Below are 115,343 nucleotides of genomic sequence, written 5' to 3'. Positions count from 1 at the left end.
TCTGGTACGAGGTCGAGGCCTACGCGCGGATCTCGGCCGGCGTGAAGATCAGCACCTTCTTCGGCACGGTCAGGATCAGCATCTCCACGAGCGGCCGGATCAAGGTCTGGGGGCCGGAGTTCTCCGGCCGGGCGAGATTCGAGGTCGGGCCGTGCGGCATCACCGTCCCCTTCGGCAGCGGACGCCGGGTCGAGCCTCGGACCCTCAGCTGGGCCGAGTTCGTCGCGAAGTACCTCGAGGACGCCGGCGGCGGGACCGCGCGGGTGCTCTCGGCGATCACGGGGCGGGGCACGCTCCCGGCGGCGACGGGCGGCGACCGTTCCGCGCCGACCTCCGACGGCACGCCCGCGCGGCCGTTCGAGGTGTACGCCGAGTTCGAGCTCACCCTCGTGACCACGGTGCCGACCTCCGGTGTCGACGTCGACCTGGCCGGCGGACCGGTGCCGGTTCCGGTGGTGCGCTCCGACGGCCTGCCGGCGACGCTCGGGCTGAAGCCGATGCGGGCCGGCGGTCTCACCTCGACCCTGCGCATCCGGCTCGCGCGACGGGACCCTGTTACCGGCGTCTGGACCGCGCTCCCCGACCAGCTCCGGGTGGTCGGCGGCAACCTCGCGGCCGCGCAGCCGCGGCCGGAGGGCAGCGCGGTCGGCCGGGAGTCGTTCCCGATCGGAGCCTGGGGCGCGCCCGACGCCCCCGGCCTGCCTGCCGCGCCACTACCTAAGGGGGACGTGGTCCGGGCCGGCAACCAGGTCCGGCTCGTCGCCGAGGCGACGACGATGGCCCGCGGCCCGGAGATCGACTACTACCGGGTGGAGGCGTCTCGGCGGCCGCTGCCGTTGCAGGCTGGTGGCCCGTCGCGCGGTGACCTGCTGGCGACGGCCGGGACCGTGGCGGTGCCGCAGCCGACGACCGTCGCGGCGGCACTGCAGGCAGCCGGCGAACGGCTCTTCGCGGTGGCGGCCGAGGCTCTGCCGGCGGGCGTGCTGCCGGCCGGCGCGCGCAGCGGCCTGGCACGGGCGTCGTACCGGGGGGAGGCCGCCGCGCCGCCGTTGTTCGGCACGCTCGCCGACGGGATGGTCGAGGAGAACGCCGACGACCCGACCGCCGCACGCACTCCACCCCCGCCCCCACCCGAGCCCCGGCCGCTCCGGCCGCCGGTGGTGGTCGGCTACCTGACGGCTGGAAGCGGAGTGGCCGTGCGGGCGTCCGGCACCTCCGTCTCCGACCGGCGGATCAAGCGACGTCCAGCGCCGACCCTCGACTCCGTGCAGGCCCGGCTCGGCACGCACCTCCCCGTACGCCTGCACACTGTCGTCGCACCAGCGACGGAACGGTCCGGCACGCTCGCCGCCGAACGGGTGCCACGGACCGAGGCGACCGGATCGACCCGGTCCTACCCGCTCGGGAGCAGCGGGGTGGGCGGGACGGTCGGCGGCCTCACCGGCGGTTTCGAGCCGGTCGCCGCCACCTCCGACGACCACTCCCCCACCGCCCGCGCGGAGGCGGAGAGGACCGGACGGCCACTCGACTCTGGCGAGTTGGTCGTGCTCGCGCTGCCGGACGCCTCCGTCGACGTTCCCCGCAGCGGCCCGGGGCCGCGTCCGATGCTGGTGGTCGACGGGCAGGCCAGGGTGACCATCCTGCGGGGTGACGGCTCAGTCGTCGTCGACATCACGACAACGGACCGGCTCCCGCTGCCGGCCGGAGCCGCGTTGGTCGCCGTGCAGGCCGACGGCCTGGTCGACGACGGTGACGGGGTGGCCGGCTGGCACATCCGGTCGCGCGTCTGCGCGCTCGGCTCGCACGCGGCACTGGCCGCCGGTTGCGTCCTCACCGCCGACGGCGGACCGACCACCCGCGGCGCCACCTGGCTGACCTCGGGCGAGCTGCTGGCAGCCGCCGCCGCCGTACGCACCCGGTTCGCCCGCCCGGTCCGAGCCGTCGCGATCGTGGTCGAGGAAGGCCACGCCGACCGGGTCGACGCGGTGTCGCTCGACCTCACCGGCGCGCGGCGCGCGAGGGATGCCAACGGCGACGAGCAACCGCCGACCGTCCTGCTCAGCGGTGATCAGGCGGTACTCGTCTATCCGGTGGAGCCGGAGGAGCCAGGCAAGCGGCCCGTCACGGTCAGGGTGCGGGCGGGCGGCGACTGGCGGGTGACCGGCGTACTCGGCGCCGAGCACGGCGTCGACGAACTGACCAGACAGGTCGTCCGCAACGGCGTCGTCGCGGCCGGAGGCCGGCTGCTCGCCGGCACCGGGAAGGGCTGCCGGATCAGCTGGGACGACCAGGGAACGGGTGAGGCGCATGGCCGTCGGTGAGGGAAAGTTCGCGCTGTACTCGCGGATCGAGCCGCCGTTGCAGGCCGGCGACTACCGCTTCACGACCAGCCAGGTGATGAGCGCCACCGGGCACGACCCGGGCCAGTTGCCGGTCGCCGAGCTGCCGACCCACGTCACCGTCCGCGCGCCGCGCTACACGCTGCCGCCCGACCAGGTGCTGTCGACGTTCCCACCGGCCGGCAGCGAAGGGGCGTACGGGACCCGGCTTCCGCAGATCGTGATCCGCCGCCGGACTCTGCCCTGGGAACGCCTGGTGCAGAACGGCGTCCCGCCCTCGACCCCATGGCTCGCGCTGGTGCTGGTCGCCGAGGGCGAAGCCGAACTCCAGCTCAACCAACCGGTGGCCGAGTGCGTGACGCCCGGCCGGACCCTGCCCGGCAAGGCGGACGTCGAGCTCGGCAACTACCTGCAGATCCGCAAGTCGATGGTCGACCGGATCTTCCCCACCCAGCTCGACGTACCACTGCTGGCGCACGCGCGCGAGGTGGACATCCACGACACCGAGCTGATGATGGGCGACGACGACGGCTTCCTGGCCGTGGTGATCAGCAACCGGCTCCCCCTGCAGGGCCACGACGCGGACGGCACCGAGGTCCCGGTGAAGTACCTCGCCTGCCTGGTCAACCTCGAAGGACAGTTCACCAGCCTGCTGCCCAGCGCGCCGCAGCCCGCGCCCTTCACCCCTCTGCCGGTCAAGGTCGCCACGACCTACGCCAACCAGGCGCAGTGGGACCACACCACGATGGGTCGGCAACCGTACGACGTGAACATCGGGCCCGCCGCCGGCTCTGTCGGCACTGTTGGCACCGTCACCGCCGTCCCCAACCCCGGAACAAGTGCCGTCCGCTCGACCCAGCAGGCAAGCTGGTCCACCCAGCCGACCGTGCGAGAGCACGCGGACGTCTACGCCGAGATGGCCCGGGACTTTCGCGAGGCGGTGATCTCGGGCTATGTCGCGGGCGAGTTCGTCGCCGTGGACCCGACGTTGCGGTTCCCCGTGCTGCTGCACTGGAGCTTCACGTCGTTCGGCACCATGACGTTCCGTTCGCTGGTCGAGGGGCTGGACTCGGGCCTGCTCGGTACGGTCGGGGACGCGGAGGCCCCCGAAGGGACCGGCGCTCCGGACGTGACGGGGCGGCCGCCGATCGAGGTCGTCGAGACCGGGCACACCGGGCTCGCGCACCGGACCCGACGCGGCGACCCGGTGCGGTCCTGGTATCGCGGCCCGTTCGTCGCGCATCCCACCACCGACTCACCAGCTGACCGGCTGCCGCTCGCGCACGCCGCCGACCAGCTTCGGATCGTCGTCCCCGACGGCCGGGAGGACATCTCGCTCGCGGCAGCGTTCGAGATCGGCCGGCTGCTGGCGCTCGCGCGGCCGTCGATGATCGCGGCGCTGATGCGGTGGCGGCAGAACGGCTACCAGACCGCCCGCCGGAAGGCGGTGTGGAGGGACCACGTGCGTTTCCTCGACGAGGTACTCGGCGGAGACCCGGTGCTCGCCGGAGAGATGGTGCTGGACGGACACCTCGGTGTGCGGCTGGGCAGGAGCCTGGGAAACGCCGTCGCTCTTAAGCCGGGAGACTTCTTCGGCGACCCCGCGCCGCTGGTGTCCCCCGGTCGACCGCTGCCGGTGGACGAAGGGCCGGAACGCCTGCTGGCCAAGGGATTCGGGCTTCCCGCCGACCTCTTCGACGGCGATGCCGTGACGGTGCTCGACCGGCTGCGCGACACTCCGGTGCTCCAACCGGACGGTCCCCGCGACGCGATGACCTCGCAGGTGCGGGACGCACTGGCCCGCACCCTCCACCGCGAGGTCGACCGCCTGGTCGCCGACACCCTCGCGGGCGACGCCCGCCGGCCGGACGCGTTGGAACGGCTGCTGGCCGGTCTCGAAGCCGGCGCCGCCGAGGCGGCAGAGACCAGCGTGACGCCGCGGTCCGGACGCGAGGAGGGGGATACCGGTGAAGGTTGATGCCCGAACGGTGCTGAGGGAGCTGCCGCTTGCGATCAGCGAGCTGCCGCCGGTGGCGATCGCCACCGAGGACGACGGCGACGGCGCGATCCCGGCCGAGCTGCGGGAGTGGCTGGTGCGGCTCCGCCTGCTCGACGGCGTGCCGTTCGCCTACCTGGTCGCGGACTCCGAACTGCTGCCACCGGAGTCGATCCGCTGGTTCTACGTCGACCGGCGCTGGACCGATGCGCTGGTGCAGGGCGCGCTCGCGGTCGGAACGGTCAACAGCGACGACCGGACCCAGCTCGCGAACCAGTACCCGCAGGTGCGCGCCGAACTCGACAACGAGGAACGCAACCTGCGCCGCCAGGCCGGCTCGAACCGGTACGCCGGAGAGGCCGGGCCGATCAGCGGCTTCCTGCTGCGTTCGCAGGCGGTGTCGGGGTGGCCGGCGATGCACGTGCGGGCGTTCAGCATCGATCCGGGCCCGGACGCCGACGAGGCGAGGGTGCCGGAGGACCAGCCGGGGCGGATGCGGCTGCTGCGGTTGGAGCGCCTCGCTCCGGCGGTGCTGCTGTGCCTGTTCGACGGCGTGCCGACGGTGGTCCATCTCGAAGAGCCCCGACAGGGTGTGCAGTTCGGCTTCGACGCCACGGGCGAGGACGAGCACGTGCGGGCCACGCTGCGCCCGCGCGACGCGACCACGTTCGACTACCTCCCGGGCGCACCGGTCGACGTGCCGTTCCGGACCGGCGCCACAGGTGTGGTGGACATCCAGCAGTTGGAGCGCCGGCTCAAGGACCGGGCGGGCAGTGGCGCGGCCGACGGCCTGGACAGTTCGGAGTACGCCCTGCAGCTGGTGCGGTTCCCGTTCCGGCAGGTGTTCGGCGATCCCGCGCCGACGCCGGTGCGGTTCGTGTTCCGACCTACCGTGTCGTACCAGGCGATGGTCGACCAGGTGTTCCGGACGGAGGGCCCCTGATGGTCGATCCGCAGCGGCGCCGCGACGCCCTCTTCGACCGCCGGTTCACCGCACTCGTGCAGGCCGGCGCCGCGCTGTCCACGATCGGCACCTGGGACGACGGGCTCTCCCGCCGCACCCGGATCCTCGTCCCCGTCGACGTCCAGGCGTTCGTCGTACCGGTCAACGGCGGCGAGGCGACCGTCGCGATGACCGGCGGGCCGGGTGATCCGCCGCCGTTCGAGCCCGGCAGCGTCCGGCCCGCCGGCGTCCACCTGCACTGGGCGATGCCCGACGCCCTGGTCGCGGGCGCGAGCGATCCGACCGGCGAGGCTCTCGACCTGCCCCGCCTGCCCGACCGTTGGGTGGTGGTCCGCACTCTCCAGCCCCTCGGGAGTCGCGAGGCACGCCCGCGGGGCTGGGTGATCGACGCCCGCACCGGATCGGTCACCCCACTCGCGACCTATGCCGGGACACCCGATCCCGCGCCACCCGACACCCCGGTCCTCGAGCCGTTGGACGCCGCGGCCGGTGGCTCGTTGATGTGGACCGCGTCGTACGAAGCGAGCGCGGGCCGGTTCGGCTTCCACGACCCGCTTGACGACCTGACCACCGGAGAGAAGTTCGCCGGCGACCAGGCGGCGTACACGGTGGCCGGCTGGTGGAGCGACCTCGGCGAGGACCCGCTGGCCGCCACGACCGGGCCGAGACGGCTCGACGCGCGCCTCGCCGATCTCGGCTGGTACGTCGTGCACGACGCCGACGACGAGGCGCTGGTCGAGGAGGACCCCCGCCTGACCCGGATCCGCGACGGGATGGGCATGCCTTCGCCGAAGGACGCTGCTCCGGCGAGGATCACCGGCGCCGACGGGAGGATCGTCTCCGGCGCGCTCGACGACATCGCGTTCACGGTCAGGTCCCCGGTGCGGGCCGCCGACCTTGTCGTCATGACTCCGGCGCTGCCGCGTTACGCGACGCTGGTGCACGGCAGCGTGCTCGGCGTTCCGGTCACGGGTGCCCTTCCGCCGGCCGACGACCGGCCCGATGCCGCTGACCTCGGACTCGCGCTCGGCCAGGACGTCGACGACGTTGTCTCGGCGTTCGGCGCCGAGGTGCTCGGCCTCGATGCGACCCTTCGGCGGTCGGCGGAGACCCTGGTGGCGGCCTTCACCAGTGGCCTGATCGAGCAGATCGGCAGCCCCGACGGCCTGGAGGACCTTGCCGAACGCGAGCACGGCGACGGGTTCTGGTCCCTGCCCGGCGCTCCACTGCCGGCGGCGAAACCGGACCGCCTGCGCACCGAGGACACCGCTCCGCTCGGTCCCACGCGCGTGGGCCGCAAGGGCCGGGCCGCCCAACCTCCGCACCGGCTGGGCACCAGGCTGGGATGGGCCGACGTCGAGCTCACGTTGACATCCGGCACCGGAGCGGGCGCCGCGGCCTCCCGGCGTACCGAGGAGACACTGCCCGCCCCGGGCGGCACGACGCCGTCGGAGTCCCGCGAGGTCATCCGGCCTGCACCGCGCTACTTCCGGCCGCAGCCGCCGATGCTCGCGATGCGCGGCGTACGACCGAACCACCGGCACCACGGCGACGGTCTCTACGACGAGCAGGGCCGGCTGCGCTGCCGCTACCCGCGCGAGTGCGTACCCGCGATCGACGGTGTCATCACAGGCACCGCCGTGCTCGGCTCGCTCGGCTCGGGCGCGGTACCCGACGAGGTACTCACCGTGGTCCGCGAGGCCGTTCTGCTCAACCTGTACGGCTTCCACTGGCTCGCCGAGGCGGGCGCACCGGACGCGTCGATGGTCGAGGTCTACCGGACCAGGCTCGCCGCCGAGATGGTCCGGCTGTACGGCGTCGACGGCCGCTACGACGGCACGAGCCACCTGGCGGCCGCGGCACCCGCGCCGGCCCTGGCGCCGGGCGATCCCTGGGAGGGAAGGTCGACGAGGGACGAGCTGCTCGACCGGCAGATCACCGCCGAACTGGCCGAGCACGCGCTGGTCAGGGGGACCCCGCCGAGCCCCGTGGCGATCACCACCTGGCGGCAGCCGTGGGTGCCACTGTGGCTGGAGTGGAAGGTCACCCTCGACGGGCACGGCTCCACGGCCGGCTGGCAACTCGCCGGGCTCGACCTGGAACCGACCACCGACCCGCCCACGGATCCGGGCGCCGAGGTGAGCCGGCCCCTCGTCGGTCGCAGCCCGCTGAGCCAGGGGGTGTCGCGGGCGCTGTACGAAGGAATCCGTCGCTGGCGGGAGGCCGAACTCCAGCGCGACGCGACCGGGAACTCCACCCTGCCGACGTCCGACCAGGACCTGCTGGGGCGCCTCGGAGATCTGCTCGCCCCGCTCGACCTGGTGTCCGCGTCGCTCGACGGCCTTCGCGAGCAGCTCCTCGGCATCCCGTACGTCGGCGTCCTCCACAGTGCCGAGGACAACGACAGTGCCAACGACAACGACGGCAGCGACGGGGCCGACAGTCTGCCGCGAGCGACCGGCGCACCCGTCCCGCTCTTCGGTGGGACGCTCCGGATCGACGCCCTCCGGTTGGTCGACGCGTTCGGCCGGGTGCTCGACATCCCGCCGGAGGCGGTCGCCGGCACCGCCACGACGCTCGACCTCGCGGTGGAAGGACTCGCGGGCGGCATCCGGATGCGCCCACGGATCCAGCACCTGGCCAGGGCGCTCTTCCGGCTCGTCGACCCGGGTCAGCCGGCCGGCACCGACCCCGCCGAACTGCGGGAGGCGTACGTCGACCAGCTCGACCCCGCCGCCGCGGTCAACCCGGTTGCAGGGTTCCTGCTGCCGGACCACATCGACGAGGCGTTGGAGGCGTTCACCGCCGCCGGCGAGCCGATCGGGCAGCTCGGCCACGACGCCGTGAACGGCGCGGTGACCTGGGAGACAGCACCGGGCCGGCCCCTGCCCCCCGACGCCGGCCCGCTGGCCGGCCTCGATGCCCAGACACGGATCACCGGCGAAATCGCCGCCGGCCTCGTGCACGCCGACGTCGCGGCGCGCGACCTCGACCCACCACCCGGCATCAGCGCGTTGTCGGCACTGCTGCGGGTCATCGACACCACGCTGTGGACGGTCGACACCTTCGCGGCGATCGGTTCGCCGACCGTCGCCGGTCTGGTGGGCAGGCCGGTGACCGTGGTCCGGGCGACGCTGCGGTTGGACGCGCCCGACGACCTCGACGAGGTGGACGTGGTCGCGCCAGGCGGGCCGGCGGCGCGTCGGGCGGCGTACGACGCGATGCGCGAGCAACGGTTCGCGTTCCGGCTCGGTGCGCTCAGCCGGACCGACGACGCGCTGCTCGGGTTCTACCTCGATGACGACTACGCCCACCTGCGCCTGGTGGACCGGACGGTCGCCGCCCAGGCCATCGACAGCGGCCGCCAGCGTGGGCACCTGGGCCTGCTCGGCCAGGTCGCGGTGCCGGACGTCGACCCGCTCGTCCATCCGTACGTCGTTCCCGACGGCACGATCTGGCTGCGTCCCGGCCAGACGGCGCGCCTCACCCTGTTGATGTTGCCGGTCGGCCGGGTGCACCTCACGTCCGGGGTCCTGCCACGCAAACAGCTCACACTCTCCGACGAGTGGACCTCGCCCGGGCTGCGACGGCTGGTCCCCTCCGTGCGGGTGGGACCGGTCCTCGTCGACCCGGCCGAGATCCGCCTGCCGCTCGTCACGCTGCTCGGCGACAAGCAGACCTTCACCCGGCGGACCGGGCCGCTCACCTGGCGGGACGACCCGATCGTCGCCGCCACCCAGACCGCCTACCTCCCCCGGCTGCCACACGAGGCGCAGGAAGGCTGGATCCGGGTCACGCCCACCGAACCAGGCAACGGGCCAGGCAACCCAGGCAACCCAGGCAACGGACCGGGCAACGGACCGGGAGAGACGCCATGACCGAGCCGACGCCTCCCTCCACAGGTACCTCACGACCGTCACGACCCAGGACCCGACGGTCGGGACGGGCGGCCGAACGGCATTCGTTCGTCGCCAGCCGGGTCGGTGAGTACGACGCCACCGCACTCGCGTCGGCGATGTCCGACCGGCTCGCGGCCGAGGCGTCGGCCGCCGGCGTCCCGATGGAGCTGTTCCCCTCTGGCGACGAACGCCGGTGGGTGCCGATCGGCCCGTCCGTGACCCGCGCGTTCTCGTGGTTCTTCGCGCCGTCGTTCCCTCGCGCCACCGGCCGGGTCCGCGACGTCGCGGTGAGCGGCGACGGCCGCCGGGCCTATGCCGCGACCGCGAAGGGTGGGGTCTGGTACACCGACGACGGTGGCGCCACCTGGTCGCCCGTCGGTGGCTGGGCCGCCAGGTCGGCGGTGGCCGGCGGTGTCCACAACGCGCAGTCCTGCGGCGCGCTGCTCGTCGCGTTCGCCGATCCACCGGGCCCTGACCCCAAGGCCGACGCCGCACGGGACTTCGTCCTGGTCGGCACCGGCGAGCTGCAGGGCTTCGGCCGGCCACCCGCCAGGCCCGCGCTCGCCGGGCGGGGCGTCCTCGCGGCGTTGGGGCCGGCGACCAAGCCCGGCAACGACCCCACCTGGGAGCCCGAGGCCGGCGGCGGAGTCTTCGAAGGCCTCGGCATCTTCGAATTGGCGCGGGACCCGGCGGCGACCGCCGGCAGGACGACGGGTCCTGGTCACGACCGCGTGGCGGCGGGCACCAGCGCGGGCCTGTTCCTCGGCACCCGGCGCCCCGCGGCGGCGCCGCACAACGGGGAGTTCACCTGGACGGCGAAACCCGCCCTCGGCACTTTCATGGGCCTTCCCGCCGGACGACAGCCGATCGTCACCGAGGTGCTCTGGATCGCCCGCGGCGGCGATCCGGACGGCCGGATCCTGGTGGCGGTCGCGCTCGGACTCGAGACTCCCGCGCGGGCCGGCGTCGCACCGCCCGGCAGCGGGGTGGCCTACACCGACGACCTGGGCACGACCTTCCACTGGGTGGCGGGTCTCGACCCCACCGCGTCCGGAGCGGTTCCCATCGTTGGGCGGATGAGCTTCGCGAACCCCGAGGCGGACCGGGTCTATGTGCTCGGCGACCGTCAGCCCGCCGCGCCGACGGCCACGGTCGCCACCGTCTGGCGGATCGAGACCGCGGCCGCCGCCACCCCGTCGGCCGACCTGATCGCCGGCGTGCCCGTCGTGTGGGTGGGCAACTCGCTCGGCAAGAACCAACGCGACTACGACCAGGCCATCGCGGTCGACGTGGTGGGCGGCGTGGACCGGGTCTATCTCGGCGGCAACACCGGTCCTGGCGGTGCGTCGCTGTGGTGTCTCGACGTCAGCGTCGGACCGGCGTTGGTGCCGACGGCTGGGGTGTCCCGCACGGGTTCGCCACCAGCCGGCGACGGTGCGGCCACGGGTGGACACGTCGGCGGCAGCATCCACCCCGACGTCCACATGATCCGGCTGGCCGGCACGCATCCGAACCGTCAGGTCTGGGTGGCGACCGACGGCGGCGTCTTCGTGTCGACCCAGGCCGGTCGCGCGCACACGTTCGCCCCCCGGGCGACGGGCATGGCCGCTTTGGAGGTCAACTTCATCGCCGCCCACCCGACGTCGAGCCATTTCGCCGCCATCGGTACGCAGGACAACGGTCGGCAGTCCCGGGTCGGCGACCAGGTGTGGCACGACACCATGGATGGCGACGGTGGCGGCATCGTGATCCACCCGAACGAGTCGCAGGTCATCGTCTCGCAGGCGTTCTTCGCGGCATGGGACTGCGATCCGTTCGCCGGTTTCGTGAACCCCCTCACCCAGGGGGCGTTCGTCGACCCCACCAGCGATCGGGAGAGCGAGGCGTCAGCCTTCTACTCCGGTGCCGCGGCGGTCCGGCACAGCCCCACGTCCGCCCGGATCGCGCTCGGAACCAACCGGGTCTGGCTCACCTCCGATCTCGGCGTCGCCGACCCGAGCACCTGGAACGTTCTGCCCTATCCCGGTGGACCGCTGACCAACCCACGCGCGGGCGGGAGCGACCCGCCGGCCAACCGCAACGTCGGCATCCCGGGAGGCACACCGCTGCCCGTGGTCAGCGGCGGCAAGGGACCGCTCGGCGAGGTGGTCACCATGAAGTGGGTCTCGTCGACCACGATCCTCGTCCTCTTCGCGAACGGGCTGGTGCGCTGGACCGAGGACCCGGTCACCCACCAGTGGACCTCGCGGCTCCTGGTCGCACCAAGCAACGTCACGTTGACACCGCCGGTCATCGACGCCCCGGACCCGGCCGTCAGCATGCTGAGCGACGTCGCGCCCGTGCCTGGGACGGACGACTTCTACCTCGCCACGACCGGCACCCTGGGGAACGCCGCCGACACCTGTCTGTACTTCCACGACGCGAGCAGCCGGTTCTTCGCCACGTCGCTACGTACCCAACTCTCCGCGCTCGATCCGGCGTACGCGGTGGTCGTCGATCCGGTGGAGGTCTCCGAGGTCTATGTCGGCACGGTGACCGGCGTGTGGAAGGGAGTGCGCGGCGCAGGTCCACCCGCGCCCGGCGCACACTGGCCGCACACCTGGGAGACCGACATCAACGGACTCCCCCAGGTGGCGGTGCAGGATCTCAACATCTGGGTCGACCCGGACGGCTCCGCCGACAGCCCACGACTGCTGCGAGCCGCTACACAGTCGCGAGGCGTCTGGGAGCGCGACCTGCGAGCCGCACCCGACCCGAAGCGTACGTACCTGCGGGTGCACGCCCGCGACGACCGGCGGCGGCTGCCGACGCCGATGAAGAATCCCCGGGTCAAGCCGGGCCGGCCGGACGTCGTGCCGTTCGCGAGCCGGGACATCATGATCCGGCCGCGAGCGAACCCCGCCACGGCGCCACGGTGGCCGCTCTCGCCAGGTGCGTCCATGAACTTCGGCAACGCACCCGCGTACCAGCTGTGGACGTTCCAGACCGCGTTCCGCTGGCTCTATCCCTCTGTGCACCCGGACGGCCAGTGGCCCGCGACCTTCGGTGCTCTCCTGGAGCTACACCGCAGCACCGCGTCCACCCTCGGCCCGGTCGAGCCGACGATCAACAAGGCCCTGTGGGACGCCGTGGTCGGCGGCACGCACCTCGACGCCGCCGGTGCCGTCACCAACAGCGCGTCCGACCGTTTGGCGGTGTACCGCCCGGCGTGGCAGACGCCGCTCGCGATGGACGCGGTCGCCACCGAGATCGACCTGCTGGAGAACGTCGTTCCGCCGAAGGTTGTGAACGACGTCTTCCACGTGTTCGCAGAGCCCAGCACGGTCGATGTCCTCATCCACCACCGCGACACCGAGGCGGTGCCCGCCGGGAACGCGTTCGCCATGCTGCTCTGGCGTTCCGGCCCATCTCAGTCGGCGCTGTTGGCGACCGACGTCTCACCGATCCCCGCCTATGTGAACGGGGTCCTGAGCGGCGGGCCCGTTCCGCCCGCTCCGACCGGGTGGAACCGCGCCGAGACTCCCGGGGGCTCACCGAAACTTCCGCTGCCGGTGCCGCTGGACGCCCGGCTGCCGCGCGCGGTGCCGATCGACGTGGACCTGTCCAGCCCCGGTATTCCGGCCAACCACTTCGTGTTGTTCCTCGCGGTGGCCGGATCCAGCATTGATCCTTGTGGCGAGGCGCCCGTCGGCCTGCCCGCGGTGCCCAAGCCCGCCGACCTGGTCAGGGGTTGGCCGTACGCCGCCCTGCGACTGGTCAAGGTCTCCGCTCGGCCCTGAGCCGCGGGCGAAGTTCGGCGAAACGCTGGGACTGCCGCCCGGCCCCCGCGTGGCGATCGAGGATGACTCTGAGGCGGGCGTGCGCGCCCCCGCCGGGGTGCGGCTCCTGGCGTACGCTCGTAGACAACGCAGCATGAATCAGCGTGGAATCAGCGGGGTCCGAATGCGGTGAGCGGATTGCGTAAACCGCATGGAATCGCCCTTCATCGTGGATTTGTACTTGGTGAAATAGGCGCATGCCGACATTGGCAACAGATTCGGCCGACAGCCTGACTCGGGAGCTGGGTGGCCTTCCGGTCGAGGTGACGAGTTTCGTTGGCCGCCGGGAGGCCGCAGCCGGGGTGAAGCACGCACTGGCGCGGTCGCGGCTGGTGACGCTCACCGGCGTCGGCGGTGTGGGCAAGTCACGGCTGGCGTTGCGGGTGGGGCGCACCCTGCGACGTGCGTTCACCGACGGGGTGTGCTGGGTGGACCTGGCGAAGTTGCAGAACCCGGGGATGGTCGATCGTGCGGTTGCGGCCGCCCTGGGCCTGCGGGACCAGTCGGCACGTACGTACGAGACCGTGCTCGCGCACTATCTGGCCGACAAGACCATCCTTGTGATCCTGGACAACTGCGAACACGTGCTCGGCCCCTCCGCCAACCTGTGCGCCACGTTGCTTTCCACCGCGCCGGGCCTGCGGGTGTTGGCGACAAGCCGGGAGCCGCTCGGAATCGAGGGCGAGCACATCTGGCCCGTTGCACCGCTGTCCCTGTCAGAGGTGGCCGAGTCGGCTCGGGTGTTCGACAAACCGACCCGATCGGAGCACGGCTCGTCGGCGCTGAGCGGAGCGGATCGAAGTGTGGTGTCCACCTACTCGGAGGCTGTGCAACTGTTCGAGGATCGAACCAGATCCGTCTTGCCTGGCTTCGTCGTGGACCGGACCAGCGAACGTGTGGTGAGTCGCCTGTGCCAACGGTTGGACGGTGTGCCGCTCGCCATCGAACTTGCCGCTGTGCGGATGCGCGTGTTGGCGCCGGAGCAGATCCTTGCTCGGCTGGAGGACCGATTCCGACTGTTGACCGGGGGGAGTCGTGCCGCCTTGCCGCGGCATCAGACGTTGCGGGCGACGGTGGACTGGAGCTTCGACCTGTGCTCGGAGTCCGCGCGGGAGCTGTGGGCTCGATGCTCGGTGTTTGTCGGCGGTTTCGACCTGGCGGCCGCGGAAGCTGTGTGTGCCGACGATCAGCGTTCCGCCGCCGAAGTGCTGGACGGGATCGCCGGCCTGGTCGACAAGTCCATCGTCATCCGGGACCAGCGCGGCACGTTGGCGAGATACCGGATGCTGGACACGATCCGGCACTATGGCCTCGAGCGACTGGCCGAACGTGGCGAGCGAGCTGCGCTTCTGCGGCGGCACCGGGACTACTTCCTACGGCTGGCCGAGGCCTCCGACGCGGAGTCGTGCGGCTCGGGCCAGCTGGAGTGGCTACAGCGCCTGCGGTGGGAACGTGCGAACTTCTGGCAAGCCTTGGACTACTGCTGCAGCACCCAAGGTGAAGGGCGAACAGGTCTACGCATGGGTGCAGCGCTCTGGTTCTACTGGGTCGGTTGTGGGTTCGTGCGCGACGGGGGTTACTGGCTCGACCGAATCCTGGCCCTCGACGCGAGCCCGACGAAAGAGCGCGCCAGGGCACTGTGGCGGGCCGGCTGGATCGGATACCTGCAAGGCGACAACGAGGCAAGTTTGGCCCATCTCGAGGAGAGTCTTTCCCTCTCGCGCGCGTTGGGCGACGAGACCGAGACGACCTACGCCATGCAGTTCCTCGGCGAGGCGGAAACGTTCGACAACAACGTGGTCCGCGGTGAGGTGTTGCTGGACGAGGCACTGGACCGCCAGCGCAGCTCCGACCGCTGGACCGCTCCTGGTCTCCTGGTCTTCGCACAACGAGCCTGGGTTGCCGCACACGTAGACATTGAGTACGCCGTGGCGCTTCTGTCCGAGGGTCGTGCCATCTGCGCCGCGTCGGACGAGCGCTGGACACGCTCGTGGATCGACTGGCACCTCGGCGCCATCCTGTGGATAGGCGGCAGGCATCAGGAATCGGGCGTCCACCTGCGAAAATCACTCCGCACCAAGCGGGAGTTCGAGGATCCACTGGGCTTCCCCTTCGTCATCGAGCTTCTGGCCCTCGTGTCCTCATCGGAGGGAGATGCCGAACGCGCCGGTGTGCTGTTCGGGGCGGCGGAGAAGATGTGGCAACTCATCGGCAGGCCGCTGGCAGGCATCAAGGTTCTGCTCGCGGGGAGCGAGACGTGCAGGACGCGTAGCCGGAATGCCCTCGGAGACCAGGCATTCGAGGCCGCGATCCAAAAAGGGCGGTCGATGTCACAGAAGGATGCGATTGCCTACGCCCTCGGCGAGAAGGCGACACCGACCGCCACCGAGCCAACAGGTGCGCCCCCACCCCAAGCCGGACTGACCAAGCGGGAGCAAGAGGTCGCCGACCTCATCGCACGAGGCCAGTCCAACAAGGAAATCGCCAACACCCTGGTGATCTCGCAGCGTACAGCCGAGACCCATGTCGAGAACATCCTCATGAAACTGGGACTCAGATCCCGCACGCAGGTCGTGACATGGCTGACCAGACGCCACCGATGACCGCGGGGACGCGCGCACTTCGGACGGCCCGGTTCAAACTGCGCGCGAGGTTCAGCGGTACGGAGGCTTCCCCAGGGTCGGCAGGCGGCGACAGTTTCGGCAGGATGGTGCGATGGCAGACGCGGATCGGCGTGATCTCGGTCGGGTGTTCAACGAGGTGCCGGAACTCTACGACCGTGTTCGACCGAGCTATCCCGATGAACTGTTCGCGGACCTCGTCACTGTCACCGGCATGGACAAACGGTCGTCGGTGCTCGAGGTGGGCTGCGGTACCGGCCAGGCGACGCGCTCGCTGGCGGCGCTCGGGTGCTCAGTGACCGCCGTCGAGCCGGGCGCGGGAATGGCCGCACTCGCTCGCCAACGGCTCGCTACGTTCGGCAATGTCGAAGTCGAGACGTCGACGTTTGAGACGTGGGACGACGACGGTCGACGCTTCGACGTCGTGGTGGCTGCGTCGGCGTGGCATTGGGTCGACCCGTCGATTGGCTGGCGCCGAGCGCACGACGTGCTCTACCCCGGTGGTTGGATGGCGCTGCTCGGCAACGTCGTTGTCCGCCGGCCGGGAGAGCCGGAGGTGTACGCCGAGACCGCCGATCTCCACGAGCGGTTCTCCCCCGGGAACCCCGGCTGGGGTCATCCGCCACTCGAGGGCGACGTGCGCACAGCCGACGAGGGTTGGGGACTCGTCGACGATCCCGGCGGCTTGTTCGGCCCCACGATCGTGCGCTGGTACCCGACCGTTCAGTGGTTCAACGGCGACGGCTTCGCCGATCTCCTTCGCTCGACGTCGCTGTACCGCAGGCTCGACCGCGACGTCCGTGAGCCCCTGCTCGACGCCATCGCCGAACGCATCCGCACGCGGATGGGCGACCGGGTATCACGCCGTTACCTGAGCGTCCTCCGGGTTGGACAGCGCGCCGAGTGACCAAGAGGTGAAGGCTACGTCGTAGAGGTTCTCTTCCGGCATCGGCGGCTGTCCGGTACTGGAGGAACCGGTGGCGTGTTGCGTGGACAGGCCGCCCGAGACCGATGAGTTTCCGTCTCGCCATCGGTCACCACACTGACACTGCACGCCCTGCGGAAGGAACGGAAAGAACGATGTCAAGCCTCACGGTGGACTTCATCATCTCCCTCGACGGTTACGCGTCCGCGGACGGTTGGCCCGGCTACTGGGGCATGGAGGGGCCTGAGTATCTGGCGTGGATCAGCGAAAGCGCCGAAAGCGAGCACACCACCCTCATGGGTGCGACGACGTACCGGCTGATGTCCGGGTTCGCCGCCGAGATGGCCGACGATCCCGGCTTTGCCGCATTGACCGCGCTGCCCAAGGTGGTGTTCTCCTCCACCTTGAAGGCACCACTGTCGTGGGCCAACACGGAGTTGGTCGACGGGGACCCCGTCGAGGCCGTGCAGGACATGAAGCGGCGCGACTCCCGACCGCTGCGCGCCTTGGGCAGCCTCACCTTGTGCCGGTCGCTGCTCGAAGCCGGCGTGGTGGACCGCTTCCGCGTGGTCGTCTTCCCGGTCATCACGGGCGCCACCGGGAAGGAGCGCATCTTCGACGGTTACCGCGACATCGCACTCGACTTGGTGGACAGCCGCACCTTTGACGGCCGGCTCCAGTTGCTCGAGTACGTTCCCACGGTGCTCGACGGGCCGCCTGGCGTCGGCGGCTGAACTGGCCTTCCGGCGGCGGTCAGAGGACGCGGTGGGAAAGTTGTTTGTCAGGGTTCGCCGGGCGTTGCTACGGTGCTGGCGTCAGGTGTGGAAGGGGGTGACGATCATGTCCGATCCAGTGACAGCGTCGCCCGAGAGCCGCCACCAGCCCTGACAGAGAGCCTTGGGCCTCGCTGCTGAAATCACAGTGGAGGCTCCTGATGCATCTTTCCCTTCTGCTTCGCCTGCGCCGTTTCCTGGCAGGACAGCGGTTGAGGCTTGCCCTGTTCGTCGCGTTGTTGCTGGCGTCGGCGCTCCTCGCCGTCGTGGTCCCGCTGGCGTTTCAGCGGGTCGTCGACGATGGACTGGCGGTGGGCGCCACAACGGTCGCGATGACGTGGACCGGCGTAGCGCTCGCACTCGGCATGATCGCCACCGGGGCGGGTGCCGTCGCGAACGCCTGGGGCGCCGAGGTCGGTACCAGGATGTCCGAGGCGCTGCGGTTGGCGCTGTTCGACCAGATCACCGCCCAGCCGTACGCGTTCCATGCCCAGTCCAAGGCGGGCGCCGTGGTTTCCCGGCTGACGCGCAGCCCCTCAGCGGCCAACAACCTGATCCAGTCGATCTTCGGCGCGTTGGTCGGTCAGGGAGTGCTGTTGGTCCTGGCTGTGGTCACGTTGGGCAGTATCAACGTGAGCGCGGTCGTGGTCGTGCTGGCGATGGTTCCACTGTTCATGATCCCGTTCCGGGTGTTCACCCATCGCCTGTTTGCGGCCGGGCGCGACCAGACCGCCGCCACCAGTGAGGTCGAGCACTTCCTCACCGAACGACTCAACGTGGAAGGTGCCGTGTCCAGGCACCTGCTCCATTCACACCCCGCCGAATCCGCGGAATTCGCCGCCCGGGCGGCCAAGATCACGGCGGCCGTGATTCGGCGTAACAACAACTTCTACGGATCCCAGTTCTTCACCTCCGCCCTTGCCGCTCTGGGCGTGGCCGGCGCCTACGCTGCCGGCGCGCTGCAGGGTACCTCGGTGGGACAGGTCGTCGCGATGGCCGGCCTGGTGAAGTTGATCTACGACCCGCTCGTGCAGATCAGCATCCAAGGGCTCAGCCTGAGTGGCGGCATCATCGAACTGGAGAAGATCTTCGCGGTGCTGGACATGCCGGTCCACCAGCCGGCAGGTCAGCAGAAGCTCGACACGTCGGCGCGACGGCTCGCGTTCGAGCACGTGTGGTTCCGGCATCCCGCGCCCGGAACAGCGACCCTGCCTGACCTCGCAGCGGAGACTCCCGCCGTCGGCGAACACGACTGGGCGGTCGCCGACCTCACGTTCTCTCTCGTGCCTGGTGGTACGACGGCTCTGGTCGGACCCAGCGGAGCCGGCAAAACCACCACGGCACTGCTCGCCGTCGGGGTGCACCAGCCGACCCGAGGTCGCATCATGATCAACGACCTCGACCTGGCCGAGCTGTCTCCGACCTCGCGGCACCGGGCCATCGGCATGGTGACCCAGGACGTCTTCGTGCTCCACGCCAGCCTCCGGGACAACCTCACGGTCGCCCGGCCCGGGGCGACCGACCGCCACCTCAAGGAGGCCCTGCGTCGCGCCCAGCTCGCCGCCCTCATCGACACCCTCCCGCAAGGACTCGACACCACGGTCGGTGATCGCGGATTCCGGCTGTCCGGCGGAGAACGTCAACGACTCAGCCTCGCCCGGCTCTTCCTCGCCGATCCGGCCATCGTGATCCTGGACGAAGCAACCGCTCACCTGGACACGCTGACCGAAGCCGCGCTCCACGACGCGATGACCGACCACCTGGCCGGGCGCACCATGTTGATCATCGCCCACCGGCAGAGCACGATCGAGAACGCCGACCAGACCATCCATCTCGACAAGGGCCGGGTCGTCACCCCATTCACCGTCTGACGGCTGGCGATCCTGGTCGACGGGGCGCGCGGGTGGCGAAGGCTGCCCTTGGTGCACAGGGAAAGCTAAGGGGTGTCGAGACAGACGAGAACGTCCACGGCGACCGGATCGGGGCCGTCGTTCTTCACCGTCAGACCACGCGGTCCGTCGGTGACGAGCGCCGCGAGCACATGGGGGTTGGCCACGAGGAGCGTTCCGTCGACGACGATCGGGTCGCCGCTCGTCGTCCCGTGGCTCGGAGTCACGGTGACGGTCGCGGCGGAGCCCTGCCCCGAACCACCGGTGGTTGTCGCCCTCAGCGCCAGCAACGCGACCGTGCCACCGTCGGGCAACAGCGGGACCTCCACCTCGTCGGCTCCCCCGGCAGCCTCGAGCGAGCTCGACGCGAAGGTGTACGAGTCCGGAGCCAGGCTCGCTCCGAGCGGCATCGTGGGCCCGCCCTGCACCTTGACCGACGCGGTCACGGAGACGTCGACCATGGGGACCTCCTCGGGACTGTCCTGCTTTCGTACGTCCACAATGCGCCGGCGCCGTCAAAGCGGTGTCACCGCCGCGTCACCGAGCCCGTGACGCGGGTGTGACGAGCAGGTGACGGCGCTCGGGCACCGTGAGGAGCCGAGGCGATCATCGTCGAAGGAGCCTGCGATGCCTGCAGCACTCACCTACCCGGGCGTGTACGTCCAGGAGATCCCCAGTGGTAGCCGCGCCATCACCGGCGTCGCGACGTCGATCGTCGCATTCGTCGGGCGGGCCGCGCGAGGGCCGGTGGACGAACCGGTGTCGATCGCTTCCTTCGCCGAGTTCGAGCGCGTCTTCGGAGGCCTCTGGCGCGAGAGTGGACTCGGCTACGCGGTCCGCGACTACTACCTGAACGGTGGTAGCAGTGCACTCGTGGTCCGGCTCGCCGGTGGCGCCACCAGCGCCGAGCTCGACGTCGACGGCCTGGCGCTCACGGCGTCCGGGCCGGGCTCCTGGGGCAACGTTCTCGAGGTGGACGTGACCCATCCGTCCGCCGGTGACGCGGCCGAGGTCGCGGCCGCACAGGGCGTGGACGCCAACGACCTGTTCCACCTGACCCTCCGTGAAGGGCCGGCAGAGTCCCCACGGCTGCGCGAGGACTTCCTCAACCTCACCGTGGTCGAAGGCCCGCGCCGGGTGGACCTGGTGCTGCGGGCCTCGCAGCTGGTCTCGACCGCGGGAGCGCTGCCCGCCGACCGGCCGGCCGCGGGCAGCTACGTGGTGGCGTCCACCGCTCAGGGCGACGACGGTGCCGCTCTCCAGGCCGACGACTACGACGACGGTACGACGTTCGCGAGCGGGAAGAAGGGCCTCTTCGCGTTGGCGAAGGCCGACCTGTTCACCCTGCTGTGCCTGCCCCCGTCGAGTCCGGCGGGAGACCTGCCGGACGCCCTGTGGGCCACGGCCCTGTCGTTCTGCCGGGACCGTCGCGCGTTCCTCCTTGTGGACCCACCCGGTACGGCGACACACACAACGGTGGAGGCCTGGCTCGCCGCCCGAGGCCTCTCGGGGGAGATGGCCCGCAACGGTGCTCTGTACTTCCCGCGCATCCGCCGCCCCGATCCCCTACGCGACGGCGCGGTCGGCGAGTTCGTGCCCTGTGGCGCGGTCGCCGGTGTGATGGCGCGGACGGATGCGTCCCGGGGCGTCTGGAAGGCGCCGGCGGGCATCGACGCCGGCCTCGCGGGGGCCAGTGGGCTGACGGTGAACCTGGCCGACTCCGAGAACGGCGCACTGAACCCGAAGGGCATCAACTGCCTGCGGACGTTCCGTGGCGTCGGCTCCGTGGTGTGGGGAGCGCGGACCCTACGCGGCGCGGACATCCTGTCCGACGAGTACAAGTACGTGCCCGTGCGACGGCTGGCGCTGTTCCTGGAGGAGAGTCTCTACCGCGGCTCGCAGTGGGTGGTGTTCGAACCGAACGACGAACCCCTGTGGTCGCAGGTCCGCACCACGCTCGGCGCGTTCATGCAGGACCTGTTCCGGCAGGGCGCGTTCCAGGGTCGCACGCCGCGCGAGGCGTACTTCGTCAGGTGCGACGGGGAAACCACCACGCAGTACGACATCGACCGCGGGATCGTCAACATCCTCGTCGGCTTCGCACCGCTCAAGCCGGCCGAGTTCGTGGTCATCGGCATCCAGCAGAAGACCACCAGCGCGTCGGCCTGAGCGGCACGCGGAAAGGAGGGGCGGCATGGCCGAGTTCACGGTGAACGCGACCCGCTTCGACCCGTACAAGAACTTCAAGTTCCGGGTGAAGTGGGACGGCCGGTACGTCGCCGGCATCAGCAAGGTGGGTGCCCTCAAGCGGACGACCGAGGTGGTGGCCCACCGGCACGGCGGCGACCCCAGCAGCAGTCGCAAGTCACCCGGTCGTTCGGAGTTCGAGGCGATCATGCTCGAACGCGGTGTGACCCACGACCAGGACTTCGAGCAGTGGTCGAACAAGGTGTGGAACTTCGGCTCCGGGCTCGGAGCCGAGACCTCGCTGAAGGACTTCCGCAAGGACATCATCATCGAGGTCTACAACGAGGCGGGCCAGCTGGCCCTTGCGTACAAGGTGTTCCGCTGCTGGGTCTCGGAGTTCCAGTCACTGCCGGAGCTGGACGCCAACGCCAACGCCGTCGCGATCCAGAGCCTCAAGCTGGAGAACGAGGGATGGGAACGCGACTACGCGGTCACCGAGCCGACGGAACCGTCGTTCGTCGAGCCCTGACCTCTCGGCACCTTGACCGGAAGGACGGCCAATGGGCGCTCTCCGCGATCCCGGGCGGTTGCTCGTCGCGTGGGAGGACGCTGCCGGTGTGCCGCCGGCTGCCCGCGGCACGGTCCTCCTCCACCGGGCAGGGCTGGTCGACGACCTCGACACCGCCCTCGACCTCCCGATCGGGGCGGTCGCGTCGCTGGCCGCCCGGCTCTACGCCGAGGAGTTCGGTGCTGTGGTTCCGGGGATCCTGACGTGTCACAGCTGTGGGCAGCTGCTCGACGTGGAGCTACCGATGGCCTCCGTCGTCGCCGCGTCCCAGGACGAGTCCGTGGGCGCGGAGTCCGCGGTCGCACTCGCCGGCGGCCGCAGGCTGCTGGTCCGCGCACCGACGACGAGGGACCTGGTCGCCGCCGGCGGTTCACACGACCCCGCGCGGGAGCTCCTGAACCGCTGTGTCCGCGCCGAGGACAACGCCCCGGTCGATGCCGACGGCCTCGACGAGGCCGCGCTGACGCTGGTGGACGCCGCGGCCGAGGAACTCGCCGGGTCCGCGGCGGTCGTCGTGCGTACGGCCTGCCCGTCCTGCGGCACCGAGGTGGTCGCGCCGTTGGACGTTGCCGCTCTCCTCTGGGACCGGGTGGCGTACGCCGCACCCGCCATCCTCGCCGAGGTCGCCGAGCTCGCCGCCGCGTTCGGATGGGCGGAGGCCGAGGTGCTCGCGCTCACACCGGTCCGACGTCGCACCTACCTCGAACTTGCCCGAGGAGGTGCCCGGTGAGCGGGTTCTTCGCGCGGATGGCAGCGCGAGCGTCCGGCCAGGAAGTGCCCGTCGCGGTGCGCCAGCCTCAGCCGTACGAGACAGCGACGGACCCAGGTACCGGCGGGCCGGCGCGAGGATGGCTCCCGAACGGCACCCAGCACGCAGACGTGACTGAGCTACCCGCTTTCGTGCTGCCCGAGGTGTCGAGTGAGACCCGTGACCGTGCCATCGACCCGCGGTTCCCGGACCGGCTGAGGTCTAGTCAGCCCGCGAACGGCGTACCTTCGCACCCGTCCGCCCCGATCGACGGTGGGCGGGCACGCCCCGGACCAGCCCACCCTCCGGCCGTCCTGCCCCTCCGGCGCACCACCCCACCCGACGTCGCACCGCGTCCCGGGCCAGATTCGCCGGGCGGCCCGCACCCGTCCACGCCACTGATCGCCGCGACCCGCCCGGACCGGGACCGACCCGGTGTCGATCCCTCCGGAGCGGCACCGGCCGGATCAGAACTGGACGGCCCACGGCAGCCGCTGGCTCAGGAGCGTTCGACACCCACCACGCCCCCTCCGCGTCCCGCCGGATCAACGCCCGCCGTCCAGCAGCAGCCCGGTTCGCGGCGTCGGCAGCAGCCTCGCGGAGCACCCGAGCCGTCCAGTCAGGCAGCTTCGGCGGCCACGACGGGCGAGCCACTGTCGCCCGCGCGACGCGCCACGGGAAACTCGCGTCCACCGGTACCCGATCTGGCGACCCTGCTGCGAACCCACGTCCTCCCGCACCTGGCTGACCGGGGTGCGGTGTCCCGCGACGAGATCGTGGTCGTCGACGACACCCCGAACGGCTCGCCGGCGAGACACCGCGACCCACCGGCGCCCGGGACCGTGAGCGTACGCACCGGACAGGTCCGCAGCCACGGCTCCGAGGCGTCCGGACCGCGAATCGATCGTGGCGCTCCGGCAGGAAGTGCAGCACCAGAGGTGAACGTCCACATCGACCGCGTCGTCGTGACCAGGGCACCGGCGCCCCCACCCACCCCCGCTCCGGTGCCGGCGCCCGCCCCACGGTCCGGCCGCACCCGTGTCGACCACGCCGGCTACCTCACCCGCCGCCGGGAGCGCGGATGAGCAACTCATTGGCGATCGCTGCGGTCACCTCGGCCATCAGGTACGTCCTCGACCGGGCCCTCGAACGTACGCACCCCGGGCAGGTCGGAGACGCGGCCGTGACGACGCTGCACCCATCCAAGCTGGTGACCACCGATCTCGCCGGCAGTGCGGGCATCAACGTGTACTGCTACCAGGGAACCCCCAACCACGCGTGGAACCTCACCGACCTGCCGACGCGACGCGGCGACGGCTCCACCGTCAAGCGCCCGATCGCCGCCCTCGACCTGCACTACCTCCTCACCTGCTACGGCGAGGAGACGCGGCTCGAACCGCAGCGGCTGCTCGGCCGGGTCGTCGGCGCCCTGGCCGCCACCTCCATGCTCACCCGGGGCGTCGTGACCGCCGCCCTGGATCTCTACAGCGGCGACGACACGGAGACGCCGTTCCTCGCAGCGTCCGACCTCGCCGACGAGGTGGAGCTGGTCAAGCTCTCCTCGGCGACGCTGTCGCTGGAGGAGATGTCCAACCTGTGGGGAATGCTGGACACGCCGTACCAGCTGTCGTTGACCTACCTCGCCACCGTGGTGCTGATCGCCGCGGACGTGACACCGAAGGTGGCGTTGCCGGTTCGTCGGCGGGCTCTGACGGTGAGCCCTTCGGGGCCACCCCGGCTTGCGAGCGTCACGACCGACCCCGCGGACCAGGCGGTGGGGACCGGATCGACGGTCGTCGTCCGCGGCAGCCGCCTCCTCGGGCCTGGCGCGGGGGTCAGGATCGGCTCGGTGGCCCTCGCGCCACAGCCCGGAGCCACCGCGGACGAGGTGCGGGTTGTGGTCGCCGACACGGTGCCTGCGGGCGTACACGCGGTACAGGTGACCCACCGGTCCCCGGCCGGCCCGGCCGGAGCACCGTCCCGAGTCGTCGCAACCTCCAACGCCGTCCCTCTCGTCGTCCGCCCCTCCGTGAACGTGACGGGCATCGACGCCGACGCCGTAACCCTCGCGGTCAGCCCGCCACTGCAGGCCGGACAGCGTGTCACCGTGGTCCTCGGCCGGCTGTCAGGCGGTTCTCCGGAGGATCCCACCGACGTGACCCTCGTCCTGCCGCCGCTACCCGACGATGAGGCACCGCAGCCGTCGCTCCTCGTCCCCTCCGACGACATCCCGGAGGGTCGGTGGCTCGTGCGTCTCCAGGTGGACGGTGTCGACAGCCTGCCCGGCCTCGTGGGTGAGACCTACGCCGCACCGTCCGTCACGCTTCCGGCGCCATGACCGAGACCACCAGCGCCACGTGGGAGCAGGCCAACCGGGATGCTCTCGTCGCCGAGCTCGGCGTCCTACGTGCGCTGCTCCGGCACCGCGCCGGGGAGGTCAACGGACCCGGACCTGACGAAGCGCGGGCGGCCGCAGCGTGCGCGCAGGAGCGGCTGCCGGGTCCGAGCGCCCTGGACCAGGTGGTGCAGGGTTTCGGCCTGACGACGTTCGAGCGGTCGGCTCTGCTGCTCGCGGCCGGGCCCGAACTCGTCGCGGCGGCCGCTGACGAGATCGCGGCTGTCGGTGGTGACCCGCGGCCCACGTTCGCACTCGCTCTGTCGACTCTTCCCGAGGCCTCCTGGGGCGCAATGACGCCGACCGCCCCGTTGCGGCGGTGGCAGTTGTTGCGGCTGCTCGACCCGACCTCGCTGACTCGTACGCCGCTGCTGGTGGCCGAACGGGTGCTCCACCACCTGGTCGGCGCGGGCTACCTCGATCCCGAGCTCGCCGCGGTCGCCCGGCCGGCAAGCACCGCGGTCGAGCTCGCCGACTCTCTACGTGAGGCGGCCGACGCCGTCGCGGCAGCCTGGGCCGACGGCCGGCTGGTCGTGCTGAGCGGACCACAGCGGGAGAACCTCACCACCGTCGCGGCAGCGGCGGGTCAGGCGGCCGGTGGCCAACGGCTCTTCGTCGTGTCCGCCACGGACCTCCCGCGTGCACCAGCCGACCGGGACCACCTCCTGCGCCTGATGGAACGCGAGTCCGTACTGGCCGGGTGCGCGTGGGCAATCGATCTCGACGGTGCCCGAGCGGACGAGGTCGGCGGGCTCCTGCGTGCGCTTCCCGGCCTCGGCGTCCCCGCCGTGCTGCTGGCGACGGACGACACGACCGCCCCCGCTGGGGCCGTCCGGGTCAGTGTTCCCCGCCTCGGAGTCCAGGAGCGACACGCGATGCTGTCGGCCGCGTTGCGTCGGCACCGCGGCACGCGGCCCGGCCCGGACGACGCCGCGACGCTCGCCACCGCGGGCGTGTTCGACCTGGCCGTCGCCGACATCGAGGCGGCCGCTGAGGACGTCGGGCGCGGGCGGCCACTCTGGGAGGCCTGCCGGACGCGGGCACGGAGCAGGTTCGCGGGGATGGCGCAGGTCGTCGAACCCCGGGCCGGCTGGGACGACCTCGTGCTCCCGGCGGGTCGCCTCGACCAGTTGCGCGCGCTCGTCGCGGGCGTACGACACCGGGCTACGGTGCTCGATGACTGGGGCTTCGCCGACCGCTCGGCGCGCGGACTGGGGACCGCTGCGCTCTTCGCCGGGCCAAGTGGCACCGGCAAGACGCTCGCGGCCGAGGTCGTCGCCGGTGCCCTCGCGCTGGACCTCGTGGTCGTCGACCTCAGCCAGGTAGTGAGCAAGTACATCGGCGAGACCGAGAAGAACCTGCGCAGGGTCTTCGACGCCGCCGAGGACAGCGCCGCGGTGCTCCTCTTCGACGAGGCGGACACACTGTTCGGCAAGCGGACGGAGGTGCGGGACAGCCACGACCGCTACGCCAACCTCGAGGTCGGCTACCTGTTGCAACGGATCGAGTCGTTCCGCGGCCTGGCGGTGCTCACGACCAACGCGAGATCCGTTCTGGACCAGGCGTTCCTGCGGCGGCTCCGGGTCGTGGTGACATTCCCGTACCCCGACCTCGCCGCCCGCGAGGCGATGTGGCGGCGGGCGTTCCCACCCCAGACGCCGACGTCCGGACTCGACCCGCGCAAGCTCGCGGGCGTCGACCTGCCGGGTGGCGGGATCGCGGCCGCCGCACTGACAGCGGCGTACCTGGGGGCTGACCGCGGCGAGGTCAACGCGGCCGACGTCGCCGCGGCGACCCGCTGGGAACTCGCGAAGACCGGCCGCACCGTCCCCGGCCGGAAGTAACCGGTACGCCGGCAATCATCGCACCGGTACGGCACGCGCGTTGGCGGCTCGGCTGGCCTCCTCCGCAGTGGCGAAGAGGGCATCGGGTCCCGTCCGGATGACGTTCGGGCGCTCCAGCAGTTGGAGGTCCGAGGTGGACGTGGGAAAGTCGACGAAATCCCCCAACTGCTCTGGGTGCGTGTGGGTCCAGGTCAGCGCGACAGTCGCACCGGTGAACCGGTCGAACCACCCGGCCAGTGTCTGACAGCACATCGCGCACGGCATCCGGCTGATCTCCAACTCCACCGAGTGCAGCGCGGACCAGTCGTCACGAGGAACGTCCCTCAGTACCTGGTGAACGAGCTTGTACTCGGCGTGGGAGTGGTTGTTGTGCTCGCGGGCGTTCGGTGGCAGCCGGAAGTTCTGGCTCACCACCTGGAGGACGTCGGTGGTGAGACGCTCTCCAGCCGGGACCGTTGTCCGGCGCTCCGGCCCCGCCTCGGGATGCACGAGCTGAGCGCCGGGTAGGTCGAAGTCCCCTTGTGCCACCTGGACCGCACCGCCACCGTCAGGGTGTGCGATCGCGCCACGTCTGTTTGTCGCCGCGTAGAACTGCCGGGGTGATTCCAGCGTGACGGCCCGGCTGAACCGCAGCGTGGCGGCCGCGCGAACGGTCCAACCTGGTCGGGCGAGCCGCATGAGCACCGCCGGTTCAAGTGGACTTGCCTCGACGAGGATCGGATAGCCGCCCGTCTCGTCGGTTTCCCCGACGACGATCCGGTGCACGCCCAGTGACTGGAACCGCTGCTCGATCCCCGCGACGATCGGTGTGACCTGCTCCCTCGTGTGCGCGGCAGAGAGTTCGGTCAGCAGGGCGGCCGCCACTTGGGAGCGCACGTCTCCGGCCGCGCCGGACGCTGGCTGTGTTCCGGCCGGTTCGGCAGCACCACCGCCTGCGCCGGTCAACGCCGCGAGGGCGGCGGAGCCGAGGCGGACGGCCTGCTCGAACAGCCAGTCCAGCGCCTGGTCGATGAGTTGGCGCAGACTCTGGATGATCTCGACGATCTTGTCGGGGACGTTGCCGATGCCGACCTGGTTGGCGAGGAAGCCGATGGCGATCGGGACGGCGTTGGCCAGGCCCTGTTCGATCATCTCCGCGCCAGGGACGATGTTGCCGGCGGCCACCTCGGCGAATGTCGTGACGTACTGGTTGACGATCTCGAGGATGTCCCGCAGGTACTCGATCGCGGACTGCACGGCATTGAAGAACGCGACGAAACTGTTGACGATCGCCATGACGCCGGTCGGGTCGAGCATCGAGATCAGGCGGGCGGTGACGTTCTGGACGATCTCGGTGAGGATCCAGTCCCGCGCCATCCCGAGCAGGGTGTCCCAGAGGCCGCTCAACTGGTCGACGACGTACTCCCAGATCGCCGTCAGCCCGCGTTCCTGCACGTCCCGGATGAACGACCAAGCCCCGGTGAGCGTGTCGATCGCGCCGCGGATCATCGCGACGCGTTCCTCGCCGATGTGCTCGCCGAGCTTCTGCCAGAGCATCTCGACGCTGACGCCGAGTACGTCGAGGACGAGACCGAGGATGGACTGCAGCGACAGGTCGGTGGGCAGCGTGATGCCGAGCTGTCCGAGGCCGCGGAACAGCCAGTCGACCAGGCCCTGCAGCAGGTACGACCCGATGTTGTCGAAGAAGCCGGTGAACCCCGCCTTGAGGGCGTCGAGCATGTTGACGAGGAATCCAACGGGGTCACGTTGGATGTCCTCGATGGCTCGCATCGCGTTGGCGATGATGCTGGCGAGCAGGTCGGACGGGAAGTTCATCAGCTGCAGGACGAGGGTGAGGACCACTTCGACCACGACGGTGACGAACTCCACGATCCTGGCGAGAGGGTCGCCGAACCGCTCGACCACGCGGACGAACGCTCCGATCGGGTCGAGCAGGTCGTCCAGTGAGAGCGTGTCCCAGATTCCGAGGAACGTGCTCGTGATGAGTTCGACGGAGATGCCGAGCCTGGTCATCTCGGTCTCGATGCGTTCGGCCGCCGACCCGATGACGCCGGACTCCGCGAGTTGGTCGTACGTCGCCTCGCCGCCCGGCAGGAGGGTGATGAATCCCTTGATGAGGTTCTCCGCCGTTCGCTCGACGACGTCGCCGGTGAAGGGGTTCTGCTCCAGGATCACGGTGAGCAGGTGGAAGCCAGGGATCTGGTGTGCGTACGTGCAGAGCCAGCCGAGCAAGGAGTGCTTGACAAGTTCGAGCACCTTGGCGATGACGGTGGTCGCGAAGTCGGCGATGCCACGGACGAGGTCGAACGCACGCGTGGCAAGGGATCCGAGGTTCGTCAGGAGGTCGGGGAGGTTCTCCGGCTGGATCGCCTCCCACGCATCGCTGAACAGTGCGCGCAGTGCGCCCAGCAAGGTGGCGAAGGTGGCGAACTGGGTATCGAGCCAGTCGGCGGTCTCCTGGAGCGTGCCGCGTTCCTGCATCTGCGCGAGCACGTCCTCCTGCCCGATCAGCCGCAGGAAGTCGCCCAGGATGTCGACCGTGACCGCCTCGACCGGCTGGTCCCGCAGCGGGTCGTGGTGCAACACCTTCCGGACGAGGTCCCAGATCGGAGCGATCTCCGGTGTCTGCAGGAGCGGTTCGACAACTCCGACCGCCGCGGTTCGGACGATCTCGATCACCCGTCCGACGATGGCCGCGACGAAGTTGCGGACGTCTGTCAAGATCGCGTTGACATAGCGGCGAACGATCGCCACGTTGCCGTCGATGCCCTCGGTGACGGACAGCTCGGCCCAGGCCGCGTCGATGTCCCTCCCGATGCGGGCGGTCGTGAGGTTGTGCTGGGCAAGGGATTCCGTCACGAGGTCGAACACGTCGCCGAGCACGTCGACGGCCGAGAGCACCTGACCGACGGCCGCGCCGAACGGGCCGTACGCCAACAGCTCCTCGACCAGTTGCTCGCGGCTGACCTGGACGGGTTCGTCGGTGAGGGGATCGCTGCCGGTGATCTGGGTGAGGAGGGTGTAGCCAGGAATCGACCGGGCCGCGGAGGTGACCCCGCGCAGGACGAAGTCCGGGATCCCGACCTCGGGGAGGGAGACGTCGGGCAGCGAGAAGTCGAAGTCCCGCATGAGGGTCGAGCGGTGGACGGTGAAGGCGTTCTGCTGGGCGACGTGGGTCGCCTCGTGCGCCATCAGCGACGCGTCCGACGCGGACTCGCCGGCGCGGAGGTAGATGGTCCCACCGGACGTGAATGCCCGGGCCTGCAGAGCGGCGGCCGCCGCGTCGACCTCCGGACCCCGGCGGACGCGGACGCTACTCAGATCAGTGCCCAGGTGCGGCTCGATCCGCGCTCGTACGCCCGGGTCCAGCGGCTGACCACCACCCGGCCGGGCGACGAGCGCCTCGACCGACCGCGGAACACCGGGTCCGCGGGCGGGCACCGGGCCACCCGTCGATGCCGGTACGTCCGCGGGGCCGACCTGCCGCAGGACCTGCCCGGGCGTGGAGGGCGCGTCGCCCGGTGGCGCCGACGGGACGGCAGCGCCACGGCTCACCCGCGCCGCCACGGCGTCCGCCTGCCGTTCGAGCGGATCGCCGGGGCTGCTCACCGACAGCTTCGCCTGCACCGGCCAGGCAAGGGCGACTTCGCGGGGCGACGGGGCAGGTAGCGCTGCGACATCGTGCCCGCCGTGTGCGCCGTTCGCGGGTTCGGGCTCGGATGCCGGTGCACGCGCCCGGTCGGCCGGCCGGTCGTGGGACCGGTCGGCCCGGCGGGTGCGGGTCGGCGTCAGCGCGGCCATCGGATGGTCGCCGCATTCATTCGGTGAGCCGGAACCACTGGACGAACGGGCCGCCGGTTACCGCGTCGTCGCTCGGCAGGAGGTACTCGGTGCGCCCGCTGCCGTCCAACGCCGTCACGACGTGGCCGTTGAGGTGAAGGTCGGGATCGCGTTCACCGACGATCGCCCAGCCGTCCAGGACGAATCGCCCGATGAGCGGACGTTCCCAGCCGACGTGGCGCCGCAGACCTTCGAACAGCCGCTCCGTCAGCCACTGCACGGTCTCGCCAGCCGGCCTCCAGACGATGATGTCGTTGTCGGCGTTCCACTCCGCGTCGAGCTCGATCGGCCGGAACCCCACCGGCGGCATGTCCGGCCAGACCGTGTCCATCTCGCCCGGCAGCGGCCACGGCAGGTCCAGGACCACGCGGACGACGGGTTTTCCCCGGACCGTGTCCTGGGCGACCGGGCCGTCCAGCTGGACCAGGATCCCCTCGGCGAGTTCGCCGGCCTTGACGACGTCGTCGTTGGCGAACTCGCGGACTCCGAGCAGCTCCAGCCCCGCCACGTGCACGCCCGGGAGGTCGGCGCGACCAGACTGCGGCCGCTGCGCGGTCACCACGACGGGTGCTCGTGTCCCGTCGCCGTCCACGCGGATCGTCAGGGTGTCGCTGGCGGCGCCCTGGGCGAACGACGGCTGCCACCAGAACGCCACGCCCCCGTCGGACTCGGCGGCTGCCCTGGCCAGCTGTTCCGCGTGGACGGCCTCCAAGCTGTCCGGAAGTGCCTCGCCCGGCTTGGCCGGCGCGACCAGAGCGCCCTCGGTCGCCTCGGCGGTGACCTCGACACCCTTGACCGGGCCGCACGGGCTGTCGAGGATCACGCGGACCGGCTCGGGCAGGACCTTGCGGTTCGGCGGGAGGTACTGCCCGTCCCCGCCCTGCAGCCGCAGTTCCACCGTGGTGGCGAGCTGGCCGAGTGCGTCCTGCACCGTCGTCGTGCCGGCGAAGCCGTCGCAGACCGGCGTCCACGCGACCTGCGACGCGACGCTGCGCCGCCCGGTGACGATCACCTGGACGCCGGTGCCGACGCCGTGGTCGTCCAGGCGTTGCATCACCAGTAGTTGCGTCGAAGCCGCGCCGGTCGCATTGCTGAGCGTCCACCGGACGGCGGCGACACCGTCCGGGCCGGTGGGTACGTCGCGCTGCGATCCGGATCCCGTGGCGTCGGCGACCGTCCCGCTCTGCGCCGTGAATCTCACCCGCGCACCGACGACCGGGAGCCCGCCGTTGCGGACCACCACGCGGACCGGCTCCGGCAGGGGCGTACCCGGAAGGGACTCCTGCCCGTCGCCGCCTGCCAGGTCGAGGGTTACGAGGTCGGTCAGGGACGGTGCGAACCTGCGGCAGTCCGACACCCGCGTCCAGCCGGACGACGTCCGTTCGACGACCGCGAGCGGTGCCACGTGGTGGACCGGACCGAGCGGCCGCGCCGGCACCGGGTCGCCGTCGGCGTCCGTCGGCCAGTCGAGCGTCCCGGACAGCGCGGTGAGGCCGTACGCGAGCCGCACCGTCCGCGCCGGAACCAGCCAGTAGTCACCGGTGCGGTAGGCGCCCCCGCCGTCGAACGTGACCCGGATCCCGCCCTCCAGGTCGTCCGGGCTGGTGTTCGCGTCGCGTGGCGGTCCCTCCCACCGGCGGACGATCGGCGCGCGGCCCAGTGCGGCCCGGCTGGCCGGCGCGCCGTCGGTCCACGCCACCGGGAGCCTCAGCCCGTCGGGAACGCCGACGGTGGCGAGGTGTCCGGGCAGGCCGCGCAACTGCCGGTCGGTGCTGGTCACCTCCACCGTGTCGCCTTCGCGGATCGACAACTCGTCGTCCCGGCCCACTCGGTCGAGACGGAGTTCGGCGTCCATCCCGGTCGCGACCGTGGCCTCGATCGCGGTGAGTCCGGCCACGACGCTGCCGTTCTCTCGTGACCAGAGGTAGCGCGGCGTGCCGCCCTGCTCGTCGTGGATCTGGACGCGGTAGAGCTGGTTCTCCAGCCGCGTGTACCCGCCGGACGTCGTGATCCGGCACGGGTCCTCGTCGGGAGCCGCCTGCCGCAACGACGGCGTCATGGTGCCGCGGGTCACCTGGAGCCAGGTCGGGTCGTTCAGGTCGGAGCACTGCAGTGAGCCCGAGATCTCGACGGCGCGGACCTGCCAGACCGTCCTGGCGCGGGTGGTCGTGTCCGGCCCGCCGAGCGCGGGCTCGCGCAGGGACGGTTCCTCGTCGGCGGTGACGTGGTGGGTCCACACGTCCAGGTAGAGCGCGTACCGCGCACCGGCGGTCGTGGACGGCTCGGACAGCCCGGCGGACGAACCGATGGCGGCGAGGTACGGCTGGTCGGTGAGCGGGACCCCTGGACTCCCGGTCCCACCCGGGCCGGCCTCGCACAGGATGCCGTCGACGTAGTAGCGGCCCGGTGTGACCCGCAGATCGGTCCAGGTCGTGCCGGATGGTGTGCCGCCGGCGGAGTCGACGATCCCGAACCCCGCGTCAGCGGCAGGACCGCCGGTGCGTCCCACGATGTCGCGGGTCCGGGTCTCGTCGTGGTACGCCGTGAGCTCGACCTGCTCGTTCCAGTCCGCGTCGAGAAGCACCCGCCCCTGCTGGAGCAGCACGGAGCGGTAACCCTCGCGCGGGTCGAAGGTCCAACGGCTGAAGTCACCCTGCATGTCCGCTCCCCTAGGTCCGCATCCGCGTTTCCGTACTCCGCGCTCAGCTTCCGAAGATCCCGATCTCGACACCGACGGGCACGTACGGCGCCAGCGCACGTGCGGCCGCCGTGGCGCGCAGTGGCCGGCGTAGGTGGTGGTGCACGCCCATCTCCGCCTCGCCCTCCCCGCCGGTACGGATCACCGACGGACAGGTGGCCGCCAACGCCAGGTACACCGGCGACCCCGGGTCACCCGACGCATAGACGGGCGCGATCGCCTCGCCGCCAGGCTCAGCCGGCACGCACTGGTACCGGCGTGGGGTCCGTGAGCCAGGTCCGGCGAACGAGTAGCGCAGGCACCCGACCTGCCGGTGCTCGACGGTCACCGGGCCGTCGAAGACACAGCTCGACGCGTCCATCGACCGCACCTCCACGTCTCCGCGCACGGTGCACCCCTCGAACGACGCGTGCACGGCGGCGCCGCTGACCGCGGCGGCGCCGGCCAGCGCCATCGAGTCCCGGCGTGCGTGGGTACGGGGCAGGAGCGACGGGGCAGCACCGTCGACCACGCTGTCGGTCATCGAGAGGACGGGAACCGGGGCCGTGAGCTCGATCCCGGACACGATGCCGCGCACGATCCGGACCTGGAGGTCGCCGTTCGTGCCGCCGTCCGCACCCTCGACCTGGATCCGGCCGGTGACGGTCGCATGCGCCACGGTCAGCGCACCCAGCCGACCGGGTTCGACCACCAGGTCGCCCTCGACGGCCAGGCCGTCCAGGACCAGGCTGCTGCCGGGTCCACCGGTGACCGTCAGCGAGCCGAGGACGTGCGGGCGCAGGCCGTCAGGTACGTACGTGCCGGGCGTGGGTGCGAGCACCTCACCGCTGCGCATGATCCGGGTCGGCCAGCTGGCCGCGACGAGGACCAGCCGGGTGGCGGGTGGGATGTCGACCCGCAGCGAATCGACGTACGACGCGCTGTCGCCGACCGAGACGACGTACGTGCCACCCGCGGGAGAACTGCCGTCGACCGCTGCCCACTCGTCGCGGACCCGGTCGAGCGCGTCGGTCAGGGAGCCGACCTCCACCATGGACGCGACCGCCCCGGCGCGGACCGACAACTGCCGGTCGGTGCCGGGCCGCCCGTCGTAGCGGTCCGCCGCCAGGAGAGCATCGTGGCCGTCAGACCGGTCGTAGCTGCCGGCGCCCACGTCGGCCAGCCCGCCGTACGCATAGCGGACGAAGACGTTCGCCGGTCGGATGACCTCGCCACCCTCGTAACAGGTCAGGTGTCCGGTCTGGGCGTCCACCATGACCGCACGGACGCCCGGCGTGGAGTCGACGTCCTCCAGCCCGCAGACCCGGATCCGGTCCGGGGGAAGGGCCGTGCCGGTGACGCCGATGCGTACGCCGATCGGGAGCTGCGCGTCGTCCAGGTCATCGCGGCGCGCGGCCTGGAGCAGAGAGAGGAGGCGGCGCGGTCGCAGCGGCACGGGCAGGTCGGCCTCCCCGGCCAGGTGCTCGATCCCTCCGGCCGCGTCGTCGCCCGCGGGTGCGGCGAACAACGGCACTTCCCGTCCGAGCGGGTCGACCTTGAACCCGCTGCCGGATGCGCGGGCCTGCGACCATCCGCCGGCGGCGCCGGTGTCCGCGGCGAGGTCCGACGCGGTGCCCGATGCACCGACCTCGTACACCTGGACGGGGTAGAGGAACACGCCGATGTCGGGGATGCCGTACCTCCCTCGCCGGCTGGCGATCCGGCGCACCTCGGCGGTGTGCGGCAGCGGGTCCAGTCCGGGCGCGAGCGTCGCCGTGCCGGCCTGGTCGAGGGCGAGGAGCTCGAGCCGCTGGGCGTCGCGGAGCGATGCGGTCGCGGGGCGTTCGAGGTGGACGTGGTTGACGTGGGTGGTCGCGGCGAGCAACCGGTAGAACTCCACCGCCCGGGCCGGCCAGCCGGTGACGTCGCGGGCGACCTGCTCGAGGACGGCGGCGGTGCCCTTGCGCCGCCGGTACGCCACCGTGTTGGCGACGACCGAGCGACGGGTCGTGCCGGTGCCGAGGTCGGGCGGCACCTCGGCGAGACCCACCAGATCCGCGAGGTACGGCACCACCCACTCCGCGCAGGTCTCGACGAACCACGCGTCGTACAGGTCGTCCAGGTCGTTCTCGAGCAGGTCGAGCTCCGCCGCCACCGCTGTGAGCAGGGCGCGCAGGACTCCGCCCGCCTCGGCATCCCGCGCCACCACATGGGTCGGGAGCCGACTCAGCAGGCGGGCGAGCGCGTCCTGCGCTTCGAGCGCACCGGACCCGTTCACTGGGCCATCACCCCGATCTCCACGCCCCCGGAGGAAAGGCCGAGCACCTGGGCGGGGAGCAGGTCGCCGTCCTCCCACCGGGCCGGCAGGGCGGACAGCACGTCGGCGGCGCTCGCGTCGGTCGGCAGCACCGGAACCGCGGCGGACGGGTTCGCGCTCCCACCGGGCAACGGCAACAGCCGCGGCATCGTGCAGGCGACGACACCGGGCGTCGACCGCACGGTGACGAGGACGGCTGCCGCGGTCACGGGGGCGGCGAACGCTCGCAGCGCCGGCGCGAGCGTCCCGGCCAGCGCCTCGCGGACGGCCAGCTCGACCCCGGCCCGTTCGTACGCCGGGTCGTGCCGGATCTCGACCCGGATCCCGAACCAGCGCAGGTCTCCGTGCAGCAGTTCCAGCGGTGTGCCCGGGTCGCGGGCGGCGGTGAGCGCGGTGCGGAGGTCCTCCACCAGACCTGCACTTGCCGGTGTCGCGGCCGTGCCGAGCAGGCTGACGGCGACGATCGTCGACCGGCCGTCCCACACGGCGTCCGCGCGTGCCGTTCCGACGCCGGCGAAGCCGCTGGCGAAGTCCTCGTGGTCGGCCACCGAGACGGCCCGGTCGAGGGTACGGATCCGCAGCGGTGCGTTCCGCCGGGCGTCCGCGAGCGTCTCCGGTGGTGCCCAGTCGTGGGCCGGTCCGGGATTCGTGACGCTCCGGATCCCGAACGGGCGGCGGGTGAGCAGGCTGAGTTGACCTGGCGTCGCCGCGCCGTCGGCTCCGATACCGACGCGGTACGTGGCAGTGACGTTCTCCGCGCCCGTCGACGCCCGAGCGCCGTGCGTACAGTCGCCGAGCACGAGCCGCACCGCGCCGCCCTCGCCGTGGCGGACGACGAACACCCGGTCGGAGCCGGTGGCGGTGTCCAGCGACTCCACCTCGGTCCACGCCACGCCGTCGACCCGGAGCTCGAGGGTGCTGCGGGACCCCGCCGCGGTGGTGGCTCGGATGTACGTGAGCGGAGTACGGCGGGGCTGGAACTGTGCGAACGGCGCCCGGCCGTCTCCACTGCCGAGCACCTGGCCGACGGTCTCGCCATGGGTCGCGTCGACGGTGTTGGCCAGCACCCGCAACGTCTGGGGATCGACCGCGGTCGAGAGCTCCCGGTCGAGGGTGACACGCATGAGCGGTTCGCCGGCTGGGTCGGGGTCGTCGACCACCACACAGGCGAGCACGGTGGCCGGTTCGCAGATCGGCGGTGGGTGCGCAGCCGCCGCTGTCGCCGGTCCGGGTGCAGGGGCGCCGGGCGGGTAACCGGTGACGAGCACCCTGCGGCCGGCCGGCAGCGGCGGGTCGGTGGCTTTCAGGTCCAGCTCGGGACCGCGGCCGCCCTCCAGCCGTGGCGCCCGCGTCGCCGGCAGCAGTCGCGACTGGCAGTGCACCAGCGTCTCCCGCCGGCCGAAGGTCGTGAGGTTCTCGGTGAGGTCCACCCGGACCCGGGTGATCCGGCCGCTGATGCCGTAGCGGGCGGTCCCGTCGGCGACCACCTGCTCGGCGCGGTACAGCTCGCGGTAGTCACTGCGTTCCAGTACCACCCAGGCAGCGTCCGCGACCCGGGTGTGGTCGCCGCCGACCAGCCGCGGGTGGTCGCCGTCCAGCTCCACCACGTCCTCGTCGCCGTGGTCGGTCAGGCCGTACTTCTCCCACTCGAGGACGCCATCTGAGTCGGGGTCCGTCGTGCCGGGCACGCCGGTGTCGCCCGGCCCGCGCAGCAGGTTGGGGTCGGGTGCGTTCCAGCCGAACACGTTGGCTCGTTCGGCGAACGCGAAGACCTGGACGTCCTCCTGCGCGACGAGCTCGGCGCTGCGCCGGTAGCCGATGCGGGGTCGCACCCGCACCAGAGTCCAGCCGGTCAGGCCGTCCGGGTCCTCCCTCGCGGTCTCGACGACGCGGAAGTCCCAGCGCTCATCGTCGTGCGGGACCCGCGCCGACTCACCCGCGCGGCCGTACCGTACGCGCTCCTGACCCACCACCAGCACGGCGTCGCCGGGGCGGACACCGAGGCCGGTGCCGCGCAGCCAGATCTCGGTGTCACCGAACTCGGGGACCTGCCGGCGCGTCGACGCTCCCGGTATCGCGTTCCACACCGCCCGCGCCGGAAGGTCCTGCGAGGTCTCGAACGTCTGCGGCAGCTGTCCCGCACCCGGCACGGTCTGCACCGGCGTACCACCCGGCACGTGCACCTCCACCGGTGCGCCCGGCGCGTCCTCGACGGTGAAGGCCAGCTCCGCGGTCGCCGCGACGCCGGGCCGCAGCTCGTAGCCGAGGGTGCGGGCCAGCTCGCGTACCGAGGAGAGCTCGGTCGCGGTGCGCAGGAAACCCTCCGCGGCGATGCGTTCGGTGTAGAACGACACCACGTCGGCGACGTACGCCCACGCGTCCAGCACCGCGACGGCGGGTTCGTCTGTACCGTGCCGGGCGAGCGCACGCACCGCGGGCGGCTGGTCGTCGCCGGTTAGCACCGCGCGCATCCGGAGCACCGAGGCCGAGTGCGGGGCGACCCGCCAGCTGAGCCCGGGCTGGCCGGGCGGGTTGTCCACGACCGGGGCCACCGGCGCCAGCGAGTCACACCCGCAGCCGCCGCCACACCCGCAACCGGCGTTCACGCTCGCCCCCGCAGCAGACAGGTGAACCTGCCGTTCTCCGGGTTGCTCGGGTCGGTGTCCGCCTGCAGCACCTCACGGGCCGCGGCATCGATCCGACCCCGAGAGACCTCGCCGGCCGGTGCGCGGCCCAACCGCCGGAACCGCAGGCCGGTGCCGTCGTCCCCGACGTCCACCCATGCGACCCCCGGCACCGCCATCGCGGTGGCGACGACGTCGCTCAGGAACAGCGACTGGCCGAACGTGAAGTTGTCGGGGTGGAAGAAGCCGCGGCGACCGTCGGGCAACCGACCGGCGGAGAACGCCCGTGCGAGTGCGGCGGCGATGTCCGCCCGCTGATAGCCCGGCGCCACGCACACGCCGAGCACGATCTCCAGGGGTACGTACACCGGCCGGGCAAGCTCCACGTCGACCCCCGCCATCCGGCGAACCTCCAGGACGGCCGAGATCGCCGCGGGTACGGAAGCGTCGCCGGCCCGGTCGGCTCTCGGGTCGACGGTGACTTCCTGGGCGTACCACGAACCGCTCCAACGGCGCCGGGCCACCGCACGCTGCACCGCCGGGTCGCGCATGGCCACCGCGGCGTAGTCGTCCGAGGTCACCGCGCGCAGCTGGGTGCGGAACGCGTGCGGTGCGAGTTCGCGGACCTCGGCGATCGGTTCGGCGTCGACACCACCGACGGCCGGCAGCGGATTCGTCACGGTCAGGCCGTCGGGCACGGTGGCGCCCGGGCGAGCCAGCAGCCGGGCCAGCGTTCCGGGTCCGACGTTGCCGGCCGTGCCACCGCCGAGCCGGTACGTCGCGGTCGGCGTCGTGCCGGCGACGGGACGACGGCCCGACACCCCGTCCCCGAACCTCAACCGGCTGGTTCCGTCGGACTCCGTCTCGACCACCACATCGGCCGCGAGCCGGCCGCTGGCCAGCAGGTCCGGTCGGGGCAACCAGGTCCGGGAGCCGTCGTCCAGCTCCAGCTCGGCGACAGCCGTCCGCGGATCCGGCACCAGGGCCGCGGCCGCACTTGCCACGACGACGGGCGACGGATCCGCCCAGGCCAGACCGATACGTCGTAGCCGTGGCCGGTAGGTCGCACCGACCGGGACCTGGGGAGGGTCGAGCCGCTCACCGGCAACGGTGCCGCCGTGGTCGGCGAGGACGACGTTCGCGAGGGCTACCGCCACGACCCGGGCGCTGCCGTTCTCGGCACGTTCGGCGACCGGCAACGGAACGGGAAGAGCGTCCGCACCCGACCAGTGCAGCTCCAGCACCACCGACCGCTCCGACAGCGGATCCGTGTGCACGACCGGGTCCCGGTCCAGCCGAACCGCGTGCCGCCGGGTCGGGTCCCCGGTGAGCGCGGAGCCGTCCGGGCCGAGCGGGGCGAGGACGAGGACGTCGCCCGCTCTCAGCTCGGGGTCGGCGTCGCCGGGTTCGCACGCCACGAACGCCGAGGTCGCGCCGGCCGGCAGGCAGTGCTCCGGGTCGCCCCAGGAGTGCAGCCAGAGCTGGTTGCGGGCCGGGCGCACGCGCACCGTCGCACATGTCTCGAACACGACTCCGCCGCTCTCCACCACATCGACGGCAGTCACCGGACCGGTCGCGGGCGGGCTCGACGGGTCGGCGGCGTCGGCGGCCGGTGTCCCGGCGGGGAGGACGACGTCCGCGGCACTGGTCAGGACCAGCCAGGTGCGCGCGCTGCAGCCGTCGTGCATCCGGTAGTCGAGCAGCCGCGCGTGCCGGCGTACCGACGTCCGCCGCCGGGCGGTGCCGAGGTACGCCTCGGCCGCGACCCCGTCCTGCCACGCGGCCAGCCGGTCCCCCATCGCCGCGAACAGCTCGACCAGCATCACGCCCGGATCCGCCGGGTTGCGGTCGGTCCAGTCCGGCACCAGGGTGGCCACCCGGTCCAGCAGCCGGGTACGCAGGGCATCGTAGTCGCGGGCGAGGTAGTCGAGCGCCGGCGAGGTCGCTTCGGCCGGCGGGCAGGCCAGGTCGATCCGGCAGTCGAGGTCGGACGGGCAGTCCACGGTGAACGTGAACGCGGCCTGGGCGAGCGGCTCGTCGAAGCCGTCGGGGACACCCACCCCGCCCGGCCCGAGCAGCTTCAACACGTAGGTCGACCAGTCACCACTGGACGACGTACGGATGACCAGGACCCCTGCCCGCTCACCCGCCCCCGTCGTGCGTTCGACCAGCCTGCGGTCGGCGGGCGTCACGCCCGGGAGCGGGTCGACCGGTGCCGAGGACTCACCTCCGGCCAGCGCGTCCGCCGGGTACGCCCACTCCACTCGGACCGGGTTGACCAGCGGGTCCGGGCGTACCCCACCGAGCACCAGCACCTCGTCGGCGCCCAGTCCTGCCGGCACCGGGCCCCGCAGCAGACGGACCAGCAGGGTGCGCTGCCGCGGCGCACCTGCCACGAAACCAGGGGTTCCGGGGGCGTTGGCGAGCACCTCGATCGCGTCGATGCCGTCGAGGGCCGGCGTGCTGGTCCCCACGACCAACGCCCGCCGGGCGTCGACGTCCACCGCTGTGGTCAGGGTGACGCCTGTGCGCGCGTCGTTCGGGTCGGGGTACGGCGTCGTCACGGCGCACCTCCGGGCGGTCCGGTGACCGTGAGCGTGCGGCGGCTCGCCACCGCGCCGCCGACCAGCGGGGCGTACGTCACCGTCACGGCCAGCGTGGACTCCGCGGCTTCGACCGTGACGTCCTCGACCCGCAGGAGGTCGCCCAGCCAGTGCTGAAGGGACCCGTGCACGAGCGCCTTGGTCGCGCCGGCCAACTCGTCCCCGCTGGGAGCGAACACCAGCGCGCTCACGCCGCTGCCGAAGTCCGGCCGGTTGACCCGTTCACCCGGACGGGTGAACAGGACGGACTCGACCAGCCCGCGCAGGTACGCGTCGAGGTCGACCAGCGCCATCCGTCCCCGCCCGTCCAGGCGGAGCGGGAACGCGAGGTGCCGACCGCCGCGGGTCATGAGAGCTTCACCCGTGGCTGGGCGACGACGACGTTGAGGGGCACCCCGGTCGGCACGCAGGTCGCCGTCCCGCCCTGGATCACGAGCGGCTGGCCCATGGACATCACCCGGGTACTGCCGACCGCCCACATGGCGGCCGTACAGGGCCCGCCTGCGGCCGGCGGCAAGGAGCATCCTGCGACGGTCCATGGCGTGGCCAGGCCCACCGCGGCCGCCCCGCCGAACTTCACCCGCGGGTGGGGAACGGTCGGCTGTGCCTGCCCGCCGTGCGCGCACAGGACGGTCGCGCCCTGCTGGACGCCGAAGCCAGGCATCAGATCACCTCCAGTGCGCCGTCGTTGACTGACACCGAGGCGGCGGTGAGCTTGACGCTGGCCGCACCCATGGAGAGCTCCATGCCGCTCGCGGTCATGGCCAGCTTCATCGGCACCGGAACGGCGGGCGACCCGACCTCGATCGTCACGCCACCGGCACCGGGCAGGTCGCTGAGGGTGATCGTGACCGCCTCCGTCTTCCAGACCTTGACGTCCGGCAGCCCTGGTGACGGCGCTTCACCCGCGTTCCACATGGCGCCAGCGAGGATCGGGTAGTCGGGGTCGCCCGCCTCGAACTCCACCCACACCGCCGCTCCCACCGGCGGGACGGCGAAGAAGCCGACCCCGGACCCGGCGTACGGCACACACGGCTCGGCCCAGCTCATCCGCCCGTCACCGAGTACCGCGGGCACCGACACCTGCACCCGCCCACGAAGCATCGGGTCGATGGTGTTCTCGACCTTGCCGCGGTACTTGCCGAAGAACGTGGCCATCAGCCCGCCCTCCCGACCGGCACCGCCGGCACGGTCGATCCGTGGCCGTCGCGGGTGAGTTCGAACCTCTGGTGGTAGGAGCCGCGGGACAACTCGTGCTCCACCTTCCGTACGTACCAGAGGCCGTCGTGCGACCACCCCGCACCGCGGACGCCGACCAGACCGCGCGGTCGGAGCACACCTCCGTACCGCGCACCGTCGAGGGTTCCCTCGGCGATCACGGCGTCGGCGCTCCGGTCGACCTCCGCCTGCGCGCGGGCGACCGCGCCGACGGTGTTGCTGCTCGCGTCCCGCAACCGGCGCTGGCGTACGTCGCCCGCGTGGGTGGCCAGCAGCGGGAGAGCGGACAGTGGAGGCCGCAGGCTCGCCGGGCTGCGCACCGGGGTCGCGGCACCCGTGCGCCGGTCGGTGACCGCACCGCTGACCGTCGCCGGTGCAAGCGCCTCGACCCGGAAACTCATCCCGGACACGTTCGTCTCAGGACCCAGGTCCACCGACAGCGCCGGCTGCGGAACCCCGACCCGGACCGGCGGACCCCAGTAGAACGTGCTGGTGCCCGGCGCGGGCCCGGGAACGACGTACGCGACGTACCCGTGCCGGCGGGCGAGTTCGGTCAGGTGCGCCAGATCGGTGCCGTGCTGGGTCGGCACCCGGTCGATCGGGAGCGGCGGGTCGAAGTCGACCGGTGGCAGTGCCATCGGCACGATGCCCTTCGCCGCGTACGGCGCGAGGATCGTGAGCACCTGCGGGTAGTCGTCGAGTGCCGGGTGTTCGGCGTCACGTTCCTCCCGGTCGAGGAGATAGGACACGTCCTCGCCGGTGACGTCGAGCGTGGCCGCGCCTGGTTGGTCGCCGGGAGTCAGGCGTACCTCGGTCACGATCCCGTCCAGGAGGACCATCGGCACCAGCCCGAAGGTGAGCACCACGACGACCCGGGAGAACGCCGCGACCGGCGAGGACTGCAGCCCGGGTACGTCGAACGCACCGTCCGCGGCGGACCGGCCGGCATCGAAGGTCAACGTGAAGACCGAACGCTCCTCGTCGTTCTCGGTCACCACGACCGAACGCAGCCGGGCGGTGAACGGAGCCGGCAGCGGTACCGGGATCGTCGGACCGGCGAGGACGGTCAGCCGCAGGCCGAGGGCGGGCACCGGGCTCACATCCCCGGAACCGGGATGACCAGGAGGGCACCTTCCGCGTCCGGCCCGACCAGCGCGTCCGGGTCGAGTGCGGCGTTCGCGTCGGCGATCCGCCAGAACGCCGCCGGGTCACCGAGGTACCGCGCGGTGACGAGGTCCAGCCGGTCGTCCGCCGCCACCGCGTGCAGCGCCATCGGCGCGGCCGCGGCGGGATCGGGCACCGCCCGCCGGCGGAGGTAGCGGACCTCGCGGGAGCCGCCCGCGCCGTCCGGCACTGTCGCGGTGGCGATCTCGACGCCGTCGTAGCGACTGCCCGCGGCCATGTCAGGCCCCCGCGAGCCCGGCACCGGCGGAGACGACACCGGCGACACCCGCCGCGGTGGCCATCGTCTCCTTGAGGACCTGGTGGACGAGGAACAAGGCGTACCCGGGATCGGTGACGGGCAGGTCGTTGTACGACAGCACCTGCGCCGACAGGTCGACCGTCGCCCGGATCGGATTGAGCGCCGGGTCGAACGCGTCCTCGGTGACCGTGAGACTTTCCAGTCGGACCGGCACCACCCTGGCCGGTCCCCAGACCAGGACCGTCAGCGGGCCTTCCGGCGGCAGGATCTCGATCGTCCCGGCCATCAGCAGGGCGGCGTTCGTGATGACGTGGACGCTGCTCGGGTAGAGCAACATCTCCAGGGCCGCCAGGTGCCCCGCGATGCCGGTCGTGGCGGCGAGCGGGTCACCGGTCTCGAGCTGGTCGGACGCGTCGACCTCGACGTTCATCGAGATCGTCTCGACCGGCGCGCCCCACACCCGGTGAGCGTCCGCCGCACCGACCTGTGCGTCCGACGGCGCTTCCCTCGGCCGCAGCGCTCGGGTCACGGTGTCGGGGTTGTACTGGAAGACCACCACCCGGGAGAGCGGGCTCGCCGGGTCGACGGCGACGATGGCCCCCCGCAAGGTGCGCGGGCTCCCTGGAAAGCTCCCCATGCGGTGCAGGTTGGCAGTGCCGCGTCACCGCGCTGTCACGCAGGTGTCACCCGCGTCCTGCACCACCGCGTTCATCGACTGTGCTGCTCCTGGTGACGCGGATTGCGGCATGGTTGCGCGCTCGGCGATTTACCAGGCCGTGTCAGCGTCGGCGTACTCCTGGGACACGAGCCAAGGCATGATCCGCCAGGCCTCAGGCGCGCTGTCGGAGGTTCTCACCGACAGCTCCCTCCGACCGGCCGGTTTCCCGCCACGAAAAGAGTCCGCGGAGAGCTGGCGAGGGCTCTAGACCGAGTTCGGTCCTCAGCAGATCGCGGCAACGTTCGTATTGACGGGACGCCTCCCAGCGATTCCCGGCGGCCAGATGGGCGCGTACAACCGCATAATGGGCGCTTTCGCGAAATGGCTCCGCACAGACCACGACGAGTCCCGCGTCGACCGCCTCGCCATACCGACCTGACTGCCTGAGTCGCTCACTCAGAGCCTCGAGAGCGTGGAGCCGCAACTGGTGGTAGCGCTCGCGTTCGACGGTGAGCCACTCATCGCCCCAGTCTGGTAGGAGCTCCGCGGACAGCAACGCGCGCGTCCCGACTGTCAGGATTTCGTCGCATGGCCGTGCAAGGTCGAGAAGCCGCCGCGCACATACCTCGGCCTCGTGGACGTCAACCGCGACATCTCTCGCCAGGCCGATTCGCTGCGCGCCCACCTCGACGAGGTCCCGCGCCGACTTGTGCGCCCGCCACAACGTCGATCGCAGGTTGGCCGCGGCCTTCGCCGACGTCGTGTCCGGCCACAACACACCCGCGACACGCGCACGACTCAGCGGCCTGCCGTGGAGGGCGAGAAGGACGAACAGCCGCTGCACACTCCAGACCAGTGGAATGGTCTGTCGGCCGACAGTGAAGGTGAATCCATGAAGAAGGCTCAACGCCGCCGCTGACGTATGGATTCCGCCCATGCATGGCCCCCCACGAACCTGCCCTGCGAAGCCGATGACCGGCGTCGCGCGATCCACCCCTCATCCGGCATCAGCATGAGGGATCAGGATCTCAGCTTTGTGCGGGACCACCGCTTCGGCCTCGGATGGCTCCCGTGAGCAGGACGCTACAGGAGTGGGCAGGCGTCGTCAGACGTTTCGCGATCAAGGCCACCGGGAATGATGCTCTGCTCGCCAACTTGCTCTCGAGGAGACGCTGAGCTTGTTGCCACAGGCACCGCTCGCCTCGTCACCGTCGACCACCGGGGCGCGTCCGCACCGCCGCAGCTCGAGCGGCCCGGCGGCTGGCGGCCCTGCAGCCGGGAGCCGACCGGCGCTCAGCTGACGAGGGCAGCGATGGTTCGCGCACACACCAGGGACTCGGTATGCGTCGTGTCCACTTCCAGGTCATAGGACACCCCCTGGTGAACCACCTCCGCCTGCAACGCGGCCATCCCCTGGATGCGATCTCCTCGTGCGATCTCACGGCCTGCGGCGACCGCCCTTTCACACCTGACGCCGACCCACAACACGGCCAGTCCACCAAGAACCTTCTGCCACCGCTGCTGGGACCCCGCTCCGCCGAGGAAGACGTCATCGATGATGACCCTGGCGCCCGCACGGGCCATCGCCACGACGCCCTCCATCCAGGCCGCCTGCAGCGCCATGAAGTCCGCCCCGACGCTCACCTCGCCATCGGCAGCGAACGTGATCCCCTCGTCCGACGTCCGCATTCTCGCGGGCAGCGCGTCGACGAACGAGTCGCACCCGAACACCGGCCACGGATCCGGCAGTACTGCCTGCAGGCACCGGACGATCCCGGACTTCCCCGAGCTGGAACCACCGTTGAGAATGATCACCTGAGTCGTCACCGAGCCACAGTAGGGGCGCTTCCCGCACGGCACGAAACGAATATCGGCACACTGCTCTGCTGCCACCACTCGGTGAACGTTCCCGGTCACGCTGCTCACAGCCGCGACCGAGGCCTGGGGCGTGCCCACCGATGAGTTTCGCCTGCGGGCACGGTCTGTGTTGTCGTACGTTACGAGCCAACTTCGGATTGCAAGGAGTACGACTGTGGGCATGCAGTGGACGTCGGAGGCATCAGGGTCTGGCAGCTACGCGGAAGTCAACGGGATCAGGCTCTACTACGAAACCCACGGTTCCGGGCGGCCACTCGTGCTCCTGCACGGCGGTCTGGGCTCCGGGGAGATGTTCGGCCCGACCCTGCCCAAACTGGCTGAGCGTCATCAGGTCATCGCTCCCGACCTGCAAGGTCATGGCCGTACGGCCGACATCGACCGCCCGATCGACGTACGCCTGATGGCCGACGACATCGCGGCGCTGATCGACCACCTCGGGCTGGACAAGCCCGACGTGGTCGGCTACTCGATGGGCGGCGGGGTTGCCCTCCAAACAGCGGCGAGGCACCCGGGCAAGGTCGGCAAGCTTGTCGCCTGCTCCGCGAACGTCTGGCGCAACGCAATCCCCACCGAGATGCTCGAACAGCAGGGCCAGGTGAACGCCGCCGCGGCGGAGTTCATGAAGGACACGCCGATGTACGAGCTCTACCAGCGGGTAGCGCCACACCCGGAGGATTTCCCGAAGCTGCTGGACAAGATCGGGCAGGCGATGGCCAAGGACTTCGACTTCTCCGACGACGTACGCAGTCTGCAGGTGCCGACTCTCCTCATGGCCGCGGACGCCGATATGGCGCCGCCGAGCCACTACATCGAGGTCTTCAAGCTGCTCGATGGTGGACTGCGCGATGGCGGATGGATGGGCGAAGGTCGACCGAAGGGCGGTCACGCGCTGGCGATCCTGCCGGGCCTGACGCACTACAACCTTGCCGTCTCACCACTTTTCGCCGCCACCGTCCTCGCATTCCTCAACGGTGAGAGCTAGACAGGCACAGGCGCGGAGCCCGAATGGCGCCGCTCTGTGTCAAGTGGTTACAGCGGCCGCGCCCACATCCTCGCAGCGCACCTGCGCCTCACTCGTCGACCGAGCACGACACTTCGGGTCAGCGGAGTGGGTGAGTCCGGCGACTCGCCCACTCCGCTGACAACCCCCTACGACTGCGGGGCTGCGGAGAGGACCAGCCGTCCGTAGTCGCCGAACAGTCCACCCGCCTGGATGTAGTACGTCGTGCCGGCGACGGTCGGCAGGTCCACCTGCGCCTGCAATGTCGAGGCGGGCAATGGGAAGCCCGGCGCGTCATCGTCGCCACATACCACCGGCTCCATCACGCCGTCGGTGAGAGCGTAGACAGCCACGACCGTGTCGAAGTCACTTCCGGCGGTGTCGATGTCGAGGGTTTCGCCGTTCCCCTCGACGGAGTACCACAGGGTGCGCTCGACAGGCGCCCACGCGCACGGGACGTCCGCTTCGGCCTCGAGCGCCGCGGCACGGTTCGTGTCGCGGACAGTCTCGTCGAGAACGAGGGGCGTAGCCGCCTCCGGCCGGTCGTTGACGGGCAGCGGACCGGCCGGCTTCGGGCCCTCCGGCGATGTCACCACGGAACGGGTGACGATCTCCAGGTGCTCGCAGGTGGCGCTCGCCGCGCCCCAGGGCAGGTCGACGGTCGCGCTGACGTCGTACGGCGTGTACTTCTGCACCACTCGGGCAATGGACGTCCGCAACTCACTGACTGTCGTCTCGCCGGTTGCGGCCATGGTGACAGAGACCGGGAGCTCGGCCACGAACTCGCCGTTCTCGGAGTCTCGAAGCGGAAGCACCGCGGTGAAACTGTCGGCTGATGGGTCGACTGGCCCGAAGAGGTTGTACTGACGCCCGTCGTGCTCGACCTCCATGGACAGGAAGTACTCGCCCTCTGCCGGGCCGAACACACCCACCACGGCATCGCCTTCACAGCGGGCCGAGTCGAAGAGCATGCGCTCGAAGCGGACCCTGGACTCGGGTGCGTTGCGCAGGTAGGTCGACTCGACCGACGACCCGGTGCAGTCCAGCGATCCAAGGTCATAGCCCTGGAGCGTCAGCGTGGCGTCAGCGGCGAGCGTCGAGGCCACCGACTCCGACCGTACGTGCTGGTTGCCGTTTCGGGTGTTGTCCGTGGTCTCGGTCTGCGCCGTGATCGAGGTCGTGGCCGCGAAGTCGCCCGTACCCACGAACTCGCCTTCCGGGCTGTAGACGTCGAGCACGAACCGCAGGTTTCCGTCGTTCCAGGAACCGGTCCCGAACGCCTCCACCAGCGGATCGTCGTCGGTACCGACCCGCACGAAGGCGAAGTCCCCGAAGTCGGTGGACGAGCCCGCCGTAGCGAAGACCGGATCGCCCTTCGTCGTCGCGCCGGTGCAGGTGACGCCTGCCTGGAACGTGGTCACCGTGTAGGTCGGACCGGCAAAGGACGGTACGGCGGTCGCGACGCTCACCGACCCCGCTACCGCCAAGCCCGCGATGGCGCGGACGAACATGTTCATCGGACCCCCCTCTTCACGGGTCCAGCACCCGCGCGCCGAGATCGTATGTCGGCGGCGACACCTTGGAAGGTGGATTGACAAACTTCCCTGATGCTTGGTGCGAGCCTGCGATGATCTCTTGCCATGGCGGTGGTGAGGATCGCGGTCGCGCAGGGTGTCGGAACACAGGACTTTCCGGACCCGGTTCCATTCGGGAGCAGGGGCGTCGGGTTCGTGAGCTGATGGGGCTGGCGATAGCGATTCGGGAGTTGCGGGATGCGACGGCGTTCGGCACCAGCCACCTGCTACACCGTCGGCAACTGGCACTAGACATTCCTGGCTGAGCGGGTGCCCTCATGTGTGACAAGGTGGTAGGCCGGCTTCGAGAGTTCGGGTATGACGATGAGGCGTGGATCTCGTCCGACCAGCGCTGTCGCGTCGGCGAGCGCGTCGCCGACAGAGTCGATCGGCGTTGCGCCCATCCCCCTCGCGTGCTCCGGGCTCTGAGCGCCGGCGATGTAGACAGCCTGCGCCAGGTCGCGGGCAACGCTGCCCATGTAGATCATGGAGAAGGCGTGGAACGGGTGGTAGCCGTGCTGGTTGCGGTAGGCGGAGATCCACTGCGGCTGGTTGCAGAAGTTGTCCTCGTGGGCCGTCATCTCGTGCGGGTGCCGGCACGACTGCAGCAGGTCGTAGGCGGCGGCATAGGGCGGGAACTCGCGGCTGTTGAACCAGCCGTCGCAGATCGAGGTCGCGATGACGACAGGGTCAGGTCGTAGCGCGGCGCGGGCGCGGATCACCGAGGCACCGATCGCCTGCATCATCAGGATCGGGTTGGTACCCATCCCGGCGCCGTAGTGGAAGTCGCGCGGCATCCCGATGACCAGGACGTCTGCTGGCGGCCCTGGGAGGCGCACCTCGGTACGCTCGGTCGCCATGCCCCACGACGCCTCCTCGACGGCACCTATGGCGCCGGCCCTCACCCGGAGCTGGCGTGACTGGCTGTCCAACACGGCGTCGACCGTGAAGAACGGCTGCGGCATCGCCGACTCCATTCGTTGCCGGATGGCAGTGAGCTGAGACCGGAAGTAGCTCCCCGTCGTCGGCGGAGCGAAGTCCCCTCGCGTCATCGACGCCGGCGTGTGGTGGCATCGGATGGACCGCCAGCCGGTGAGGCCGGTGGACGGCATCTTCGAGCCGCCACTGAAACCGCCGTACGGGTTGCCTGACGCATGGCCGACCAGGATCGTGAGGTCCGAGTCCACGACGCATCGGTTCACCTCGACGGCGTCGCCGTGGTCGGACCGCTCCAGGGTGACCATGCCCTCGGCATCCTCGGCGTCGTGGTTGACAGTCCGTTCGGGGCCGATCCGTCGAACGACGTGCTCACCGAGCAGCTCGGCCATTTCGTCCATGGTGTTCTTCCGGTGCAGGCCGATCGCGTTCACCAGCCGAACGTCGCTCAGCCGCACGCCTCCGCGTTCCAACTCGTCGAGCAGGAGTGGTACGGCGACCCTGCGGTGCGCGGTGGCGTGCGTGCCCCCCTTGACGCGGTCCGGGAACGCGATCGCCACCCGCGACCCCGGGCGGACGAGGTCGCGGACCCGGTCAGACCCGAGCGGATTCTCGAGCGCGGATCGCGTGGCCTCGACCGGGTCGTCCAGTGGCCGCGGCTCCCGATGCGGCTCGCCGGTGCGAATCACGACGGCACTGTCCGGGAGATCGACCTCGACATGGCCGGTGCCGTACTCGAGCTGGACACGCCGCATAGGTGGTGTCTCCTCTCGTGCAACCGATTCCTCGGTGGGTTTCGTGGAGTGCGGACGCGCCCGCCTCGTCACTGCCCGGCGTCAGCCGACAGCGCGCGATAGAGCTCCAGCACGGCGCCCGAGTCCTGGCCACCGTGTCCGAGATGCACCGCGAGCGAATTGACCTGGTCCACCACGGTGGCGATGAACGCCGGTGCGCCGACCTGACGCGCCATCTCCATGGCGAGTCTGTTGTCCTTCTGCAACAGCGCCAGGGCGAACGTCGGCTCGTAGTCGGCGACACTCATCCGCGGACCAAGCTCCTTGAACAGGTTGGACACTGTGCCGGCGCCGGAGTCGGCGACCGTCTCGACGAACGCCGCAGGGTCCAGGCCCGCCAGCCGGCAAGCATTCAGTGCCTCGGCGGTGACCGCGTTGATGGCACCGAACATGAGGTTGTTCAGCACCTTGAGGATCGACCCGGCGCCGACGTCGCCGACCCGGCGTACCTGACGCGCCACGGTCCCTTCGAGCAGGTCGCGGACCGCCGCCACGCCGTCCTCGCTACCTCCGGCCGGAAGCGTCCATACACCGCACCTGTCGGGTCGGCCGAGTACCGGTGCATCGACGTACTCCACACCGCAAACGGCGAGTCGCTGCGCCGCCTGCCGTGCCGTATCTGGATCGATGGTGGACAGGTCGGCGACCACGGTGCCGGTCGCCGCACCGGCGAGCGGTCCGTCCACGCTGCTCAGCACATGCTCCGGCCGGGGCAGTGACAGCACTACCGCGCGGGCCCGCGCGACCGCATCAGCGGGGTCGTCGCAGGTCTTGACGCCGGCCGCCGCCGCAGCGCGAAGCGCAGTCGTCGACGGGTCGAAACCACGCACCAGATGACCGTTCTCCACGAGCTTCGCGGCCACCCGTCCGCCCATGGTGCCGAGTCCGAGCACACAGATCTCGTTCACTTTCCCACTCCGTTCCCACACCCCTGGTCTGTGACGCGGTGCGGTGGCCTCTCCATCGGGCGACCATAGTCGTCGACGTGGTCGAGTGCTGTCTCAAGAGCCTTCGACCAACGCCGAACACACTGCGCTCCGGCAGCAGCCGGAGACGGGCCGCTACGCGCCGTCGCTCTGTCGGACGGTGACGGTCGCGGCGTGCGCGGGGAACCCCTCGTGCCCGGCCAGCTCGGTCACCACCGGGGCCAGCCGCCGGAACTCGGCCTCGTCCAGCTGCGCGACCGCTGCCCGCACCAGGTAGGTGCTGGCGGTCACCCCGCTGGAGACCTGCGCGAACCCGCTGGTGGGCAGCGTCGCCGGGGTGCCGATCGCGAAGTTGGAGGCCGCGAAGGTGGTCCACTGTCCGAGCAGCACCGTGCCCGCGTGGCGGGTCAGGGGCAGCCAGTGGTTGGGGTCGGCGACGGCAAGTTGCAGGTGCTCCGGGGCGTAGGCGGCTGCGATCTCCATCGCCTGTTCCCGGCTGTCGGCCAGTACCAGGCCACCGTTGTCCGCGATCGACGTCGCCGCGTACGTACGGCGCGGCTCGGGCAGCTCCGCAAGCTGCTGTGCGACGTGCGCGCGGACGGCCTCCAGCACTTCGCGGGAGGTGGAGACCAGGACGGCTGAGGAGTCGGGCCCGTGCTCGGCCTCGTTGATCAGGTCGGCGGCCAGCCACCGCAGGTCGGCGCTGTCATCCGCGACGATCAGAGCGTCGGTGGGGCCGAAGCCGACCTCCACCACGCAGCCGAGCCGCTGCACCTCCAGCTGCGCGTACGCCACTGCGGGCGAGCCAGGGCCAACGATCTTCCGCACCTTGGGGACCGTCTCCGTGCCGCACGCGAGCGCGGCGATCCCGGCCGGGCCGTTGCTGCGGTACACCTCTGTCAGCCCGAGCTCTTGTGCGGCGACCAGGGTCGCCGGGTCGACCTGGCCGGCGCCGCCGGGCACGGGCGGGACCATCACCACGATCCGTTCCACTCCGGCGACCACGGCCGGGGTGGCGATCTGGATCAGCACGGACGGGAAGGAGCCCTTGCCGGAGGGCACGAACAGCCCGACCGAGGGGATCGCCGTGGCCCGCTCGCCAACCACCAGTCCCGGCCGAGGCTCAGCTGTCCACGAGGCACGCTGCACGATCAGCTCGTTGAACGCCCGCACCTGTGCGATCGATGTATGGATAGCCTCGACCAGCGGCTCGCTCACCGCAGCGCGGGCGTTCGCGAACTCCTCCTCGCTGACTCGCAACCGGTCGGCGGACAGGGTCACCTTGTCGAACCGGTCCAGCGCGTCGATCAGCGCGTCGTCCCCGCGCCTGCGGACATCCTCCACGATGACAGCGATCGAAGACTGAAGCGTCTCACTCACACCGTCGTGGTCACCGCCCCGGGACAGGATCCGATGGCGCTCCACGGCGGTCGCCGTACTCAAGTCGACCAGCCGCAGCTCCGCCACGTTCACAGTCCCAGCCATCCGTCCGCTTCTCATCACTCGTTCGTACGGGGTCCCATCTCTGCCGCGCGCACGCACTCCGGTGGGGGCGCTTTCGCGGCGGCCGCAGTTACCACCAGAGGGTAGCCACCAGACCTTCCCGCCACGCGTCCCGCCGCAGACGTCCTAGCCGCCGCCTGGACGACGCTTACGACCAAATGACCCGCCGTGCGCGAGGGCAAGGCCGTGTCCGCCGGTGCTGATCGGAGCGGGTTCCGCGTGATTCTCCTGAACTGGTTTGCGTGGGCGCCAAGGACGTCGGGTGGGACGTCACGGCGAGAATCACGGGGCTACAGCACTTATGTTAGTGCTGTCATTTCTGACGGGAGGACGGATGTACCCCAAGCTCGAGCCCTACGACCACGGCATGCTCGACGTCGGCGACGGCCACCGCGTGTACTGGGAAACGTGTGGCAAGCCGGACGGCAAGCCCGCGCTCGTCGTGCACGGCGGCCCCGGCTCGGGGTGCGGGAGCCCGATCCAGTTCGATCCCGCCGTCTACCGCGTGGTCTTGTTCGACCAACGCAACTGCGGCCGGAGCACTCCGCACGCCAGCGAGCCCGTGATCGACCTGTCCACCAACACCACCGACCACCTGATCGGTGACATGGAGCAGCTGCGCGAGCACCTGGGCATCGACAAGTGGCTGTTGTTCGGCGTCTCCTGGGGCTCGGTGCTCTCGATCACCTACGCGCTGCGCCACCCGGAGCGGGTCTCGGAGATGATCGTGACCGCCGTGGCCACCGGCAGGCACTGCGAGATCGAGTGGCTGATCCGCGGCTTCGGCGCCCTGGCCCCCGAGGCGTACGAGCGCTTCCTCGCCGGCGTCCCCGATCCCGGCGAGGACATCTCGGCCGCCTACCACCGCCTGCTCATGGACCCCGACCCCGCCGTGCACCGCAAGGCAGCAGACGACTGGTGCGCCTGGGAGGACGCCATCGCCACCGTCCCGCCCGGCCGCGACATCGAGCGCGAGCCGTGGGAGCCCCGGTTCCAGCTCGCCTTCGCCCGCCTCGTCACGCACTACTTCAGCAACCGCTGCTGGTTGGCAGACGACCAGCTGGCCCGCAAAGGACACGTGCTCAAGGACATCCCCGGCGTCATCGTGCACGGGCGACTCGACCTCGGCGCACTCGCCGGTGCTCCGTGGGTGCTGCACCACGCGTGGCCAGGCTCCGAACTGGTGATCGTCGAGCACGGCACGCACGGCACCGGAACGACAGAAGCCGTCATCGCTGCGACCGACCGCTTCGCCAGATCCCAAGCGTCGTTCTCATAGCTGCCCGTGCGCAGCATCGGGACCTGAAGGTCGGATCCCTGTCACCTGAGGTGTACGTCCGAGGGATCCACATACATACACCGGGCCCGGGGTGGCGCGCATACGTAAAGCCGTTCGGTCGGCTGCGGTCAGGATCGGCGGGTAGCTAGGCCAATCGGAATCCCGGTGTCGGGAGCGTCGATCGTCGTGGAGGCCGACCACCTGCTGCTCAACGCTAACGAGAGGTTGTCCCGGACAAGCTCCCCTCGCCCACGCTGGCGTTCGCGCCTACGGAGTAGGGCAATCGGTGGCTTCGGACGTCAGGTGGTGTCTGGACGCCCGCGGCCGGGCAGACTCACCGGATGCCGGCGACATGGTTCGCGAGCCAGGAGGTCAACGGGCGTAGCTCGGCAAAGGCTGCGAGCACCCGGTCGACCGCTTCTGGTGTGTGCAGCCAGTCTTCGCATCCGAGCGGTCGTTTGGCGATCAGCGACCGGTGTCGCAGCAGGTCCGCCCGCGGATGGCCGACCGCGTATCCGCGGGGTATCCGCTTCATGACGCGACCCGCGACCGCGAAACCCTTCTCCCGCAGGGATCGCAGGAGGTCCGCGAGCTCGGCACCGCTCGCCTCGGCCGCAACCGCAGTCCGATAGCGCTCCATCTGGGCAGCAGGAGACAATCGTCCACCGCCGTGGACCCTCAGACCGTCGAGATCGAACCCCAGGCCGAGATCGACGAACGGGGCAATCCGTACGGTTGCGTACTGGTGCTGCCAGCGTCCGTACGCTGGCGAGTAATAGCCGGCGACGGAGAAGTCGTCGTACGCCGGATCAGTATCCGCGACATCGTGCAGCAAGGCGATCATCGGTTGCCGCACCAGCTGCTCGCGGTCCTTGCGGCATCGTTCGCGTACGTCCACCGGCGGGTCCCCGTCGAGCTCGAGTAGGACGTCGTACGCCTCCTTCGGCCATCCAGTGAAACGTCCGATCATGGCGAGCATTGTGCTCGGTGCGATAGGACATCGGCAACGATGGCCGCGCTGGCCGCGACAGCTCGGTGAACCAGCGTCCGTCGCGGGACCGGCGTCCATCGTCGTCCGAGCGAGCCGAGGCGGCGGCACTGGCACTCACCCATCCGGCGCCGCCGATGGCTCGACCAGCTCCACGCGTCGCCCCAATCACGAGCGCGACCTATCCTTCGAGTGGTTTCGACATGATCGCGGACGGTATCAACGGCCACCATCCCTACGAAATTCCAGCCCGGCTCAGCACCGGCGACTCCCGGCGGCCTCCAAGCTGGCGGCATACTGCTGGGCGCCATCAAGCGTGGGCCTGTGCGCAGGCGATGATTCCTGCCTGCCAAGGCTAGTGTCCTCGCATGGGTGCGGAGTCGCAGTGGTGGGAAGTGATTGCGCGGAAACGGGAGGCAGCTGATGCACTCCTGCTCGACGAGGCCGGTCGTCCGCTGATCGTGCAAAACTCGTGGGACGACGCGTGGAACATCCCCGGAGGCTGTCTCAACCCTGGCGAGCCTCCCCGGCTGGGCGCGGAGCGAGAGGTCAAGGAGGAGCTTGGTCTGCGGATTACGGTGGGCAAGCTGCTTGTAGCCGACTGGGAGCCTCCCTCTGAGACGCTGCCTATCGATGGGCTGATGACCATGTTCGATGGCGGCGTCCTGACGGCCGCCCAAGTCGCGGCGATTCGCCTGCAGGAGTCGGAGATCCAGGCCTACCGCTTCGTGGCGCCCGATGAGTTCCCGGCCACACTGCCTGACAATCTCGCCAGGAGGCTGCGAGCAGCGTTGAGCGCTCGAGAGTCTGGGATTCCCGTTTATCTGGAGGACGGTTACCCAGTCTGACGACGGGAATGTAGGCGTTGCCGTCGGCGCGGGCTTGTCACGAGCAGACACGTGGCACGGCGTCTCGCGACGACGAGACTGATCCCAAACCGCGCAACATCTTGCTCTCGCCCGCGTAGAGCGTCCTCACCCGCTCGTTTGCTCGCCGCGACAGGCTCACACTCAGGAATCGTCGACCGGCTGTGGAAGTAGTGCGCCTGATGGCTGGTCACGAACACGACCCGGCTGCCTTGCGGCATGATCGGCGTCGCCAGGTCCACCATGCGCACTTGTGCGTCCCTGTTCAGTCTCATGGCGTAGTCGGCGCGTTGCAGTGCCATGGCCCGCGGGTGTCGAGCCGCTGAAATCCGATGACCCCGAACGGCTCAACTCGTTCAGTCAGCCACTGTTCGATCTGGGCATGGCTGATCGGGCTGCGTCCTCCTCGTGTCGTGGATCAGGCTGGACGCGAGAAACTCGTCCCAGTCGTCGGTTCCGACCAGTCCATCTCTGGTCGGGTACGGATCCAACTCGGTGCCCCGCATCAATGTTGCGCTGAATGCAACGGAGGCAGTGAGCTCGAGTCTGCTGCGACCCTCGCCGGCAGGCCGCAGGCTCCTCAGGTGGTTCAGCCGTTCAGTAGCGTGGTGGAGGTCAGGCTGATCGTCTCGACGCCCTGTAGTGCCCGGGAGACGGCGCAGGCCTCCTTCGCGGTCTCCGCAAGCTCGCGGAAGCGGGTTTCGTCGAGCCCTGGGGCGTCGGCCTCGGTGTCGAGGTCGATCTGGTTGATCGTCGGAGCGCCATCGACCATGCGCAGGTAGGAGCGCGCCGTGGTCCTGATCAAGCGCGGCGTGTGTCCTGCCTCGGTGAGCATGTGACAGAGCGCCATTGAGTAGCAGCCGGCGTGCGCGGCCGCTATCAGCTCCTCGGGATTTGTGCCGGCGCCGTCTTCGAAGCGTGAAGCGAACGAATAAGCGCCCGTCCAGACGCCTTCGCCGACCGTCACTTCCCCGGAGCCGCTGCTCAGGTCGCCGTTCCATCGTGCGCTGCCGTTGCGTGGTGCCATCGTGGGTCTCCTTTTGGTTTGTTGTTGTTGTTACTTGGCTGGTGGTCTCGTGCCCGCGAGTCGGCGATCATGACCTTGCCGAAGGGGCGGGCGGACTCGTAGTAGTGGTAGGCGTTGACCGGCTCGTCGAGTCCCTCCCACATGCCCTCGGTGAGCATGCCGGTGTACGTGTTCTCTGCTGGCTGGGATGGAGCCTGCCCACCGGCAGCACTACCCGCGGCTTTACAGCACGAGTGGCCCCGGTCGTGGCATTCCGGGTCATCCGGCGCTATTCGCGGCAGTATCACGGGAGGCTGCTGGAGACGAGTCGGAGGCAGGACGACATGGCGACTTGATTCCCGCACGATCAGAGTTGTTGGGTGAGATTGACCGGGTTGCCGTCCGGATCAGTGATGTGCGCGACCCGATGTCCCCACGGCATGTTCTTGGCCGGGCCGAGCACCGTTCCGCCAGCCGGCTCGACCCGTGGCAGGAGGTCGTCGACGGACTCAACGAATACGGCCAGGATGACCCGGCCAGGAGCGGCGTCGGCTCCCGACTTTGCCTTGACGATGCCGAGGTCGGCTGCGCCGAATCTGACACAGACGTAGAACGGTCCGCCGCGTCCATCGGGAACACGCATGTACTCCTCGGCCCCGAACAGTTCGCCGTAGAACGACTTCAATCGATCGATGTTGTTGGTGGACAGGTTGGACTGGATCGCGGTAACGATGGGCTTGTTGGTCATGCCTAATAGACACAAGACAAGTCGGAAACTCATCGCTCCCGACGGAGATGCCCGACCCACCGAGCGACGGACCAGCAGCAGCACCGCGTGCGGCCCCCGCAGCACGAGTACCCCCGGTCGCTGGCATACCGGGGCCTCCACGCGCTACTCGCCGCAATAATTCGGCCGGGTGGAGACACCGAAGATGGGCAAAACTCGCCATAAGCCAGGCCTGCCACCTCGTACTGTCCGGCCTCCTCGAAAGCCGTGACAACGGTGGGACCTGCGCCGCCGACCGCTGACCGCCCGGCGGCGGGTCCTCGGGAAGGGCAGGTACTGCCAGATGGAACGGGTCTGTCAAGCCGCATCTGGCCGAGTCGCTCAAGCTGTCGACGGATCCCTTGTTCGTGGAGATCAGTCGCAGACGGTTCCGTCGCCATCGGCGTCGCGGTACCAGCCGAACTCGGGATCGCCCATGCTGCATGGGCCGAGCCCAGCGTCCTTGACCGCCTTGCAGGTGGGGTATTGCTGGTCAGCGTCCCCACCTGCTGGTGCTGCCGCCGTCCGTGCAGGTGTCGGTGTTGGAGCAGCCGCCCCACAGCCCGGCATCCTTGGCCTGCGCCCTCTCCTCGGCCGCGTCGAACCGGGCTTGGTAGCGGTACGGCCTGTCGTAGGTGTACTCCCGGCCGTAGCCGTCCTCGATCGTCGCCTCGGCGAACAGCCGCCGGTCGCGCATCCGCACGTAGGCGAGCTTGCGGTCGTAGGCGTCCACGGCTCCCTGGCTGGCGTCCCCCTGTGTTGGTGGAGCCATGTGCTCCGCCCGCGCGCCGGCCGACGTTACTGGCAGGCACGCCAAACGCAACCCCTACCTGCTGGTGACTGCTCCGGCGTAGGCGACTTCGGCGTAGTCAGGGCCGGCGGAGGCTTCGATGGTGATCTGGTCGGCGGCCTTGCGCGGTACCCACCACATCCAGTCGGCGGTCAGGGTGTTGCCGGGCCACATCCCGCCGAGGAAGATGCCGCACTCGGCGTCCACGCAGGTCGGGCGGATCTCGTCGCCATCGACGATCAGGTCCAGGCTCGCAGTCGGGTCGATGATCTCGTCTGAGTTGTTGGTCAGGGTGATCGCGGCCTTCACCGGCATCACGGCGTCGAAGTCGGTGCTCGGGTCGAGCGCGAGGTAGTCCGCCCACGGCGTGCCCTTACCCGCGTCCGGCATCACCTCCGGAGCGCTCACGACGATGGAGACCCCATCGCCGTAGCTGTGCACCGCACCCCACGCCAACGTGTGTGCGGGTGTAGCCGTCGGCGTGACATCGACGGCCGGCTCGACCGGGTGGACCTCGGGTCGAGCGGCTGCCCCCGGCGTCGTGGTGATCACCGGCAGCACGGTCACCACCAGGGCCGCTATGCCTCCAATGGCGACTAGGGCCACCACGCAGGCGATCGCGAACGCGCCCATCTTGTCGGTAAAGGACATGACCTACCACCCCCGTGTTGTGGAGCGGTGCCGCTCCGCCCGACCCGCCACGCCCGTTCGTGGTGGACCGGACGCAACCTCAACGCTTGCGGTCCTGCTTGGAGACGATCTCGAACTCACCTCCGACCACCTGCACGGTGATCGACGTGGTGCCCTTCGGGAAGCGGGAGCCCGCCAACCAGCGGCTCAGCGCGGCCTCCTCGGTCTGCCGGCGAAGCCACTCGGTGTTGCCGATCCGTACCAGCACCAGCGCCGCAATACGGGCCACATGTTCCGCCGATCGGCGGTGGGCACCATCACGCTGCGGGTCCTCCAGTCGACCACCACCTGGTCGGCAATCTGCTCGACCACCTGGCGCCGATCGGTCAAGCCGCCCAACGGGCAGCTGCCCCGGGCAGCCATCGCGGCCAGGTGATCCTGCGGACGCTCACACATCTGCGTGGCGAACTCCGGGCCCAGATCACTCATGCCGCCAACGCTATGGCTTGGCAGACGGCTTGGCAGACGGATTCGTAGCACTGTGACATGCGGCGTAGATCGACCGCGGACCCCAACGCGCTGTACGTGTTGCGGGCGCGGCGCTCCGCGAGCTGCACGAATCTCTCCCTGTCGCGATCTGCCCATTCGACTGGTCGATCTCGACGTCTCCACATCGACCCGACGAACGCTCCGACCGCGCCGGCCAACACGGCGTGGTCGCCGACCAACCCACCATCTGGACGTTCGTCGACATCGAAGGCCCGAACTCCCTAGCCGACGATCTTGCTCAGTCCCTCGCCGATGCCCTCAAACCAGCCCTCGGCTGGTGGGCCGACTTCACCATCGATGACACCGAGCACGTGGTCGTCTTCTCCGGACGGCCCTTTCGCTATCGCATCGGAGACGAAGCGGGCCGAGCAGAAGCAGTCGCCTGGGGCCGTTCCACCGGAACACCCGAACATCAACTCGACTGGGGCCCATAACAACCCGCCACAACCCGGTGCAGCGGCATCACGCCATGGTCGACCGCGGCGTCGACCACCAGGGTGGCGGATCGATTCTGATCTTGTCCGGTGACGGATCCGCTTCCGTACGCCCGGCAAGGGTTCCCTGGCGGACATGCGGCGTCATGTACCAGGGGTGCCAACGTTCCGACTGCCGATCGACGGCGAGGGACACGTGAACGTCCTGGGCGTCTCGAGCCTGCACCCGTGGTCGAGTGCCCTACGGTGATGCCATGGGACTGCGCATCGGTGCCTTGGTCGTCGATTCTCAAGATCCCGGGCGACTGGCCAGGTTCTGGGCAGAGGCACTGGGTTGGGTGATCAGCCAAGCCGAAGATCCTGAGTGGGTCGTCGAGCCACCCGAAGGTAGTCGCGAAGACTGCGTGGTGGCCGACCTCTTGTTCATCAAGGTGCCTGAGCCCAAGACGGGGAAAAATCGCCTGCATCTCGACCTGCGACCGGAGGATCAGTCCGCAGAAATTGCCCGCCTTGAAGGGCTGGGAGCTACCTGCGTCGATGTTGGCCAAGGCAACAACCAGACCTGGGTAGTGATGGCCGATCCGGAAGGCAACGAGTTCTGCGTACAACACGCTCATCCGCCGCAGATCCGAACACAGTGGCTACAGCGGTACGAGGCCTACCAGCCGGTTCACACCTGAACGTGATGGTCCAGATGGCCGGCGACAAGCGGCGTCGGTATGCGGCGCTGTCGGCGAGCGATGTGCGGCGACTGGCGAGCACCGGCAGAGACCGTCCGCCCCCTCGGCACCCACCGGTCGCCACGCCGGACTTTCCCCGGGCGATCTGGACACCCGCATCGCCGACATGGGCTGCATGGCATCGGGCACTCCGCGGCTACGGGACACAACGGCATCAGGCACCCTTGCTCTGGTCGGATCACGTCACCGGAGCCTTGTCGACCTGAATGACACGACCTGTCCGATTACCGATCCCCATCCGTACGCGGGAGGTTCGCCAAACGGGCAGCGTCCTGCGATGCCTGATCGCGGGTGTCGCAGCCCGCTGTCATGATGCTGCCATGCGCAGGACCAACTACGAGAAGATCCTGATCACGGTGTCGCCGGACCCCAAGGCCGCCGCGGGGACGGCACCACAGACTGGCAAGGCGGCCGTTGCGGGGCCGCAAGCTGGTCCAGAGTGCGTGACATCGTGGTAGACCTCAGCGAACTGGCGACGGAGGAGCGGCGCGACCTTGCCGACTTTCTTGACACCCTCACGGAGGAAGAGTGGGAGCAGCCGTCGCTGTGCCCAGGGTGGTCCGTGCGCGACGTGGTGGGCCACATTCCGAGCTATGACGCGCTCGGTTGGCCCGCGGTGCTGGCCCTGTTCGCCCGCTCGGGGTTCTCGCTGGGCCGCTGCAACCAAGTCGGCGTCAACCAGAGCCGCCGGCTCGGCACGGAGGAACTGGTGGCTAGGCTGCGTGCGCATGCCGTCCCTCGGGGCATCACCGCGATGTTCGGCTGCGCCATCGCCCTTACCGACGGGGTGATCCATCACCAGGACATCCGCCGAGCACTCGGCCATCCACGGACGGTGCCTCAAGAGCGACTGGTCGCCGCTTTGGAGTTCGCACCCCGCGCGCGTGCGCTGCCGGCACCTGCGAACGTCCGCGGGCTCCGGGTGATCGCGACCGACGTCAACTGGACTCACGGGACCGGCCCCGAGGTGCGCGGCCCGGGTGAGGCCCTGCTCGTCGCCCTCGCGGGTCGGCCGGAAGCCCTGGCGGACCTCGAAGGCCCCGGTCTCGACGCCCTGGCAGCAAGGCTGCGCCGGTGACCAGCAGGTGTCAGATCTTGCCACCTCGAACGAGTGGACGAGGCCGCGTCGCGGCGGCTCTGACGGGAGTGGCCCCGATGAGCGATCCCTTTCCGTATGCCGGGCGAGCGTTCCCCTACTAGCACCAACCGCCGGAAACGCCGTTCGTGTTACGGCCCGCGACGCGTTCCTCCAAGCAGCGTTGGACAAGCTTTAGCACGGGCAGATGGTCAGGGGAGGAACTTGGAGAGGGTTTCGGGGTCTCGGGCGACGGCTGTAGTGGAGTCGTCAGCGGTGACGATAGGGCGTTGGATGAGGATCGGGTGGGCAACCATCGCTTCGATCCAGGTCTCGCGATGTGCGGCCTCGCGGGGGAGGTCACGGAGGGGTTTGGCGTCGGGTTCGTTGTGGCGTACGAGGCCCCAGGGTTCGAGGTTCAGGCGTGACAGGACATCGGTCAGCTCGGCCGCGGTGGGCGGGTCGTCGAGGTAGCGTCGGACCTTGTAGGCGACCCCAGCCTCGTTGAGGGCCTTGGTGGCGGTGCGGCACTTGGAACAGGCCGGGTTGATCCAGATCTCCACAGGTGCGGTCCTCCGGGTCAGCAGTGGTCTCGGTCGGCTGTTAGAGCATCAGTAACAGCAACACGACGTGAACCGCCAGCGCGACGCCGTACGACCACGTGCAGCAGACCAGTCAATGATCCGGATGGCGTGATCGCCACTGATCAGCTCTGCGCAGGGCGGTAGTACGGCTGTTCGACCTCGGCGGGCGGCGCGCGCCGGGACTTGACCGGGCCGACAACTCTCGTCACACAGAAGGTCACCGAGTCACCGCGGGTGAAGCACCTCGCCTAACAGGTCGTCTCGGACGAGGCGCCGCGGAGGTCCCGCGGCGGAACGCCGGCCGCCGGGCGGAAGGGACCTGGCCTGCTGCCAGAAACGTCGCCGCGTATTTGCCGCAGACAGCCGCTGAGAGGCGTTGACGGCCGGACAAGATCAACATTCGCCATCACGCATCGATGCACGTCAGCGGCCGTTCTCAGTCTGACGGAGGGCGTGGGATTCGAACCCACGTGGCGGGGGGTTACCCCGCCTAGCGGTTTCAAGATCGGTAGGGACTGTGGGCCTGACCTGCGCTCTCCTGTCGCCGCGGGTGGCGAGCCGAGCGGATTCCCCGCGATCTGTCCGCTCCGGGCTGACTCCCCGCCTCGACAAGCCAAGCTTCCGTTCCACCTGGGTCTTCATGATGTTGTCGATGCGCTAGCAGTCGTCGGGCTGCTCGCGGTTCGCGACGCGTATGTGATCAGTCAGGCCGCTCTGTCCGCCGGCTGCTGCGAGGCATGCGTGTGTGTGGTCACCTGAACTGGCCCCGGTTGGGTTGTTGTTCTTCACGAATCTTGGCCCCAGCTGAGTGGTGATCTGGCTGTTCGTCGGCTGAGGTGTCGGCGCTCGCGTCCCGCGAACCGCGGGTTGAGGATCTGGCCGAACAGCGGCTCGGCCACCGGGGGAGTGGTCCTGGGAGCCATTTCTGGCCCCACCTGCGGATGAGTTTTGGCCCCACCCCGGATTCGGCGGAAACAGTTCCAGCGAGTCTTGGCCCACACCGGACACAGTTCGCCTTCCTCGCTCGCGCCCAGCCTGCGAATCATGTTGACCGGGTGACGGGTGAGCCCCGGTCGCCACAACCACCATCTCGGCGCGGGCTGGAACGGCTTTGACGCGGCACTAACCGCACGCGGCTGCGAGCTGAGCGAGCCGCCGGTTGAGGTAGCGCTGTTCGGGCAGGCTCGCGGTCAGTCGCGCGGCCCGCCGATAGTTTTCGGCCGCGGCGGTCGGGTCGCCGTCGAGCTCCAGCAGGTGGGCGCGTACGGCATATAGCCGGTGATGCCGCCGTATGGTGGGATCGGCCAGCAGTGGGTCGAGCAGAGCTAGGCCGACCGCCGGTTCGTGGGCCATGGCGACGGCGACGGCGTGGTTGAGCGTGACGGCCGGGGCGGGGGCGGCCCGGCTCAACATGTCGTAGAGGACGCTGATCTGCCGCCAGTCGGTGGCCCCGTAGGTGGGGGCCTCGGCGTGGACCGCGGCGATCGCGGCCTGAAGCTGGTACCGGCCTACGTGACCCCGTGGCAGGGCCTGCTCGACCAGCGTGACACCCTCGGCGATCAGGTCGTGTCGCCACTGTGAGCGGTCCTGCTCGGCGAGCGGCACGAGGTCGCCGGTGGCGTCGACCCGGGCGGGCGACCGCGCGTGTGTGAGAAGCATGAGTGCCAGGGCGCCGGTCACCTCGTCATGGTCCGGCAGCGCGGCGTGGACTTGGCGGGTGAGCCGGATCGCCTCCTCGGCGAGGGTGACGTCGACCAGGGACTCGCCGGAGGTCCGCGTATAGCCCTCGGTGAACACCAGGTGGCATACGTCGAGAACGGCGGCGACGCGGGCCGGTAGCTCCTCCACCGACGGCATCGCGAACCGTGCCCCCGCCTGGCGTAGCGTCGCGCGGGCCCGGCTGAGGCGTTGGGTCATCGTGCGGGCCGGCACCAGGTACGCGGCGGCGATCTGGTCCACGCCCAGGCCGGCCACTGCACGCAGGCTAAGCGCCACCTGTGACGGCCTACTCAGGGCAGGGTGACAACAGAGGAAGAAGAGGCGGAGCGTGTCGTCAAAGTCGGACGTCGGTATCTCGTCGGCGCCCGGCGCGACGTCGACGTTGGCCGGCCGTCGTGCGGTGTCCAGCGCCTCGCGGCGGGTCCGGGCGGAGTCTGCGCGGACGCGATCGATCAGCCGCCGCGACGCGACCCTGATCAGCCATGCCTTCGGATCGTCGGGCACCCCGCCGAGGGGCCACTGGGCGGCGGCGGCCTCTGCGGCATCTTGGACCGCCTCCTCGCAGTCGCCCAGGTCGCCGTACCTGTGGAGGAGCGCCCCGAGGACGTGCGGCGCCTCCCGACGCCACACGTCCTCGAGGATATGCAGCACCATGGTGGCGATGGCTACTGGTCGTCGCCGCCGGGCCACATCAAGGGCCGCAGCTCCACCGTCTCGCCAGGGCCGGAGAACCTCGCGGCGACCTCCTCGGCGCGAGCCTGGTTCTCAACATCGATGAGAAAAAAGCCCGCGAGATGTTCCTTGGCCTCTGAGTACGGGCCGTCGCTCGCCAGCGGCGCATCGTCCTGCCATCGGTACAGGCGTGCGGTCGCCGGATCGCCGAGCGCCTCACCGCTGATCAGCTCGCCGTTGGCCTGCAGTTCGGACATCACCTGCTCGAACTCGGCGTCCAGCCGCTTGCGTACCTCCTCGGGCAGTCCCTGGTAGGCGGCAAGGTAGTCGCCGGTCGGGTGCCCCCACGGCTGGGGATTCGAGTGGATCATGATCGCGTACTTCATTGGGATCACCTCAAGGTCGTACGACGGCCGTTCCGTCGTTCGACCGGAACGTCGGTGCGGCCCCCTTCGATGTCGACATCACCTGCGAGTCACATTTTCCCTGGCGGCGAACGTCGGAGTCCTTCGTGGTATCCGGCGCCGGCGGCAGCTCTGCGCGACATAGATGCAAACGAACACATATCACCCGATCCGGCGGGCCTCATGTCGCCCGCGAAGCCGCGGTCAAGGTGAAAGGCCCGCAGCGAAGCAAGGACGAACGGCCTTGACGGCCCGGCAAGCGGCAACCACACGCTCCGCCGAGGAGTGGCGGACGGTGGGGCCAGTTCTCGTTCCCGCGAACGGCGTTCCATGATCGCTGGCCGGGGCCAAGACTCATCCGTAGGAGGGCCAAACTCGTCCGCGAAATCAGGGGGAGGGCCGGCTGGACAGCAGGGTCGGGGTTCGGTGCGTTCATGGCCCGGGGCTTAGTTTTCTGCTGGAGGCTGTCGATTCCGGCGCCAGTCGTTCGTCATCGTCGGTGAATGCAACTGACGATCTTCGGGAGTCTGTCGAGATTTGGCGTTTGGCTCCGATGTCTCGTGAGATGCCCGCGAAGGAGAGGACCGCCGGTCATGATCGAGCTCCGCCCGTACCGCATCGACGTGCCCGATAGGGATCTCGCCGACCTGCGCGACCGCCTCGACCGGGTGCGGTGGGCGCCGGAGCCGGCCGGCGGCGAGGTGGGGTATGGCGTGTCGGTGGCGACTGTCCGGGAGCTGGTCACCCATTGGCGGCAGAGCTACGACTGGCGCCGCTGGGAGTCCCGGATCAACGCCTACGACCAGTACACCACCACGGCCGACGGCACGAACGTGCACTTCCTGCACGTGCGCTCGCCGGAGCCGAACGCATTGCCGCTCGTGCTGAGCCATGGGTGGCCGGGCACGCTGGTGGAGTACCTCGAGGTGATCGGGCCGCTGACCGACCCGCGGCGGCACGGGCTCGACCCGGCGGTCGCGTTCGACCTGGTGATCCCGTCGCTGCCGGGGTTCGGTTTCTCTGGGCCGACGCCCGATACCGGTTGGGGACCGCACCGGATCGCGCGGGCGTGGGCGGTGCTGATGGAGCGGCTGGGGTACGCACGCTACGGCGCCGCCGGCAACGACTGGGGCTCCTACATCTGCGCCGAGCTCGGCCGCGTCGCGCCTGCCGCGGTGGTCGGGGCACACGTCACTCAGGTCTGGCCGACGCCACCGGCCGACGAGCCCGACTGGGCGGACAAGCTGACCGGGCGCGACCTGCAGACGCTGGCGCAGTTCCAGGACTTCCAGGCCAGGCACGCCTCGTACGGCGCCGTCCATCATCAGCAACCGCAGACCCTCGCCCACGCCCTGGCCGACTCACCGGTCGGGCTGCTCGGCTGGAACGCCCAGGCCATGGGCGGCCTTGACCCAGACGTCTTGCTCACCCACGTCGCGATCCACTGGCTGACCGGCACCGCCGGCTCAGCGATCCGCATCTACGCCGAGCATCCCCGCGAGCCGCTGCCAACAGCCCCGACCACCGTGCCACTCGGCGTGGCGCAGTTCGCCGGCGATCTCGGCTCGATCCGCTACCTGGCCGAGCGCGCGCACTCACAGATCGTGTCGTGGCACGAGTACGACCGCGGCGGCCACTACGCCACCCACGATGCGCCAGACCTGTGGCTCGGCGACATCCGCGACTTCTTCGCCACGATCACCGCCGACTAGTGCGGCCGCCTCGCCCCTGACGAAAGGAACCTCCCGTGAACCGAACGGCCATCATCTTCCACGGCACCGGCGCGAACCCCGAGGTCGTGTGGCTCCCGTGGCTGCGCGACCGGCTGACAGGCCGCGGTTACACCGTCGAGAGCCCGCACTACCCCGACCTCAACGTCGAGCCCATCGACAGGTTTCTGCCGAAGGTGCTGGCCAACCACACCTTCAACGAACACACCGTGCTCGTCGGTCATTCTGGCGGCGCCGCGCTGCTCCTGGCGATCCTGGAGCACATCGACGCACCGGTGGCCCAGGCCATCCTCGTCGCCGGCTACTCCACCCAGCCCAACACCAGCGACGAACCCGTCCTCCAGGCCGACTACGACTGGGCCGCGATCAATGCCCACGTCCGCGACCTGTACTTCATCAACTCCCGCAAGGACCCCTACGGCTGCGACGACCAGCAAGGACGAGCCATGTTCGAACGACTCGGTGGCACCCAAATCATCCGCGACGACGGGCACTTCGGCGACTACAACCAGCCGTATCCCACCTTCGAGCTCTTGAACAAACTGATCGATTGAGCCCACGACGACCGCGTTGACATCGGCACCGAGCGCTACGGACGCTCCTGATCACCAGCGCCGCCGTGAACATCACCTTCATGGCCGCATTCGCCACATGGGTTCTCTACGTCACCGAACTGCTCGGTCTCAGCGATGTCCAGTTCGGACTACTCACGATCTGCTCGGCGGTCGGAGGACTCGCTGGCCCATAGGCGTACGCCCGCATCGCACCCACCCTCGGCGCGGTCGGGATCGTGCGCCTGGGCTTCCTGTTCGAAGGACGCGTCCACCTTGTCCTCGCCATCCATCCAACGCCCTGGATCGTCGCCGTCACGATGCTGCTCTTCGGGCATTCACACCGTTGTCGGCGGAGCAGCCGAGACCACAGTGCAACAACAAGCGACCCCCGTCGAGCTGCTCGGACGGACACACAGCGTCTTCCAATTCGCGTCCATGGGCGGCGTCACCGTCGGCGCAGCTCTGGGAGCCATCGTCGCGCAGCATCTCGGGCTCGCCGCCGGGATCTGGCTCGCCGGCACCTCTATGCTCGCCATCGCGGCCCTGGCCTGGCGCCCGCTCGCCGCCCTTCGGACCTGAGCGACGAGGGCCGCATTCGCGCAGGCAGCGACTGAGCTCCAAAGCGTCCAGGCTGGAGAGGGGGCTAGCTACCACCCAACGCTCGTCGCATTTTGCGCACGTATTTAGCACAGCCAGCCGTAGATGGTCGTACACAGCCGTACGCCGCCGGACTCCTGCCTTGTCCGGCGGCGTAGATAAACGTGCAGGTCAGAGGGGTACTTCTGCTGATCGGCGGAGGGCGTGGGATTCGAACCCACGTGGCGGGGGGGTACCCCGCCTAGCGGTTTTCAAGGAGGATGTTTCGCCGCATACGACCTGCGGGTTCGTCGATCAGCAGCGAACTCCGCCGCAAATACGTCGAAGGACCGGCCGCGGCAGTAGCAGCCGGCCGTGGACGGCCGGATCTGCGACGAGCCAGCTCGTGTATCCACCGAACCGCTGCAAGCAGGTGGGCGCAGGCTCCTGGCCACAGGCAACACGCGCCGGCAGCCGTGTTGCCCGTCGGGTCCCGCCCTCCCCCACCTCAAGGGCAACCCGGCGAGCGCCCGTTTACAAGAGGGCCGTTAGCTGTCGTACGGACTGTCCCACGCTTGCTGACCTGGACGTTCGTCTGTCAATCCTGTGATGCGAGGCACTCGCAGACGGTATTTCGTTGACAGAGCCATTGACAGACGTGAGTACCGGCGGGGGTATTGCGGTTACGCGGCAGACGGCTTGGGTTTGAAGTTCACTGCAAGCTCGACGTCGAGCGCGTGGGCGATTCGCTCGAGCACGGGCAGGGTGGGGACGGTACCGCCGGCTTCGAACCGGGCGACAGCGGATTGGGTCATGGACGCTGCCCGGGCCAGCTCGCTCTGACTCCAGCCGCGCTGCTCACGTAGCTGACGGACCGCGGCACCCAGCTCAAACGCTAGCCGGGCAGCCTCGTAGGCCGCTTCTGCACCCGGCTCGGCCATCCGCCGGTTGCGGATCTCCGCCCACTCGGTTCGCCCGCTCACCGCTCCTCCTCAGCTTCGACCGTGTGCGCCTCGGCCACACACCGCGCCCACGCTCGCCTTGCCCGGTCGATCTCCCGATCCTCCCGCATCCGGGTCTTACGGAACACGGTCAGCAGGATGATCCGCCGACCGGGCGCGATCCAGTACGTGATCCGCACCGCGTCCCGCTCCAGGTGGAACCGCAGTTCCCGAAGCTTCCCGTCCAGCTGCCTGGTGTACGGCTCTTTCAGCTGCGCCCCCTGCGCGCCCAGCAGATCAACATAGAACGCCGCACGACCAAAATGCCCACCCGACAGCTGCTCCAGCCACTCCCGGACCTCCGGTTCCAGCTCCACACTACCCCAAGCCATAGCAATGATGCTATGGGGTCTTGGGATCGCCGTACAGTCAAGATCGGGTAAGCAGCGCCGGCGATAGCGGTGCCTGGTGGCCGGAGACCGCCGTCAACGCGGTTGCAGACGCGTGGACTGATTGCCTTCGGTGCGTCCACACGTAAGGGCGTCCGCGCCCCTCCCGCACCCGTTCTTGCACCGCGCCTGACGGCATGCGTCGAGAGCAGCTGATGACCGAGCCGATCAACGCCGCCTGACGGGTGGTGGCGCCGATGCTGGCTGGTGAGGCCGATCGTAAGCACTCCAAGACACACGAATTAGGAACCCATGCTCTCTTGTCCAGATCAGTCCAGGCAGTGCTGTTTCAGGCGGCCAGGCAGGCGTCCAGGGAACTCGTTGTCCGGAGCGGTCCAGATCCGTCCATGCCGCTATTGCACGCGGGTTGCACGCCGACCTTCTGTTCCGTAGAGGCAGGCAGGTCGATCGCGAGCTGCGCTTCTCCGCTTCGGAGGTCGTGGGCCTGGTGCTCATCGTCGCCTGGCGTAGCAAGTCGTTGCGGTCAGGCTGGGGTCATCTTGGGGTCAGCGCCCGTTCGATGCGCTTAACCGTCTGCGGTCGTGGCGTGACGAGGTAGTGCCCGCAGAATCCAAGTAGCTGCGGCTCCGGAACTCACGCCTCCCAAGAAGACGCCACAGAGCAAGCTCCACCATGGGGTGCTAGGCATAAGGCACATCAGTAACGGGGTTCCGTCCGGCGTGATGACGTCGTTGCAGCCAGGCGGGGCAAAGAACTGCATGTACACGAAGTCAGCGAGCCATCCGCCTCCGCTCCCTCCGAGGATGGCGGCAATCGCAACGATGGCGATCGACACTACGCGGGGCATGTGCCCTCCCGAGTCGGCAGAGGTGCCCTAGCCTAGCGATTCCGTGCCAGGCTACTCCTCGACCGAGTGCAGTCAGCGATCTCCTCCCGGCGCCGTGAAGGCGGCCAACCACTCTTCTCCGTCGTCCTCGCAGCCAGCCAGAGTGAAGGTCGGAGCGTATGGGGTCAACGGTCGGCGGAGCCGATCACGCAGCAATGCCGCGTAGTTAGGCGATCTTGTGCGGTGTCAACGACCTCGGTGTTCATGGCGGTTCGGGTTGGGCGTAGGTGCCGGGCCCGGTGCGTGTGAGGAAGCCGTAGCGGGCCCATTCGGCCAACTGGGTAAGCATGATGCGGGGTTTGATGCCGAGTCGGTCGGCGAGTTCCCGGCCGCTCCAGCTGCGGTGCCTTTCGGTGTTCATGATCGCGGTGATGCGTTGCCTTCGTGTGGGGGCAGTAGGTGCCGATGCCTTTCGCCTGTGGGCAGGTCGCTCGGTCAGGCCTGGGGTGTGCAGGGTGATGTCGATCGCGGTGATGGCAGTCGCGGCCTCCGGCCGGAGGGGGTCGTGGCCGCGGTAGCGGGAGGTGCCGCACTTGAGCGTGCGGGCGCTGTAGCGGACTCGGCGTGCGGGCAGCAGGGTGTCCATGACGGCGCGGCCGATCCGGCCGAGCAGATCGGGTCGTTCATCGGGGCAGATCGCGGCGGCGGTGATGAGTTGGTCGCGGGCGGTCTGCACGGCGGTGATGAAGCTGGCCCGGTCCGGGTCGGCGCCGGGGCAGGTTTCTACCGCTCGACCATCGCCATGCGCAGCAGCCGGTAGAGGGTGAGCAGCGCCCAGATCTCCTGTTGCAGGCCCTACTCATCGCCTGAGCGCAGCACGTTGCCCTGCAGGATGGTGTGGCGCAAGGCGAGGAAGGCGATCTCGACCTCCCAGCGCTCGTGGTACAGCCGGACCAGCTCCAGGGGGATCGAGATCCGCAACTTGCACGGCGACTCCACGCTGTACGGCGAATACGCGACGCCTGAGCTTGTCGTTAACCTCTTGATCGTTCCGTCATGGCGTTGGGTTGGCGTGTTTGCCGACGTCGTGACGTCGAGCGCGTTGGCGGTTTTTGTGTCCCGGGGGTCGTCCTGCGCCGGGTCGGCTGGGTTTTGGTGCACGGGCCGGCAGGGGTAGTTTCCGGTGGAGGTCCGATATCCCCGGCGTACTTGGGCCGGGGTGGGCAGCTTGCCTGCTGGTCGTCGGGGTTCCCACGGGCGGCGAATGTGGTCGGTGAGATCTCGGGCAAGCGAGAGTTGGGTGTAGGCGGCGAGGATGAGCCAGGTCCAGCGGTCCGCGGCGTCGGGGTTACGGATCTTCGGGGTGGTCCAACCGAGGGTCTGTTTGAGCATTCGGAATGTGTGCTCGATGTCGAACCGGCGCAGGAACGCTCGCCACGCCCGGTCGACCTGCTCGGCGGACAGGTCGAGTGCTGATGCCCATAGCCAGACCGGTTTCGGGTTGCGGTCGCCGGGCAGGTGATCGACGGACAGCCGGATCAGGGTGCCTTCGATGACCGGGAGTTCACCTTCGTGGTCCGCCCAGCCGCCGCGGCGGGTGAGCCGGGGATGCAGCCCGTCCCAGGCTTTGACGGTTGCGGTGCCGTATCGGGTTGTTTCGTCGGTGGTCTGCACATCGGGTGCAGGCCAGCTCGCCTCATCGGTGAGTGCGAACTCTCCTCCGTGTTTACGTGGGCGGCCGTTGGTTCGGGGAGCACGTGGTGGTTTCGGCAACCGCAGAACGCGGTCAGAGCGCAGCCTGCCGATCAGCTGAACAGGCAGGTCCACTAGAAGAAACGCCAGCCTGGTGACGTCGTAGCCGGCGTCGAACACCACCAGGATGTCCGTATCACCACTGGTCCACTGCCCGGCCTCGACGAGTCGCCTCACGACGTCGCGGACCTGGGTGGCGGTGACGGTGGTCTCATCCTCACCTGGGCGCAGCCGGGCCACATCCAGCATCTGCGTCCACGAGCTCGGCCCAGTCTCCAACGCGGCGACGAACGAGTACGGCCAGCCCGGGATCATCTGCGCCTGGCCCTTACCGCGGCCGTAGGTGTGGCAGAACAGCCGCTCACGGCTGGTCGCAGCGTCGGGGCGTAGCCAGTTGCTGACATCGACACCCAACACGATCCGCCCCTGGCGGTCACGTGGAAGCCGCAGCCCGGCCAACTGCCATCGCAGCCTGCCGATATCGACTCGGCCGGCGTTCAGACCGTCGTACAGTGCGCCATGGCCACGCCGATGTTGTGCTGCAAGGCACAGCTCGACCAGCGTGTGCACGGGTCCCTGCTCGCACAGCACGGCCTCAGTGAGCTCGAACAACGCATCCGCCCGCGCGATCAAACAGTCATAGAATCCGACCCGGAACTGGCCGAGATCTCCAAGCTGTGTGTCGGGTTCACGTCGACACTGCGTATGAGGCAAACTGATCTGCGCGGCCATCGCTTGTCATCCTTCGGACGTTCTTGCCAGGAACCCGAAGATCATCGAGCGATGGCCGTTCACCTACCAACAGGACACGCCGAAGACGAACACATCACCTGCGAAACGCGATCACAGAGGTTAAACGACAAGCTAAGACGCCGACGCCCGGCCGCTCATCGGCACAAGCGGATCGCGGCATGAGCGGTCGTCTCCGTGGGACACTCCGCCACGTGGACGAACAACAGCGTAGGGCGATCCAGGTCCGCTGGGGTGAGCGTTTGAACCGTCGCACTGGAGACCCGGGGTACCGAGAAGAGTGGTACTGGCAGCAGTGCGGTGGCTCGTTCACTGGTTGGCTCTAGGGGGCCAGATCGGTGCCGACTGGGGCGTCTGCTCCTGTGACTCGTCTCCGTTCGACGGCTGTGCTCGGTTCGAACATGACGGCTGCGATCAGTTCGAAGAGGATCCGAGCGGTTTTGGGATCACCCGCGGTTAGGAAGCGCCGATAGGCAGGACCGCGCGGAATGCGGCATGAGAGTGCGCTTGGCTTAGTCCGTGCGGAGGTGCTTCTCCCGCTGACGCAACCGACGCAGACGCCGCAGGTACTGACCACGGAACCGCCGCCGAGCCGTCTCCTGGCGGACGAAAGCCGGGTCATTCGCGTGGTCAACCTCGAGCTGGTAGTACGGGTTCGAGGGTGCGTCGCTCCCACCGGCAGCCATTAGCAGTTCCTCCGGCGAGTCCTTCATCGGTGGCGACGCAGGGAGGCCGACCACCCATGCCTTCGGTGTACTCTCATCCGTCACAGGCCCAGTATGCGGGAAGAGCCCTTGCTGCCCCCGGATTGAGTGACGACCTCTCATCGGCATGGTCGTGATTCACGCTCGGCGGTATGTGCGTGACTTCCTCCAGGGATAGTTGGTGCCGTGACGATGACGGCAGAAGACTTGCTCGCCGCGTTGGTGAGCGAAGTGCCCGAGGTGCAGCCGCTTGTGCGCGAGCACCTGGAGGACAACGAAGGGGTGTTGCTGCACCTGCTGAGCGCCGACCTCCGGCGCTACGCCATCCAGGCGTTCGATACGGGACGCACCGACGTTCTACAGAGGCTGTTAGTGGTGCTCGACCGCGCTCTTGTGGACGGTGACGAGTACGTCAACAACGCCATGGCCGTCTCGTTCGTGGAAGACACCGGCTGGTGGGGGCCCGCCATGCAGCCCTTCATCGAGTCCTGGCCGCTGGGCCTGCAGGCCGAGGCCCGCAGACAGAGGGAATCGTGACGAACTAGAACGCACTCAATTCGGCATGACCGCGACTTACTATCCGCGGCAAATGAGTGCGCAAGACCACGCGCCCGCCTGGCAGGATGCGCTGCTGTGGAGTTCACCTATCGCCTGACGGGCACGGGTTGGTCCGAGGCGCGCCTGGAGGACCGGTCCAGCTCGGCGACGATTACAGCGTCCTACCTTGAGGATGCACTCGGAGACCTCCTCGAGGCCGTTGGAGTGCTGCTCGAAGGTGCGCAGGAGGCCCGCTGCTCCTGGGAGGAAGAGCCCGGTGAGTATCGGTGGCTCTTCGATCGGGCAGACTCGGATGTACGGCTCCGCGTGCTCGCGTTCCGCGACCTCTACTCTCCAGAGTCGGACGATCGGGGCCACGTCGTCTTCGAGACTAAGACGCCGCTTCGCGAGATGGCGGAGGCCATCGCCGACGGGGCGCAGAGAGTCCTCGACGAGTATGGCGAGGCCGAGTACCAGCGACGGTGGGTGGAGCATCCGTTTCCGAAGGGTCACCTGGAACTCATCCGGGCCCACCTTGCAGCCTGAGTCAGCCGGCCCGGGCATCGACGCGGCCGCGGTCACCCGAACGCGGCATGAGCGTGCGCTTGCTGTCATGCTTCCCGGATGCAGCTCAGACAGTGGGTCACGCCGGAAGCCGTGACCGGTGCGATCGACGACGACATGGCGCGTGCGTGGCTCTCGGCGGTCCATGCATCGCTGAGGTCACTCGGCGGGGCCATCGCCGGACCCGTTCGGCCGCCGGGACCCGGGTGGAACTACTACCGGGTCCGAGTGGAGCCCAAGGGACAGGTCGTTCGGATCCTGCTCAATGCCGCCGTTGGCCTGGTCGCCGCCTCCTCCGATGACGGCGTGCCGGAGAACGGGCCCTTGGAGTTCGGTGAGGTCCCGGCGCCCGGCTCGTACCGTCAGGCGGGCCTGGCGGTTGCCGACGCCGACGTGCTGCGCGCTCCGCTGCGTCCCGAGCACGTTGAACGCCTTAGCGATCTGCAGCGTGCCGACGTCCGGTACCACCAGCCAGAGTCCGTTGGCGATCTGCTGTTCAACTGGTTCGACTGACCCGGGATGTTACGCGGGCGGGGATACCGCTCGTCGGCATGCACCACGCGGACAGCCGCATGAGCGTGCGCTCGATCAGGCAGGATGGCTCGCATGCCGCTCGACCTGCCTCCTGACTACGACGCCTTCAAGGCAGAGGTCATCTCGGATCAAGGAGATGACGACCAAGGCGTATACGAGGTGTGGTGGCACGCAAACAGCTGGTATCCCGACCAACCACTCAGCACGCGGCTGGCGATCGCCGAATCCGTCGTGAGAGACCTGTTACGCGAGGGACGCATCACCCTTGTCCGCGGCGAATGGATCGGGCCCGGTCATGCGCGCGAAGCGGTATCGGACGCGGACGCGGCCCTGCGTGACTGGGCCACATGGGTGCCGCAACCTGACAAGCCGGTCGTCTGGATGGCCGACTCCTAACGCACGCTCATCGGCATGACCGAGTGCGCGGATCGCGGCATGTGAGTGCGGGTCAGTGGGGCCTGGGTGCGATGCCGAACTTCTCGATCATAAAGCGCCAGAAGAGAGCGACGGCATCAGCAGCTGGGCGCTCGATGATGTCGTTGTGACCGGTGGTCGACTGCTCCTCGATGAGCACGTTCCCGGCGCGTGGGGCGCGGCGAAGTGAGTTGGGTGCGCGGACCATCACGACGCCGTACGGCGGGTCGGGGACAGGGCGGGGAACGACGACGAGGTCATGCATCGAGGTGCAGCCGGCGAGCTCCTCGGATCGTCCTGAGGCGATGACGCTGCGCACGATCTCCGTGAGGTAGCCAAACTCCGGCGCTTTGTCCACGATCGTGCCGAGGAACTGCTCGATCTCTCGCCAGTCCTGGCGATGAAGGGCGTCGTCCACCCATGCGTGCGCACCGGTCAAGCATGGCACATCTGCCCTAAGCGATAGGTCGCAGCGGCCGAGCCGTCAGCGGCATGTGGGTGGCGCTACTCGCGGCTGGCTGCCACCCTTGATGCGTGTCTGAGCGTGAACGATTGATCGAGATCGTCCAGCGGCTGATGGATGGCGACTACTCCAGCGACGAGGAAGTCGACAGTCTGGTCGCCGAGTTTCAGGGCGGCGTTCTCGACCCCGCAGCTACCGAGCTGATCTTCTGGTCGACGGACCACTTCGATCACGAGCCCACGTCGGCCGAGGTTGTCGACCGAGCCCCGAGTTACCGTCCGATCGAGCTCTGACAGCGGCATGAGCGGACGTCTCCGAGATAGGCGTGTTGCTCCCGCGATCTTCAGCGGGCGCCTCGGACCAAGACCACTCGGTCGGGCTCCCCAAGACCTTCAGTTTGGATCCAGCCACGGCCGTGCACAAAGCCCTTGGCCATGAGTTCGGCTTCCTGTCTCCGCGGCGCCCAGTCGCTGCGATACATGTCGGCCAGCCGTTCACCCGTGTCCTCAAACAGATGGCACGTCGCGTACACCCTCCGTCGGTGCAGCCACTCGTACCTAACGACCGGCCGACGGACGTAAGTGTCCAGCAACTCACATCCCCGGGCAGCGAGGTCGGTCGGGGTGCCTTCTAGAACGAATCCATCACGGGTTGGTGTAGGCGGGAACGTCCGATCGTGGACGCTGATCCGGTCTCCTCGCAGCCGATTCCCGCTGAGTTCCAAACCGACGTTGATCAGGGCAACGTCGGGCGCGTCGATGTCCAAGGCGAGCAGGAGTCTGTCGTCGTCAAACTCAACGCAATACGGGCGAAGGCGTCCGTCAACTAAGACTCGCAGTGCCGCCAGGAACTTGAGTTGGAACGACGTCAGCGGTGCATCCTCTAACTCGAAGTATTCGCGGTCGTCCACGCTGCACACACTAGTTGAACGTGTCGTCCCCTGGGGTCTAGGGCGGCGCGACCTCTCATCGGCATGATCGCGCGCGGATCGCGGCAGATGTGTGCGCTACGGCAGCGGAATCTTGCCGTCCGGGCCCGACTGCGGGACGACGAATGGGGCGGCTCCCGGCTCGACGACGCTGACTCTCAGGTCGGCGAAGATCAGCGTTATGTTGTGTCCGTTGGTCTCGATCAACACCTCGCGGAAGGGCAGTCCCAGCAGCGCTGACCATTCGCGAGTCTCATCGGACTCGGGCATCAACTGCATGCCTGGGTAGAGGCACTGCCACTTCACGCCCCACACGTAGCCCTCGGGCTCCCCGGACCGTAGCCATTCGTCGTACTCGGTGAACTCATCGCCAAGCGAGCGGGGCCACACATCTCGCCGAACTGCGGTTGTTACCGACGCTCTGACGCAATGGGTAAATCGATAGCGAAGGTGCTCCGGACGGATACCAGTACGGGGGTCGGCTGTCGCGTATACGTAGACGTCGTAGTCACGCATGTAGTCCGCGTAGCCGTGAAAAACGAGGGCTTGGTCGAAGACATCTTCTAGCGCCTCGCGCAGTTCCTTGGCGTCCACCCCGATAGCCTGCACCAGCGCCGCATCACACGTCACGTGGATTCGGCCGAGCCGCACGAAACTCGGCATGATCGAGCGGACAAGCTGCATGATCGGTCGTTTCAGCCACGAGATTCGTGGCGACTGGTCCACTCCTCGATGTCCGTCCAGTACTCCCCAAAGGGATCGTTCGCAGGGCGAGGAATCGCGATTGCACGAGAGACCTCATCGCCCGGCGCAAGGTCCCACGCGACGAGGGTCGCGAGGGCGTTGACGATCGACTCGCGTGCCGTGCCATCGCTTTCGACTGCCAGAGCATCGACAAGCGCCTGCGTGATCCGACGAGCCTGGGGTTCTGTGTAGGAGTGTTGCCCCCCAGTCGGACACCCCGTCCGTCGCCTCATCGGCGGCCAGGGCACGCGTTGCGCTGTCAGTCGAACGGAGCCGCTCAGAGTAGGCCTCAACGTCGGCGTCGTTGTACATGAAGTGACCATAGATCGCCGGGCGACCCGACGGACTCAGCACACGCTCATCGGCTAGATCTGAACGTCCGCACATCGGCATGGTCGTGCTTCACCCTCGGCGGCAGATGAGTGCTCATCCGCGGCGGAACACTCGGCGCAGCCAGGTCTCCTTGGGCGGCGCCTTGTGTGCAGCGGGCAGCAGCTGTTCGACCTGCGGGTCGTAGCAGACCAAACCTTGCTCCTTCGCAATGCTCGCTACTACATCCCTCGCGTACTCGGCTCCCTGGAACGTCATGGGTAGGCAGATGAAGTCGCCAACGGCCTCACTGATCAAAGGTGAGGACGCCCACGGGCACTCGTCACCAGAGTCCTCGTCAAGATCCGGGTATCGAGCGAGCGCGGCCTCGACGAAGGCACGGATGGTGGGAGTCGCTGGGGGCGGACGACCGGCCTGGTCTAGAGCGGCTTCGATCACATACATCCGGCGCTCGTACTCGGCGGCCGCAGCCGCCGGGCTCGCCGGCGCAGATCCTTCCCACATGGCCAAGTCATATGTCATGAAGCGATCCTGGCAGAGGCCTCGATCTGGACACGGCCCGGAGCCGTCAACCCGGCACGACAGCGCGCGGATTGCGGCAGATCAGTGCGAGTTCGTACTCAGTCGGGGAATGAGCGTTCCTCGACAAGCCCAGCGATGAAGTCCTGGAACGTGTCGGCCAGCTGGGTAACGGCATACCCGAGCTCTTGGTCGACGTGCACGACGCACGGATCGCCCGTAGCTCTGCAGGTTCGGTAGTCGAGCGCGATCATGTCGTGGCCCGCTGACGGCGTATCGGCGAAGTAGACGCCGACGGCGGGAGAGCCCCACTCCTCAAGCCAGAGTCGCTGACCGTTTGAGCCGCACAGGCTCGACGGCGCTGTGCGTCCGATGGCGAAGATTCCGGTGACTCCAACGTGGTTGTCAGCCCAGGACGTCGGCCTCGCCGTTGGATGAGCATCTCGCCGCAGAAGGCCACCGTTGTGTCTACGGGCAAGATCGACATACGCCGAAGGGAGGCGATACCCCAGCTCCGATTCGATTGACCTCACGTCGTCGTCCGACGGCGGCGCTTCGTGGTACTCGGATGCCTCCACCGCATCGGCGTCCCATAGATCGGCAAACACATCGGGCGAGCCGTACTCCATGGAGCCAAGGTAGCGGCATACATGCGTCCGGATCTCGGCAGATCCGTGCGTTGGTCGCTCGGCAGGGTGGTCAGCAGGCGCCTAGGCATGTCGCGCATCATCTGGCAGAGATCTGTCGCAGATCTGCTGTCGGAGCACCGGCGTAGGACGCCGTGTGCCCTGTGCCACCTGCTGCTTGACCTGGCGGGTTCAACGATCAGCGCAGCGACCTCGGTGATGGGTGTCACGGTAGCGGAGCTGTCGACGCGCCGGGTTAGGAAGGCTGTGTCGGTGAGAATGCACCTGGCACGTCCTGTAGCCGGTGGTGGAGCAACGATTGGACGCGTGCGGGCGGTTCTGGCTGCTGCGGCTGGTGTGTCGCGCCAGTCGGTGCATTCATGGCTGGCTAAGAACTGGTCCGTTCCTCGGCCAAGATCGATGTGCCAGCCGTCTGTCCATTCACGGCCAGCTCGGTCGAAACCTGGATCGCACAGCTCCTCCGGACGGTAGAAACAGCAAGCCACACGTAGGGCGAGTACGCGCCGGAGTGTCGACTCGCAGTGCGCTGGGGACGCCGGCTGCGCAGGTCGCGCGAGGGTACGTCGAGGAGATCCCAGACCATGAACTGCTCGAACTGCTCGTCACCACTCCCACCGGAAGCGCTGGTGTGTCCGGCGTGCGGGACGTCGACGTTGGCCGAACCGGCCAGACCTGTCTCCTTGGAGTCCGTCCGGACGCTTGGCGTGACCCTGCAGATCATGCTTGCCGCCTGCCTGGCGCTGGCGGTGGCCGATGCCGTCTTGGCGGCGGTGATGGCGTGGTCGTTCGGTGTCGATGACTCGCTTTCCTCCGACATGGCGGCAGCGCCCGTCATCTACACAGTCGCCGCCGGTGTCGTAGGACTCGGGTACGCCCTGGCAATCGTCACCAGCGCCGTCCTCTTCATCATCTGGATGTTCCGCGCCCGGCACAACGCTGAGGTGCTGTGCAAGGCTCGCCATCGTCGTGCGCGGGGGTGGATCATTGCGGGCTGGATCGTCCCGATCGTCAGTCTGTGGTTTCCCAAGCAGTTGATCGACGACATCTGGTTGGCGAGTGATCCGTCCACACCACCCGAACGCGCGACCGTTCAGGGCCTGCCGAGGCCCCCTCTGGTCTTCGCCTGGTGGGTGAGTCTCCTCGTGTCCACGGGGTTCGACCAGATTGCCTTCCGCATCTGGATGGACGAGTCGGTTGATGCGCAGAAGCTCAGCACGACCCTCGGGCTGGTGTCCGCGCCACTGTTCGTCCTCGCCGGCATCCTCGCCATCCTCGTGGTCGGTCGAATCACGACCTTCCAGGTGCAGAGGGGTAGCGACGCAACGGACTGGCGTACAGGCTCACCGCCCATCGCGCAGCCCACCTCGTGACGGACACCTCGGTCCGACGCTCAAGTGCCCACTGAACGTCACCAGCCCACGGCGCACCCCGGCGCACCGCTGGCGTTCGCGGCAGCCTTGAGCCAGCCGTCGCGATCCCGACGTACGACGGCTTTTCTTGCTCCTCCCAGGAGGCAAGATCGCGGACCGGCCTGGGCCGACGGCGTGGCTCCGGCCGAGCGCATTCCGCGCAACCACCCGTTTCCAGCCGCAAATCACTGCACACGGCTGGACGTGTGGGCGTCCATCGCCGGAGTCGAGGCGGGTGTTGAACGCGGCAGCCTCGTCCTGCCACTGCGTGGTCAGCCGGGTGATGGTAGCCGCCGACAGGCCCGCACCGGTGCCGAGGAACTGCTCGAGCGCGGGTGCGAAGTCACTGCTGGACAGGCCGTGCAGATACAGCAGCGGCAGTACCTCTGCGACCTTGGGCGACTTACGCGACCAGGCCGGCAGGATCGCTGAGGAGAACCTCTTCCGCTCACCAGTCTGCTCGTCGACGCGCTTGTCGTTGACCCGCGGCGCACGCACCGTAATAGCTCCAGCGGCGGTGGTCACCTCCCGTTCGGCGTGATAGCCGTTACGGACCACCAGCCGGTGACCGTTCTCGTCGAGCTCACCGCTGTGGGCCTCGATGTAGGCGGCAACCTCAGCCTGCAACGCCGCCGCCAGCATCCGCCTCGCACCATCCTGCACGATCTCATCCAGCAACGACCCGCCGACCGAGCCGCCCGCGTTGGACCCTTCATCGTCGTGGACTACCAGGTGAAACACCCCCCAGATCATGGACAACAGGGGCAGCCAGTCATGCCTGAACCAGTGGCCTGCCGCCCCAACCTGGAGCCACGGAGAAGGTGACGGGGGTGATCATCACGCGGCACGCTCCGGACCGTTCCAGCCCGAACGCATCGGGTGTCCGAGTCAGCGCCTCAGCCGTCCACTGCGGCGCGTACGGATGCGGCTCACCAGGCGAACCCGTCCGGGCTCCCTGAAGGCCTGTCTCGCTCAGCTGGTGATGAGCACAGAGCCGTACATCGCCGGCACGGTCAGGGTCAGTTCATCGTCGGTCGGAGTGACCGACTGCCCGGTCATTGCGTCGGTGTATGGCTTGTCGCCATAACCCCGCGGCAGTTCGACGGTGACCTGCTGTGTCGTCGTCGAATTGTTGAAGGCAGTAATCGCCCGGGTCCCCCTGTGTTTCCGGGTGAGGACGATGACCTTGTCGTCGAGGTGGACCGGTGCGTCGATGGAGCCTCGCCGGAGCACCGCGTGCTGGTTGCGCAGGCTGATCAGCTGCTGGACATCGGTCAGCATCACCGTGTCGGGGTCGCCGCCCTCGTCCGCCCAGGGATAGGTGGCCCGGTTGAACGGGTCGGCACCGCCAGTAACGCCGACCTCGTCGCCGTAGAACACCGCCGGCGATCCGGGGAAGGTCATCTGGAACAGTACGGCGAGCCGATAGCGCTGTTTGGCCTCGGCGATCTGTTCCGGGCTGCTGGTCTCGGTGTACCCCAACTGGTACAGCGTCCGTGCCGAGTCGTGGGTGGACAGCAGATTCATCAGGGCGTAGAAGGCCTGCGGCGGGTACGACTCGCGGATCATTTCGATGCTCTGGTAAGTCTCCGCGGCGCTGCGGCCGTCGGCATAGTCGATCACCGCGTTGCGGAAGATGTAGTTCATCGTGGAGTCGAAGGTGTCTCCGAGGAAGTACTTAGAGGCGTCGAACCAAGTCTCGGCCAGGGTGAGTGCGTCGGGACGGTGTGACTTCACCGAGCTCCGCCACTCCCGCCAGAACTGGTCGCTAACCCACGGGGTCACATCCATCCGCCAGCCGTCCGTCCCTCGATCGAGCCAGGTCTTCATCACTGAGTCGGGCTCGCGGAACGCGAAGTCGGAGAAGCTGTCGGACTCGGTCAGCTCGGGCAGCGTCGAGATACCCACCCAGCCGGCATACTGGTCGTCAGGGTCGGTTGCGTCGGGGACGAACGTGTACCAGTCGGCCCACGGCGAGTCGGGCTGGATCGTCTCGTTCTCGAACGCTCCGTTGCCGGGGTAGTTGGCGTACCGGTCGAAATACACCGAATCGCTGCCGGTGTGGTTCAGCGACGTGTCCAGGATGACTCTGATTCCGTGCGCCTCGGCCTGTTCGGTCAGCCGGGTCAGGTCGGCGTTGCTGCCGAGGTTGTCGTCGATGTTCAGATAATCGGCGGTGTCGTACTTGTGGTTGCTGCCGGCCTCGAAGATGGGATTGATGTACAGCGTGTTGACCCCGAGCGTCTCCATATAGCCGAGCTTGTCGATGATGCCGGCGAGGTCGCCGCCGAAGAAGTCGTTGTTGAACTGATCGTCGTCTCCTGTCGAACCGTCCGCGTCGCCGGGGACGTACGGGGTGTCGAGCCAGTCGGAATGGACCTCGACCGGGCCATCAAGGTAGGTGTCGGTGCCCACCTCGGGGTCGTTGCCGGGATCGCCGTTCCGGAACCGCTCCGGGAAGATGTAGTAGTAGACGGCGTCCTTCGCCCAACCCGGCACGCGATAGTCGCGGCTGTACACCGTCTGCCGATACGGCCGAACCCGCGTGGGGTCGTCGGACAGGAATGCGATCTCCCCGAGGCCGAACGAGCCGCGCTCAGTGGTCCAGTAAATGGGATCGTTGTTGTTCTGATAGACGTACCCGACTCCGTTGATGGAGAGCTCGAAGTGGTAGCCGTAGACGTTCTCCTGACCGAACCGGTACGCAGCACTCCACCGGTCGACCTCACCGTCACGGGTTCGCTCCATCGGCACCCGGACCGGGTCGAGGTATTCGATGACGTCCTGATTCCCCTCCAGCCGCCGGGTCTGCACGACGAGAGTCGCCGAGTCCACACCCGGCGGGGCCTCGAACGCGAAACGCGCGTTCGTACCCGCCGGCACGGCGCCGTACGGTGCCTTGAAGTCGCGATCGCGAGAGTCGTACCTCACCTGCCGCGCCACGGTGTCGGTCACCGGAACAGGTAGCCCGGGATTGACCCAGGTCTGTTCGGTGATGGTGAGGGTGGGCTGCAGGTCCTCGCCCTCGAAACTCACCCGCAGCGTGTGCGGCCCGGTGAAGTCGAAGCGAAGGTCGGCGACGGATCCGACCTCGGCATCGGAGGACAGCGGGATCGGCTCATTGGGGTTGACGACGCCGCCGCTGTCATCGGCCGCGCCGAGGTGGGTCTCCGGCGATCCAATGGGGTCGAGGAGGGTGAACTCGTGCGTGCCCTGGAGATCAACATTGAGGTAGTAGCCGTCGCAGCTGTACAGGAAGTAGTCGGCGGCCTCCGGACTGAAGTCGTTGAAGTCGCCGCTGAGGCCGAGCAGCGCATCTCCCAGCGGGTTCTGCGGACAGGCGGTAATCGTCAGCGTTGGGGTCGTGATCGACTGGGAGACGTCCAGCACGACGGTCTGGGTGCCGCCGAACGCGTACGTCAGGTTGGCGCCCCGGAGCGCAAGCTCGAGTGGGACCCCGGTCTCAACCTGGCTTCCGGCCGCTCCGCCGCCGAAGTCCGCGTCGGCGGACCAGTCAGCGTCGGCGACCTTGAAATCACTGGTCCCGCTGAGGTTGACGGTCAGTTCGAAGCGGTTGCAGTTGTACGCGAACTGGTACGCGGGGTCAGCGGACCAGCCATTGAACCCGCCCTTGAGATAGATGGGCCGGTCCCCGAACGGGTTCTCCACACACCCGTTGTCGGCGGCCGATGGACTCGCCGTACCGGAGATCATCGCGATCGAACCGAACAACGTCGCCAGCGCGCCACACACCGCAACCAGCACCATGCGTCTGGACGTGCGCATACACAGCCTCCTTGCCATGTGCGCCCGGCTACGACGCCGCAAACCGTGGTGCCTGACCGGATCAATCCGCGCAGGAACGTTCCGACTCCAAGAATGCTCAAAGGGACGCGAGGAGCGCCGTTGGACGCCAGAGCCAGACCGAGGATCAGCACCATGGCCGAAACGGACCACCGCACTGAGTCTTCTCATGACGACCTTCCCCGCCGGAGGGAAGCCCAGAGGGCTCACCGAGTCTCACATCGCTACGTCGTACGTAAACGATTGCGTCACAGCATTGGGTACCTTCCAAGCCGTGTCAACCCTTGTCTCGATGGCAAGCTGTCAGATGTAGGTGTCGTCCCCGGATCGCTGGCCAGGGCCAAGGAATCCAAGTGGACGTAACATTACGTTGAGGGTACGGTGCGGAGCATGCCCGGTCGTCCAGCCGTCAACATGAAGGACCTGGCGCGGGAGGCCGGCGTTTCGGTCGCCTCGGTGTCACGGGCGTTGAGCGATGCCCCCGGCGTGTCCAGCTCGACCAGGCGCCGCATCAAGGAGCTGGCCGCCAGCATGTCGTATACGGTGTCGCCGGATGCTTCACGCCTTAAGCGAGGATCTAGGAACCGGGTTGCGGTCGTCGTGCGAGACATTGCGCATTGGGCCTACTCCTCGATGCTGCAGGGCATCATGGGAAGCCTTCGAAACGCAGACCTCGATGTCCTGCTGTACCAGGTACGTACAGAGCAGGAGCGTCGGCGATTCTTCGAACAGTTACCAGCCAGACGGCAGGTCGACGCTGTCATTGTGATCGCCTTTCCTATCAGCGACGAGGAAAGACAATGCCTCGAGCTGATGGATGCGGCCGTGGTGATCGCTGGAGGCAGGCTCGGCGACTACCCAAGTGTGCACATCGATGATGTGGCTGCGGCCCAGCAAGCGACCAACCATCTCATCCTCGCGGGGCACGAACGGATTGGCATGATCAACGCCGGAGGCGACTGGTCATTGCCCTACTCGCAACCCGCCGATCGTTTGCACGGCTTCACCACGGCAATGGAGGCCGCCGGACTCTCGGTCATCCCCGAGCTCATCGTCGAGGCCCCCTGGGGCCGCACCGGCGGCGCCGAAGGCATGAATCGGTTGCTCAGCATCGCACCACCCCCCACCGCTGTCTTCGCGTTCTCCGATGAGGTTGCCATCGGCGCCCTGCGCAGCCTGCGACGAGCCGCTGTGACCGTGCCCTCCGGCATGTCCGTGGTCGGGATCGACGACCATCCCATGGCCGAGCTCAGCGACCTGACGACCGTCCATCAGGCGGCAGAGGGACAAGGCGCCAGGGCCGGCCAACTCTTGCTGGACATCCTCGGCGACAACGCCGCTCCAGGTACCCAGATAACGACGCCCACCCACCTCGTCGTGCGTGGCACTACCGCACCACCCCGCCCGAAGCGGCCCCAGCCGGCCGACGATTCACCGCGCCACATCTACGCGTCAACTGAAATCGACAGGAAGTGGGGCTAGCGGTCGAAGCTGCCGTTAGTTACTTCGACCTGAAAAAGTCGGTGTGTTGATCATGGTGTGGCGGTGGTCTGGACGAGAGGATGGCCTCGACCCCTTGGGCTAGAAGGGATCGAGGCCATCTGTGTTTCGTACTGTAGGCGATCAGCCTTCGTTGTTCGAGTCCGCCTTACCGGAGGAGTTGCTGCGGCTTCCGGAGGAGCTGGCTCGGATAGATGGCTAGCTGGATGACCCGGCGTTCTTCGCGCCGTTGGTGTCGTTCTTTGACCCGCGCATCGGACGTCCCTCCACACCGATGGAGACCTACCTGCGGCTGATGTTCCTCAAGTTCCGGTACCGGTTGGGCTATGAGTCCCTGTGTCGGGAGGTCGCAGATTCGATTGCGTGGCGTCGTTTCTGCCGGATCCCGCTAGATGGGTCGGTGCCTCATCCAACGACCTTGATGAAGCTCACGACGCGGTGCGGCGCGACGGCGGTCGAGGGGCTGAACGAAGCGTTGCTGGCCAAGGCGGTGGACGGCAAGGTATTGCGCACGACCCGGTTGCGGGTGGACACCACGGTGGTGCCCGCCAACGTGGCGTACCCGACCGACTCGGGGCTGTTGGCCTGCTCGGTTCCGTCCCCGGGCTCGGCGGAGGGCGTGGTGGAGGGCGGGCGTGGGATTCCAACCCACGTGGCGAGGGGTTACCTCACCTAGCGGTTTTCAAGATCGGTAACGACCATGCCCTTGACCTGCGGCTTCTCGATATCAGTGCCCTTCGGCCGAGCGCATTCCCCGCGGGAGCTCGGCCAGGCCCTACTGGTTGACGGCCGGTCATCGACCCCGCTCAGCTGTTCGCCTATCTCAGGCCGGCGCGGAGTCGTCCCGGCTCACATGTCCATGGGTCTGCGGCGCGAGCAGCAATCGGTGGATCTGGTCCAGCTCGCGGACTATTTGCACACAGCGGCGCAGCAAACAGCTGTACGCCCGAAGTGGCCAACCCGCCACTGGGTGCTGCCGTTGGTCCTGCGCGGCGCGTCGTACCGCCTGGTCACGCAGTCAGTACCACGCGTGGATGACGTCCACGTGAGTTCCACGGACGCGCTGGACCACGAGGTGAACCTCGAAGCCGACATGCTCGCCAGGCGGCGGGCTTGATACCGACTGGAAATACGTCTTCTGCAGGTCATCGGCTCGGAATCCAACCTCTTTCGTCACCTCGAATGCCGGACTCGCTCGGGTTACGAACCCGACGACAGTCGCGAGGCCGAGGTCCGTCGGGCGGAAGTCTCGCCCGGTGATCCAGGCGATCGTGAATGGCTTGCCGAATGCCGCCATCGTGTAGCCCACCTGCGAAGCCGGTGCGTGGGCGAGAGCGCTCTGAGTGTCCTCCGTAGGCATCAAATGCAGCGCCAGCGGCGGCCCGGACACCTCGATGATGTCCAACCCGGAATGATTGGTGTGGAGAGGTGGAGGGAACTCGACCAGCTGCTGGAGGAGCCACTCTGGCGAGGAGAACAGAAAATCAGTGTCACCACCCGATCCGTACGCATCACGGTACGCCCGAGCACCTCGCCGCATCCCCCGCTCGATGACTTGGGTGGCGGATATAGCACGCGTGACGTCACGCCAGCCTAGGACGCAGTAGACTTCGACCTGGCTCGGCTGCGCGGCCTGGATCTGCCCATCCCAGCCAGCGAGCACCTTCGCCGTCTTGCTCTTCAGGTACTTGGCCAAGTACTCCGCGGGCGAGTCAATGATTCTCACCGCAGCCTCCTTGGCCCGACTCCAGCGTCGGTCGTCGGTTCTTCAGGCGTCACTCGTTCGACTCCCTTATGTGAGTGATGCCGAAGGCCTTGACCTGGCGGTACTTCTGCAGCTTGACCGCAAGATTAAAGGCGTCGTTGGGGACGAACTGGAAGATGTCGAGCCCGCGTCCGAGATTGATTCGCCATCCGGAATTGGCAACGATCGAGCGGTCGTGGATCGTGCCGTCGAACTTCACGTCCAGGGTAATGCCGGCAACTGCAGCAGCCTGCTTGACACGGAGCAGGAACTCCATCTGCTTCTGCACCTTCTCAGGTCCGTCGGTGCTCTCGCTCGTGACGAGCAGAACCTTCACCTCGTCGGCCGGATCCTTGACGAGCGCGAGCGACTCGATCAGCTCCATCAGGTTTCGCGCCTGGTGGAACTGTCGGATGTATGGGTCCGTGATCGTGATTTCGGTGGCTCCGCGCAAGTACGGCAGCAGCAAATTGTCGTAGGCGACGCCACGCTGGTTCTCTTGGAACTCGCGGTGGCCCTCCAAGAGGGGCACCGGCTTCGGCGCAGCGAGCTCGGCAGGCGGCGGCGCTGTCGCCGCCTCGCTCGCATGCGAGGACCCGCCGTCGGCACCAACGTAGCGGATCTGGTGGTAGTGCGTCGGGTACTCGTCCTCTTCGAGGGTCGTGACCGCGTGCCACTCGCTGGCCTTGTCGAGGTAGCCGAACTTCACGTCGGCCATCGTGGTGTCGATGCGCAGAATCTGATCCTTGACCCGCTTGCGCCCCTCGATGGCAAACCGAAGGATCTCCTCGATCTCGTCCTTCGTGGCCTCCCCGTGCGGGTAGATGATCTTCATCAGGCCCGAGAACGTCTTGTGGATGCCGTCGCGGTCACGCGTGGAGATGTCCGGCCCGAGCGCGAAGTGCTCCTGGTAGCGGTCGGAGTAGTCGGCGTTCCGCATCGACTTGAGCACTTCGGCGATGTAGTCGACGACGAACCCATACCCGTCCGAGAACATCTCGCCGCGGATGATGTCGACTTCCCAGCCTGGAATGTAGAAGTGCAGACGGTCGAGATAGGCCGAGTCGTGGTAGCACTCGGGCAGCTCGTCGAACAGGTCGGAGTGCTTGAGCATGTACGGCACGTTGTGGGACGTGTTGCCCACGAAGACCATCGATGCCTCGGCACCCAGCGTCTCCACACCTCGCGAGAACGACTTGTTCGCCATGTAGTTCTTCATGATGTCGACGAGTGCCTTGTCGGTGCGCTTCCTCTTGCCCGCGAACTCGTCGAAGGCCACGACGTCCCAGTAGCCGACCAGCCCGATGCGGCCGTTGGAGTTGTTGACGAAGAGCTTGGGAACCGTGACCTCGCCACCGGAGATCAGCATCCCGTGCGGTGAAAACTCCGAGAAGATGTGCGACTTGCCGGTGCCCTTCGGACCGAGCTCGACGAGATTGTAGTTCCGCTCGACGAACGGGATGAGCCGAACGAGCTGGATGAGCTTGGCGCGCCGGCCGAACAGCTCGGGGTTAAAGCCGATGGACTGGATCAGCAGATCGATCCACTCGTCCGTGGTGAACTCGCGCCTCGAGGACGTGTAGCTGCCGAAGTCGAAGTTGGAAAGTTGGATCGGCTTGAGAGAGCCGAGCTGCCACGGGACTACGCGGGCGTCGTCGAAGTGGAAGTAGTCGATGTCGCAGATGCACCAGACGCCACCGACGAGCAGCTTCGGGTGGGCATTGACCGTGGACGACTCGACGATAACGCCCTTGATCCCCAGGTTGGAGAACTCGGCCTCGTACCGGTCCTCCTTGTCGTTGAGTGTGACCGCGACCTTGTCGATGATCTTGTAGCGGCCACGCTCGCGGATGGTCGACTTCACGAGCTCGGACTGGTTCCGGTGGACGTAATGATCGGCAAGGATCTGGCGTACCGAGCCGATGCCGGCCTGGATTGTAGCCTCGTCGTCAGACGCGGCGTACTGACCGAGCAAGTACTCCAGGACGTACGACGGCACGATGGCGTTGCCCTTGACCGCCTTGACCAGATCCTTGCGAACCACGACGCCGGCGAAGTGTTGGTTGATCTTCTTGTCGAGGTCGGACTGCTCGGGTGTCTGGTCGTCGGTCGCCTCCGCCGCCAGGTCGTCGGGGAAGTCGTCGTCGATCACATGGAGATCGGTGTCTTCAGTCATGTCAGCCCGCTCTAGAAGTCGAAGTCCGATGTAAACGAGCGCTTGAGGGTGTAGATCGCCTTCTCGTAGACCCGCCACTGGTTCGTGTTGTGGATGCGCTCTTCCAGGCGGAGCTCGACGGCGCGGTTGTTGTAGTTATTCGCGTCCTTGTTGAGCAACAACTGGATGCTCTGGTAGCGGTCGCGCTGCTCGGCCGAGGTCGAGTCGAAAGTGAGCTCGGGCTGGGGGTCGTTGGAGATGAGGATCCCGTCGACATAGAGCCCGGCACGCAATACCCGGGCCTGCACTTTGTCGCTGACTGGCTCGGACTGGAACAGCTTCACGACGAGCTGGCCGGTCGTGATCTTGTCGGTGTCGGGCAGCACCTTGACGTTGACCAGCCGGATATCGCTCTTGCGCTTCTTGTTGACCGCGAGCACCGGTACGACGACCTCCTGCAAGGTCGCTCCCCCGTGTACGAAGCGTGTTCCCCCGCCCGGTAGGCGGAGCCGGTGGATCGACTTGGGGATCTGCACTTCGATGTCGCTGTCGAGGTCGAGCTGGACCCCATTGAACGTGGTGAACGCGGAATCGACCTTGAGTCCGTGACCAAGGACGTAGCGCTTGCTCTTGACCAGGATCTTGTCGCCGTGTGGCGCCTCAGAGAGGAAGAACTGCTGGGGCAGCTCGTCGTCTTGGAACAGGAAGCCATGGTCGGCGGTGACGAAAATGTTGGTTGCGTTTGCATTCGCCGCCTTCTTCACCAAGTCCACCAGCTCGCTGAGCGCCTGCTCAGCCGCCTCAAACACGCGCCGCTCAGTGCCCTGCTTGTCACCGGTGGCGTCGATGACGTCGTGGTACACGTACAAGACGCGGTTGTTCTTGAACAGCTCACGCCGTTCCTCAGGGCTCAGCGCCTTGAAGTCCTCGGCCTGGACCGCCATCCCGCCGACCGTCTCCAGGATCTTCTTGCGAAATGCGGTCCCGTTAGTCGGCTGGTCGTCAGCCAAAACAGTCTTGCCGTCCGGCGAGTGCTTGAGCGTCCGGTGCGGCAAGAGGGCCGCCATCCCCAGCTGGGTGTAGCTGGGCAGGACTCCAAGAACAGCCTCGAGCTCTGCGTCGAATCGGTCCTCCTGCCGGATGCGTGAGCCCAACTCCTCGGCGACCTCGTAGCGGAGCGCGTCGGAGACGATGACGACCGCCTTCTTGTCTTCGCGGACCAGCTGCTCAACGTAGTCGCCATAGAACCTTCTCTGCGGTCTCACGGTGGCGGAGCGCCAGGACTCGGCCTCATCGACCTGCTTCTGCCACGCGTTGCCCAGCTCGTAAACGAACTTGTTGGTGTAGCGCTTCTCGACCTGCTCGCGCAGCGGGTCGAGTGGGTGCGGTCCCTCGAAGGTTCGGCGGGCGTAGGTGAACTGGCGGTAGAGCTGGTCGATGCGGAACCACTCGGTGCGGTAACGCTCAAACGCGTCGTCGAACGTCGAGAACGTGAAGTCGATCGTGCTCAACTCCGACAACAGGTCTGCAGCGGCTCCGATGGCGGTGTAGAGCTGCCGATAGCCGTCGATCCACACACTGCTTTGACGGGCACGGACCACCCCGGCTACCTCACGGGCGGTGACTGTCTGATCCATTACGGCGCGCGCGAGGTCCGCGATGATCTTGCGATCGGTCTCCTCGAACAGGTCGTCGGCTTCCAGCTCGCGGAACCCGACTTCCTCGATACTTGCCTTGTAGTCGAGGTCGGCGGACGCGCGCCTGGCCAGAGTCGAGAGTGCCTGCTGGCTGCGACGGTCGTTGCGGAAGCTTGCAAAGTCCAGCTGGATGTTCTGGAGTCCACCTGGGCGGTCGGACCTAAAACCATCGATGGCCTTGCGGAAGATCCAGAGAACGAGGTCGTCAATGCTCGGCGAGGTCGCCTCGTAGCCGTAGATCGAGGCGACGCCTCGCCAGTAGAAGTCGTCCAGGCCATAGTCGACAAACGCGTCGTACTTGATGCGCAGGCCCTTGGCGTTCTCGATGAGCAGCGTCCGGGTGATCTCAAGAAGACTGTGCTCCTTCTGGCCGAGCACAACGGCAGACATCTTGGCTCGAAGCCGGGCTCCGTCATCGTCAGGCGTCAGCAGCGCCTTGAGGCTCTGGACGCGCTTACTCGCGTTGAAGAACTTCTCATGAGCATGCACCACTTCGTCGATGCCCTCCGCGCTTAGACCGAGATCCTGCGACACGAGCGAGCTTCGGTCGGCAGTGAACACGCCGTAGGCCAGCTCGAGATCGAGGAGCCAGTTGCTTGTGCCGGCGGGCGGCTGACCGGTGCGGTAAACGACGAACTTGTCGTCAGGCTGCTGGTGGAGCAACCGGTGCTTGATGGCGTACTCGTCATTGGCGACAAACAGGGTCGTCACGCCCGGCAAGTCGAGGCCGTCGAGGTCGGAGGCGTACTGACCGTGAGGGTCGTGCCAGAACACGACGCGGTGGTCGTTGAAGCGCCGCTCAAGGTGCGGCTTCACGGCGGCGAGTTCGGTCATCCGCTCGCCTCCAGGCCGGGGATCTTCTTCAGGGCCGCTCCCAGCTTGGGGTAGTGGCGTCCACACCGTTGTGAAGGTCGTATCAGCACATCCTGGAGCACGCCCAAGTCACTCACTGCTCAAACCCTTCCTCCCCGAAGGCACACCCGCATAACGAAGAGGATTGGTCGGCCACGACCACGCCTCGACATCCCTTCTTTTCGCCTCGAGCCCAATGTCACTCAATGCCGCGCCGAAACGGAGGTAATTGACCAAGACACCATCGTCGAGATCCACTGGAAGCCCTCTCTGCGCCAGCGGGTAGAGCGTCTCGCGCTCGTAATCACGCAACTCGACCAGCATCTTGCGAACCTGGTCTGCCTCCTTCTGAGCCGCTGCCGACTCCCGCGCGCTTGCACTCGACAGTCCGGCGGCAACGCGCTCATGGTGGTCGAGATGCGCCTCAAGCTTGATCTCGAATGCCCGCAGGTACTCGTTGAGCACGGTCGACACTGTCGATGGCGTGTAGCGATGTATGTAGATCAGCGCGTTGAACGAGCCATTCGGGCTGGAGAACAGCCAGTAGATCGGACGCTTCCTGTAGCGCTGGACGTGGTCCTTGTAGAAGGACTTCACGAAGTAGTCGCGTAGGTTCTTAACACCGAGAGACTCAGTGACGAACCCCAGGTTCTCCTCGAACTGCTGCTCCCCGAACGCGGCGCGTAGGAACTGGCGGAACCGATCGACGACATCGTCCTCGAACCAGTCGCCGTCCACGATGGGGATCACATTGTCGGCGTCCGGCATGAACGTCGGTGAGGGCACCTTCGCGAGGTAATCCTGCAATGTCGCACCCTGGTCGGCGAGCATCAGTCCCTGCGCGTCGAGGCTGTAGCGGCCGAACATGCAGCCCACGGCGTAGGAGATCAGCTCCTTCACCGCATCTTCCGTGGCGAGAACCCGTCGAGCTTGGGCCGACTTCCCTGGCCATCGAAACGCCGTGTTCCGAGAGAGTGATACACGCTCTAGCGGAACTCTATTCGGAACCTCGTTCTCAAGTTCGAACATGCGCGAGACTGCCACGTTGTTATCGATCTCGCGGCGCTGCTGATCCAGCGACAGCTCAGCCCAACCTGTCAATGCTTGGCCCACAACGTCTGCGAGGGATCCGCCAACAGCTCGGTGCGTTGAGACAACGACGTTCTCTCGGAAGCTCCATGACGTCTCAAATGAATCCCAGTCCACCTTGGAGGTCTCAACAAGTGCTTCCACGCGAGACGTATCCTCACTAGAACTCAAGCTCAGAACTGGAAGCGAGGCAATCTGCCCGATCTCGAAGTTAAGTGTCGGCGCTATCGCTGTAAGCAACACATGCGCCATCTGCGAGTTGCCTGCGGCGAGTATGTTCAGACGCTCTTGATACGAGGAAAATACTGGCGTACCAGCTACATCGAACACGAAACCTTGCGGATATAGCCTAAATGCTGGAGCGCCACTGCTGACCTTAGACCAGGATACCGATGGCATGAAGTAATACTCGCGCGAGGGCAATTTGTTCCCATGAGTCTCGAGGACCCTATAGGTCTCACGATCGAACGCTATGACATACTCTTGGTTTCCGTACCACTTCCTGAATGAGCCGCCTTTATTTAGACCAACCCACTTTTTCCCGCCTTCATGCAGTTCAATGGTCGACGACGCGGCGTACTCACTGGCGCACCTCGACACTTCGTACCAAAGGCGCGCAAACCTGTTGACATCGCCTCCATGCATTCCTGCCTTGGGCGCTCCAATCGTCCCGAGCGGTTTACCCACAGAGAACGCCGCTCGCATAGCAGCAGACAGCCAGTAAACGATTGGGGAACCAGGGATGGCCTTGAAGTCTTCCGTCCTCTCGACATAAAAACCTTCGTGCCTAGTTCGCTTTTCAAGGGCAACGCCAAGCGCGGCCCTTTTAGCACGCTCAGACTCGCCGTCGATCAAACGAATGAATGTACCCAAGCGCCGCGGGTCGCCGTCTCGCTCAACCACAAACGCCGTAGCTGAGACCACCTCTCCGCCGATCTGATCGAATGCTCTAGCTCCGAGGTGGAGCATTGACGTAACGGCGTCCTCGCGGAGGACTGCGGCGCGCATTTTCTCGTACGACGCGATGAACATCCACGACTGCATGGTGATCATCGAGACTGTGCCACCACTCGCGGCAAACTCCCGACAACGCAGGATAAAGGACGCGAAAAGATCGGACTTTCCTTCGGGATATGACGTCTTGAGGAATTTGGCGAGTTCCGCTCCCATGGCACCGCTGCCCATGTAGGGCGGATTAGCGATCGCGACTGCGTACTGACGGGCGAGAACCTCGGCCTGCGTCACTGCCCGTTTCGCCCAATCAAGTGCGTCGGCACGGAGCATGTCTCCTTCGTCGTCGAGCGTTTCGAGATGACCTGCGAGCCGCATAGTGATGTCGGGGTCGGGCTGAATGAGGGAACCGAAGGTGTCGGCCTCGGCAAACTGGTTCCAGAACGCCTCCTCCGCGTGACGGTCGCCGTCGGTGGTAACGAGATAGTCCAGCTCATCCGGGGTGAAGGAGATCGGGTCGAGTACGTGCATGCTCGCCTGGACTGGCTTGTTGAAGAAGGTCCGTTGCCGGGCGCGGGCCTTCATCGTCAGTGCGAACGCGGCCAATGCCCCAGCGCGGGGGTCGATCTCGGTGCCGTAGAGGTTGTGGGTGAGGATCAGGCCGGGGATCTCGGATGGTGCATACCCCTGCTCTTCGTAGATCGCGTAGAGCAGGTCGAAGGCGTAGGTGAGCATGTGACCCGACCCGCAGGCCGGGTCGATCACCGTCAGTTTCTCGGGGCTGGTGATCTTGAGGAAGTCGGTCTCCTCGTCGACCGGGGCGATGTAGTAGTCCATCTGGTCGACCAGGCGGGACTCGGGGTGGTTGAGCATCCACAGGCGGCCGACGGAGTTCTCGACGAGATACCGGACGATCCAGTGCGGGGTGAATAGCTGGGTGGCGGCGGGAATCTCGGCGGCGCCGGCCTTCTTGTTCCTCTTGAACCCGGCGAAGACCTCAGCCTTCCGCTCCGCGATGTAGAACTGATAGAGCCAGCCGATGACCTCGACGTCCCTGCACACGTCCTCGGTCATCACCTTGACGGCGCGGTTGGGAACCGAGTCGTCGGCGAGCAGGTTGGCCGGGATGAGGAGTTCGGTGAAGTCGCCTTCGCGCTCGAACATGAACGACATGGCTCTGTTCCAGTAGCGGCAGTAGTCCGCCAGCAGGTGCGCGTACGCCTCGCCCTGTGGGTCAACACTGGCGAGCGTGCCATCGAGCAACCCGAACACAGCCTTGCGCGTGGCGTCGCTGACGACCTCTGCGTCGATCACTCCGCGCTTGGCCTCAGCAAGGACTTCGGGCTGACCGGCCTGGACTCCCGCCTGCGGGGAGACCACGCCGATTCCGGTGTAAGCATTCGCGTCCATGAACCGGAGGGCGATGATCCGGTTGAACCAGGTGTAGGCGACCTTGTCCGCGACCGCTGCACGGCCCTTGTCTCCGCCACCGGCAGCCGTGACTGCTTTCTCCAAGGCGGCAACCGCCTTCGCCTGCTCCACTCGCTCTGACGATCCGGGCGCCAGCACCGCGGTGATGCGCGCGGTGACCTCGCGGATGAGCTCCTTGCGAGCCCAGGTCGCGAAGTTCTTAAGCGGTGCGGTTTCCATCAGAGGGTGATTCGCTTTCCGTCGTCGAGGGTCTGGATGAGCGCGCTGCGCAGTGCGGCGAGGTAGTTGTCGACGTCCTCCTCGGACTCGAGAACGCCCGAAGCACCCGGAACAGCGATCGTCTTCACAGACACTGTCTGCTTCGCGGGCGCGGGCTCAGGGTCCGGCTCTATTGGCGAGGCAGCGAGCAGGTCCAGCAAGCTCGGGTAATCACTCGCCTCGAAGTTCGAGCCGATCTGGAGGATGAGCGCAACCTGGCTCTCGGTAGCGACGCGGGAGAGCGTCTGGTCGATGCGTTGCGTCACCCGCTGCTGCGCCCGTTGCGTTGCGTTGGTGTAGTAAGTGCCGCCGAGCAGATCGTTCCTTCGCCCCTCGATGGCTGACGTCACCGCCGCTCGGTTCGTGGTAACGACGTCGTAAATCTGGCTGCGAAGGTGCTCGGTTGCCTGCTTGAGCTGGGCCATCTTGTTACCGCGAAACGCGTTTGGGTCCGCGAGAGCGCTCTTGATCGGCTCGTCGCTGCCCGGCGGCAGGTAGCTGAGGTTGCTGCCGTGGGTCGAAAGGAGAGTCGCCGCCTCATCGTAGATCGACCTCTGCGCTCCGCTCAGGAACGACTGGATGTGGTCGACCAGGTTCTCCTTGGCTTCCAGCAGGTCGTCACCGAGGCTGAAGCCACTGAGGTACCAGTCGTCGGGCTTGCCCACGACCTGTTCGAGGAGGCTGATGGGGCCGCTGAGCTGCTCGACAAACGCGTACTTCGAGCCGCTGATCGTCGCCTTCAGCTCATCGAGCTTGCCCTTCAGCTTGTCTGCCCCATGGCGAGCAAGCTCCAGCGGATCCTTCGGGGCGTTACCCTCGTCGAAGAAGTCGGTGCAGAACTTGCGGAAAGCGGCAACATTGCGCTCGTCGAAGGTCTTTTGCGGCGCGATGATCTGGTGGCCGTGCTTCTGTGTGTTCCGCAGGGCGTTCGGCAGTTCACTGCGCTTGAGAACGTTGCCGTCCATAGTCAGGGTGATCTTGGACCTGCCAATCAGTGCGGCCACGACGACCTCGATGGATCCGAGGTCCCATCCGTAGGGCTTGGCTTGAAACGTGTCGACGATCGTCTTGACCGTCACCTGCTCACCCTGCCCGTGCTTCCGCAGAATGGTCGAGAGCACATCCTCCGATGCTTGGTGAATCTTGTGGAGCGGATCGGCGTATGGTCCCTCGGGGTTGACTGCCTCGGAGACTTGCTGCTCGCTGTAGGTCATCCTTCCGAGCAGTTTGAGCTGGGTGTAGGTGCGATCGACGAGCGCTTGGAAGCCCTCGATCACCCGGGCGACAGCATCGGTCGAGGCTGCCGAGACATCGGCGGCGTTGTGTACGAGCGCTGCCTTGCCAACGGCAGTCCGAAGCCGCTGAACGATCTCCCTCTCGCGCTCGCGGTTCAGAGTGGCCTTCGACTGAAGGATCTGCTCCTCGATCGCTGATAGTGAAGTGGTCCTCTTGCGCTTGGTGTACTTGTCGGTCTTGAGCAGCAGACGGAGGTCCGAGAGCAGGCGGTCGTCCGGGTCGAGGATGACCCGGAGTTCGTCCTTGCCCGCGCCTTGCATCCGGATCTGCTCAGGCTCGTACGGGTACTCCGGGGTGATGAAGTGGATCGAGAGTTCCTTTTGCGGGCCGTGGACCTGGTCATCGAGCTTGAAGCCGAACGGGAAGTCCTGGCCGTTCTTGGCGTACCTGATCCTGTTCGTCTTGATCACGTCGCCGGACATGATCTTGAAGAGCTGGGCGCTGACCTCGGAGGCGTCGATGTCGACGTTCTTGATCTCCTCCTCGATCACTTGCTCTTCGTTGGTCAGGTATTCGTAGACGTTGCCGTTGCGCTGGATGTAGGTCTGCCGCTCCAGCTCTGTAAGCGCCTCCTTGACGTCCTCGGCGAGCGCGGGCAAGTCGAGGCCGAACCGGTCGTAGACGAGCACGGTCAGGTTGCGCGGGGTGGCCTGGAAGCTGTCGACGTACTTCACGAGGAAGAGCGCTTTGAGGAGCCGGATGGCGAGCTGGTTGTCCAGGTTGCGCTCGGCGACGTCGATGGAACGCTGCGCGGCGGACTTGAGGGAGGCTCGGATGCCGGCGAACATGTGGTCGAAGGTGGCCAACGTGCCGACCTCGACGCCGCCGATGTCCTTGGCAACCTGCTGGACGACACCGAGCATCGACCGCTCACCAACGGAGCTGTTGCGTCCCTCGAAGACGTTGTGGTCTGAGATACCCTCGATCGCCGCCTGAAACAGCGGGAATTGGTAGCTGACGAACGGGTAGGTGCCGACGAAGTGTGCCTCGTCGGTGTAGTTGCGGTAGGTCTTTGCGCCATCGACGAAGTCGAAAAGCGTCTTGAAGTTGGCCGACTCGACGGCGTAGATCGCTTGGAGTGCCGTCTCGCTGGTACCGTTCTTCGCCAGCAGGCGCTTGCGGATGACTTCCTCGACGTCCGCGCTGGTGAGCTTCACGCGGGTCTTGAAGCGGGCCTGGATTTTGGAGAAGTCGTTGCCCTGCTGCCTAGTGCGGTCGCCGACGACCTTGTCCATGTCCTCCTGCGAGGTCACGAACACCCATGCGCGGCCTTGGCACCTGGTATTGAGGCTCTCGGCGATGGTCTGGAGGTTGAGCATCAGGTGGGTGTTGGAGCCGATGAACTGGCCGACCTCGTCGACGTAGAAGTTGAGGCGGTAGCCGGCGTCCTGCTTGTCCAGCCAGGCCTTGACCTCGCCTGCGAAGTCTTCGATCGACACGGAGTACTCGTTGCGGTACTTAGTGAGAATGTTGGTGGGGGCGCCGTCGTGCCCGGCAATCTCTGCGTAGGCCCTCGCAACGTTGGCCTCTTCGAGCACGCCTTCCTCACGGCCCTGACTCCAACTGCGACCCGAGATGCGCGTGTACGCCTTCTTGAAGGCGTCGTACTGGCCACGGTTGTCGAGGTCACGCTCGAAGCGAGCGACGTGACCCTGGTTCCCGTAGTAGCCGCGGCTCTCGTCGAAGACCTTGACGAACACCTTGAGCAGGGCGTCGATCTGGTCCTTGGATATGAGGGTGGCCTTCTGGTCGATGTTAAACAGCAGGCTCTTCGCCGGGACTCGCTCCGCCTTAGTGAGGAGAGCGGGCAGAAAGGCGCCAGTGGACTTGGAGCGGAAGCTCTCGGAGACCTGTGCCCGGTCGAACTCCTGGCCCTCGACATCGCCGAGGAGGTGGGCGAGCATCTTCAGGAGATGCGACTTACCGGAGCCGAAGAAGCCGGAGATCCACACGCCGTTGGCGTTCGTGTAGTTGGTGTATGCCTCCAACAGAAGTTCAAGACCCTTGGCCGCCTCGTTGGTGAGGACGTACTCGTCGACCTCGGTGCCCAGGTGTGCCGTGTCGTCGGCCTTGATGACGCCCTCGATGGGGCGCTGCACGTCCTTGGCAAAGATGTCGTTCAGCTTCATCGGGTCACGCTTCCTGTTCCAAGATGTTCTTGGCTCGGTAGTACTGGTCGTCCTTGAGTCGCCCGAAGAGCACGAGTGATGAGCCGAGCGTGTCGGACTGCTCGTACCGGCCGGGGAAGAACATGAGCATGGGCTTGCCCGTCACGACGCTCTGGAGGTTGTTGAGCACGTTATGTGACCGGATGTACGGAAAGACCTCGCCGATGCCGGTGAGGAAGAGGATGTCGAAGGCGCCGTCCTCGATCTTGGCGCGGATCGCGGGAGCGATGTGGATCTGCGGGTCGAGCATGCTTTGGAGCAGGTCGCGGAAGTCGTTCTTGTCATGGTCGGGCTCAGCGGCGAGCACCCGCTCCCAGGCGCCGCGTTCCTTGAGGAGCTCGACTGAGAGGTCATAGAGATTGACCTCGCGAACATTGATGCCCTTCTGGCTCAGCTTGTTCTTGATCCGCTTCTTGGCCTGCGCGACGACACGGGCGTCCTCCGGCGCATACGGATAGATAAAGAAGGGCACCTCGTTGCTGAGACCCTCCATTTGGAGGAATCGCTTCCCGCTGAGCACAGTGAACAGGTGCTCCTCTTGCTTGGTAAGGTCAACACGGTTCATCTCGCGCTATCTCCGGTCGGGAAGAAGCGGATGTCACTCGGCGTACGGGCCGACAGCGCGTCCGAGACGCGGGTTGACAGCACCGCCTGGAGGATGCAGTAATCCTCGGAGAGGAGCCCCGCCTCGACGAGCATGCGGAAGATGTTGGACCGGAGCCTGCGCAGAGTGGAGTCCTTGAGGTTAGCGAGTTCGTCGTGCCAGAGCGCCTTGCCACGCAGGAAGCTGTCGAAGTCCTCGTAGCCGAGCGTGGCTGCCAGCAAGAGAAACCGTTCGCGAACGACTTCCTCGGCAAACTCGCCGATGAGGTTGTAGTGACGGCAGGCAGCAACCCACAGCAGGTGGGAACGCTCAGTCGCTGTGGCATCTACAAGGAGCCTGATCTCGTCATTGGTGAGCGCAGCAAGGCGCTGGACAACCTCACGTGCGAGACGGCGTCCGGACGCCACCGTGCGGGCTTGCATGAGATTGTTGTCTTCGATCACGGCGCGCACCTTGTGCCAGTCACGTTCTCCTAGGTACAGCGGTGCAGCGATCATCGCCTCGCGCATGAGCAGGGCTCCAGTTGTGAAGGAGAGCTTGTAGCGCGATGCGGTCCCAGTCTCATCCGCCACGGTGAGCCTCCTTCCATCTCCAGGCACGCCGTTCGAGATTCGTCGCCCACCGTGCTTCCGCGTCGGCCGGCCACGATGGATTAACCCGGTCGTGCATCCTCGGTCGATGAGGCCGCGCCGCTACGGACCCACTGATCAACCTCGGTCGCCTGGAACTTCCAGAGTCGACCGACCTTGTGCGCCGGCATGTCCTTCTCGACGATCCACGCGTAGACGGTGTCTTTCGTGACGCCGAGATGGCCGGCGATGTCGTCGGCAGAGAGCCAAGGTTCAGACACCACGCTGCCTCTCCAATGCCGATTGAGCCGAATCTAGCCGGGTTATGACGAGGCTACAGGTTTGCCCATGACCCTGTCCGGGTTACGCAGCTTTGCCGCGACTGTCCCGGCCTCCACCGTTGTGAAGATCTTCACAAAACAGGCGAAGCTGCATCGATACCATGTGCCCGTCGTCCATTAGTTCCTCCCGACCCCGTCCTGGCGTGACACTCGCCGGAAGGCGATCACGCACGCACATTACGGCAGTTACGCTCGGGAGTCATCGACCAAGCGGCCGGCATGAAACGGGCCCGCTCCCCCAGAACCCGGGCCAAGGCCCCTCACCTCCGCCCGACTGACAGTGGTGCGCAGGTGGGACGATCATTGCGTATACGCAACGGCTTGTCAAGCGCTGGCCAACTCACACCGGACTGAGGTCGCGGTCACCCATGTCACTCGTCGAGCGACTGGCCATCGGGTGATCTGGTTCGGTGGCGTCCCGTGCCACTGAACGTTCGTGGGTATCAATCTCCAACCGGCGCTCTGACGCGACGAAGGAGCGGGGCCTCCGCACCTTCGCCGCGTGTCGATGGCGTGGTAATCAAGCCAATGGACAGTCAGTCCATACCTGCCGGCAACCGATCCCGGTGGCCAACGTACAAAGATCACAACATCACCAATGCTGTCCTCGGCCGCGTGACCGACAGCCTGCAACAGCCCGACACTCCTATCGCGGAGCTGCTCTGTCTGAGATCGGGGGCCGGGGACCGCTCGGCGGACGATTCCGATCATGGGCGATTGGTGGGAGACTGCCGGCGGTATGAGGCAGCAGCCCGACGACCTGGACCGTGTCGTGTCGTTCGTGAAACGCAGCGACCGGCCGTTCACCGCTGCCGAGCTGTACCAGCGAGGCCTCGGCAGTAAGACAACGATTCACCGGGTGCTGACGGACTTGCGTGGTCGTGGTCTGGTCGATGTCGTCAACCCGGGTCGAGGTAACCGGGCTGCGGTGTGGATGCGGATCCATCCCGCCGGGGAGACTTCCCCGGGGCCCCGCTCCAGGTCCAGATCCAGGTCGGCATCAGCTGGAGAAGCGGGGATACTGCCGGCGTATCCAGTGGACACGTCCTATCCGGTGACCTCGGGCTCACAAAGCGTTGTCGTGATGCACATTGCAGGATCCTGCGACCCGGATCCCGGGTGTGGTGGGTGGGCATGTGTGGTGTTGAACCCCGGCCGCGGCACTCGGGTAGAACGCTCGGGTGCGGAGTGGGAGACCACACGGAACCGGATGGCGCTGCGGGCACTGTTCGAGGGCGTCGCCGCGCTCAGCGGGGAACAGATGGTCGATCTTGTCTGCGACTCCGACCATGTGCTGACCGGACTCAAGAACAAGGTCTGGAAGGCTCGGGAGCCGGTAGAGGACCTCGAGCACTGGCAGCGGCTGGTCTGGAACGGCGACGGGCCGTCGCCGGTGGAGAACTTTGACCTCTGGCGGCGCCTCGAGGAGTTGCGAGCTGGCCGGGTCGGGATCATGCCGGCATTCCAGCGGATCGCCAATCGCAGCAAGCCAGACCGGGAACGGTGCCGGCAGCTCGCCGTGGCAGCGCGAGGAGCACTCGCCGGGAGCGCATAGCCGCCTGCCGATCGCGTCCACCTGCTCAAGGACGTGGGTAAGTGCCCTCGAGTGCACATCCATGGGCCGGTGGACCTGCTCGCGCACGCCTACGCCGTGGCGTGCCAGGCGTCGAGGTCGCCGTTGAGGGTGATACGACACGCGCGGTCGGGCGGGGTTTCGTGGCTGATGTGGTAAAGCTGCCCGGTCTGGAGTTGCGGCTGCTTGGTCCAAGCGGCGATGGGGTGCGAGTAGAAGTCACGCAGTCGCCAGCCAGTTCCAGGGTTGTATAGCAGGATCCGATGACCGTCCTCGCCCGAGGCTACGAGATCGTGTGCGGTCTCTGAGTCTGGCGAGGCGAGGCATGGAACTTGTAGGCCGGCGACCTTGTGGGTGTGCGGGGTTGGGCGTGCCTCGTGGGGGTCGAGGTCTGTGATGCCGAGGCCAAGGCCGATGGGGTCTTTGCGTTGGCTGTCGAGGACTGTCAAAGGTCCGTACGCTGCCTCGGTGATGATCTCGCTCGGTTGTCGGGACGCCTGGTAGGACACCTCATATAGGGCGCCGGACCAGCGACCGGGCACCTCTGCGATGCGGACGGGCTGGATCCCGATTCTGGAGTAGTAGTCCTGGAGGGCGTCGTTCGTTCGCCAGACGTCCCATCGAAGGGTCGGTACGTCGCGTTGCGCGGCGTAGTAGTTGGCCCAGTCGATGAGCATGGCGCCGAGCCCGCGTCCTCGCTGGTTGACGGCGGTAGCGAGCTTGCTCAGGTAGAGCGCCGGGGTTGCTCGTTCGTCAGTGCTCCAGAAGTCGGGGTCGCCGACGCTGGTCAGGCTGAGTGTGGCGACGGGGGTCTGGTGGTCCCAGAGGAGCCAGGTCTGGCCGCTCGCGATCGCGTTTGTCATGATCGGCCGGAAGTCGCGCGTGGACCATTGGTTGCTGCCCCGGTCGTGGAGCCAGGAGATCCGGTCGGCGAGCAGCTTCATTACGGCGTCAAGGTCCGCGGGCTTGGCGCGCCGCATCGTGTAAGTACTCACCTGGCGTCCTCGCTGTTGTGCGCCGCACGGATGAGGTCCAGGCCGCCCGCGTCGCCGACTTCCCACACCAGCCGGTTTCGTTCGGCGATGCGGACGTATCGCATCACGCGGGTTACTCGCTTTGCGGTGGCGGCGATTCGGGTCTGCATTAGGAGTGGTGCGCCGATAGTGAGGCCGAGATCATGGGCGTCCTGAGGGCCGGCGGTCTCGTAGGTGAGTTCGTCGCGGTGGGCGATCTCCTGGTGTCCTGCGTCCGCTAGTGCCCGGATGGTGCCTTGGGGGATGTCCTCGGGGGTGTCGAGGCCTACTTCCTCGGCGAGGTCGCGGGGGTAGTAGCCAACTTCGCGGGACCATGGCTCGCCGTCGAGCAGCTGGTGGAGCGTTCTTATGACGACGAGAGCGCCTGGGTCGACGCCAAGGATCTTCGTCACGGACTTGGGTGCGGGTTCCATGCGCATCGAGAAGCGCTTGGATGCCCGCTTGCCGACCTTGGCGGCGTTCTCTGTGAAGGCGTCCATGGTGGTGCGGTCACGGTCTGGTCGGAGCGCATCGGTCAGGTAGGTGTCGATCTTGCCCTGCGAGCGAACGATGGTTCCGCGCCGTCCACTGATGTACCCCGTGTAGACGAGTCCGCGTCGGGCGAGTTCCTCCAGGCCTCCGCGGACGGTGATTCGGGACACGCCGAATCGCTCTTCGAGGGCGGGGATAGTCGGAAGCGCCGATCCCGGCGGCCAGACGCCGTTCGCGATGTCAGCCGCGAGCTCCTCGGCGACTCGCTCGTATGCGTGCATTGCTCCACTCTCCACGACTTGGTTATGACGAACATACCCGACCCCCTTGACCTGTGGTACGGTCGTTCATCATGTTGGTTATAACCGAGATGTCCAAGAGATGGAGCGCATCTTGAACACGCCACTGGGTACCGCCGCTGGGAATCGTTCGCAGGCTTGGTTTCGCCCAGGTCGCTACGTGCCAGTCCGCCGCATGCCGGTATCGAACGTTCTCGGTACCGAGGTCCTCGCTGAGTCTCGCCGTGGTGTGCAGGTAGGGCGTACGACGATCCATGGCACTGCGGGGGAGCTGCGAGAGCTGGCGGCGCAGATCTTGCGTGCCGTCGGAGTTGTCGAGGCGGCTGAGCGGAACGCGCGGGAATCCGGGCTCGAGCCCGGCGACCGGCCGCGCGCCGCATGAGGACCTGAAACCCGTCCTGGAGGTGCTGGTCCGGCCCGCATGCTGTGATGCGGACCGGGCCAAGGCCTTCAGGGCCTGACCGGGCTTTCGGCCCACTGGTTGGTTGAGAACTGAAGACGGAACTGCGGGGCCGGACGGCTTGCCCTTCCGAGGTTGGTCGGGGTTGACGTTTCGCATGGTCCCCCGATGCCGGACTTCCGGCCCCGCTAATCGCTTCGGGTGGCTGCTTGTGCTGCCCACCCACTCACGAGCCTGATGGTTCGTGGTGGCTGGGGAACTCAAGACGCGAACATCCTTGCTGGAAAGGATATCGAGGCGATGAGACACAACCGCCGGCCCGTGCTACGGGCCAGCAATCTGAACCCGAACCTGATCTCGTTGCATCCGGGTGAGCGTCCGTCGGCTGCCTGCCCAGACTGCGGCAGGTGGCGGATCCTTCGCCGCGGGATGCTCTCGGCTCACCGCGGCACTGATGGTGCGTCCCGCTGTCCTGGTAGTGGACAGCGGATTGCCGTCGACGTCACACCCGCCCAGTGGCTGGTCCAGCTCCAGGTTGCCGCCCGCCACGCCCTGCAGCTGCATGCGCCGTACTCCAGGCTGCGTACCCGGCCCAAACCGCACCCACCGGTCCCGCTCCCACCGTTCCGCATGCCTGCCGCATAGTCGCACTTCCTGCCTCATCCGGCTGGTCGCGCAGCTCGAGCTCGCTGACACCTTTGCCTCGGCACTAAGCAGCAGGGCGGCCGATCAGCCCGCTGCGCGGCTGGGAGGTGTTTCTAACGGTCCAGCAAGAACCAGTAGTTGACGGTCGGGCCTTGGCTGGCGAGGCCGCCGCCGAGGGACTCGTACAGGGCGCGGGCTGGGGCGTTGTGGGCGCCGGTGGTCAGCGACATCTTGACGGCGCCCTGCCGGGAGACCTCGTCCATGAAGGCGCGGACCAGGGCGCGGCCCAGGCCCTTGCCGCGGTGTTGCTCGGCAACCACCAGGTCATCGAGGCGGCCCGTCACGACGCCGTCCGGTCGGGGCAGCAGATGGCCCCAGCACCAGCCCAGTGGCTCACCCTCTCGGGCGGCGACGAACGCCACGGTGTTGGGGGTCACGGTGAACGTGCGGGCCGCCTCGACGGCCCGCTCGGCAGGGACATTCCGGAAGCGGCGCGCCGCCGAGGCCAGGAGCGGGTCGTCAGGGGCCGGCCTGATGATCTCGGCTTCCATGTCGGTCACGTGGCTCCTTGGGCGCAGGCAAGGCCGCCGCGACACCGAATCCGCGGGGGCGACCTGTGGTCGGGGGCATGTCATCGCACATCCAACCGCCCCGACCACCAACTGGCGAACCTATACGGTCACAGCACTGGCCGCGCCTGGCCTACCCCTAGTCGGCCGAGCCTGCCCGTACGTGCGGCGTTATAGCCGGGGCGGCTGATGTCCAGGCAAGGATCTGGCGTGCGATCTGTTCCGTATCCATGTCATCGGTGCGGATCACGGTAGGGAACTGTCGACGACTTTGGGTGGCGTCCGACATCGCGTCGTCGATCCACTCCGTTGGCCATCCACGCGCCCGGAGCCGGGACAGCCGCAGTTGGTCGGCGCAGTCCAGTAGCACCCAGTGGATTGGACCATCGTCATCCCGATCGGGCGTTGCGTCATCTGGAGACGGCGTACCCGACAGCAACAGCACCGGATGCCCCGCACGTCGGATCATGCGGATGATCCGGTCCCACATCCGGTTGTAGGCCGGCCACAACGGCGGCCCAGCATCGGCGTCGGTGATCGGCAGGCCGAGAAGAGCCCCATCCTCGAACAGCTCGTCCTGATCGATCGCCACGATGCCGTGCCCGAGCCTGACCAGCTCCGGCAGCAGCGTGGTCTTCCCGACGCCCGGAGCGCCAACGACCTGGAACAACGCTGCGGACCTCGGTTCTGCTCCCATCCGCGCACCGTAGCCCTCACCAGGGTCGACAACACAACCCGATTTCCGGTGGCACAAGGGCCAGCAGGCTCGCCGCTAGCCGCACCACCGGGATCCGTGTGGCCGTGCATGAACCCGCTCACCAGCCCAATCCCGGGACGTCGACGACGACGCCTGGCATCTGCAATGCGCCACCTACCGATGAAAGGAACCTGCTGTGTCTGTTGCTGCCATCGTTCTCGTGATCGGCTGCATCGCTTACGCGGTGTGGCATCGAGGCCAGGACTGGTTCGGTATCACGCTCGGCGCGGCTCTCGGCGTAGCGATCGCCGGGACTGCTATCGGGCAGATGCTGACCGCGCTTCTGAACGCGCTCGGATCGGCCGGATCCGACGTCATGGCCTCGATCTTCTCCTGACAGGGGTTGGCGCCGCGGCAAGCCCAACCAGCCCGCGGCGCCAACCCACCAACACCCTCTGTCTCGCCGTCGCTCGCTGTCGTGCGCGCGGTCTGCCTTCTTGCCTCTTGTTTCTAAGCCTGTTGGGAGCTCGCCATGCCCACCGACCTCGATACGTTGACCGCCGTGTGGCGTGCACACGGCTACCAGCTGGTGCTGGTCGGCCTGGTCGTCACCGCCATCGTCCTGACCCTCACCCTTGTGGTCGCCCACCGACGTGGCCACACCAACCAGTGGGTGGCCCGGGTCGCCTCCGTGGCGGTACTGGCCCTCTCGGCCGAGGGCATGTGGGTGGTAGCCCGAGAACGCCTGCATCTACCGGTCGTCCTGGCCGGGGCGGTGTTCTTCGTCGCCGAGGCGCTGATGGTGTCGGCGGCGTTGCAGGCACGCCGACACTACGAACGCACCACCGAACGCGACACGGACGGCCGGCTGATCCGACCCGGGCATCCCGGACCGCACGGCCGGGCGGTGTGGGTGATCGCCGCCGTCGCCGGCGGCATCGTCGCACTGAACTCGAAGTCCGCTGTCGAGGTGCCGCTGCGGCTCGCGCTGCCGCTGGCCGCCGCCTACATGTGGCAGCTCGCGCTCACTGCCGACGGCACCACCCGGCCGGCCGGGGCGTGGCGGTGGACACCCCGCCGGCTACTGGTGCGCCTCGGTGCGATCGACCCCACCGAGGCCGATCTGACCACCGCTGATCGTGAACGCCGCACCACGACGATGACTGTGACCGCGCGCCGAGTCCACTCCGGCGCCCGGCCTGCCGGCTGGCACCTGATGCGGCTACAGCGCCTCGCCGCCAACGCCGACCCGGCGATGGTTGCCGAGGTCGCGCGGCGGGTCCGCCAAGCGCACCGGGTCCGCGAACTCACCGACCCGGCCGTCCACGAACCGTCCACGAACATCTCGGACGACAAATCCGCGAACACCGCAGCTGCCCGTGAACTGTCCGCCAGCCATGCGTCCGACGCTCACGGGGCCAACCGGCCCGCACGGACTGCTGGACGCCGTCCGACTGGCAGCGCCAAGCGGACGGAATCGCGGCGCACGACTGCCGAGGACTACCTCGCCGCGGCACGGGCCGTATGGGCTCCCGGCGTCGAGGTCGACGTCGGTTGGATCCGCGAAGTCACCGGATGTTCGCGCACGACCGCGTATGCGCTGCTGCCCCAGCTTCGCGAACACCTCGCGAACGACCCACACACTCCAGCGGCAAGTGATCAGGACGGTTCTGGGGTGAACGTGGTCGCGTTCGCGAACGGTCCGCGCACCGTCCACCGATAGCAGGCCGCGAAAGACGTCCGTGGCCGCCGGATGCGCCTACCCGAGCCCCGGCGGCCGCGGACCACCAACAAGGGAAGGAGTAACACACGTGGCGACACCACACGCGGTTCGTCGACGGCCGCCCGCGCCGGCGGTCCGGAGTCGGCCCGGTCGCACCCCGTCTCGTCCACGCCGGTCGTCTCGTCGACAGCCGGGAGTTCTGGCTGCTGTACGACGTGCCCGCACCTCCTGGGAACGGCCCGACACCATGACCGGGTGGGCAACCAAACACGCTCTGCTGGCCACGCGGTGGATCCTCGTCCGGGCTTGCCGGGCTGGCTGGCGGGCGACCCAAGCGACCGGCCGCGCTAGCGCCAGGGTCGCCGGGAAGGTCCGCGTCGGGATCGTGCGTGCCGCCGACCGGTCCGCAGACGGGGGTCGCGATGGCGCCGCTGGGGGGTGGCGGTGGATCGCCAACGCAGTCGGCGGGCGCACCACCTACACCTGCTGCGGACAGTCCTGGACCAACCAAGACGCCTACCGGACCCACTGGAACACCCACCAGAACGCGACACACCAGGCAGGCATCCCTGCTGTCCCGGAATTAGGCGGGGCGGATGTCGTCGAGACTCCCCGACTGACCGGTGTTCCCACCAGCGGTCGGAGCCGCGCCACCACCACGCCAACCACCACGCCCACGACTACCAGCACCGTTACTAGCAGCACTGGGACCCGGGCCGCCGGTCGGGCAGCCCGCTACTGGCAGAGGAGAACACACATGGCCGAAGGTGCCAAGCAGTACCTCGACTCCTTCAACGGCCTGCTCGACGGCCTCCAGGAGTTCGACAACCACGCTGATTTCGCCGCCAAGCTGGACGACCTGGCCGCGATCGAGCGGCAGCGTGCCGAGATCGTCGCCGATTTCGTCGCCGACCTGGGCTCCTGCATCAAACTCGATCACCGGGTTACCAACGCCCTGGTGACACGCGCCGAGGACGGCGACCTGCTCGGTGCGTTCGAAGACGCCGCGAAGACGTTCCGCTCCGTCTACGAGTCGATCCTCGAAGCCGAGGAGAACGGCGTCGCACCACTCAAGGCCGCGTCCTAACCCAACACCATCCGCCCATGCCCCCAGCGGGGCCGGCTCGCATCCACGGGCCGGCCCCGCTTCCCGTCTACCCAACGGAATCGACACAGCCGAATCGACCCAGTAGAAGGGAATACCAGTGATGGCGAGACGACGTCCTGCCCGCCGACCGGCGCGGCGAGGTATGCGGCGACCGGACCGCCGGTTGGCACGTCGCCAGCAACCTCTCGAACCCCTCAACCGCCCCTTCGACCGCCCGGGAGCCGGGCGCTTCGACCGGTCCGGCCCGCGGAACCTGAGCAGTCCGCTGAGCCGGGGCGGCTGCCCGGAGCCGCGTCCGTGGGCGACGTATGGGCGGGCATCTGCCCGGTTCGGCCGCTTCTACTACCGGTACCGGTGGGAACTCGCACCCGTCACCTGGGCGCTCGTGACCGCTGTCGTCGGTGTGGTCGCTGCCGAGCTACTCGCCACCTCGACGATTCTGCTGGTCGCCGGCGCGGTCTGGGCCGGCACCGCCATCGCAGTACGCCGCTGGAAGAACGCCCGCTACCGGACCCACGCCCAGGCTGCCGCGTTGGCGACCGGCGGCTGGACTACCGCCGCATCGATGTGGGGTGCCAACAATCAGTGGGTGGCCGGGGGGCTGCTGGCCGCGACCGCCGCGGTCGGCATCCCGTGGTGGCTCAACCACGCCGTCCGCGACCACGTCGTCGCGTTGCGAGAGAGGGAACGCTGGTCCGACATTGCTGGCCAGATCCAGCTGGCCGGGTCGAAGATGCTTCGCCGTAAGAAGCTCACCGACACCATGACCGGCAGCGAGATCGGCTGGGAAGCCCTCATCGAGCTGCCCCCAGGGCAGACCGCGAACGCGCTCGCAGCCCAGAAAGCCCGGATCGAATCGCTGCTGGGGCTGCGGATCGGGTCCGTGCAGGTCGACAAGGTGCTCAAGCATGCCCGCCGTGCCACCATGACCGTGGTCCGCGACGACGTGTTCTCCACCGCCGGCGAGATCCCCCACCCAGCACTTGCCGAGGGGTGGGAGGCGGGCTCCCGGTCGATCGTCGACCCCGTGCCGGTCGGGGTGTGCGAGGACGGCACCACTGCGACCATCCAGCTCGTCGACCCCAACTCCGGCGCCAACCGTGGCCTGACCATGGGCGCTGCCGGTGGCGGGAAGAGCAACTGGATCAACGTCAAACTCGCCGCCGCAGCGGCCAGCTCAGACTGCGTGATCTGGTACGGCGAGGTCGCCAAACGTGCCGCCAAAGCCCGCCCCTGGCTCGCCTGCCTGGACATGCCACCAGCCGACACCCCGGCCAAGGTGCTGGCCATGCTCAAAGCCGGTGAGGCGGTCATCGCCGAACGCGGCGTGTTCGCCGGCGAGACCTACGGCGATGACGCGATCCCACCCGGCAGCGGTGTCCCAACGGTGTTGATCATGTTGGACGAGTTCGCGTCCATGGTCGCCGACCCCACCCACGGGGAGGCGATCCTGGCCTCGGCCACCAACGTCGCCCGCACCGGCCGGTCGCTGCTGGTCTCGATCGACATCCACAGCCAGCACGGCTCCGCCGGCGCGTTCGGCTACGGCCAAGCCGCGCAGCTGATCGCCCAGCTGAACATCCGCGCCTGCTTCCGGCTGGCCAAGAACGAACACTCCCGGTTCGTGTTCCCGTCCCACTACACCCAGATCGACGCCTCCGCGCTTCCGCACGACGGGTCGTTCTACCTGTCCACCCGCGGCGACGCACTACCCACGCTGCACCGGGCGTACGCCCTGTACAAGCCGGAGGACGTCCGCAAAGTCGCGGACCGGCTCTCCACCGGCACCCGGCCGAGGCTGGACGAACGATCCGCCACCGCCGCCGCGAACGTCCTCGGCAACCAGTACACGAACACCACGAACGCAGCGTCCGGGGACCTCGAGGAATCGGCGCCGCTGGTCCGCACTGGTCCGCGGACTCTGGCGCCCCCACCGGTCCCGATGTCCGCGGACGAAGAAGAACGAGTTCGGGTCGACATCGAATCCGTCCGCGCCCGAATCAGCCAAGCCGCCGACGCCGCGTTCCGCCGCGCAGACGCCACCCGTACTGCTACCGGCGGAACCGGCTACCTGACCGGCAACACCACCACCCTGCCCACACCACGCACGACGACAGAGACGGGCCAGCTGGACGACGTCAACGTGGGCGTCCAGGACGACATCGACCGGCGCATCCTCGACATCCTCACCAAGGCCGTCGGGATCCCGGTCAGCTCGACCAGCATCCAGGCCAACTTCGGTGCCGACGTCTCCGCGTCAACCATCAAGCGCCGGCTGACGGCACTCCAGGACGCCGGCCTGGTCCGCATGATCGGCGCCGGCCGCGGTGCCGGCTGGACCCTGCCCAAGTAGCAGAACGTAGCCGCGAATCGGCTCAAAAACAGATCAGCTCATGAGCCGATTCGCCCATCGCCCGCGCGTAGAGAAGGTTTCGGTTTTCGGCTCACGTGAGCTGATCCGATTCCGCGCACACAGCCCGTGATCACGCACCACGGACGCCGGGGCGGCCGACCAAGCCTGCAAGCACGCGGCCGCCGCATGCCCCCTTTATCGAAAGGACGATCCAGTGTCCCGTACCCGAACGCTTGCCAGGCCCGGCTGGGTCCTCTCGGCCGCGTCCGCCGTCATCGCAGGCCTGCTCTTGTCGGCCATCTCACCCGTCCTGGCGATCGCGGCCGGCGTCCTCGCCTTGGTGGTCATCGGCGTCGACGTCGCACAGATCGTGGCAGGGCGGTGGCGCAGATGACCCCGTCCATCTCCGCGCGGCAGGCCGCGCGCCACCTCCGCGCCCTCATCGGCGCCGGCATGACCATGCCGCAGATCTCTGGCGTGTCCGGCGTCGCCGTGCGGGTCGTTCAAGACGTCGTGTCCGGCCGCCAGAACCGGGTGCTCCGGGCAACCGCCGAACGGCTCCTCGCCGTCACCAACCCCGCCCCAGGTCCGGTCGGATCCGTACCGTCCATCGGTGTCCTCCGACGCATCCAGGGGCTGCTGGCCATGGGATGGCGCCACCGCGACCTGGACCTCCGTACAGGCCTGGACACCAGGACCGTTCTGTACCGCGGACACGGCTGGGTACCATCCTCAGTCCACCTCGCCGTCAGCCGCGTCTACGACAAGCTCTCCATGACGCCAGGGCCGTGCGCCCGCACCCGCGACACCGCACGCGCTGCTGGCTACGCCCCGCCATTGGCGTGGGACGACGACACCATCGACGCCCCCGCCGTGCTGCCGAACCTGCACGGCGACGGCCAGGACGCCGGTGTCGACGAGGCCGCCGTACTGCGTCGCATCGCCGGCGACCGGGTGCCCGTCACACCGGCCGAAGCGGCCGAGGTGGTCGCCAGGATGCGCCGCGCCGGGCTTCCCGACGCGGCCATCACCCGGATCACCCGGCTCCGCACCGACAGATACGCACCGCTGCAGCGGGATCTGAACCGGGCCGCGTGATGCGCCGGCCGTACGGGTGGTGCGACGCGGTGATGATCCAGCTGTCGGACGGCAGACAAGCACCCGGCCGGTGGATCTGCGGACTCCCCGCCTTTCGCTACGGCTGGGCACCTGACGGACTCGCCACCCGCCGACAACTGCGGGCTGAGCACCTGTCTCCCGGCGGGCACGAGCCCTACGCGCTGCTGCTGTGGCGACGCGACCGTGCCTTCGCATGGCTCTACCGCCTCGACCTCGCCCAACCCGCCCGCACCCCCACCCCCGCGCAACAAGCCGCACTCACCCGGGCGATGGCCGCCCGCCGCTGGTGCGCCGGCTGCCAACAACACGCCGACCACTGCGTCGCCCCGGTCCACCGGACTGTGTGGCGACTGCATGGCCAAGACCGCCGACTACGCGGCATGACCCTACGCCAACCCGGCGTCGGTATCACCAACCCACATCCAAAGGGAGCAGCACATGTCTGAGACCACCCTCGACCACGGCGAGCTCCTGGAGCTGGCCGACGACGCCGAGAACGATGGCGCCACCGACCTTGCCGCCCAGCTCCGCCACCTCGCCGGCGAACGATTGGAAGACCTCGCCGACCGCGGCGGCTGCCTCGACTGCGGCCAGACCATGACCGAGCTCGCCTCCGGCGATGTTGTCTGCACACCGTGCGGCAACACCTGGGACGACTGGGACGACTACCTGCGCGACATTGAAAGGCTATCGGGCTGATGCCGCGGCTCCAACGCGACCTCCGTCCCATCGTCAAAGCCGCGCTCAGGGCCGGTTGGCGCGTCCAAACCACCCGCCGCGGCCACGTCAAACTCCGATCCCCACGCGGCGCCCTCGTCGTGATCGGCGGCACCCCGTCCGACCGCCGCGCCCACCGCAACGCCCGCGCCCACCTCCGACGCGCCGGCCTGGTCTGCTGAGCCGTGCAGCAACTGTCGGCGTACGGACTCACCTGCACCAGGTCACGGCTTATGTGCAGAGCCTCGTGCAGGCACCGGGGCGCGGCGAGGCTCCGGCGAGTCCTTCCCCCTGATGGCACCGATCGGCTGACGATGCTGCCGCAGTCGGTCCACGGCACGATTGGCAAGTGGGTCAGCAACATCCTGAACTGCCGCCACTGATCGGGTCCGTTCGTCGGTTCCGAGTGCCTACGTCGTTGGTTCTGCTGGTGGCTGGTTGGGCCGCAGGTGGCTCCGATCCCGGTGGCCGTTCAAGTCTGAGCTCTTAGACGGCGGCAGGGACGGTAGTCGCGTTGTCCGGAAGGACAGGCACCGGCCACGTCGGATCCAGACGCCAAGTCAGCCAGCGCTCGTCGAACGGACCGGTGTGTTGCTCGAACATCGCGAACGCCTGGTCCTTCGCGCGTTCGATCTCTGCGTGCTGGGTGTCGGTGACGAGGCCGAGCCGCCTTCCGTGGGCGTAGTCCTCCTCGTCCTTCCACTCGTGCGTACCGTCCGGGTTGCACACCAGGTCGATGATGTAGTCGCAGGTGTCGATACCGATCGGCGTGCGGCGATACGGCTGCTCGAAGTTGACGTACCAGATCGCCAACTCGCCGCTCGGTTGGAAGAGCAGCAGGACACTGAACCACACGTCGGGCAGCTGAAATCCAAGGAACGTGACGTCGGTGAGCACGCGCGTACCGAGCGACCACTCACCAGACGCCTTCACCTCTAGCCTGCGCTGCGAGTCATCGCCGGAAATCCAACTGGTGTTCCCCGTCAGCTCGGTGCCCGACCAGGACACCCAGGCGATCTCATCGCCCGTGTCGTGAACCACCCGGCCCGGCCATGCTGACCACACCTTGCCACGGAACATGTCGCGCCGCACAGCGACGCTACCTGGCGCGAACCGGCCCGATCCCGAAGGCGTCATGACCTCGACCTTAACCGAGGCGACGGTCCGGTACGCCCGCACCGCATGCGCCAAGCAGCGCACGTAAGCCCGGTCCTAGGTCTGCACGTGCACCTGTATCTCGACAGCAACCCTCAACCCCTCCTCCGAAAGGACACTCATGGGGACTGTGCACTGAACGGTGTTTCCGGCTCGACACGCCGGGCTGGGTCCGGCGGGATGGGCACGGACAGTGATGACATCTGGGGCCATGGGGTCTGGACAGCAGAAGACGGATGACGGTGGGCAG

95 protein-coding genes, 1 tRNA gene and 2 pseudogenes (1 of these 98 running past the window's edge) are annotated in these 115,343 nt (G+C 68.0%); 43 read left to right on the top strand and 55 right to left on the bottom strand.

The window, feature by feature from the left end; translation table 11 throughout:
* The 9 genes from ABN028_RS20615 to ABN028_RS20575 form a co-directional block, all read left to right on the top strand.
* Nucleotides 1–2,321, top strand: partial view of a DUF6603 domain-containing protein gene (locus ABN028_RS20615; protein WP_349697777.1) — the 3' portion only. Its footprint begins 7,675 nt before the window's first position; the window shows 2,321 of its 9,996 coding nt (coding positions 7,676–9,996); the start codon falls outside the window, past its left edge; it ends in the stop codon at nt 2,319–2,321.
* Entirely contained in the window at nt 2,308–4,317 is a 2,010-nt protein-coding gene (locus ABN028_RS20610) for a hypothetical protein (protein WP_349697776.1), read from the top strand. The genes ABN028_RS20615 and ABN028_RS20610 overlap by 14 nt, the downstream gene beginning before the upstream one ends.
* Nucleotides 4,307–5,278 carry a hypothetical protein gene (locus tag ABN028_RS20605; RefSeq protein ID WP_349697775.1) on the top strand — a complete coding sequence of 324 codons (972 nt, stop codon included), beginning with the start codon at nt 4,307–4,309 and terminating at the stop codon, nt 5,276–5,278. The genes ABN028_RS20610 and ABN028_RS20605 overlap by 11 nt, the downstream gene beginning before the upstream one ends.
* The gene (locus tag ABN028_RS20600; protein WP_349697774.1) at nt 5,278–9,177 is read left to right on the top strand and encodes a hypothetical protein; all 3,900 of its coding nucleotides are present in this window, start codon (nt 5,278–5,280) and stop codon (nt 9,175–9,177) included. The genes ABN028_RS20605 and ABN028_RS20600 overlap by 1 nt, the downstream gene beginning before the upstream one ends.
* A complete protein-coding gene (locus ABN028_RS20595) occupies nt 9,174–12,977 on the top strand; it encodes a beta propeller repeat protein (RefSeq protein ID WP_349697773.1) in 3,804 nt (1,267 codons plus the stop codon). Before ABN028_RS20600 ends, ABN028_RS20595 begins: the two co-directional genes overlap by 4 nt.
* Nucleotides 12,978–13,213: 236 nt before the next feature.
* Complete coding sequence (locus ABN028_RS20590) at nt 13,214–15,619, top strand: LuxR C-terminal-related transcriptional regulator (protein WP_349697772.1); 2,406 nt, start codon at nt 13,214–13,216, stop codon at nt 15,617–15,619.
* A gap of 112 nt (nt 15,620–15,731) precedes the next feature.
* Entirely contained in the window at nt 15,732–16,544 is an 813-nt protein-coding gene (locus ABN028_RS20585) for a class I SAM-dependent methyltransferase (protein WP_349697771.1), read from the top strand.
* A 173-nt stretch (nt 16,545–16,717) separates the two neighbouring features.
* A complete protein-coding gene (locus ABN028_RS20580) occupies nt 16,718–17,296 on the top strand; it encodes a dihydrofolate reductase family protein (protein WP_349697770.1) in 579 nt (192 codons plus the stop codon).
* Nucleotides 17,297–17,496: 200 nt separating this feature from the next.
* Complete coding sequence (locus ABN028_RS20575) at nt 17,497–19,206, top strand: ABC transporter ATP-binding protein (RefSeq protein ID WP_349697769.1); 1,710 nt, start codon at nt 17,497–17,499, stop codon at nt 19,204–19,206.
* Between the two features lie 65 nt (nt 19,207–19,271).
* Here ABN028_RS20575 and ABN028_RS20570 read toward each other — a convergent pair whose 3' ends face one another.
* The gene (locus ABN028_RS20570) at nt 19,272–19,685 is read right to left on the bottom strand and encodes a hypothetical protein (protein ID WP_349697768.1); all 414 of its coding nucleotides are present in this window, start codon (nt 19,683–19,685) and stop codon (nt 19,272–19,274) included.
* Nucleotides 19,686–19,851: 166 nt separating this feature from the next.
* Here ABN028_RS20570 and ABN028_RS20565 point away from each other — a divergent pair, with 166 nt between their 5' ends.
* The 6 genes from ABN028_RS20565 to ABN028_RS20540 are packed head-to-tail and all read left to right on the top strand — an operon-like array spanning nt 19,852 to nt 26,966.
* Nucleotides 19,852–21,393, top strand: a complete 1,542-nt coding sequence (locus ABN028_RS20565; RefSeq protein ID WP_349697767.1) for a phage tail sheath family protein — start codon at nt 19,852–19,854, stop codon at nt 21,391–21,393.
* Nucleotides 21,394–21,418: 25 nt separating this feature from the next.
* On the top strand, nt 21,419–21,940 hold the full coding sequence (locus ABN028_RS20560) for a phage tail protein (protein ID WP_349330802.1): 522 nt from the start codon (nt 21,419–21,421) through the stop codon (nt 21,938–21,940).
* A gap of 31 nt (nt 21,941–21,971) precedes the next feature.
* A complete protein-coding gene (locus tag ABN028_RS20555) occupies nt 21,972–22,709 on the top strand; it encodes a hypothetical protein (RefSeq protein ID WP_349697765.1) in 738 nt (245 codons plus the stop codon).
* Nucleotides 22,706–23,812 carry a hypothetical protein gene (locus ABN028_RS20550; RefSeq protein ID WP_349697764.1) on the top strand — a complete coding sequence of 369 codons (1,107 nt, stop codon included), beginning with the start codon at nt 22,706–22,708 and terminating at the stop codon, nt 23,810–23,812. The genes ABN028_RS20555 and ABN028_RS20550 overlap by 4 nt, the downstream gene beginning before the upstream one ends.
* Nucleotides 23,809–25,065, top strand: a complete 1,257-nt coding sequence (locus ABN028_RS20545; protein WP_349697763.1) for a Pvc16 family protein — start codon at nt 23,809–23,811, stop codon at nt 25,063–25,065. The genes ABN028_RS20550 and ABN028_RS20545 overlap by 4 nt, the downstream gene beginning before the upstream one ends.
* Nucleotides 25,062–26,966, top strand: coding sequence for an ATP-binding protein (locus tag ABN028_RS20540; protein ID WP_349697762.1), 1,905 nt, complete (start codon nt 25,062–25,064; stop codon nt 26,964–26,966). Before ABN028_RS20545 ends, ABN028_RS20540 begins: the two co-directional genes overlap by 4 nt.
* Nucleotides 26,967–26,981: 15 nt before the next feature.
* Here ABN028_RS20540 and ABN028_RS20535 read toward each other — a convergent pair whose 3' ends face one another.
* The 13 genes from ABN028_RS20535 to cpt all read right to left on the bottom strand — a co-directional run bounded on the left by ABN028_RS20535 (nt 26,982) and on the right by cpt (nt 46,153).
* Complete coding sequence (locus tag ABN028_RS20535; protein WP_349697761.1) at nt 26,982–30,767, bottom strand: eCIS core domain-containing protein; 3,786 nt, start codon at nt 30,765–30,767, stop codon at nt 26,982–26,984.
* A 16-nt stretch (nt 30,768–30,783) separates the two neighbouring features.
* Nucleotides 30,784–33,465: a DUF6519 domain-containing protein gene (locus ABN028_RS20530; protein ID WP_349697760.1), complete on the bottom strand. Its 2,682-nt coding sequence runs from the start codon at nt 33,463–33,465 to the stop codon at nt 30,784–30,786.
* Between the two features lie 43 nt (nt 33,466–33,508).
* Nucleotides 33,509–35,761 carry a phage tail protein gene (locus tag ABN028_RS20525; protein ID WP_349697759.1) on the bottom strand — a complete coding sequence of 751 codons (2,253 nt, stop codon included), beginning with the start codon at nt 35,759–35,761 and terminating at the stop codon, nt 33,509–33,511.
* The gene (locus tag ABN028_RS20520; protein WP_349697758.1) at nt 35,758–38,352 is read right to left on the bottom strand and encodes a baseplate J/gp47 family protein; all 2,595 of its coding nucleotides are present in this window, start codon (nt 38,350–38,352) and stop codon (nt 35,758–35,760) included. The genes ABN028_RS20525 and ABN028_RS20520 overlap by 4 nt, the downstream gene beginning before the upstream one ends.
* A gap of 50 nt (nt 38,353–38,402) precedes the next feature.
* The gene (locus ABN028_RS20515; protein WP_349697757.1) at nt 38,403–40,988 is read right to left on the bottom strand and encodes a putative baseplate assembly protein; all 2,586 of its coding nucleotides are present in this window, start codon (nt 40,986–40,988) and stop codon (nt 38,403–38,405) included.
* Nucleotides 40,985–41,377, bottom strand: a complete 393-nt coding sequence (locus ABN028_RS20510) for a GPW/gp25 family protein (protein ID WP_349330812.1) — start codon at nt 41,375–41,377, stop codon at nt 40,985–40,987. Before ABN028_RS20510 ends, ABN028_RS20515 begins: the two co-directional genes overlap by 4 nt.
* A complete protein-coding gene (locus ABN028_RS20505; protein ID WP_349330813.1) occupies nt 41,374–41,691 on the bottom strand; it encodes a hypothetical protein in 318 nt (105 codons plus the stop codon). Before ABN028_RS20505 ends, ABN028_RS20510 begins: the two co-directional genes overlap by 4 nt.
* Nucleotides 41,691–42,185 (bottom strand): phage baseplate assembly protein V, encoded by a 495-nt coding sequence (locus ABN028_RS20500; protein WP_349697756.1) that lies wholly within the window; start codon nt 42,183–42,185, stop codon nt 41,691–41,693. Before ABN028_RS20500 ends, ABN028_RS20505 begins: the two co-directional genes overlap by 1 nt.
* Nucleotides 42,185–43,336, bottom strand: coding sequence for a hypothetical protein (locus ABN028_RS20495; RefSeq protein WP_349697755.1), 1,152 nt, complete (start codon nt 43,334–43,336; stop codon nt 42,185–42,187). Before ABN028_RS20495 ends, ABN028_RS20500 begins: the two co-directional genes overlap by 1 nt.
* A gap of 5 nt (nt 43,337–43,341) precedes the next feature.
* Complete coding sequence (locus ABN028_RS20490) at nt 43,342–43,647, bottom strand: LysM domain-containing protein (protein ID WP_349330816.1); 306 nt, start codon at nt 43,645–43,647, stop codon at nt 43,342–43,344.
* 1 nt (nt 43,648) lies between these two features.
* The gene (locus tag ABN028_RS20485; protein ID WP_349697754.1) at nt 43,649–44,305 is read right to left on the bottom strand and encodes a hypothetical protein; all 657 of its coding nucleotides are present in this window, start codon (nt 44,303–44,305) and stop codon (nt 43,649–43,651) included.
* Between the two features lie 193 nt (nt 44,306–44,498).
* Entirely contained in the window at nt 44,499–45,263 is a 765-nt protein-coding gene (locus ABN028_RS20480) for an AfsR/SARP family transcriptional regulator (protein ID WP_349330818.1), read from the bottom strand.
* 356 nt (nt 45,264–45,619) lie between these two features.
* Nucleotides 45,620–46,153, bottom strand: a complete 534-nt coding sequence (cpt, locus tag ABN028_RS20475; protein WP_349330820.1) for a chloramphenicol phosphotransferase CPT — start codon at nt 46,151–46,153, stop codon at nt 45,620–45,622.
* A gap of 211 nt (nt 46,154–46,364) precedes the next feature.
* Between cpt and ABN028_RS20470 the strand changes: the two genes are divergently transcribed.
* Entirely contained in the window at nt 46,365–47,186 is an 822-nt protein-coding gene (locus ABN028_RS20470; RefSeq protein ID WP_349330821.1) for an alpha/beta fold hydrolase, read from the top strand.
* Nucleotides 47,187–47,353: 167 nt separating this feature from the next.
* Here the strand turns inward: ABN028_RS20470 and ABN028_RS20465 are convergent, their stop codons facing one another.
* The 4 genes from ABN028_RS20465 to hisD all read right to left on the bottom strand — a co-directional run bounded on the left by ABN028_RS20465 (nt 47,354) and on the right by hisD (nt 52,919).
* Nucleotides 47,354–48,721, bottom strand: coding sequence for a hypothetical protein (locus tag ABN028_RS20465; RefSeq protein ID WP_349697753.1), 1,368 nt, complete (start codon nt 48,719–48,721; stop codon nt 47,354–47,356).
* Nucleotides 48,722–49,026: 305 nt separating this feature from the next.
* On the bottom strand, nt 49,027–50,469 hold the full coding sequence (locus ABN028_RS20460) for a lactate racemase domain-containing protein (RefSeq protein ID WP_349697752.1): 1,443 nt from the start codon (nt 50,467–50,469) through the stop codon (nt 49,027–49,029).
* Between the two features lie 68 nt (nt 50,470–50,537).
* Nucleotides 50,538–51,416 carry an NAD(P)-dependent oxidoreductase gene (locus ABN028_RS20455; protein WP_349697751.1) on the bottom strand — a complete coding sequence of 293 codons (879 nt, stop codon included), beginning with the start codon at nt 51,414–51,416 and terminating at the stop codon, nt 50,538–50,540.
* Nucleotides 51,417–51,569: 153 nt separating this feature from the next.
* Nucleotides 51,570–52,919, bottom strand: coding sequence for a histidinol dehydrogenase (hisD, locus tag ABN028_RS20450; protein WP_349697750.1), 1,350 nt, complete (start codon nt 52,917–52,919; stop codon nt 51,570–51,572).
* A 352-nt stretch (nt 52,920–53,271) separates the two neighbouring features.
* On the opposite strand from hisD, the gene pip reads away from it, so the two are divergent.
* Nucleotides 53,272–54,216 (top strand): prolyl aminopeptidase, encoded by a 945-nt coding sequence (pip, locus tag ABN028_RS20445; protein ID WP_349330826.1) that lies wholly within the window; start codon nt 53,272–53,274, stop codon nt 54,214–54,216.
* A 334-nt stretch (nt 54,217–54,550) separates the two neighbouring features.
* On the opposite strand, the gene ABN028_RS20440 is transcribed toward pip, so the two are convergent.
* Nucleotides 54,551–55,186: a DUF2461 family protein gene (locus ABN028_RS20440; protein ID WP_349697749.1), complete on the bottom strand. Its 636-nt coding sequence runs from the start codon at nt 55,184–55,186 to the stop codon at nt 54,551–54,553.
* A gap of 386 nt (nt 55,187–55,572) precedes the next feature.
* Between ABN028_RS20440 and ABN028_RS20435 the strand changes: the two genes are divergently transcribed.
* Complete coding sequence (locus tag ABN028_RS20435) at nt 55,573–56,052, top strand: NUDIX domain-containing protein (RefSeq protein WP_349330828.1); 480 nt, start codon at nt 55,573–55,575, stop codon at nt 56,050–56,052.
* A gap of 607 nt (nt 56,053–56,659) precedes the next feature.
* Here ABN028_RS20435 and ABN028_RS20430 read toward each other — a convergent pair.
* From ABN028_RS20430 to ABN028_RS20405, 7 genes are all read right to left on the bottom strand, one after another.
* On the bottom strand, nt 56,660–57,097 hold the full coding sequence (locus tag ABN028_RS20430; RefSeq protein ID WP_349330829.1) for an OsmC family peroxiredoxin: 438 nt from the start codon (nt 57,095–57,097) through the stop codon (nt 56,660–56,662).
* Entirely contained in the window at nt 57,055–57,255 is a 201-nt protein-coding gene (locus ABN028_RS20425; RefSeq protein ID WP_349697748.1) for a hypothetical protein, read from the bottom strand. The genes ABN028_RS20430 and ABN028_RS20425 overlap by 43 nt, the downstream gene beginning before the upstream one ends.
* Nucleotides 57,256–57,443: 188 nt before the next feature.
* On the bottom strand, nt 57,444–57,824 hold the full coding sequence (locus ABN028_RS20420) for a VOC family protein (RefSeq protein WP_349330830.1): 381 nt from the start codon (nt 57,822–57,824) through the stop codon (nt 57,444–57,446).
* Between the two features lie 393 nt (nt 57,825–58,217).
* On the bottom strand, nt 58,218–58,412 hold the full coding sequence (locus ABN028_RS35430) for an excalibur calcium-binding domain-containing protein (RefSeq protein WP_502879195.1): 195 nt from the start codon (nt 58,410–58,412) through the stop codon (nt 58,218–58,220).
* The gene (locus ABN028_RS20415; protein ID WP_349697747.1) at nt 58,336–58,575 is read right to left on the bottom strand and encodes a thermonuclease family protein; all 240 of its coding nucleotides are present in this window, start codon (nt 58,573–58,575) and stop codon (nt 58,336–58,338) included. Before ABN028_RS20415 ends, ABN028_RS35430 begins: the two co-directional genes overlap by 77 nt.
* A 93-nt stretch (nt 58,576–58,668) precedes the next feature.
* On the bottom strand, nt 58,669–59,283 hold the full coding sequence (locus tag ABN028_RS20410; protein ID WP_349697746.1) for a hypothetical protein: 615 nt from the start codon (nt 59,281–59,283) through the stop codon (nt 58,669–58,671).
* A gap of 79 nt (nt 59,284–59,362) precedes the next feature.
* Complete coding sequence (locus ABN028_RS20405) at nt 59,363–59,530, bottom strand: hypothetical protein (protein WP_349330832.1); 168 nt, start codon at nt 59,528–59,530, stop codon at nt 59,363–59,365.
* 445 nt (nt 59,531–59,975) lie between these two features.
* Between ABN028_RS20405 and ABN028_RS20400 the strand changes: the two genes are divergently transcribed.
* The 3 genes from ABN028_RS20400 (at nt 59,976) to ABN028_RS20390 (ending at nt 62,063) form a co-directional block, all read left to right on the top strand.
* Nucleotides 59,976–60,245, top strand: coding sequence for a hypothetical protein (locus ABN028_RS20400; protein WP_349697745.1), 270 nt, complete (start codon nt 59,976–59,978; stop codon nt 60,243–60,245).
* 254 nt (nt 60,246–60,499) lie between these two features.
* Nucleotides 60,500–60,925, top strand: a complete 426-nt coding sequence (locus tag ABN028_RS20395) for a VOC family protein (RefSeq protein ID WP_349697744.1) — start codon at nt 60,500–60,502, stop codon at nt 60,923–60,925.
* A gap of 499 nt (nt 60,926–61,424) precedes the next feature.
* Nucleotides 61,425–62,063, top strand: a complete 639-nt coding sequence (locus ABN028_RS20390; protein ID WP_349697743.1) for a maleylpyruvate isomerase family mycothiol-dependent enzyme — start codon at nt 61,425–61,427, stop codon at nt 62,061–62,063.
* Between the two features lie 209 nt (nt 62,064–62,272).
* On the opposite strand, the gene ABN028_RS20385 is transcribed toward ABN028_RS20390, so the two are convergent.
* The 4 genes from ABN028_RS20385 to ABN028_RS20370 form a co-directional block, all read right to left on the bottom strand.
* Complete coding sequence (locus ABN028_RS20385; protein ID WP_349697742.1) at nt 62,273–62,623, bottom strand: ArsC/Spx/MgsR family protein; 351 nt, start codon at nt 62,621–62,623, stop codon at nt 62,273–62,275.
* Nucleotides 62,624–63,089: 466 nt separating this feature from the next.
* Nucleotides 63,090–63,183, bottom strand: a tRNA-OTHER gene (locus ABN028_RS20380).
* 583 nt (nt 63,184–63,766) lie between these two features.
* On the bottom strand, nt 63,767–65,017 hold the full coding sequence (locus tag ABN028_RS20375) for an RNA polymerase sigma factor (protein WP_349697741.1): 1,251 nt from the start codon (nt 65,015–65,017) through the stop codon (nt 63,767–63,769).
* Between the two features lie 11 nt (nt 65,018–65,028).
* Nucleotides 65,029–65,421: a YciI family protein gene (locus tag ABN028_RS20370; RefSeq protein WP_349330839.1), complete on the bottom strand. Its 393-nt coding sequence runs from the start codon at nt 65,419–65,421 to the stop codon at nt 65,029–65,031.
* Nucleotides 65,422–66,032: 611 nt separating this feature from the next.
* Here ABN028_RS20370 and ABN028_RS20365 point away from each other — a divergent pair.
* From ABN028_RS20365 to ABN028_RS20355, 3 genes are all read left to right on the top strand, one after another.
* Nucleotides 66,033–67,151 (top strand): epoxide hydrolase family protein, encoded by a 1,119-nt coding sequence (locus ABN028_RS20365; protein ID WP_349697740.1) that lies wholly within the window; start codon nt 66,033–66,035, stop codon nt 67,149–67,151.
* Nucleotides 67,152–67,186: 35 nt separating this feature from the next.
* Complete coding sequence (locus tag ABN028_RS20360; RefSeq protein ID WP_349697739.1) at nt 67,187–67,723, top strand: RBBP9/YdeN family alpha/beta hydrolase; 537 nt, start codon at nt 67,187–67,189, stop codon at nt 67,721–67,723.
* A gap of 435 nt (nt 67,724–68,158) precedes the next feature.
* Entirely contained in the window at nt 68,159–68,302 is a 144-nt protein-coding gene (locus tag ABN028_RS20355; protein WP_349697738.1) for a hypothetical protein, read from the top strand.
* Between the two features lie 680 nt (nt 68,303–68,982).
* Here the strand turns inward: ABN028_RS20355 and ABN028_RS20350 are convergent.
* The 5 genes from ABN028_RS20350 to ABN028_RS20330 form a co-directional block, all read right to left on the bottom strand.
* Nucleotides 68,983–69,282: a helix-turn-helix domain-containing protein gene (locus tag ABN028_RS20350; protein ID WP_349330842.1), complete on the bottom strand. Its 300-nt coding sequence runs from the start codon at nt 69,280–69,282 to the stop codon at nt 68,983–68,985.
* Nucleotides 69,279–69,632 (bottom strand): type II toxin-antitoxin system RelE/ParE family toxin, encoded by a 354-nt coding sequence (locus tag ABN028_RS20345; RefSeq protein WP_349697737.1) that lies wholly within the window; start codon nt 69,630–69,632, stop codon nt 69,279–69,281. Before ABN028_RS20345 ends, ABN028_RS20350 begins: the two co-directional genes overlap by 4 nt.
* A gap of 1,106 nt (nt 69,633–70,738) precedes the next feature.
* Nucleotides 70,739–71,212: a hypothetical protein gene (locus ABN028_RS20340; RefSeq protein ID WP_349697736.1), complete on the bottom strand. Its 474-nt coding sequence runs from the start codon at nt 71,210–71,212 to the stop codon at nt 70,739–70,741.
* 119 nt (nt 71,213–71,331) lie between these two features.
* The gene (locus tag ABN028_RS20335) at nt 71,332–72,960 is read right to left on the bottom strand and encodes an NF041680 family putative transposase (protein WP_349697735.1); all 1,629 of its coding nucleotides are present in this window, start codon (nt 72,958–72,960) and stop codon (nt 71,332–71,334) included.
* 530 nt (nt 72,961–73,490) lie between these two features.
* A complete protein-coding gene (locus ABN028_RS20330) occupies nt 73,491–73,748 on the bottom strand; it encodes a hypothetical protein (protein ID WP_349697734.1) in 258 nt (85 codons plus the stop codon).
* Nucleotides 73,749–73,874: 126 nt separating this feature from the next.
* Here ABN028_RS20330 and ABN028_RS20325 point away from each other — a divergent pair, with 126 nt between their 5' ends.
* The 4 genes from ABN028_RS20325 (at nt 73,875) to ABN028_RS20310 (ending at nt 75,713) form a co-directional block, all read left to right on the top strand.
* The gene (locus ABN028_RS20325) at nt 73,875–74,219 is read left to right on the top strand and encodes a DUF7674 family protein (protein WP_502879196.1); all 345 of its coding nucleotides are present in this window, start codon (nt 73,875–73,877) and stop codon (nt 74,217–74,219) included.
* 96 nt (nt 74,220–74,315) lie between these two features.
* Complete coding sequence (locus ABN028_RS20320) at nt 74,316–74,765, top strand: hypothetical protein (protein ID WP_349697732.1); 450 nt, start codon at nt 74,316–74,318, stop codon at nt 74,763–74,765.
* Between the two features lie 78 nt (nt 74,766–74,843).
* Nucleotides 74,844–75,296, top strand: coding sequence for a hypothetical protein (locus ABN028_RS20315; RefSeq protein ID WP_349697731.1), 453 nt, complete (start codon nt 74,844–74,846; stop codon nt 75,294–75,296).
* 93 nt (nt 75,297–75,389) lie between these two features.
* Nucleotides 75,390–75,713: a hypothetical protein gene (locus tag ABN028_RS20310; RefSeq protein WP_349697730.1), complete on the top strand. Its 324-nt coding sequence runs from the start codon at nt 75,390–75,392 to the stop codon at nt 75,711–75,713.
* Nucleotides 75,714–75,765: 52 nt separating this feature from the next.
* On the opposite strand, the gene ABN028_RS20305 is transcribed toward ABN028_RS20310, so the two are convergent.
* Nucleotides 75,766–76,170, bottom strand: coding sequence for a hypothetical protein (locus tag ABN028_RS20305; protein ID WP_349697729.1), 405 nt, complete (start codon nt 76,168–76,170; stop codon nt 75,766–75,768).
* 95 nt (nt 76,171–76,265) lie between these two features.
* On the opposite strand from ABN028_RS20305, the gene ABN028_RS20300 reads away from it, so the two are divergent.
* Nucleotides 76,266–76,487: a bacteriocin immunity protein gene (locus ABN028_RS20300; protein WP_349697728.1), complete on the top strand. Its 222-nt coding sequence runs from the start codon at nt 76,266–76,268 to the stop codon at nt 76,485–76,487.
* Between the two features lie 50 nt (nt 76,488–76,537).
* Here ABN028_RS20300 and ABN028_RS20295 read toward each other — a convergent pair whose 3' ends face one another.
* The 4 genes from ABN028_RS20295 to ABN028_RS20280 all read right to left on the bottom strand — a co-directional run bounded on the left by ABN028_RS20295 (nt 76,538) and on the right by ABN028_RS20280 (nt 79,344).
* Nucleotides 76,538–77,104: a hypothetical protein gene (locus tag ABN028_RS20295; RefSeq protein WP_349697727.1), complete on the bottom strand. Its 567-nt coding sequence runs from the start codon at nt 77,102–77,104 to the stop codon at nt 76,538–76,540.
* 96 nt (nt 77,105–77,200) lie between these two features.
* On the bottom strand, nt 77,201–77,806 hold the full coding sequence (locus ABN028_RS20290; protein ID WP_349697726.1) for a YxiG-like protein: 606 nt from the start codon (nt 77,804–77,806) through the stop codon (nt 77,201–77,203).
* 486 nt (nt 77,807–78,292) lie between these two features.
* A complete protein-coding gene (locus ABN028_RS20285) occupies nt 78,293–78,718 on the bottom strand; it encodes a hypothetical protein (RefSeq protein ID WP_349697725.1) in 426 nt (141 codons plus the stop codon).
* 98 nt (nt 78,719–78,816) lie between these two features.
* Nucleotides 78,817–79,344 (bottom strand): SMI1/KNR4 family protein, encoded by a 528-nt coding sequence (locus tag ABN028_RS20280; RefSeq protein ID WP_349697724.1) that lies wholly within the window; start codon nt 79,342–79,344, stop codon nt 78,817–78,819.
* Between the two features lie 599 nt (nt 79,345–79,943).
* Here ABN028_RS20280 and ABN028_RS20275 point away from each other — a divergent pair.
* Nucleotides 79,944–80,732 carry a DUF4328 domain-containing protein gene (locus ABN028_RS20275; RefSeq protein WP_349697723.1) on the top strand — a complete coding sequence of 263 codons (789 nt, stop codon included), beginning with the start codon at nt 79,944–79,946 and terminating at the stop codon, nt 80,730–80,732.
* Between the two features lie 258 nt (nt 80,733–80,990).
* Here the strand turns inward: ABN028_RS20275 and ABN028_RS20270 are convergent.
* Together ABN028_RS20270 and ABN028_RS20265 are read right to left on the bottom strand one after the other, a co-directional pair.
* Nucleotides 80,991–81,524 (bottom strand): annotated as a pseudogene (locus ABN028_RS20270) (transposase); the annotation flags it as partial.
* A 219-nt stretch (nt 81,525–81,743) separates the two neighbouring features.
* A complete protein-coding gene (locus tag ABN028_RS20265; RefSeq protein ID WP_349697722.1) occupies nt 81,744–84,557 on the bottom strand; it encodes an alpha-amylase family glycosyl hydrolase in 2,814 nt (937 codons plus the stop codon).
* A gap of 408 nt (nt 84,558–84,965) precedes the next feature.
* Between ABN028_RS20265 and ABN028_RS20260 the strand changes: the two genes are divergently transcribed.
* Nucleotides 84,966–86,057: a LacI family DNA-binding transcriptional regulator gene (locus ABN028_RS20260; protein ID WP_349695032.1), complete on the top strand. Its 1,092-nt coding sequence runs from the start codon at nt 84,966–84,968 to the stop codon at nt 86,055–86,057.
* Between the two features lie 121 nt (nt 86,058–86,178).
* A pseudogene (locus ABN028_RS20255) lies at nt 86,179–86,670 on the top strand (transposase); the annotation flags it as partial.
* A 423-nt stretch (nt 86,671–87,093) separates the two neighbouring features.
* Here the strand turns inward: ABN028_RS20255 and ABN028_RS20250 are convergent.
* From ABN028_RS20250 to ABN028_RS20215, 8 genes are all read right to left on the bottom strand, one after another.
* On the bottom strand, nt 87,094–87,801 hold the full coding sequence (locus tag ABN028_RS20250) for a hypothetical protein (RefSeq protein ID WP_349697721.1): 708 nt from the start codon (nt 87,799–87,801) through the stop codon (nt 87,094–87,096).
* Between the two features lie 49 nt (nt 87,802–87,850).
* Nucleotides 87,851–89,995, bottom strand: coding sequence for a BREX system Lon protease-like protein BrxL (gene brxL, locus ABN028_RS20245; RefSeq protein WP_349697720.1), 2,145 nt, complete (start codon nt 89,993–89,995; stop codon nt 87,851–87,853).
* Nucleotides 89,996–90,006: 11 nt separating this feature from the next.
* Nucleotides 90,007–92,505, bottom strand: coding sequence for a BREX-1 system phosphatase PglZ type A (gene pglZ, locus ABN028_RS20240; RefSeq protein WP_349697719.1), 2,499 nt, complete (start codon nt 92,503–92,505; stop codon nt 90,007–90,009).
* Between the two features lie 108 nt (nt 92,506–92,613).
* Entirely contained in the window at nt 92,614–96,213 is a 3,600-nt protein-coding gene (pglX, locus tag ABN028_RS20235; RefSeq protein WP_349697718.1) for a BREX-1 system adenine-specific DNA-methyltransferase PglX, read from the bottom strand.
* Nucleotides 96,213–99,677 carry a BREX system P-loop protein BrxC gene (gene brxC, locus ABN028_RS20230; RefSeq protein WP_349697717.1) on the bottom strand — a complete coding sequence of 1,155 codons (3,465 nt, stop codon included), beginning with the start codon at nt 99,675–99,677 and terminating at the stop codon, nt 96,213–96,215. Before brxC ends, pglX begins: the two co-directional genes overlap by 1 nt.
* 4 nt (nt 99,678–99,681) lie before the next feature.
* Complete coding sequence (locus ABN028_RS20225; RefSeq protein ID WP_349697716.1) at nt 99,682–100,281, bottom strand: DUF1788 domain-containing protein; 600 nt, start codon at nt 100,279–100,281, stop codon at nt 99,682–99,684.
* Nucleotides 100,278–100,892 (bottom strand): DUF1819 family protein, encoded by a 615-nt coding sequence (locus ABN028_RS20220; protein WP_349697715.1) that lies wholly within the window; start codon nt 100,890–100,892, stop codon nt 100,278–100,280. The genes ABN028_RS20225 and ABN028_RS20220 overlap by 4 nt, the downstream gene beginning before the upstream one ends.
* An 80-nt stretch (nt 100,893–100,972) precedes the next feature.
* Nucleotides 100,973–101,173 (bottom strand): helix-turn-helix domain-containing protein, encoded by a 201-nt coding sequence (locus ABN028_RS20215; RefSeq protein WP_349697714.1) that lies wholly within the window; start codon nt 101,171–101,173, stop codon nt 100,973–100,975.
* 1,141 nt (nt 101,174–102,314) lie between these two features.
* Between ABN028_RS20215 and ABN028_RS20210 the strand changes: the two genes are divergently transcribed.
* Complete coding sequence (locus ABN028_RS20210; RefSeq protein ID WP_349697713.1) at nt 102,315–102,785, top strand: RNase H family protein; 471 nt, start codon at nt 102,315–102,317, stop codon at nt 102,783–102,785.
* Nucleotides 102,786–102,874: 89 nt separating this feature from the next.
* On the opposite strand, the gene ABN028_RS20205 is transcribed toward ABN028_RS20210, so the two are convergent.
* Together ABN028_RS20205 and ABN028_RS20200 are read right to left on the bottom strand one after the other, a co-directional pair.
* On the bottom strand, nt 102,875–103,798 hold the full coding sequence (locus ABN028_RS20205) for a GNAT family N-acetyltransferase (RefSeq protein WP_349697712.1): 924 nt from the start codon (nt 103,796–103,798) through the stop codon (nt 102,875–102,877).
* Entirely contained in the window at nt 103,795–104,589 is a 795-nt protein-coding gene (locus ABN028_RS20200; protein WP_349697711.1) for a GntR family transcriptional regulator, read from the bottom strand. Before ABN028_RS20200 ends, ABN028_RS20205 begins: the two co-directional genes overlap by 4 nt.
* Nucleotides 104,590–104,782: 193 nt before the next feature.
* Between ABN028_RS20200 and ABN028_RS20195 the strand changes: the two genes are divergently transcribed.
* Both ABN028_RS20195 and ABN028_RS20190 read left to right on the top strand, forming a co-directional pair.
* Nucleotides 104,783–104,989 (top strand): hypothetical protein, encoded by a 207-nt coding sequence (locus ABN028_RS20195; RefSeq protein WP_349697710.1) that lies wholly within the window; start codon nt 104,783–104,785, stop codon nt 104,987–104,989.
* A 318-nt stretch (nt 104,990–105,307) separates the two neighbouring features.
* Nucleotides 105,308–105,652, top strand: a complete 345-nt coding sequence (locus tag ABN028_RS20190; RefSeq protein ID WP_349697709.1) for a hypothetical protein — start codon at nt 105,308–105,310, stop codon at nt 105,650–105,652.
* Nucleotides 105,653–105,765: 113 nt separating this feature from the next.
* Here the strand turns inward: ABN028_RS20190 and ABN028_RS20185 are convergent, their stop codons facing one another.
* Both ABN028_RS20185 and ABN028_RS20180 read right to left on the bottom strand, forming a co-directional pair.
* Entirely contained in the window at nt 105,766–106,203 is a 438-nt protein-coding gene (locus ABN028_RS20185; RefSeq protein WP_349697786.1) for a GNAT family N-acetyltransferase, read from the bottom strand.
* A 157-nt stretch (nt 106,204–106,360) separates the two neighbouring features.
* Entirely contained in the window at nt 106,361–106,918 is a 558-nt protein-coding gene (locus tag ABN028_RS20180; protein WP_349697708.1) for an ATP-binding protein, read from the bottom strand.
* Nucleotides 106,919–107,114: 196 nt separating this feature from the next.
* Here ABN028_RS20180 and ABN028_RS20175 point away from each other — a divergent pair, with 196 nt between their 5' ends.
* The 8 genes from ABN028_RS20175 to ABN028_RS20140 all read left to right on the top strand — a co-directional run bounded on the left by ABN028_RS20175 (nt 107,115) and on the right by ABN028_RS20140 (nt 113,920).
* Complete coding sequence (locus ABN028_RS20175) at nt 107,115–107,315, top strand: hypothetical protein (RefSeq protein WP_349697707.1); 201 nt, start codon at nt 107,115–107,117, stop codon at nt 107,313–107,315.
* A 135-nt stretch (nt 107,316–107,450) separates the two neighbouring features.
* Complete coding sequence (locus ABN028_RS20170; protein ID WP_349697706.1) at nt 107,451–108,641, top strand: hypothetical protein; 1,191 nt, start codon at nt 107,451–107,453, stop codon at nt 108,639–108,641.
* A gap of 757 nt (nt 108,642–109,398) precedes the next feature.
* Nucleotides 109,399–109,728 carry a hypothetical protein gene (locus ABN028_RS20165; RefSeq protein ID WP_349697705.1) on the top strand — a complete coding sequence of 110 codons (330 nt, stop codon included), beginning with the start codon at nt 109,399–109,401 and terminating at the stop codon, nt 109,726–109,728.
* Nucleotides 109,729–109,849: 121 nt separating this feature from the next.
* Complete coding sequence (locus ABN028_RS20160; protein WP_349697704.1) at nt 109,850–112,102, top strand: Lrp/AsnC family transcriptional regulator; 2,253 nt, start codon at nt 109,850–109,852, stop codon at nt 112,100–112,102.
* A 214-nt stretch (nt 112,103–112,316) separates the two neighbouring features.
* Nucleotides 112,317–112,496 carry a hypothetical protein gene (locus ABN028_RS20155; protein ID WP_349697703.1) on the top strand — a complete coding sequence of 60 codons (180 nt, stop codon included), beginning with the start codon at nt 112,317–112,319 and terminating at the stop codon, nt 112,494–112,496.
* Complete coding sequence (locus ABN028_RS20150; protein ID WP_349697702.1) at nt 112,493–113,200, top strand: hypothetical protein; 708 nt, start codon at nt 112,493–112,495, stop codon at nt 113,198–113,200. Before ABN028_RS20155 ends, ABN028_RS20150 begins: the two co-directional genes overlap by 4 nt.
* Before the next feature lie 32 nt (nt 113,201–113,232).
* Nucleotides 113,233–113,667 carry an RRQRL motif-containing zinc-binding protein gene (locus ABN028_RS20145; RefSeq protein ID WP_349697701.1) on the top strand — a complete coding sequence of 145 codons (435 nt, stop codon included), beginning with the start codon at nt 113,233–113,235 and terminating at the stop codon, nt 113,665–113,667.
* The gene (locus ABN028_RS20140; protein WP_349697700.1) at nt 113,660–113,920 is read left to right on the top strand and encodes a hypothetical protein; all 261 of its coding nucleotides are present in this window, start codon (nt 113,660–113,662) and stop codon (nt 113,918–113,920) included. The genes ABN028_RS20145 and ABN028_RS20140 overlap by 8 nt, the downstream gene beginning before the upstream one ends.
* A gap of 504 nt (nt 113,921–114,424) precedes the next feature.
* On the opposite strand, the gene ABN028_RS20135 is transcribed toward ABN028_RS20140, so the two are convergent.
* The gene (locus tag ABN028_RS20135; RefSeq protein WP_349697699.1) at nt 114,425–115,075 is read right to left on the bottom strand and encodes a ribonuclease FAU-1 family protein; all 651 of its coding nucleotides are present in this window, start codon (nt 115,073–115,075) and stop codon (nt 114,425–114,427) included.
* Between the last annotated feature and the right edge of the window lie 268 nt (nt 115,076–115,343).

Source organism: Actinopolymorpha sp. B17G11 (assembly GCF_040196095.1).
Lineage (GTDB): Bacteria > Actinomycetota > Actinomycetes > Propionibacteriales > Actinopolymorphaceae > Thermasporomyces.
The sequence above is the reverse complement of the archived record's forward strand: the minus strand, read 5'-3'. Positions and strand labels throughout refer to the sequence as shown.

What these genes read in the sequence shown, in the direction of transcription:
- ABN028_RS20610 (WP_349697776.1), top strand. Translation starts at nt 2,308, where the DNA reads ATGGCCGTCGGTGAGGGAAAGTTCGCGCTGTACTCGCGGATCGAGCCG.
- ABN028_RS20600 (WP_349697774.1), top strand. Translation starts at nt 5,278, where the DNA reads ATGGTCGATCCGCAGCGGCGCCGCGACGCCCTCTTCGACCGCCGGTTC.
- ABN028_RS20595 (WP_349697773.1), top strand. Translation starts at nt 9,174, where the DNA reads ATGACCGAGCCGACGCCTCCCTCCACAGGTACCTCACGACCGTCACGA.
- ABN028_RS20590 (WP_349697772.1), top strand. Translation starts at nt 13,214, where the DNA reads ATGCCGACATTGGCAACAGATTCGGCCGACAGCCTGACTCGGGAGCTG.
- ABN028_RS20585 (WP_349697771.1), top strand. Translation starts at nt 15,732, where the DNA reads ATGGCAGACGCGGATCGGCGTGATCTCGGTCGGGTGTTCAACGAGGTG.
- ABN028_RS20580 (WP_349697770.1), top strand. Translation starts at nt 16,718, where the DNA reads ATGTCAAGCCTCACGGTGGACTTCATCATCTCCCTCGACGGTTACGCG.
- ABN028_RS20575 (WP_349697769.1), top strand. Translation starts at nt 17,497, where the DNA reads ATGCATCTTTCCCTTCTGCTTCGCCTGCGCCGTTTCCTGGCAGGACAG.
- ABN028_RS20570 (WP_349697768.1), bottom strand. Translation starts at nt 19,685, where the DNA reads ATGGTCGACGTCTCCGTGACCGCGTCGGTCAAGGTGCAGGGCGGGCCC.
- ABN028_RS20565 (WP_349697767.1), top strand. Translation starts at nt 19,852, where the DNA reads ATGCCTGCAGCACTCACCTACCCGGGCGTGTACGTCCAGGAGATCCCC.
- ABN028_RS20560 (WP_349330802.1), top strand. Translation starts at nt 21,419, where the DNA reads ATGGCCGAGTTCACGGTGAACGCGACCCGCTTCGACCCGTACAAGAAC.
- ABN028_RS20555 (WP_349697765.1), top strand. Translation starts at nt 21,972, where the DNA reads ATGGGCGCTCTCCGCGATCCCGGGCGGTTGCTCGTCGCGTGGGAGGAC.
- ABN028_RS20545 (WP_349697763.1), top strand. Translation starts at nt 23,809, where the DNA reads ATGAGCAACTCATTGGCGATCGCTGCGGTCACCTCGGCCATCAGGTAC.
- ABN028_RS20540 (WP_349697762.1), top strand. Translation starts at nt 25,062, where the DNA reads ATGACCGAGACCACCAGCGCCACGTGGGAGCAGGCCAACCGGGATGCT.
- ABN028_RS20535 (WP_349697761.1), bottom strand. Translation starts at nt 30,767, where the DNA reads ATGGCCGCGCTGACGCCGACCCGCACCCGCCGGGCCGACCGGTCCCAC.
- ABN028_RS20530 (WP_349697760.1), bottom strand. Translation starts at nt 33,465, where the DNA reads ATGCAGGGTGACTTCAGCCGTTGGACCTTCGACCCGCGCGAGGGTTAC.
- ABN028_RS20510 (WP_349330812.1), bottom strand. Translation starts at nt 41,377, where the DNA reads ATGACCCGCGGCGGTCGGCACCTCGCGTTCCCGCTCCGCCTGGACGGG.
- ABN028_RS20505 (WP_349330813.1), bottom strand. Translation starts at nt 41,691, where the DNA reads ATGCCTGGCTTCGGCGTCCAGCAGGGCGCGACCGTCCTGTGCGCGCAC.
- ABN028_RS20500 (WP_349697756.1), bottom strand. Translation starts at nt 42,185, where the DNA reads ATGGCCACGTTCTTCGGCAAGTACCGCGGCAAGGTCGAGAACACCATC.
- ABN028_RS20490 (WP_349330816.1), bottom strand. Translation starts at nt 43,647, where the DNA reads ATGGCCGCGGGCAGTCGCTACGACGGCGTCGAGATCGCCACCGCGACA.
- ABN028_RS20485 (WP_349697754.1), bottom strand. Translation starts at nt 44,305, where the DNA reads ATGGGGAGCTTTCCAGGGAGCCCGCGCACCTTGCGGGGGGCCATCGTC.
- ABN028_RS20480 (WP_349330818.1), bottom strand. Translation starts at nt 45,263, where the DNA reads ATGGGCGGAATCCATACGTCAGCGGCGGCGTTGAGCCTTCTTCATGGA.
- ABN028_RS20470 (WP_349330821.1), top strand. Translation starts at nt 46,365, where the DNA reads ATGCAGTGGACGTCGGAGGCATCAGGGTCTGGCAGCTACGCGGAAGTC.
- ABN028_RS20465 (WP_349697753.1), bottom strand. Translation starts at nt 48,721, where the DNA reads ATGAACATGTTCGTCCGCGCCATCGCGGGCTTGGCGGTAGCGGGGTCG.
- ABN028_RS20460 (WP_349697752.1), bottom strand. Translation starts at nt 50,469, where the DNA reads ATGCGGCGTGTCCAGCTCGAGTACGGCACCGGCCATGTCGAGGTCGAT.
- hisD (WP_349697750.1), bottom strand. Translation starts at nt 52,919, where the DNA reads ATGGCTGGGACTGTGAACGTGGCGGAGCTGCGGCTGGTCGACTTGAGT.
- pip (WP_349330826.1), top strand. Translation starts at nt 53,272, where the DNA reads ATGTACCCCAAGCTCGAGCCCTACGACCACGGCATGCTCGACGTCGGC.
- ABN028_RS20440 (WP_349697749.1), bottom strand. Translation starts at nt 55,186, where the DNA reads ATGATCGGACGTTTCACTGGATGGCCGAAGGAGGCGTACGACGTCCTA.
- ABN028_RS20435 (WP_349330828.1), top strand. Translation starts at nt 55,573, where the DNA reads ATGGGTGCGGAGTCGCAGTGGTGGGAAGTGATTGCGCGGAAACGGGAG.
- ABN028_RS20430 (WP_349330829.1), bottom strand. Translation starts at nt 57,097, where the DNA reads ATGGCACCACGCAACGGCAGCGCACGATGGAACGGCGACCTGAGCAGC.
- ABN028_RS20425 (WP_349697748.1), bottom strand. Translation starts at nt 57,255, where the DNA reads ATGCTCACCGAGGGCATGTGGGAGGGACTCGACGAGCCGGTCAACGCC.
- ABN028_RS20420 (WP_349330830.1), bottom strand. Translation starts at nt 57,824, where the DNA reads ATGACCAACAAGCCCATCGTTACCGCGATCCAGTCCAACCTGTCCACC.
- ABN028_RS35430 (WP_502879195.1), bottom strand. Translation starts at nt 58,412, where the DNA reads ATGCCGGGCTGTGGGGCGGCTGCTCCAACACCGACACCTGCACGGACG.
- ABN028_RS20410 (WP_349697746.1), bottom strand. Translation starts at nt 59,283, where the DNA reads ATGTCCTTTACCGACAAGATGGGCGCGTTCGCGATCGCCTGCGTGGTG.
- ABN028_RS20395 (WP_349697744.1), top strand. Translation starts at nt 60,500, where the DNA reads ATGGGACTGCGCATCGGTGCCTTGGTCGTCGATTCTCAAGATCCCGGG.
- ABN028_RS20375 (WP_349697741.1), bottom strand. Translation starts at nt 65,017, where the DNA reads ATGGTGCTGCATATCCTCGAGGACGTGTGGCGTCGGGAGGCGCCGCAC.
- ABN028_RS20370 (WP_349330839.1), bottom strand. Translation starts at nt 65,421, where the DNA reads ATGAAGTACGCGATCATGATCCACTCGAATCCCCAGCCGTGGGGGCAC.
- ABN028_RS20365 (WP_349697740.1), top strand. Translation starts at nt 66,033, where the DNA reads ATGATCGAGCTCCGCCCGTACCGCATCGACGTGCCCGATAGGGATCTC.
- ABN028_RS20355 (WP_349697738.1), top strand. Translation starts at nt 68,159, where the DNA reads ATGGGCGGCGTCACCGTCGGCGCAGCTCTGGGAGCCATCGTCGCGCAG.
- ABN028_RS20345 (WP_349697737.1), bottom strand. Translation starts at nt 69,632, where the DNA reads ATGGCTTGGGGTAGTGTGGAGCTGGAACCGGAGGTCCGGGAGTGGCTG.
- ABN028_RS20335 (WP_349697735.1), bottom strand. Translation starts at nt 72,960, where the DNA reads ATGGCCGCGCAGATCAGTTTGCCTCATACGCAGTGTCGACGTGAACCC.
- ABN028_RS20325 (WP_502879196.1), top strand. Translation starts at nt 73,875, where the DNA reads ATGACGGCAGAAGACTTGCTCGCCGCGTTGGTGAGCGAAGTGCCCGAG.
- ABN028_RS20315 (WP_349697731.1), top strand. Translation starts at nt 74,844, where the DNA reads ATGCAGCTCAGACAGTGGGTCACGCCGGAAGCCGTGACCGGTGCGATC.
- ABN028_RS20310 (WP_349697730.1), top strand. Translation starts at nt 75,390, where the DNA reads ATGCCGCTCGACCTGCCTCCTGACTACGACGCCTTCAAGGCAGAGGTC.
- ABN028_RS20290 (WP_349697726.1), bottom strand. Translation starts at nt 77,806, where the DNA reads ATGCAGCTTGTCCGCTCGATCATGCCGAGTTTCGTGCGGCTCGGCCGA.
- ABN028_RS20285 (WP_349697725.1), bottom strand. Translation starts at nt 78,718, where the DNA reads ATGACATATGACTTGGCCATGTGGGAAGGATCTGCGCCGGCGAGCCCG.
- ABN028_RS20280 (WP_349697724.1), bottom strand. Translation starts at nt 79,344, where the DNA reads ATGGAGTACGGCTCGCCCGATGTGTTTGCCGATCTATGGGACGCCGAT.
- ABN028_RS20275 (WP_349697723.1), top strand. Translation starts at nt 79,944, where the DNA reads ATGAACTGCTCGAACTGCTCGTCACCACTCCCACCGGAAGCGCTGGTG.
- ABN028_RS20265 (WP_349697722.1), bottom strand. Translation starts at nt 84,557, where the DNA reads ATGCGCACGTCCAGACGCATGGTGCTGGTTGCGGTGTGTGGCGCGCTG.
- ABN028_RS20260 (WP_349695032.1), top strand. Translation starts at nt 84,966, where the DNA reads ATGCCCGGTCGTCCAGCCGTCAACATGAAGGACCTGGCGCGGGAGGCC.
- brxL (WP_349697720.1), bottom strand. Translation starts at nt 89,995, where the DNA reads ATGACTGAAGACACCGATCTCCATGTGATCGACGACGACTTCCCCGAC.
- pglZ (WP_349697719.1), bottom strand. Translation starts at nt 92,505, where the DNA reads ATGACCGAACTCGCCGCCGTGAAGCCGCACCTTGAGCGGCGCTTCAAC.
- pglX (WP_349697718.1), bottom strand. Translation starts at nt 96,213, where the DNA reads ATGGAAACCGCACCGCTTAAGAACTTCGCGACCTGGGCTCGCAAGGAG.
- brxC (WP_349697717.1), bottom strand. Translation starts at nt 99,677, where the DNA reads ATGAAGCTGAACGACATCTTTGCCAAGGACGTGCAGCGCCCCATCGAG.
- ABN028_RS20225 (WP_349697716.1), bottom strand. Translation starts at nt 100,281, where the DNA reads ATGAACCGTGTTGACCTTACCAAGCAAGAGGAGCACCTGTTCACTGTG.
- ABN028_RS20210 (WP_349697713.1), top strand. Translation starts at nt 102,315, where the DNA reads ATGCACATTGCAGGATCCTGCGACCCGGATCCCGGGTGTGGTGGGTGG.
- ABN028_RS20200 (WP_349697711.1), bottom strand. Translation starts at nt 104,589, where the DNA reads ATGCACGCATACGAGCGAGTCGCCGAGGAGCTCGCGGCTGACATCGCG.
- ABN028_RS20195 (WP_349697710.1), top strand. Translation starts at nt 104,783, where the DNA reads ATGCCGGTATCGAACGTTCTCGGTACCGAGGTCCTCGCTGAGTCTCGC.
- ABN028_RS20190 (WP_349697709.1), top strand. Translation starts at nt 105,308, where the DNA reads ATGAGACACAACCGCCGGCCCGTGCTACGGGCCAGCAATCTGAACCCG.
- ABN028_RS20185 (WP_349697786.1), bottom strand. Translation starts at nt 106,203, where the DNA reads ATGGAAGCCGAGATCATCAGGCCGGCCCCTGACGACCCGCTCCTGGCC.
- ABN028_RS20180 (WP_349697708.1), bottom strand. Translation starts at nt 106,918, where the DNA reads ATGGGAGCAGAACCGAGGTCCGCAGCGTTGTTCCAGGTCGTTGGCGCT.
- ABN028_RS20170 (WP_349697706.1), top strand. Translation starts at nt 107,451, where the DNA reads ATGCCCACCGACCTCGATACGTTGACCGCCGTGTGGCGTGCACACGGC.
- ABN028_RS20165 (WP_349697705.1), top strand. Translation starts at nt 109,399, where the DNA reads ATGGCCGAAGGTGCCAAGCAGTACCTCGACTCCTTCAACGGCCTGCTC.
- ABN028_RS20160 (WP_349697704.1), top strand. Translation starts at nt 109,850, where the DNA reads ATGGCGAGACGACGTCCTGCCCGCCGACCGGCGCGGCGAGGTATGCGG.
- ABN028_RS20150 (WP_349697702.1), top strand. Translation starts at nt 112,493, where the DNA reads ATGACCCCGTCCATCTCCGCGCGGCAGGCCGCGCGCCACCTCCGCGCC.
- ABN028_RS20145 (WP_349697701.1), top strand. Translation starts at nt 113,233, where the DNA reads ATGATCCAGCTGTCGGACGGCAGACAAGCACCCGGCCGGTGGATCTGC.
- ABN028_RS20140 (WP_349697700.1), top strand. Translation starts at nt 113,660, where the DNA reads ATGTCTGAGACCACCCTCGACCACGGCGAGCTCCTGGAGCTGGCCGAC.
- ABN028_RS20135 (WP_349697699.1), bottom strand. Translation starts at nt 115,075, where the DNA reads ATGACGCCTTCGGGATCGGGCCGGTTCGCGCCAGGTAGCGTCGCTGTG.